Here is a 113,291-nt window from a genome sequence, read left to right as displayed (position 1 = left end):
TTCTACCGCCAGACCCCCCTCATCGTCTGGGTGCAGGACCTCTACTGGCTCGGCATGCGCGAGACCGGCCAAGCCGGCGGCCTCAGCAGCCGCATCATCCAGCTGACCGAGAAGTGGCTGCTGTCGAAGGCAGACCGCGTCGTCGTCATCCACGACCGATTCGCCGAGCGCGTGAGCGACGACTTCGACATCCCCCGCGAACGCATCCACGTCGTACGCAACTGGACGCACCTCGCCCCCACCCCGCCCACCGACCGCGCCGCCGCAAGAGCCACCCTCGGTTGGGGTGACGAGGTCGTCGTGCTGCACGCCGGCAACATGGGCATCAAACAAGGCCTCGGCAACGTCGTCGACGCCGCCCGACTCGCGGCCGAACGCGGCGAGAACGTGCGCTTCGTGCTCATGGGCGGCGGCGGCGAACGCGACCGCCTGCGCGCCCTCGGCGACGGCACCCCCACCCTGCAGTTCATCGACCCGCTGCCCGACACCGAGTTCTCCGCAGCCCTGGCCGCCGCCGACATCCTGCTCGTCAACGAGTACCCCGGCGTCAGCGAGATGGCGGTGCCGAGCAAACTGACGTCCTACTTCTCCAGCGGGCGGCCCGTCATCGCCGCCACCGATGAAAAGGGGATCACCGCCGATGAGATTCGCTCTGCAGGAGCAGGGGTCGTCGTGCCGGCCGGCAGCCCGAAGTCGTTGCTCACGGAGAGCCTCGCGCTCGGCCGCGATCATGCTCGCGCCGACGAGCTGGGGCAGAACGGCAAGCGTTATCGCGAGACGGTGCTCGACGAAACATTCGCGATCGATTCATTCGCTACGCTTCTCGAAACGCTCATCGACGGAGACCGCGCGCGGCCCTCGCGTGCGGCCGGGGAATGAGCAGACGGTCACTTCACGCAGGGGGAAGCTCACCTTGACTAAGCGCGCACTCATCACCGGCATCACTGGCCAGGACGGTTCTTACCTCGCCGAGCTGCTGCTTTCGAAGGGCTACGAGGTGCACGGGCTCATCCGTCGCGCCTCTACCTTCAACACGCACCGGATCGACCACCTCTACGTGGACCCGCATGACCCGAATGCGAAGCTCTTCCTTCACTACGGCGATCTCAGCGACGGCGCCCGCATGGTCACGCTCATGGCCGAGATCAACCCCGACGAGGTCTACAACCTCGCGGCGCAGTCGCACGTGCGCGTCTCGTTCGACGAGCCCGAGCACACGGCAGACACCACTGGCACGGGCACGGTCCGTCTGCTCGAGGCGGTTCGCCTCTCCGGGATCAAGACCCGGTTCTACCAGGCATCCACCTCCGAGCTCTTCGGCGCCACTCCCCCGCCGCAGGGGGAGGACACCCCGTTCTACCCGCGTTCTCCCTACGGTGTCGCGAAGCTCTACTCGTACTGGATCACGAAGAACTACCGCGAGGCGTACGACATGTTCGCGGTGAACGGCATCCTCTTCAACCACGAATCCCCGCGCCGTGGTGAGACCTTCGTCACCCGCAAGATCACCCGTGCCGTCGCCCGCATCAAGGCGGGGGTCCAGAAGGACGTCTACCTCGGCAACCTCGACTCCATCCGCGATTGGGGCTACGCGGCCGAGTACGTCGAGGGGATGTGGCGGATGCTGCAGGCGGATGAGCCCGAGGACTTCGTGCTCGGCACCGGTTCGGGCATCACCATCCGCGACTTCCTGGAGACCTCCTTCGGCCACGTCGGCCTCGACTGGCAGGAGTACGTGAAATTCGACGAGCGGTACCTCCGGCCGACCGAGGTCGATGCACTCATCGCCGACCCCTCGAAGGCCGCCGACAAGCTCGGCTGGGTTCCCACCATTCACGGGAAGGAACTGGCCAAGCTCATGGTTGACGCAGACGTGGAAGCGCTCGAAAAGGGACCGGACTGGATCGACACCGTCAAGCTCGCATCGTGGGGCACCGCGTGACCGCCGCCGTCGACGGGGTCGCGTACACCCCGGGCGAACTCGACCGCGACGCGACCTTCTACGTCGCCGGTCACCGCGGTCTCGTCGGCTCCGCCATCGTCCGCAAGCTCGAGGCGGAGGGATTCGCCCACGTCGTCGGCAAGACCTCGGCGGAACTCGACCTCAAGAACCGCGACGACGTCTTCGCGTACATGGCGGAGATCAAGCCCCGCTACATCGTCCTCGCCGCGGCGAAGGTCGGTGGCATCCTCGCCAACAGCACGTACCCGGTCGACTTCCTCTCGGACAACATGCGGATCCAAACAAACGTGCTCGACGCGGCGCTCGCAAACGACGTGGAGCGCGTTGCGTTCCTCGGTTCGTCGTGCATCTATCCGAAGTTCGCCGAGCAGCCGATCCGCGAGGACTCGCTTCTCACCGGGCACCTCGAGCCCACGAACGACGCATACGCGATCGCCAAGATCGCCGGCATCCTCCACACCCAGGCAGTTCGCCGCCAGTACGGGCTCCCGTGGATCAGCGCGATGCCGACCAACCTCTACGGACCCAACGACAACTTCTCGCCGAAGGGTTCGCACGTGCTGCCGGCGCTCATCCGTCGTTACGACGATGCCGCGAAGACCGGTGCCGACTCCGTCACGAACTGGGGCACGGGTACACCCCGCCGCGAGTTCCTCCACTCGGACGACATGGCCGACGCCGTCCTGCACCTTATGGAGCACTACGACGGCCCCGACCAGGTGAACGTGGGTACCGGTACCGACGTCACGATCCGAGAGATCGCAGAGACGATCGGGCAGGTCACGGGTTTCGCGGGCGAAACTGAGTGGGACACCACGAAGCCCGACGGCACGCCGCAGAAACTGCTCGACGTCTCGAAGCTCGCCGAGGCGGGCTGGATGGCGAAGATCAGCCTTCAGGAAGGCCTGGAGCGGACGGTCGCCTGGTACCGCGACCACGTCGACACCATTCGCGAGTAACGCGTGATCCGGCACATCGTGCTGTTCCGCGTGTACGACCACATCTCTGAAGCAGACGTCGATGCGGCGATTGCCTCGCTTCGCGCACTCGAGGCGCTGCCATCGGTGCTGTCGTGGCGGGTCGAGCGATCGTCGGATATGCGGAAGGGGCGGGTGATCGTCGAGGATGCGTCGTTCGCATCCGAGGCGGACTTTGCCGAGTTTCGGCGCGACCCGTCGCACGTCGCTGCGGGCGAGATGATGGCGGGGCTGTCGGACTGGTTGAACGGGGACTACGAAGCCGGATCCGAGATGCCGAACTAAGCACGTGCGATAACGCGGGTCGTGCGTAGCATCGGGATCATGCCAACTGGCCCGAAACACACCCGCTCGTACGACCTCGGTCACCCTGACGGGTCCATCGAACAGGTTTGCGAGGACTGCCGCTGCATGATCGGCGACGACCATAACGACAGCGACAGCCTCAGCGCGTATGAAGCCGAAGACATTTACATGTCAAGCGGAATGGACAAGGACGACGACTTCAGATGATCGGTGCATTCGGGATACGACGAGTGCGCTCGTCTGATCACGAACAGCGTGTTTGACGTTCGAGCGCATTCCCCGGAACTCGCCAATCGTGGCGTTTAGTTCAGCCCGGCTGCTGATTCACAAGAAGGTGGATCAACTGATCGGACCCCGGCCACATGCTCGCGGCCAACCGGTCGATCGGAAACCAAGCGAAGTCCAGGGCCTCGTTGCGGGGTGCGGGCGTCCCAGTGAGCTCGACGACGTAGGAGAGGCCGATGGCGTGCTTGCGGGGGTCGTCGCCGTGGGTGGTGCCGTCGGTGGGGGCGATGTCGGGCGGGAACCACTCGTAAACGTAGTCAGGCTGAGCGTTCGGCTCGATCGCGAGGTCGACGTCGAGGGTGTCGCGAGCGTGGCGGCGAAGTGCCTGCACGATCGTCTCGCCTCGATTCACGCGGCCGCCGAGGTGGCACCACACCTCACCGAACGGCGAATCGCGAAGGATCAGCCCGACTTCGGTCTTGCCCTCGGGAGTCATCCGTACGGGGACGAAGTCGACACAGGCAATCGGCATCGACTGCTCGATCTGGGCGTACAGATCATCGGGCAAGAACGTCATGCGGACATTCTTGCGTGCGGCATCCGCCCGCCCCGATTGCGCTACTGCGAGCGGTGCGCGCGGACGCGGAACCAGAGGCTCAGCTCGTGCGCGGCGCGCAGTGCGGCGCTCGGGTCGGCGCTGTTTTCGAGGTCCGCGAACGTGTCGCGGAAGCCGGACGGCGCGGCATCCGTCGGTGCTTCGATGCGCTCGTAGCCCATCGTCCACTCCGCGAACTCGCGAGCCTCGATCGGTGAATCCACCAGCACCCGCATGTCATGGTGCCGCCCGTCGAGCGCGATGCGCTCCACGAGCGGGCGCACCACCGACTCGCGACCCTCCAGCACCTGGAAGAATCGGCCCGCCCGGTACAGCAACATGCCGGTCACCCCGGCATCCGCGTTCGAGGCACGACACTGGGCGAGCAACGCCTCGAGCTCGCGCTCATCGAACGCTGCCGTCGCCGTACTGGAGTACAGCACCGAGATCAGTCCGTCATGCCTCATGCGCGCGCCGCCTCACTCCGACGTGCCGCCGCGTCGGCGCCCATCGACACAACCTGCATCGCCGACACCAGATCGCCGAACCGGCCTACCGGCTGCGATCGCATGTCGAACGCGACGAACACCCCGTCCGCCTGACGGTCGACGTATCCGAGAAAGTCGCCCGCCCCGCTCGCGAGATGGAACCCGTGCTCGACGCGAGCCCACACCACCCCGGCCGGGCGGGAGAGCGCAGCATCCGAAGGCATGCCGTGAGCGTATTCCGGCGACCGTCGGTCGGCCCATTCCTCGGCGGAGGATTGCGGGATGACACCGGGTGTGCATTCGCTGGCGCTCGCCCGTCCACTCCCCTACTCTCGGAGCAGTGCGCTGGGGCGCAGGCGGTTCAACTCGGGAACCGCCGAGGGGGAACATCATGAAAAGGGTCACTCGCGTGCGCGCGATTGCGATCGCTGCAGTCGCCATCCTGCTGGGATCGATGTTCGGATTCGTGTCGCCGGCGACAGCCGCGACCGGCGCGTCTATTTCGGGCACGGTCAGCGCGCCGGTCGGAATCAGCCTCGCCGAAGCGGACGTTGAAGTTCGGGCGTACACCGAAGCCGACTATCCGTGGGCGGCGGGCCGGTCGAAGGTCGCAGCCGATGGCACCTACACGATCGCGGGGCTCGAGCCCGGCACCTACAAGGTCAGTTTTGTAGCGCGTAACCACCTCGCTTGGGAGTGGTGGAACGACAAGACCGCGATGGGCGAGGCGTCCACCATTGCCTTGACAGCCGGACAGACCCGCGCCGGCATCAACGCCGCACTGGTGCGAGAGGCCCGCATCACCGGGAAGATCACCTACCCCGCGGGCACGGACACCGCCGATGTCTTCACGACTGCGTACGCGTACTCGGTCGTCGATTCCGCCCACTACGCCGCGAGCGGCGACGTTGAAGAGGACGGCTCGTTCGAGATCTCAGCGTTGCGACCCGGCGTCTACAAGATCCTCTATTCGACACACGACTACAGCGATCGTGCGAACAACAACATCGTCCAGACGCAGTGGCACGGCGGCGCGTACGACTTCTCCTCTGCCGCAACGGTGACTGTGACTGCGCCCGGCGGCAGCACCGCGCTCACGCACACGCTGTCATCCGGTCGAGTCATCTCGGGCACGATCACCGGAATCCGGCCTCCTGCGTCGTACCTTCGAGTGGGAGCGCACAACGGCGAGAACGAGGGCTACGCATCGACGGATGCGCGCGGGAATTACACGATCAGAGGCCTCGTGCCCGGGAAGTACACGGTCTCCTTCGACTTGAACTACGGCACCAACGGCGAGACTTCGAGCTCCGAGCGTCGTGAATGGTGGCAAGACAAGCATTCGCAGCCGACCGCGACCATAATCGATCTCACCTCTGCGGCGAGCCGTACGGGCGTCGACGCAGACCTCGACACGATCGCTGGCAAGCCCACTGCCCCGTCCGTCACCGGGACACCCGTCGTCGGCGGGACCGTCAAAGCGAGCCCCGGCGCGTGGCCGAACGTGGAACTCTCCTACCGATGGCTCGCCGACGGCACCCCGGTGCCGCGAGCGACCGCTGCCACACTCAAGATCCCGGGATCCCTCGCAGGCAAGCGCGTGAGCGTGGAAGTGTTCGCGATGACGGAGGCGAACTTCTGGCAGGTCCGATCATCTGCGACAACCGAGCGCATCCTCACCGTCGGCAGCCCCGCCGTGTCCGGAGCCGCCGCAGTTGGAGCGACGTTGTTGGTGAAACCCGGCGCGTGGACCTCGGGAACTCGATTCACGTACCAGTGGTACGCCGCCGGGAAGGCCATCAAGGGGGCGACGAAGTCCACCCTCGTGCTCGGAACCACGCATGCGGGGACCGCAATCACCGCGAAGGTCACCGGCACGAAGTCCGGGTTCACCACCGGAGCCGCAACCAGTAAGGCCACACTGAAAGTCGCGCGCACGGCGACGCCCACCATCTCGGGCACAGCGAGCGTCGGCAAGAGACTCACCGCCAAGCCGGGCACCTGGACGAGCGGCAGCCGCTTCTCATACCAGTGGTACGCCAGCGGCAAGGCGATCGTGGGCGCAACGAAGTCCACCCTCACCCTGACGAAGTCCCATAAGGCGAAGACCATCACGGTCAAGGTCACGGGCACCAAGTCCGGGTACACGACGGTCGCGAAAACCTCCGCGAAGACTCGGGCGGTGCGGTGATGCGGAAGGCAACGTTCGCCCGCGTCGTCAGCAGTGTCACGGCCGCGATCCTCATCGGACCGCTCCTGGCCGTCGCATCGCCCGCAGCCGCTTCAGAAGAGGGCGCGACGATCACCGGGAAGATCTCCGGGTCCGTCCGCGCCGACGGACTGCCGTTCGAAGGCATGGCCATCGCCTACCGGCAATCCCCCTCCGGTGGGTGGGTGTTGGAGAGCGTGGACGTCGCGGAGGCCGACGGGTCGTACGCGATCCGCGACCTTCCAGCAGGCAAGTACCGTGTGGAACTCACCGACTTCTTCCACGAGACGTGGGGGCCGAACGGAAAGGAGTCCGGCTGGCGGGAGTGGTGGAGCGACCAGTTCCTCGCGTCGGCGGCGACGACCCTCACGCTCGGAGCGACGACCACGGTGTCGGGCGTCGATGCTGATCTCGACACGCTCGGCGGAAAGCGGACTCTTTCCACGATTTCGGGGACGCAGACGACGGGCGGAACGGTGAGCGTCGCCGGGGGCGCATGGCCCAGCGGCATCCGAATGGCATATGCCTGGACCGCGGACGGCGAGTTCATCGAGGGCGCCACGAGCCGCACGCTGCGAGTCACGACTGGTCTGGCCGGAAAGCGACTCGGTGTTCGGGTCAAGGGCGAGTTCGCGCCGGGCGAGTTCCGTGAGCAGCGCATCGAGTCCGACGTGAAGGTCACGCGGAGCACCGTTCCGACCATCACCGCCGGCGCCTCCGTTGGGCGGAAGGTGTCGGCGAAACCCGGAACGTGGACATCCGGCACCTCCTTTGCCTACCAGTGGCTGAGCGACGGCAGAGCGATCGCCAGAGCGACTGCGGCGACCTACACACCGGCGGCGTCGGTTCGCGGCAAGAAACTCTCCGTTCGGGTCACCGGGACGAAACCGGGCTTCGCCGCGGTCACCCTCGTGTCGCCATCGGTCACCGTCAAGGCAGGCACGCTCACCGCCAAGACCCCGACGATTTCGGGCACGGCGAGTGTCGGCAAGAAGCTCACTGCGAAGCCGGGCACGTGGACGAGTGGCACTCGGCTCGCGTACCAGTGGTACGCCTCGAGCAAGGCACTGAAGGGCGCGACGAAGTCCACCCTTACGCTCACGAAGTCACACAAGGGCAAGACGATCAGCGTGAAGGTCACGGGCACGAAGTCCGGCTACACGACGGTCGCGAAGGCGTCGGCGAAGACTCGCGCCGTCCGGTGACCCGAGGGGTAGACGACCATGCTTGACGAGAGCGCATCGACAACGCCCGGGCAGGCGGCATCTGCACCGGCGAAGCGCTGGGGGCCGGCGCAGCTGTGTTGCTCGTCTGGATCACGTGCGGCTCGCTGCCGCTCTCGCTTGCCCTCGGCGCGTGGCACGAAGGGCTCGCGTGGAGGATCGAGATCGGCGAGCTGTTCGAGCCGTCCGACATCTCGTGGGCAGGCGCGCTCGGCTAGCTCAGCGGGTTCTTCGAGCGGGTGTTCATCGTCGCAGGCATCAGCGCACTTGTGCTGGGCGGCGTCGTAACGACGCTCGCGCACCACGCGAAGCGCGGCTGACGCGTTCACGCCGCCGAGTCGTCGATTGCGTCGGCGACACCCGGTTGCATCGGCTGGCAGTCGCGGCATCCCTCCTTCACTGTCGGATGCACGCGCTGGGGCGCGGCGGATCGTGGGGATCCGATGAGGGGGAACCGTCATGCATCACATCGCACCTGCGCGCGCAGTCGCCGCTGCGCTCGTGGTAGCCGGCATCGTGCTGGGCGCCGCGGCACCGGCATCCGCTGAGCCGACCGATCACCTGCCGACGCACACCGGCACGCTGACGGTCTCACTGCCCGAGTCGCCGCAGGCGCAGGAGGTTCTCACGGCCGAGCTCGGCGGCGACCTCTCCCCCGAGCCGACCTACACGGAATACACCTGGATCGTCGACGGCGAACCGCTCGCAGACGTCTGGGAAGAGACCCTCGACCTCGAGTGGCACGGCATCGCAGCAGGATCGGAGGTCTCGGTCATCGCCGAGTCGGCCGCGTTCGAGTACGAGCCGGGCGCCGCCAGCTCGCAGACCGTCACCGTCATCCCCGGTCCCACCCTCGACCTCGAGATCGTCAATGTGCCGAGCGGGCTCGGCATCGACCTCGTGGGCACGTACTTCCTCGACACCGGCCCCGTCAGCATCGAGCTGCACGACCAGCCCGAAGGCGCAGCAGCATCCTCGCCCGACCCTGTCCTCGACCCCGAGCCGACGGTACTCGGCACCGTCGAACCCGACAGCGACGGCGCATTCGTGTTCGCTGCGCCGCTCGCCGATGCGTCGAACTTCGTGCTGTACGTGCGGGACGCAGAGGGCGCCGTGCTCGCGTTCCAGTCGATGATGTTTATGGGGGCGGACGACCCGGTCCCGGAACCAACGCCCGATGCCCCCGCCGACGAGCGGCTCGCCGTCTCGGGCAAGGACGGCTCGCTTCTTGTCGTAGCGTCGGGCGGGGTGCTGATGCTCGGAGCCGGAGCGCTCATGCTGACGCGACGTTCATCGCTCCGACGTCAAGCCCAGCCCGCCGACGCCGCGGCGACATCTCGGCGTGACATGGGTGTGGCAGACTGAACCGCAATGACCGGGGGCGCCTCTCGAGGCGTGGGCACGAGAGGCACCATGGAGCTCAGCGATTACATCCGCGTTCTGCGGAAGAACTGGCTAGTCATCGTCGTGCTCACGCTCATCGGGCTCGGCGCCGCAGCTGGCTACTCCCTCACGCGCACGCCGATCTACGAGTCGTCAAGCACCGTGGCAGTCTCCACGCAGGCGGGCGGATCGACGGCCGAGGTCGCCCAGGGCGCAAACTTTGCGCAGACACGCATCAACACCTACGTCGGCCTCGTGTCGACCCCGATCGTCCTCAACCCCGTGATCGCGGAACTCGATCTCGGGATCACCTCGTCGCAGCTTCGGTCAAAGGTGTCCGCCTCATCGGCGCTCAATACGACGCTCATAACGATCAGCGTGTCTGATCCCGACCCAGTCGCGGCTGCGGAACTCGCGAATGCGATCGGCGCCAGTCTGTCGACAGTGGTTCCACAGATCGAACCAGAGATCGGGGAAGGCGGCAGTCCAATCCGCCTCACCCGCGTCAGCGACGCGCAGCCCGCACTCGAGCCCGCCAGCCCCAACGTGCCGCTCAACCTCGCGCTCGGCGCGCTCGTGGGGCTCGCGCTCGGCGTCGGCCTAGCGGTGCTCCGCACCGTCCTGGACAACCGCGTCCGCACGCCACGCGACGCCGAGCAGATCACCGAGGCTCCCTCCCTCGGTGCGATTGCCTTCGACGCGAAGGCGAAAGAGCGTCCGCTCATCGTGCACGCCGACCCGCTCAGCCCGCGGGCCGAGTCATTCCGCGCACTGCGCACCAACCTTCAGTTCCTCGACATGGGCGGGCGCGCCAGCTTCGTCGTCACCAGCTCCATCCCCAGCGAGGGCAAGTCGACCACCACGATCAACCTCGCCATCGCCCTCGCCGATGCCGGCAAGAAGGTCGCCCTCCTGGATGCCGACCTCCGTCAGCCGAAGGTCGCCGAATACCTCGGCATCGAAGGCGGCGTCGGCCTCACCGACGTGCTCATCGGCCGCGTCCGCGTCGGCGACGTCATGCTCCCCTGGGGCGGCCGCAGCCTCTTCGTTCTGCCCGCCGGCAAGATCCCGCCGAACCCGAGCGAGCTGCTCGGGTCCAAGCAGATGGCCACCCTCCTCGACGTGCTCGAGCGCGACTTCGACGTCGTTCTCTGCGACGCTCCCCCACTCCTCCCGGTGACCGACGCCGCCATCCTCGCCCGAGGCACCAGCGGCGCGATCCTCGTGGCATCCGCCGGCAAGGTCACCCGCCACCAGCTCGAAGGCGCCAAGAACGCCCTCGAGACGGTCGGAGCCAAGGTCGCCGGGTTCGTCATGTCGATGGTGCCCACCCGCGGTCCCGACTCCTACTACAACGCCTACGGCTACGGTTATGGCGGCTACGGCTATGTGCAGGAGCAGCCCAAGGCGGCCCGCGGCCGCAAGCGCAAGGCTCCCATCGGCGTGGTCCCCGTCGAAACCGGCGGCATCGCCGACCTCGGCTTCGACTCCCGCCGTGAGGCGCGAGGCACCACCGACGCGAGCTGACCCGTGGCACGCCGATCAGCGGTGCGTCGCGGTCTGCCGGCCGCCGTCGTCGCGGTGCTCGTCATCGGGCTTGCTGCGGCCGTCATCGCCCTCGCTGCGCTCGCAATCGAACGCGGGCGTGGCGTCGAGCCGACCGGAGGAGCCCGACCGGCACCGTCATTCTCGTTTGGCGCAGACGCCTCCCCCTCGCCGACCGAGACGGTTGAGATCGAGCTCGCCGCGCCCGGTGCCGCCGAGCGCTTCTTCGCGGTCGGTGACGGCGTGCTGTGGCGGGCAACCGCCGGTGCGTGCGGAGACGACGCTCCGGTCGTCGAGCGATCGGACGACGACGGCGAATCATGGAACGACGTCACGCCGACCTACCGCGACATCCGCCAGGTGCGCGACCTGATCGGCTTCGCCGAGACCGAAGCCGACCTCGTCGCCGATGTCGGGGACGACTGCGAGACGCAGGCCCTCCGCACCTTCACGCAGGGCACGTTCTGGTCGCCCTACGACGAGCTCCTCCCCCGGTCGACCTACCTCGACGGTGCGACCGTCGCCGAAGACGGCGAAAGCTACGAGGCGCCCTGCGACCAGCCGTGGAGCCTGCGCACCGTGGCATCCCTCACCGCCGTCATCTGTGCCGGCACCGCCAGCGTGCGGCAGGACGGCGAGTGGTTCGAGGTCGGCACCGACGTCGTCGCGCTCGACGTGCTCGACGGCGAGGTCGTCGGAGCAGTCGTCGACGCCGACTGCGACGGACTGCAGGTCACGACGCTCGGCGATGAAGACGAACCGATCGGCTGCGCCGACGTCGCAGACCCCACGGCACCCGCCGCGCTGGCGCTCACCGCCACCGGGGTGCGCGTGTGGAGCGGCGACGACCTGGTCGCTCTCGAGCGCTGACGCGCCCGATCAGCCGGCGTCGAGCAGCGTCGCGACGCGGGCGCGGAGCTCGCGCGGCGTGAACGGCTTCACGAAGTAATCGTCGGCGCCGGCGGCCTTCGCCCGGGAGATGTCCTGCGGCGACGAACGCGCGGTGATCATCATGATGCGGGTACCGGCGAACTCCGGATCGGCCCGCAGCGTCGAGCACACCTCGATGCCCGTCTTCACCGGCATCATCCAGTCGAGGATCACCATGTCAGGGTGGCGGGCGTACGCCGCGGCGAGTCCTGCGCCACCGTCATGCGCCACGTCGACCTCGTGACCGACGGACGACAACACGAGGTGCAGCAAAGAGGCGACGTCGGTGTCGTCTTCCACCACGAGAACGTGTGCCACGTACTCCACCTGCTCTGTCTCACACCGACACGGCGGCGCTGCTCTCACGATACACTCGCGCTTCGCGCGTGAGGGTACGGTGTACCCGTGACCACGCGCGCCGCGACCGACTCCGGACACCCGCGCGCCCTCCGCCTCCTCCCCTGGGTCTTCTGGACCGGCAGCTCCCTCGCGATCCTCCTGCTCGGCATCTTCGCCGTCTCGCTGCGCGCCACCGGCCTTCCCATCGCGGTGTGGTGGCCTGCCGTCGGCGTCTCGCTCTGGTTCGTGCTGCGCGCACGGCCCGAGCGCCGAGCCCTCGCCTTCACCGTGGTCTTCGTGGTGACCTCGCTGTCAAGCATCGTGGTCGGGCGCCCCCTTGCGCTCGCCGTCATTCTCGGAGCGATCAACACCGCCGAGGTGGCACTCGCAGTCACCCTGATCGGCGCCTGGCGCCAACCCGTCGTGATCGACTCCTTCGCCCGAGCGTCGCGTTTCGTCTTGGCGGTGCTCGCCTCTGCCGTCGTCGCCGGCATCGCAATCGGCTTCGCCAGCTTCCTGTTCTCGCAGACCTCGGTCACCGGCACAGCGCTCGTCGCCTTCGCTTCGCACAGCTCCGCCATGATGCTGCTGGCGCCGTTCGCCCTGCTGCCCCCCACCATCCCCGAACGCGTCAGTGCCCTCGAACTCACGATCTACTCCGTGTGCGCGGCGGTCGCGATTCTCGTCGCGTTCGGGCCGGTATCCAACGCCCCACTTGCCTTCCTCGTCTTCGCGATCCTCACGTGGGGCACCCTGCGCTTTCCGATGGCGGTCGCGCTCGCCCAGTCGGTCATCATCGCGGTCGCCGTCCTGGCCGTCGTCCTCACCAACACCGGGTCGTTCACTGGCGCCGTCCTCGGCGAGATCGACGCGGCGATCACGCTCGTGACCTTCATGAGCGCGGTCGGCATCTTCACAGTGCTTATCGTCGCCTCGCGCTACGAGGGCAAAGTCAGCCAAGCACTCGCCCTCGGAGCGGCCCATGATGTCGCCGAGGCAGAACGTGAACGCGCTGCTGCCCTCGGGATGCAGCTCGATCTCGAGCGCCAGCGCGAAGATTTCGTGACCGCGACCAGCCACGAGCTGCGCACCCCCGCGACCAACATTCTCGGCTACAGCGAATTGCTCGTCGGCGCCGAGCTGCCCACTGAGCAGGCCGAGTGGTCACAGGCCGTGCATCGCAGCGCCACACGTTTGAAGTCGCTGCTCGACGACCTGCACCACTCCGCCGGAATGGCCGGAGCAACGATCGAACCGATCTCGGTCGACGCGCTCGTCGACGACGTGCGTGCCGCCCACCTGCCCGACGCCGAGACGCGCGGCAGCACGATCGACCCGATCGCCCCTACTGGGCTCGTTGCGGCGGCGAGCGCGATCGACGCACGCCGGGCGCTGTGGAGCCTCGTCTCCAATGCCGTGAAGTTCGGGTCGAACTGCAGCGTGAAGATGTCGGCCCACCGCGACGGCGACCACATCGTCATCGTCGTCGCCGACGACGGACCGGGTATGGCGGCAGACACGCTGTCCAACGCGTTCGAGCGGTTCTACCGCGGGGCCGAAGCCGAGGGGGTCTCGGCCGCCGGCCTCGGGCTCGGATTGGCCAACGCGCGCGAGCTGGCCCGTCGCAATGACGGCGACGTGCGACTCGACTCGACCCCCGGACACGGCACCCGCGCCTCACTGATCCTGCCCGCCTCCGACTGAGGCTCTGCGCCATGTCCGGGTCGAGTCAGCGCGAGACGTTGTCGACACCCGAGCGTCACACGGTCCTGCTAGCGTGCACGGTGGGGAAATCGTCGGGGGGAAGGGCGAACGGGTGGCGATCGATGTGTCACACGCGCACATGAGCGAAGACACTGGCTCACAGAAGGTGGTGGCACCGCCGGATCTTTGGCGACGCCGCTATTCGCAGCGCCTGTGGGTGAGCGACCTGCTCGTGCTCATCTGGGTCGTCTTCGGCACCCAGATCGCATGGTTCGGTATGGGACAGGCAGACCTCGCGATCGCCGGCGGGTTCGTCGACGACGACATCTCCTACTGGGCCTTCTCGGCAGCCCTGATCGCCGTCTGGATGCTGGCGCTCACCCTCGCCGACACCCGCGATCACCGCGTCATCGGTGCGGGCAGCGCCGAGTACGCACGAATCGCACGCTCGAGCATCACCCTCTTCGGCGTCATCGCGATCATCGCGTTCCTCACTCGAATCGAAGTCGCCCGCGGCTTCCTGCTCCTGAGCCTCCCGCTCGGCATCCTCGTCCTGCTGTTCGAGCGCTGGCTCTGGCGGCAGTGGCTGATCGCACAGCGCAAGGCGGGGGCCTACTCCGCCCGCGTGCTCTTGGTCGGCTCGCGCCGATCCGTCGTCGAGATCGCCAACGAGCTGCTGCGCAACCCCTCGGCGGGCTACCACGTCGTCGGCGCGTGCGTCCCCACCGGCGCCGTCGCCGACACCATCGAAGGCACCACGATCCCGATCATGGGATCGATCTCAGCCGTCTCCCGCGCGATGCGGGTCGCGGGCGCCGACACCGTCGTCGTCACGAGCACCGACGAACTCCCCGCCGACAAGGTCAAAGAGATCTCGTGGGGCCTCGAGGCCGGCCGCCAGCACCTCGTGCTCGCTCCCGGTATCGCCGACGTCGCCGGCCCACGCATCAACTCACGGCCCGTTGCGGGCCTTCCCCTCCTGCACGTGGAGACGCCGCGCTTCAGCGGCGGCCAGCGCGTCGCGAAACGCATCATGGACGTCACCGCGGCCACGCTCGGCGTCATCGTCATCAGCCCGCTCCTCGCCTTCCTCGCCGTCTCCATCCGCCTCTCCAGCGAAGGGCCCATCCTCTTCCGGCAGACCCGCATCGGGCACGGCGGCCGCGAGTTCACGATGCTCAAGTTCCGCTCGATGGTCACCAACGCCGAAGACCTCCTCGCCGATCTCGCCGCCCTCGAGCGCGACGCCGGCAATCAGGTGCTCTTCAAGATGAGGAACGACCCCCGGGTCACCCCCATCGGCCGCATCATGCGCCGCCTCAGCCTCGACGAACTGCCGCAACTGTTCAACGTCATCGGCGGATCGATGTCGCTCGTCGGCCCCCGTCCGCCGCTGCCCGCCGAGGTCGAACAGTACGCCGACCACGTGCACCGGCGATTCCTCGTGAAGCCGGGCATCACCGGCCTCTGGCAGGTGAGCGGACGCTCCAGCCTCACCTGGGATGAATCGGTGCGCCTCGACCTGTCCTACGTCGAGAACTGGAGCCTCGTCGGCGACTTCGTCATCCTCGTGAAGACCGGACGAGCCGCCCTCGCCCCCGGCGACACCGCCTTCTGAGCCCCGACCGATGCACGTGGCTAAGCTGGCCACGGAGCGTGGCATGCAGACTTTCGTGAGCAGATGGGCAGACAGCCAGCTCATCGGCACGCGCACGCGCTCCGTCTGGCAGTGGCAGCTGATCTTCACCTTCAGCACCGTCGCCATCGCCGTCGTCATCGCGATCCTCGACGAACTGCTCCTCACCCACGGCGCCTTCCTCGCGGGCATCATCCTCATCGTCGCGGCATCCACCGCCTCGCTCGTCACCCCGTGGGCGCGATACCCCAAATGGGCAGCCCTCGTGTTGCCGCTGCTCGACATCATCGGCGTCGGCCTGCTCGCCATCGCCGAATCGAACCTCGGCTACCTCTGGGTCTTCCCCATCGCCTGGATCGCGACCTACTACGGCACCCGCGAACTGATCATCGGCCTCGTCATCACCGGCGTGATGAACCTCATCGACTCGTGGCCTCGCGGCTACTCGTCAGCGGTTGTGCTCGAGCTGCTCATCGTCGTGCTGGCCCTCGCCTTCCTCGGCATCACGATCATCGTCGGGGCTCGCCGGACGCGCGCCTTTCGGCACCTCACCCGCCGGCAGGCCGACCGCCTCGACCGCACCCTCCACCGGGTGCAAGCCGCTGAGCAGCGCGTCAACGCGGTCTTCGACTCCATCTCGGTCGCCCTCGCCCGCATCAGCTCCGCCGGTGAGATCGTCGCCGCCAACACCGCCTACCGCGCGCTGTACTCCCTCGACCCGCGCGACCTGCGCTTCTCCACCGGCGGTGCCGTCGAATACACCGACCACCGCGGCACCGCCCTGCCGGCGGCACAGACCTCCGTGGCTCGCGCGGGTCGCGGCGAGACCGTCGAACGCGAACGCCTATGGCTCTTCGACCGTGCGGGTACCTGGCGCGCCATGGGTCTCTCGATTCGCACCGCCGAGGCGAACTCGCTCAGCGAACCGACGTACCTGATCGAACTCGAAGACCTCACCGCCGTCTCCGAAGCCCAGCGCGAGCAGCCCAACGTCAGTCGCGTCGTCTCGCACGAGCTTCGCAATCCCCTTACGGCGATCCTCGGCCACGCCGACCTGCTCCTCGAAAGCGGCGGGCTCACCGACACGCAACGTGAGCACCTCGAAGTCATCGAGTCGGCGAGTGAGCGCATGCTCACCCTCATCCAAGGAATCCTCACCCAGACCCCCGAGGCCGACCACTCGCGTGCCGACTTCGACCTCGCGCATCTCGTCGCGGCATCCGTCGAAGCCTTCACCCCCGCCGCGACCGCCGCCGAGATCGCCCTGGAATGCACCGTTGACGGACCGCTCACGCTCGTTGGCGACGAGTTCCGGCTGCGACAGGTCATCGACAACGTGCTCAGCAACGCCATCAAGTACACCGACCGTGGCGCCGTACGCGTCACGGCCCGCCGCGTCGGCGACCGCATCGAACTCGCGATCGCCGACGACGGCATCGGCATGACACCCGAAGACGTCGAGCGCATCTTCACGCCCTACTTCCGCGCACAGAGCGTGCAAGACGACGGCATCACCGGCACGGGCCTCGGCATGGGGATCACGAAAGACATCGTCGAGAGCCATGGCGGTAGCATCGCGGTCGAGAGCACGCTCGGCCGCGGCACGACCGTGTCGATCACCCTTCCCGCCGAACCCACCACCGAAGGAGGTGACTCGTGACGACCGTCGATGTCACCACGGTGCTCGTCGCCATCGCGACCACCTGCACGATCGTCATGATCGGGCTCGGCTTCTTGCCCTTCCCTTCACGCCACGCGTCGATCTGGTCAGGCGCGTTCGCCACGGCGATGGTCGCGAGCTACCTGCTCGTCACGGCCGACACGATCGACTCGACCACCCTGCGCGCGGCGGCGAACGGCCCCATCCTGTGCGCCACCGGTCTGCTCTGGGTGGGCCTGCGCGCCCGCCGCGGCCGCGAGCCGATCATGCTCTTCCCGGTGATCATCGGTTTCAGCCTGTTCACGATCGCGCTCGGCTTCGCGGCTACCACGGAGTGGTACGGCCTCGTCTTCCGCATCGCGTTCGCCGCGGCCGGTGTGTGCTCGGCGCTCGCAGCGTATGAACTCAGCCGGGTCGAGAAGCGTCTGCGCGACCTCTCCCTTCCGCTCATCGTCGCGAACCTCGCCTTCGCGACGCTCACTGTGCTGCTGCTCGTCGACGGTCTCGTGCACGTCCTCGAAGGGGGCGCCGGCCAGACCGAACTCGACATCATCGGCCTCCGCTCGATGAACGAACTCGTCGCCGGCGTCTACCTCATCTGCGCGATCATCACGCTGCTCTCCATCTCGCGCGGCGGTGACGCGCAGAACAAGACGCGTGAGATCTCCGACTTCCGACTCCTCGCCCAAGATCGCCTCGACCGCGCCAAGGTGATCGGCGACAAGTGGTGGTCGGTCGTCGACGTGCGCCTCGACGATCCCGGCGAGCTCCTCGAGGCCTCCAGCGGCCGCGCATTCGATCGCGTGACGAGTCGATTCGCCGACGACATCCGCTCGGTCATGCCACCCGAAGCCGACATCCACGCCCTCTCGCCGACGCAGTACGTCGTGCTGCTCCCCCGCCCCGACACCGCCGTGCGCGCGATCCTGTCGAGGCTGCTCGAGCGCATCGCCACCGTCACCGACCAGCAGGCGATCCCGGTGCGGCTCTCCGCCAGCATCGGTGTCGCCACGGCCACCCTCGCCGACTACGACCTCGTCCGCCTCTGCGCCTCGGCCGCCGACGCCGCCGAGCACGCGCAGATCTCCGGCGGTGACCGCTGGGAGCGCGCGGTCTTCGCGAGCTGACGAGCCCGTCCCCGTAGGATCGACCCGATGCCCGAGCCGTTCCTGCCCTCCCCCGCGCGCACCGCCGGTCGCGTGATCGTCTGGGCGCTCCTCGCCGCCGTCGTGCTCGCCGTGATCGCGACCGTCTGGATCGGCGTGCGCGGCGCAATGGCCTACGACCACCTCCGCACGGCGCAGCAGTCGGCCGGCGAGATCGCCGGGCAGCTCGACGACATCGGTGCAGCCGCGGGCGCGATCGACGACCTCGGCGCGCACACCTCCGCCGCCCGGGATCTCACCTCCGACCCGATCTGGGCCGGCGCCGAAGCGCTCCCCTGGATCGGTCCGCAGCTCGCCGCCGTCGCCGACGTCGCCGACGCCATCGACCGCGTCGTCACCGACGCCGCCGCACCGATCGCCGCCGTCGCGGGCGATTTCGGCACCGACGCCTTCCGCCCTGTCGATGGCCGTATCGACACCACCGTGTTCGCCGAGCTGGAGGCTCCGTCCTGGCGTGCCGCCGACGTCGCGGCATCCGCCCGCGACGACATCGCCGCGGTCGACCGCCGACCTCTGCTGCCGATCGTCGAAGACGCGGTCGACGAGGTCGACGGCCTTCTCCAGCAGGCAACCACCGCCACCGACGCGCTCGCCCGCGCGAGCAGCCTCCTCCCGTCGATGCTCGGCGCCGACGGCCCCCGCGACCACCTGCTCGTGACGCAGAACAACGCAGAATGGCGCACCCTCGGCGGCATCGTCGGCGCGGCATCCGTCATCCGCACGAACGAGGGGCGCATCGCCCTCACCGGCCAGCTTTCCTCCAGCGACATCGCGAGCTACGACCGGCCGGTGCTCGACCTCGGCGAGTACGAGACGATCTACCAGCTCAAGCCCGGGCGCTACCTGCAGAACGTGACGCAGGTGCCCGACTTCTCGCTCACCGGCCGGCTCGCCCAGGAGTTCGCCGCCCGCGAGGGGCAGTCTGTCGGCAGCGTCATCTCGCTCGACCCGGTCGCGCTCTCGTACCTGCTCGAGGCGACCGGCCCCGTGCAGCTCCCCACCGGCGATGAGCTCACGAGCGACAACGCGGTGCAGCTGCTGCTCAACGACGTCTACCTGCGCTACGAAGACCCTCGGATGCAGGACGCGTTCTTCGCCTCCGCCGCGGCGGCCGTGTTCCAGGCGCTCACCGACGGGAACGTCGACCCGGCGAAGCTCGTCACCGCCCTCGGCCGCTCCGGCACCGAGCACCGCCTGCTCCTCTGGAGCGCCGACGACGCCGAGCAGAAGCTTCTCGCCCAGACCACCCTCTCGGGGCCGGTTCCGGCGACAGACGACGACACCGCCCGGCTCGGGGTGTACATGAACGACGGCACCGGGTCGAAGATGGACTACTACGTCACCCCCGACGTGACGCTCACCTGGGACGGCTGCGGCCCCGGCACCACCCCGCGCACCCTCACCCTCGACGTCTCGCTGACCAACAGCGCCCCCACGGATGCCGCCACCTCCCTCCCCCGCTACATCACCGGCGGTGGCGCGTTCGGGGTGCCCGCCGGCACCGCCCGCACGGTCGGCGAGGTCTACCTGCCCGCCGGGTTCGACGTCGTCACCTCGGTCAACGGAAACGGCACCGGCTTCGGCGGCGGCATGGTCGGCGACCGACAGGTGCTGAGCTACACGATGGACCTCGAGCCCGGCGAGACGAAGACCATCACGATCGCGGTGCGCGCCGACACCGCCATCACCGATGCCGAAGCGTGGATGACCCCCACCGCCGACGCCGACCTCTCCCCCGTGCTGCAGAGCTCCTGCGGCGGCGAGTAACCGGGGTACACTTCTCCCGAGACCACCCTCGGCGCGAGCCCCACGGCGAGCGCAGCCCTCGCGAAAGCAGCTCCCCAATGCCTCGCACGCCCCGCCTGCTCGTCCCCGCCCTTCTCGGCGCGGCGATGCTCGTCGCCGTGCCCGCCGCGGCATCCGCGTCGACGATCTACCCGCCGGTCGACGCCTGCTCTGCCGACGGCAGCGTGAGCCCCGGCGGCGTCATCGTGTTCGCGTGCGACGACCGCACCTTCGGTGCCGAAGAGCGTGTGACCATCACCGTCACCGGCGAGAACGGTGCGAACGCGAGCTTCGGCATGGTCCGCACCGAGATCTCCACCGCGAGCACCGTGCGCGAGTCCGACCGCGACGGCGCACTGGCCCCCGTCGAGATCACGCTGCCCTCCGACGCCCGGGGCGTCTACAACATCGCCGCCGTCTCGCCGACCTCGGCGGGCGGCACCGCCAGCGCCGTGATCGACGCCTCCGGCGAAGGCGGCGCACTCCCCATCAGCGGCTTCGACAGCAACCAGCTGCTCGGCCTCTGGGTCGGCGGCGGCGCACTGCTGCTCGCCGGCGTGGTCATCGTCGGCGCCGCGGCGCTCCGCCGCCACCGCGCGAACACCGACGACTGACGCCCCGCGTTACGCGGCCGACGGCTTCTTGCGCGTGATCGGCGTCGCCGTCACGAGGATCGGCAGGTGGTCGCTCGCCCCCTGCGGCAGCGTCGTCACCTGCTCGATCTCGAATCCCGTCGACGTCGCGAAGTCGTAGTGACCGCGGAAGAACTTGTAGCGCGTGTACGTGCGCGCATCGCTCAGGCTCAGCTCGTAGCCGCTCTCGCGCACCACCTGTCCGAGGTTCTCCTTGAACACCGGGTAGTTGAAGTCGCCGACCATCAGGATCGGGTCGCCTTTGCCGAGCGTCGACAGTTCCTTCAACGCCGCGCGGATCTGATGCCGGCGCAGCGAGTTCAGCGCCGTCAGCGGCGCCGCGTGGAACGACGCCACGATGAAGTCGGTGCCGTTGTCGATATCGCGCAGGTGCAGGCCGAGCATGCGCTCGTCGGCCGGCTTGAGCACGATGTCGTGCAGCGACTTCTTCAGCGAGAACGTGCGGCTCGGGCCGGCGCGGAAGCCGTTCTCGCGGTAGTAGATCGCGAGTCCCAGACGGTTCTGCCGCGTGGCATCCGCCAGCTTCAGTCCGCCGATGCGCTCGGGCATGTCAGTTGTGTCGACCTCTTGCAGGCACAACACGTCCACGTCGTGCTGGGTCACCAGCTCGACCAGCTCGCCGGCAGCGGCGTGCTTGCGCAGGTTGTACGAGACGACAGTGATCATCGAGCATCAAGCCTATGACTAGAGTTCAAGAGTGGCTCCCAGGAAGAAGCTGCGGATGCCCCCGGCCCGCGTACTCGTCCCCGTCGCCATCGTCGCCGTCCTCGTCCTGGTCATCGTCATCATCGGGACGGTGGGCAACCTCGTGACCCGCGGGTTCTACGCCCTCACGGCCCAGTCCCCCGGCGTCGGGACGACGGTCGTCGCCCCCTCGCAGTCGAAGGCGAAGGCGGCGCTCGACGACCTGAACGGCGATGAGAAGGATGCCGCCACCTGGCTGTCCGAGCAGCCCACCGCCTACTGGCTCACTCCCGAGCAAGACCCCATCGGCGAGGCGGGCGACACCGTCATCAGCCTCATCTCGCAGGCACGCGACCAGGGCCGCACCCTCGCCGTCGTCGTCTACGGCCTGCCCGGCCGCGACTGCGGCAACTACTCCTCCGGCGGACTGTCCGAAGAGGACTACCCGCGCTGGCTCGACGAGATCGGCCGCGCCCTCGACACCGCGCCCGACCTGCAGAAGATCGTCGTGCTCGAGCCCGACAGCATCGCCCTCGCCCCCGACTGCGGCAACATCGCCGACCGCGCCCGGCAGCTGAGCGCCGCGGTCGACGAGCTGAGCGCGCCGAACACCTGGATCTACGTCGACGGCGGCCACAGCAACTGGCTCGGCGCCGACCAGATGGCCGACCTCATCCGCCAGACCGGCGTCGTCGGGAAGGTGCGAGGGTTCGCGACGAACGTGTCGAACTATCAGTCGAGCAGCGACGAGTTCGCCTATGCCGCGGAGCTCTCCGCCAAGCTCGACGGCGCGCACGCCCTCGTCGACACGTCGCGCAACGGCGCCGCGTCGTCGGGCGGCGAATGGTGCAACCCGCCGTGGCAGAAGGTCGGCGAGCCCGGCGGCACCCTCGGCGACGACATCGTCGACACCAACCTGTGGATCAAGCCGCCTGGCGAGAGCGACGGCGAATGCAACGGCGGCCCCAAGGCCGGCGTCTTCTGGCCCCGCGCCGCCGTCGAGCTCACCCGCGACGCGCGCTGACCTGCGGGGCGCTCGCACTTGCGACGCGCGCCGACCCGCGGCATCCGTGATTCGCCGTCCAGGTGGCACAACACGCCGCAACCCCACCCCGAAACCGACAACACCTGCCACCTGAACCAGCGGCGCGGCATCCGGACCCCGGCACCCACCCCTCAGGTGGCCCAACACGCCGCAACCCCACCCGCGAAGCGACCACTCCTGCCACCTGAACCAGCGGCGCGGCACCCGGGCCCCGCACCCACCCCTCAGGTGGCACAACACGCCGCAACCCCACCCCGAAACCGACAACACCTGCCACCTGAACCAGCGGCGCGGCACCCGGACCCCGGCACCCACCCGTCCAGGTGGCACAACACGCCGCAACCCCACCCCGATAGCGACAAGTACTGCCACGTGGACGTGCTGGCGAGGGCATCCGCGCCCCCTGTGTAGCATGAGGGCTGACCTCATATCACGGGACGCTGGGAGCCAAGGTAGATGAGTGACCCGAGCACGCTGCACAAGACAGCGGTGATCGTCGAGGACGACCCCGACATCCGTCACCTGATCGTCGAGGTGCTCGAAGCGGCCGGGTTCTCGACCGTCTCGGTCGGCAACGGCATCGACGGCGTCCGTGCGGTGCTGTCGTACCAGCCACTCATCACCACGCTCGACGTCAACATGCCGGGCATCGACGGCTTCGAAGCCGCCCGGCGCATCCGCGCCCAGAGCGACACGTACATCATCATGATCACCGGCCTCGAAGAAGAGGCCGACGTCGTCCTCGGCCTCGGCGCCGGCGCCGACGAGTACGTCGTGAAGCCTTTCCGCCCCCGCGAGCTCCGCGCCCGCGTCGAATCGCTGCTGCGGCGCCCTCGCACCGGGTCGACCGTCCAACCCGCAGCTCCCCGGCAGGAAGCCGCGGGACCCTCGTTCCCCGGCGCACGCCCGGCCGAGCCGATGCAGCCCGACCTCGCGCCCACGACGCCCGTGTTCGACGAGCGCATCATGACGCCCGTCTACCCGGCCCCGTCGCAGCAGCCGGTCGCCCCTCACCAGGGCGGCCAGGCGGTCGTGCTGCCGCCGAACGGGGGGCCGGCTTACGGTGGCCCGCCGAACGGATACCGCCCCGGCACCGACGTCGCCCCGATGTCGCCGCAGACCCCGCCCGTGGGCGGCCCCGGCTGGAACATCCACCGCGACCTCGCCGTGCACGCCGAGCACCGCGTCGTGCTCGTCAGCGGCCGTGAACTCACCCTCACCCGCACCGAGTTCGACCTGCTCTCCACCCTCATGGAGTCCAAGCGCCGCGTGCGCAGCAAGGCCGACCTCACGCTCGTCCTCCGCGGCGAGTCGTACGTCACGAGCTACTTCGTCGGCGAGGCCGACAAGCGCGCCATCGAGGCGCACATGACGAACCTCCGCCGCAAGCTCGGCGACAACCCGAACAACCCGCGCTACATCGAGACCGTGCGCGGCGTCGGCTACCGGCTCACCTCCGAGACCGTCACCTCTGCCTGATCGGGGATGCCGCGGCATCCATCAACAACGAAACCCCCGGCACTTTCGGACCGGGGGTTTCGCGTGGGCTGATCTGATTTCGGGGTCAGACCTTGTAGCCCTGGTGTCGCTGGAACAGTTTGAAAGCCATCGTGAGGGTCTGGAGCACGGTGACGATACCGAGCACCGGCCAGCCGACCCAGAGGATCGCCGACTGGGTGACGGGGTCGAGCAGGTTCCAGATGGCGGCCATGGCGACGGCCACGATGGCGAGGATGATGAACGGCGCCCAGTGGCCGAGGCTCGCCCCGCCCTTCTCGGCGCGGGCCTGCAGGGCCCAGTTGTCGACCTTCTTCTTCGAGAGGAAGCGGCTCCACGATCGGATGAAGTGACTGATGCGGATCCACATGAAAATCTCGGCTGGGAAGAGCAGCACCGCGAAGGCGACGTCACGCGAGTTCGACTTCTCCATCGCCCGTGCCATGCGGTAGTTCAGCGCCGCGGCGATGAACGGCGGGATGAGCCACCAGGCCGAGAACACGAACGCGTTGATGGACAGGGATGCCACGAGCAGCGTGATGAACACGACGCGCACGAACAGGTTGGTGAGCATCGAGAACTGCTCGAACCAGCGCAGGCGCAGGTTCGGGTGGAAGGGCTGGCCCTTCGTGTCACCGCGCTGGCCGGGCCACATGAGCTCGATGGCGCCGTACGTCCACTTCACCTGCTGGGCGTCGTAGCCCTTCAGCGTGGTCATGCCGCCCACGTCTGCGCGGGCGAACGGGCTGATCTTGGTGAGGTAGCCCGCCGACTTGATCTGCAGGGAGAGGAGCGAGTCCTCGACCTCGGAGTCCTTCACCCACGGCGAGTTCTGGTGGTTCGCCTTCATGACGTCGCGGAGCGCGGTCGTCGAGAAGATCGAGAACTGGCCGCCGAGCACCGCCATGTTGCGGCCGCGGAGCAGGTTCTGCAGGTTGAAGGCCGCGAACTGCGTGCGCTGACCGGTGATCAGCCACTTCGCGATGAAGCCCTTGATGGGGCGGTCGTCGATCGTGTAGATCGCCGAGATGCCGCCGATGCGCGAGTCGGAGACCGCCTCGTTCTCGAGGTACTCGACCGCGCGGCGGTCGGCCGTGGTGTCGCCGTCGACGCCCAGCAGGTAGTCGTAGCCCTCGACGAGCGCGTAGCCGTAGTTCAGCGCGCCGACCTTCTTGTCGGGGTTCTTGCCGATGTCGTGGACGAACACCTCGGTGAACTGCAGACCGAGCTCGGTCTCCACCTCGTGCGGGCCCGAGAACTCCGACGCGATCGCGACCGTGTCGTCGGACGTGTTGTTCACCACGACGTGGATGACGTCGGGCACGCGGCTCTGCTCGAGGAGCGAGCGGATGACGTCGGCGATCGACTCGGCCTCGTTGTACGCCGGAATGACGCAGCCGATCGTCGACCGGTGCACCGAGGTGTTCTCGAGGACCGACGCGAAGTCGTCGGCGAACTCGTCGACGGGCAGCAGGTCCTGCGACGTGCCCACGGCGCCCGGGTAGGACTGGTCGCCGGCGGCATCCCACGACCCCTGCGGAGCCTCCTGCCACTGGCCCTTACCGTACTGCGGCTCCTGCCACTGGGGTTCGGCGGGCTGGGCGGCAGGCTGCCACTGCTCCTGCCGCGCCTGGTACTGCGGCGCCGGCTGCCACTGCTGACCGTCCTGAGCCGGCTGCTGCCACTGCTGCGCGGGCTGCTGCCAGCCCTGCGGCTGCTGCGGCTGCGCCTGCTGCCAGCCCTGCGGGCCGGGGATGTACGGACTCGTCACGTCAGTTCCTTGTTGTGGACGTCGACTCTGAGATTACGCGGATGCGACCCGTCAGGGGGTCGTCGGGCCCGAGCCGTTGCCGCCGGTCGTCGTCCACCCGTCGGTCCCGGTCGTGCCGTCACCGGTCGTGCCGTCGGTCGTGGTGCCGTCCGTTGTGCTGCCCGTCGCGGCATCCGTCTCCGTCTCACGAGGATAGATCGCGATCGGGATCACCGGGTAGACCGTCTGCTGGGTGAAGCTCTTCGAATCGTTCGCGGTGCCCTCGACCCAGATGTCGAGCGCGAACTGCAGCGTGATGCCGTAGGTGTCCTGCGGCAGCTGGTTGATCGTCGTCTCGGGAACGAGCAGACCACCCTGGTAGCTGTTGATCAGCAGACCCTTGCTGGAACGGATGGTGTCGGTCGGCACCAGCGTGCGGGGGTCGGAGCTGAACTGGAACGGCGAGCTCACCTGGTTCGACGTCTGCGCCGTCTGCGAGCTGATGCTCACGTTCGAGAGGAACACCCGACGCTTCTGCTTCAGGACGGCCTTCTCGTCGACGCGGGTGTCCTTGACGTTCACCGCGAAGCCGAACGTCTTCGGGTTGTCGGGGTACCACTCGCGCGTGCGCTTGGAGTCGACGGCCCAGAAGTCGAGGATGATCTGCAGCCCGTCGGCGATCTCGTACGTCATCTGCACGGAGCCGTCGTACGTGAACTGGGAGTCGAAGGGCATCTCGACCTCACCGGTGACGGGCGTCGCGTTCGGCGCCGGCGTCGCAGCCGCCTCGTTCGGGCTGGAGATGGAGTTGAACGCGTCGATGACCTGAGCGCAGCCGGTCAGCGAGATGGCTGCGGCCGTGAGCGCGGCGACGGCGGCGACGCGGGCGCGGCGCGAGAGTCGGATCGACATGGGTGCCTCGTTCGAAGACGGAGTGGATGAGGAAGAAGGACCGGCGGCGGTTTCGGGTGACCGCCGCCGGTGGTACGTCCATCAACCTACGGGCACGATCGGCCGGATCGACCGGATCTGCGGGACCCTCGCGGTGGTCTTTACCTCGCCTTGCGGATCTTGAGGTTTTCTTGAGGTTCCCCCGGGTACGCGCCCTCTCGGCGCGCGATGTCAGTCTTCGGCGCCGTCGTCGGCGGGCTGCGCGATCGCGATGGTGAGGGTGTCGCTCGCCGTCTGCTTCGCGTACTCCTTCGACTTCGGCGTCGTCTGCACGAGGTAGTCGAAGGTGAACTGCACAGTGACGTACGTCGCCTCAGCCGGCACCTGGCCGACATTGAAAGTCTGCGAATAGCTGTACGGCGAGAGCACGAGGTAGCCGGGGGTGCCGTTGAGCGACGACTCGTCGACCTGCGGGGTCAGTGCCTCGAACGACTCGGTCGCGTTGGCCGGCACGGCGAGCATGGTCGCCTTCTGCAGGTAGACCTTCTGACCGTCGTTGGGCTTGACCTTCGTGATCATCGACAGGCTGACGGGCTTGACGGCGTTGGGCGTCCATTTGTCCATGCGGAGCGTCGACCAGTAGTCGATGGTCGCCGTCACCGCGCCCGCGGTCACCTGGCGCTCGGTGGAGCCGCCCGACAGGTCGTTCTCGACCGGCGGAGCGACGTCGGTCGGCGCCGCGCTCCCGGCCGGATCAGTCACCGTCGGCTCCGGGCTCTGCAGCGCCCACGGCGACGGACCGCAGCCCGCGAGCACGATCGCTCCGGCGACCAGAGCGGATGCCGCTGCCCACCGAGCGTGGCGGCGCGTACCGTGGCGCATGAGATCCCCTTCAGGCTGCTGTGCGGCCAGTCTATTCAGGTCGGGCGTGTCGGGCAGTCTGCGGCGGCCTCGAGAGGTTGCGAAAGTTTACCTTCTCGAAACTCTCCTAACTTGCAGTCCCTGAGCGATTCCTGAATACTTAGTCATGTCCAACCATCAGGGGGCATGGGTTGGGGCTTCAGGTCTCTTTCTCGTCCTCTGTCACGACGACCGAAAGCAGAAACCATGAAGAACAAGATCAGCAAGGCAGCGGCGGCTCTCGCTCTTGCCGCAGCGGCGGTCTTCGCGGCTCCGGCCGTCGCGAACGCTTACACTCCCGTCGCACCCGGCGGTGCCGTCACCGTCGCACCCGGCGGTACCGTCACCATCGCCCCGGGCGGACCCGTGACGCTGTTCGTCAACGTCAGCGCACTTCCCGACTCCGACACCTCCGTCACGTTCACCCTGAGCGGCGAGGGCATCACGGGCGCAAGCCTCGCCCGTATCGCCGCTTCGGCTGACGCCTCGACGTCGGTCACGAAGCCGGTCTCCAACCCCGAGGCAGTCGTCACGCTGCCCGAGGACGCCTCGGGCACGTACACCCTGGCGACAGAGGGCACGCCGAGCGGCACCGATCTCGACCCGATCACCATCCGGGTCGCGGCGACCGGTGGCGACGTTGACGGCGGCGTCCTTCCCGTCAACGGCTTCGACAGCGACCAGCTCCTCGGCATCTGGGTCGGCGGTGGCGTCCTCGTCCTCGCCGGTGCCAGCATCGCAGTGGCCACCTCGGTGCGCCGCTCGCGCCAGGCAGCGTAAGCACTCGCGAACCATCGCATAAGAAGAACCCCCGGGCCACGGTCCGGGGGTTCTTCTGTGTCTGCGCGGCGCCCATCGCGACCAGCCCGCGGCGCGACCTCACGCAGACTCAGCGGGGCTTCCGAGCTCGCGGCGGGCGCGGGTCTGCTCGGCGCGCGCGGCGAGCAGATCGTCCGCGGGATACCCGACCTCGGTGAGCGTGAGCCCCCGGGCCGCGAGCACCTTGACCTCATTGACGCGCTGCAGCTGGTCGCGGATCTCCGCCAGGTGCGCGGGCGTGAGCCGACCCTCGCCGACGGCCACGCAGCCGCCGACCAGCGCACGCACCATGCTGTGGCAGAACGCATCGGCCTTCACGTTCGCCACGAGGGTCCCCCGCTCATCGCGGTGCCAGTCGTACTCGAGCAGCGTGCGGATCGTGGTCGCCTCTTCGCGCGGCTTGCAGTAGGCGGCGAAGTCGTGCAGGCCGCGCAGGCCGCGCGCGGCGGCATCCATCGCCTCAACATCGAGGTGGGCGTTCACATAGGTCGTGCGGGCGCGGTCGAGCGGGTCGTACCCCGTCGTGCGATCGGCGAGCCGGTAGGAATAGCGGCGCCACACCGCCGAGAAGCGGGCGTCGAAACCCTCAGGCGCGACCTGCACGCGATGCACCGCCACATCGTGATATGCACCGAGCACACCGTTCAGGCGAGCGGCGAGCGCCGTCGGGTCGGGATTCCGACCCGCGCGCAGCCGATGCTCCTGCGCCTCCGTGAGATCGAGGTGCGCGACCTGGGCCGACGCGTGCACGCCGGCATCCGTTCGCCCGGCGACGACGAGGCGCGGGTCCCCGCCGAGGATGCGAGCGATGGCCGCCTCGAGCGTCCCCTGCACGGTGCGCAGGGTGGGCTGGCGCGCCCAACCCCTGAAGTCGGTGCCGTCATAGGCGAGATCGATCCGCAGGCGCACGGCCTCAGCCTAGTCGGCGGGATCGGGGCGCCATGCGGCGGGCGCCTCACACCAGGTCGTCGACCTCGCCACGCGACGGCGGGTCGGCGCCGGGCCGCGATACCGTGACGCCCGCGGTCACCGCCGCCCGGCGGAGCGCCCGCTCGAGCGCATCGGCATCGCCCGCGAGCAGCCCGGCGTCGCCCACCGCGCTCGCGACGAGGCTCGCCATGAACGCGTCGCCGGCCCCGATGGTGTCGGCGACCTCGACCCGCAGCGGCTCCTGCTCCACCACCCCGCCCGCACCGAGAGCGATCGCGCCCTCGCCGCCGCGCGTCATCACGACCACCCGCGGACCATGCCCCGCGATCGCCTCGAGCACCTCGCGCGGCGACCTGCCGGGGTAGAGCTCCGCGGCATCCTCGTCGCTCAGCTTCACGATCGACGCCGCCGCGAACGCACGCTCTGCCACCGCGAGCGCGTCGTCGCCGACCAGCGCGGGCCGGATGTTCGGGTCCACCGTCACCACGGCGCCGCGCGCCTTCGCGCGCTCGAGCGCGGCGAGCGCCGTCTCGCCACCCGGTTGCAGGAACAGCGCGATCGACCCGGCGTGCACGAGGGATGCCGCATCCACGAGCTCCGCCGCGGCGTCGGCGTTGAGCGTCCAGTCGATGCGGAACTCGTACCGCGCCGACCCGTCGGGCTGGATCTCCGCCCGCGCAGTGGCGGTCGCGGCATCCGTCCACGACGCGTCGGCGACCTGCGCACCCGACGACTCCACCTGCGCGGCGATGCGGCGCCCACGACTGTCACGACCGAGTGAGGTCAGCAGGGTCGTCGCGACCTCCTGACGCGCGACACCGACCGCGACGTTCGCCGGACTGCCGCCGACGTGCTCGGCCTCGCGGCCGTCGCGCACGACGATGTCGATGAGGGCCTCGCCGATCACGAGGACGTGCGGCGCAGGGTCAGCAGAACTCATGCAGCAACTGTGTCAGAGAACCAGCGGCGGCTCACCGCACCACGGCCGTCACCGTGGGCAGGTGCGACAGGACCTCCTGGCTGATCGACCCGAGCAGGAACCGGGCGATCGCGCCCCGTCCGTGCGTGCCGACGACGACCATGCGCGCGTCGCCGGCGATCTCGCTCAGCACCTGCGACGGGTGTCCCCGCTCGGCGCGACGTACGACCTTCAGGTCGGGGTAGCGCGACGACAGGCCCGCGAGCGACAGCGCGAGAATCTCCTCCGTCGTCGACTGCATATTCGCGAGGTACAGATCGGGGTAGACCTCCATCGCGTTGCGCGGCGTGTGCAGCGGCGTCCACGCGCTCACCGCGATGAGCTGCTCACTCAGCCGGTCAGCCTCCGCCGCCGCGAACTCAATCGCATGCTCCGACACGCTCGACCCGTCGATGCCGACAACGACCCCCGACCCCTCACCCAGGTCACGGTCGGGCACGACGACGACGGGACTCTTCGCCCCCGCCGCGATACGGATGCCGTGCACGCCGCGTGCCGGCCCCGTCCCCGCGCCGCGGTAGTCGCTGCCGATGACCAGCAGCGCGGCATCCGCCGACGCCTCGATCAGCTTCGTGACGGGGTTGCCCGACTCGACCCGCGTCGACACGGTCACCCCGGCCGTGCGCACCCGCTCGGCCTCGCCGTCGAGCAGCTGCTGCGTCGCGGTCTGCGCGGCGCCCAGCACCTCGGCCTCGCCGACAGTCCCGATCGCGCCGCCGACGACGGAGACCAACTCGACGGACTGCTTCCACTGCACGGCCCGGGCTGTGGCCCAGTCGACGGCCCGGCGCGACACGCGCGCTCCCGTCACTCCGACGACGATCTGTCCGGCCATGGTGTCCATCCCTTCATCGGGCGACGCGCCTGCCGGATCGCGGAGCCATCAGCGGCGCGGTCGGTGTCTTCCTCCACGGTACCGCGCTCCGACCCGCCGCGGCAGGCCCGTGATCGTGCCGTTGCCAGGGGTCGCTCACCGGACTCTCCGGAACACCGACCTACACTGGATGCCGCGACCCCCATCGCCCGCGCGTCTCCCCCCAGACCGCGCCCTTCGGCCCCCACCGAACCCGCCACTTTTTGCCATGACACGTCCCCCCTCCGCGCGCCTCGCAGGGCTCGACGGCCTGCGCGCCGTCGCCGTTCTGCTCGTCGTCGTCTACCACCTCTTCCCCGCCCTCCCCGGGCGGGACGGGATGCCCGGCGCCGCGACCCTGCCGCTCGGATTCGTCGGCGTCGACGTGTTCTTCGTCATCTCCGGCTTCCTCATCACGACGCTGCTCCTGCGCGAACGCGACGAGACCGGCAGCATCGCGCTCGGCGCGTTCTGGCGCCGCCGGGCGAGGCGCCTGCTCCCTGCGATCGCGGTCATGGTGCTCGTCTGCGCGAGCCTCGCGTGGATGGTCGGCGGCGACGTCCTCGTCGGCCTCGGCACCCAGATCGCCGGCGCTGCCACCTTCGCGTACAACTGGGTCGCGATCGCTTCGGGCTCCGCATACTTCGGCGCGGGCTCCTTCGATTCCACCTCCCCCGAGCTCCTCCGCAACCTCTGGTCGCTCGGCGTCGAGGAGCAGTTCTACCTGCTCTGGCCGCTGCTCCTACCCGCCGTCCTGCTGCTGCGCCGGTGGCGCGTCGCGTTCGCGGTCGCGCTGGCCGCGGCATCCGCCGTCTGGGCCGCCGTCCTCGTCGGCGACGGCGTCACCCGCGTCTACTACGGCACCGACACGCACGCGTACGGGCTGCTCCTCGGAGTCGCGCTCGCGTTCGTCCGTCCCGCCTCGCGCACCCGCGGCGTCCCCGGCGCCGTCGGCGCGTTGGCGGTCGCGGCCCTTGTCGCCCTCGCGCTCCTGCCCTCCCCCTCGGATGCCGTCGCCTTCCCGTGGCTGCTCGTCGCGGCATCCGCGCTCACGGTCGTCGCAATCGCGGCGGCCGTCCGCCCCGGCGCATGGCTCGGCCGGGCGCTCGACGTCGCGACGATGCGGTGGATCGGCGAACGCTCGTTCGGCCTCTACCTGTGGCACTGGCCGCTCGTGGTGCTGCTCACCTACGCCACCACCGGCAGCTCCCCCGACGTGGCCGTCCCGCTCGAGATCGGCGCGCTCTCGCTCATCCTCACCCTCATCGCGACGGAGCTGTCGTACCGGTTCGTCGAGCAGCCGGTGCGCCGGCGCGGACTCCGCGGCTCGGCACGCGCGCTCGACCGAGCCCTCCGCGGCCGGCCCACACGCCGCGCCGCCGCGACCGCCGGCGTCGCGGCCGGCGCCCTCGTGGTCGCGGGGACGACCGCGGCGGTCGCCCACGCCCCCGACATGGGCTCGAGCGAGTCGGTCGTCGCGCGCGGCCAGTACGCGCTCGACGCGGCATCCACCTCGTCCTCACCCGGCGCGACCCTGCCCGGGGCGGCGATCCGCCGCGACGCCGCCCCGCTCCCGCCGGAGTGCGCTACGGCGAACCTCTCCGACGACGACGGGCTCTGCGTCGCCCCCGACGGACGCCCCGCACCTCCTGCACCCGCGCAGGTCGCCGGTGCGCGCGTGACCGCGGTGGGCGACTCCGTCATGCTCGCCTCGGCCCCGAGCCTTCTCGAGGGGATGCCGGGCATCGACGTCGACGCGAAGGTCTCCCGGTCGATGTCGACGGGCGCCGACATCGTCGCGCGGCTCGCCGAGCGCGACCGGCTGCGCGACTACGTCGTCGTGGGGCTCGGCACGAACGGCGCCGTCGACCCGGACGACCTGAAACGGCTGCGGGAGGACATCGGACCGAAGCGGACCCTCGTCCTCGTCACGGCGTTCGCCCCGCGCGACTGGATCCCGGGCGTGAACCGCACGATCGACCGCTTCGCGGCGAAGACGCCGGGCGTCGTCGTCGCCGACTGGTCGGGGGCGATCCGACCCCACGCGGACCTGCTCGCCGGCGACAAGATCCATCCCGGCGGCGCAGGCGGTCGCATCTTCGCCGACACCGTCGAGGAGACGATCAACGGCGTCGAGAACGAACGCGCCGAACTGCAGTACCGCGTCGAGCTCGCCCAGTGGTCGGTCGGCGAGGTCTTCGGCGACAAGCGCTGACCAACGCCGTCTCGAGACCCCCGGCACTACATACCGCGCGCGTAATATGGCGACGTGACCAGCTCCCGCCTCTCCGACCGCGTCGGCCGCCCGGTCGCTCCGACCGCCCCGCAGCACCCCGACATCACGGAGTGGCGTGCCGCCACGACCGACGACATCGACGCGATCCACGCCGTGTTCGCGGCATCCGACGCCATCGATCACCCGACGTGGATCACCCCCCGACAGGACATCGCCGACATCTTCGAACTCAGCCACGTCGACGCCCGACGCGACACCCTCGTCGCGATCGCGCCCGGCGGCGAGTTGGTAGCCGCGGGCACCGCGATGCTGCATCCCTCCCGGGTCGACGGCAAGCTCTCGGTCGACATCGGCGACGCCGTCCACCCCGACTGGCGTCGACGCGGCATCGGCGGTGCGCTGCTGCGCTGGCTCGACGCCCGCGGTGCCGAGCAGGTCGCCACAGCGGCAGTCGCCCTGGAAGGCGGCGGATCCGAGGGCCTGCTGAAGGTCTACGCCCGCGAGGACAACCTCGGCCACGTCGCGATCGCCGAGCGGCTGTCGTACGTTCCCGAGCGCTGGTTCTCGACGATGGTCCGCGACCTCGGCGACGCGCTGCCCGATGTCACGACGCCCGAGGGCATCACCGTGGTGACCTACGACCGCGCCCGTGACAGCGACGCTCTGGCCGCCCGCAACGACGCGTTCCGCGACCACTGGGGCAGCCTCCCCTCCAACCCGGAGCGGTGGCAGCAGTTCGTGGGCGGAGACTTCTTCCGTCCCGATCTCTCCCGCATGGCGGTGGATGCCGAAGGCACGATCGTCGCCTTCTGCCTCGCCTCGGTCAACGAAGACGATTTCGCGGCGCTGGGGGCGAGCCACGCGTACATCGACCTGATCGGTGTGATCCGCTCGCACCGCCGGCGTGGGCTGGCGCCCCTCGTCGTGTCCGCCGCGCTCCGAGCGATCGCCGACGCGAACCTCGAAAAGGCCGTCCTCGACGTCGACACCGACTCCCCCACCGGCGCGAACACGCTCTACGAAGGCCTCGGCTTCGCGTTCACCGAGCGAGACGTCGCCCTCGTCCGCCGTCTCTGAGACCGGCGACCCCAGCCACAGGCGCACGCCCGACGACCGGCGCGCCGACCCGCTGCTTCGCCGCAGTCGCAGCAGCTCCAGGCACGAGAGAGGGCCCGCCCCGAAACGGGGGCGGGCCCTGAGTTCCCTCAGAGAGGGAGTCTTACTTGGCGGCGTCCTCGGCAGCAGCCTCAGCCGCGGCACCCTCTTCGGGCGACTCGGCACCGGCGTCAGCCGCAGCATCCTCGGCCGGAGCCTCGGTCGCGGCCGTCTCCTCGGCCGGAGCCTCGGTCGCGGTCTCGTCGGCAGCGGTCTCGTCCGCAGCGGTCTCGTCAGCAGCCGGCGCAGCAGCGGCCGGAGCGGCGGCAGCAGCCTTCTTCGACGACTTCGCCTTCGGGGTGACGGGCTCGAGAACGAGCTCGATCACGGCCATGGGCGCGTTGTCACCCTTACGGTTGCCGACCTTCGTGATGCGGGTGTAGCCACCCTCACGCTCGGCGACCAGCGGCGCGATCTCGGCGAAGAGCTCGTGCACGACGGACTTGTCGCCGATGACCGACAGCACACGACGACGGGCGTGCAGGTCGCCGCGCTTGGCGAACGTGACCAGACGCTCCGCGAACGGACGCAGGCGCTTGGCCTTGGTCTCGGTCGTGGTGATCGACTTGTGGGTGAACAGCGCAGCGGCGAGGTTCGCAAGCAGCAGGCGCTCGTGGGCGGGGCCGCCGCCGAGGCGGGCACCCTTCGTGGGCTTGGGCATGTCAGTTACTCCTGGTGAAAAAGATCAGTCGGTCGGACCGGCGTAGGTCAGACGGTCTCGTCGTCGTAGCCGCCGTAGAAGTGCGCGCCGTCGAACCCGGGAACCGAGTCCTTCAGCGACAGCCCGAGCGAGACGAGCTTGTCGCGCACCTCGTCGACCGACTTCTGGCCGAAGTTGCGGATGTTCATGAGCTGCGTCTCCGACAGGGCGACGAGCTCGGACACCGTGTTGATGCCCTCGCGCTTGAGGCAGTTGTACGACCGGACCGACAGGTCGAGGTCCTCGATCGGCATCGACAGCTCGTTGGTCATGACCTCGGCGACCGGCGCGGGGCCGATCTCGATGCCCTCGGCCTCGACGTTCAGCTCGCGGGCGAGACCGAACAGCTCGACCAGCGTGCGACCGGCCGACGCGACAGCGTCGCGGGGGGTGATCGAGGGCTTGGTCTCGACATCGAGGATGAGCTTGTCGAAGTCGGTGCGCTCACCGGCACGGGTGGCGTCGACGCGGTAGCTGACCTTGAGGACGGGCGAGTAGATCGAGTCGACGGGGATCTGACCGGCCTCGGCGTACTCGTTGCGGTTCTGCGTCGCCGAGACGTAGCCACGGCCACGCTCGATCGTCAGCTCGAGCTCGAACTTCGCCGAGTCGTTGAGCGTCGCGATGACGAGCTCCGGGTTGTGCACCTCGACACCGGCGGGAGCCGAGATGTCGGCGGCGGTGACCTCACCGGCGCCGGTCTTGCGAAGGTACGCCGTGATGGGCTCGTCGCGCTCGCTCGAAACCACCAGCTGCTTGATGTTGAGGATGATCTCGGTGACATCCTCCTTCACACCGGGGACCGTGCTGAACTCGTGCAGCACGCCGTCGATGCGGATGCTGGTGACCGCGGCACCCGGGATCGACGACAGCAGGCTGCGACGCAGCGCGTTGCCGATCGTGTAGCCGAAGCCCGGCTCGAGGGGCTCGACGACGAACCGGCTCCGGAACTCGCCGATCTTCTCCTCGGTCAGAGTGGGACGCTGTGCAATGAGCACTATGTGTTCCTTTCAGTCACGTGACCGCTATATGACACGTGCAGTTACAAGAGGTGTTGAGTTGTGTCCGGGATGCCGGGGCCGCGCAGTGCTGCGCAGCTCACCGGCATCCGTGAAAAGCGATCAGACGCGGCGACGCTTCGGGGGGCGGCAGCCGTTGTGAGCCTGGGGGGTGACGTCCTGGATGGAGCCCACCTCGAGGCCGGCGGCCGTCAGCGAACGGATCGCGGTCTCGCGGCCCGAGCCGGGGCCCTTGACGAAGACGTCGACCTTCTTGACGCCGTGCTCCTGCGCCTGACGCGCAGCGGACTCGGCGGCCATGCCGGCGGCGTACGGGGTCGACTTGCGCGAGCCCTTGAAGCCGACGCCACCCGAGGAGGCCCAGCTGATGACGGCGCCCGACGGGTCGGTGATCGAAACGATCGTGTTGTTGAACGTCGACTTGATGTGGGCCTGGCCCAGCGCGATGTTCTTCTTCTCCTTGCGGCGCGGCTTGCGCGCTGCGGACTTGGCCTGTGCCATGTGCGTGTTCTCCTAAACCTGTGGCGGCCGCGCTTTAGCGCGCCTTCTTCTTGCCGGCGACGGTGCGCTTGGGACCCTTGCGGGTACGCGCGTTGGTCTTCGTGCGCTGACCGCGCACGGGGAGGCCACGACGGTGGCGGATGCCCTCGTACGAGCCGATCTCGACCTTGCGGCGGATGTCAGCGGCGACCTCGCGGCGAAGGTCACCCTCCACCTTGTAGGTGCCTTCGATGTGGTCGCGGAGGGCCACGAGCTGCTCGTCGGTGAGGTCCTTGACGCGGATCGACTCGTCGATTCCGGTGGAGCCGAGGATCTCGACGGAGCGGGTACGGCCGATGCCGTAGATGTAGGTGAGGGCGATCACCACGCGCTTGTCGCGCGGGATGTCAACGCCGGCAAGACGTGCCATGCGATGTCTCCTAGGAGTCGGTGGAGGTGTGGAGCAGGATCGGTGCCCGGGCCTCCGACCCGAGGTGTCCCCCGCAGTGCGGGTTCTGATCCTGCCGTTGTGTGTATTGAGTTATGAGCCTGCGGGGCCGCGCGGACGCGGCATCCGATCAGCCCTGGCGCTGCTTGTGACGCGGGTTCGACTTGCAGATGACCATGACGCGACCGTGGCGGCGGATGACCTTGCAGTGGTCGCAGATGGGCTTGACGGAGGGGTTGACCTTCATGATTTTCCTGATTCGCTGTCTTCGCCGACGCGCCTGACGGCACGGGGCGTTACTTCTCGACCGGTCTCAGCGGTAGCGGTAGACGATGCGACCGCGGGTGAGGTCGTAGGGCGACAGCTCCACGACGACGCGGTCCTCGGGGATGATGCGGATGTAGTTCTGCCGCATCTTGCCGGAGATCGTGGCGAGGACCTTGTGACCGTTGCTCAGCTCGACGCGGAACATCGCGTTCGGCAGAGCCTCGGAGATCACACCTTCGATCTCGATGACACCGTCTTTCTTCGCCATACGCTCGCTTACAGTTGTGCAGACCGGTCGGTCTGCGGTGGGTGGGGATGTGTCGGTGACACGCCGAGAAAGGCGCAAGGCACCAAAGATTCAGTGTACGTGATATTTTCCCGACCCGCCACTCGGGCGCGTCGGATTCGGCGTCACTGCGAGGTGAGGTTGGCGAGGATGTCGACCTCGGGGTCGAACGTCACCTGCACCAGTTCGTCGTTGACCTTCAGGGTCGGCGTTCCGGACGCGCCCTCCGGCAGCTCCTGCGACTTCGCGAACTCGATGAACTCGTGGTCGAGGATCGCCGATTCGAGATCAGCGGTCACATCCACACCGGCATCCTTCGCCAGCTGCACGAGCTCCTCGTCGGTCATGCCGGCGGTCTGCTCGGCCGGCTGCTCCTCGAACAGGGCGCGGAAGAAGGAGTAGGCGTTCTCGGGGTCGGCGTCGGCGACGGCGTACATCGCCGAGGCGGCACGACTCGAGTACTCGGTGCCCTGCGAGAGGCGGTCGAGGATCGACACGGGGTACACCTCGAGGGTCACGCTGCCGTCGTCGACGAGCTCGGCGATCGTCTTGCCCTCGGTCTCTTCGAACTGACCGCAGTAGGGGCACATGAAGTCGACCCAGGTGGCGACCGTGTCGGGTCCGTCGCCGAAGGTGATCGCCCCGGTCTCCTGATCGATGCCGCTCGAGGCGGGGACGGGACCCGGCGCGCTCGCGCTGTTGTTCATCCAGACGACCAGTCCGACGACGACGGCCAGAACGGCCACCACCGCCACGCTGACCCAGACGGCGAACCAGTTCGTCTTCCCCGCAGCCGCGGTCATGCTCGTACCCCTCAGTCGATCGGAACGGGTGTGACACCGAACGCGGCGAGTCCTGCGGCTCCGCCGTCCGCGGCGGTCAGGACCCAGATACCTCCATCGTGCACCGCGACGCTATGTTCCCAATGGGAGCCGTCGCTGCCGTCCACGGTCGAGACCGTCCAGTCGTCGTCCTCGACGAGGGTCGCCTCATCGCCGCCGACCACCATCGGCTCGATCGCGACACACAGGCCGGGGCGCACCTCGGGCCCGAGATCGGCGACGCGGTAGTTGAAGACCGTGGGCCCCTCGTGCATCTTGCGGCCGATGCCGTGCCCGACGTAGTCGCGGAGGATGCCGTACCCCTCCCCCGACGCCTCGATGTGCGTCTGCACGGCGTCGCCGATCTCACCGACGCGCGACGCGGAGGCGAGCGCGGCAATGCCGGCCCACAGCGAACCCTCGGTCACCTCGGAGAGGCGCTGACGGGCGGCGACCAGCTCGGGCCGGTTCGGGTCGGGGACGACGAGGGTGATCGCCGAGTCGCCGTTCCAGCCGCGGAACTGCGCGCCGCAGTCGATGGAGACGATGTCGCCGGGCTGGAGGATCCGCTCCCCCGGGATGCCGTGCACCACCTGCTCGTTGACCGAGATGCACGTGGTGTGACGGTACCCGCGCACGAGCTGGAAGTTCGACTCCGCGCCGCGCGAGACGATGACGTCGTGGGCGATCGCGTCGAGTTCGAGGGTCGACGCGCCCGCGACGGCCGCCGGGCGGACAGCGTCGAGGGCGGCCGCGGTGATGAGCCCGGGCTCGACCATCGCGCGAAGCTGCGCGGGCGTCTTGTACAGGGAGCGGCGGAAAGCCATCAGGCGGTGATGCCGCGCGCGGCGAGGGCCGCGACGATGCGCTCGGTGATCTCGTCGAGCGAGCCCACCCCATCGATCTCGTCGACGACGCCGCGCTCGCGGTACACGTCGAGGATCGGCGCCGTCTCCGACTCGTAGATGGCCAGACGCTTGGCGATCGATTCCTCGTTGTCGTCGGCACGACCCTGCTCCTTCGCGCGCAGCGACAGGCGCGAGATCGACTCCTCGCGCGGCACCGAGAGCTCGATGACGGCCGTCAGCGGCTCGCCGCGGGCGTCGAGGAACGCGTCGAGGTCGCCGACCTGACCGAGGTTGCGCGGGTACCCGTCGAGCAGGAACCCTGCCGCGGCATCCGCCTGCTCGAGACGATCACGCACGATCTCGCTGGTCAGCTCGTCGGGAACCAGATCGCCGGCGTCGATGATCGCCTTGACCTTCAGGCCCAGCTCGGTGCCCTCCTTGACGTTCGCGCGGAACACGTCGCCGGTCGAGACCGCCGGGATCCCGAGCGCCTCTGCGATGCGGGCACCCTGGGTGCCCTTGCCGGAGCCCTGGGGCCCGATGATCAGGAGGCGAGCGGGAGTCGACGTCATCGCAGGAGTCCTTCGTAGTGTCGCTGCTGGAGCTGGGCGTCGATCTGCTTCACGGTCTCGAGACCGACACCGACGATGATGAGGATCGAGGCGCCGCCGAACGGGAAGTTCTGGTTGGCACCGACCGTCGCCAGCGCGATGAGCGGAAGCAGAGCGATGAGGCCGAGGTAGATCGAGCCGGGCAGCGTGATGCGCGTCAGCACGTAGTCGAGGTACTCGGCCGTGGGGCGACCGGCACGGATGCCGGGGATGAACCCGCCGTACTTCTTCATGTTGTCGGCGACCTCGACCGGGTTGAACGTGATCGCGACGTAGAAGTAGGTGAACCCGATGATCAGGAGGAAGTACACCGCCATGTACAGCGGGTGGTCACCGGTGGTGAAGTTCGTCTGAATCCAGGAGACCCACTCGGGCACAGAGCCATCCGCCGCCGGGTTCGCGTTGAACTGCGCGATGAGGGCGGGGATGTACAGCAGCGACGAGGCGAAGATGACGGGCACGACGCCGGCCATGTTGACCTTGATCGGGATGTACGTGTTCGTGCCGCCGAGGGTGCGACGCCCGACCATGCGCTTGGCGTACTGCACGGGCACACGGCGCTGGGACTGCTCGACGAAGACGACGAGGGCGACCGTCACGATGCCGACGGCGAGCACGAGGAGGAAGATCTCGAAGCTGCGGGCGACCGCGATGGCCCAGAGCGCCGACGGGAAGGTCGCGGCGATCGAGGTGAAGATGAGCAGCGACATGCCGTTGCCGATGCCGCGCTCGGTGATGAGCTCGGCCATCCACATGATGAGGCCGGTGCCGGCGGTCATCGTCACGATCATGAGCAGCTGCGCCCACCAGGCCTCGTCGGTGAGGAGCTGCTCGCACTCGGCGATGCCGGTGATGCCGAAGAGCTGGCCCGAACGGGCGACGGTCACCAGCGTGGTCGACTGCAGCAGCGCGAGGGCGATGGTGAGGTAGCGCGTGTACTGGGTGAGCTTGGCCTGACCGGCCTGGCCCTCCTTGTACAGCGTCTCGAAGTGCGGGATCACGACGCGCAGGAGCTGCACGATGATCGTCGCGGTGATGTAGGGCATCACACCGAGCGCGAAGATCGACAGCTGCAGCAGGGCGCCGCCCGAGAAGAGGTTCACGAGCGAGAGCAGGCCCTCGGTCGAACCCGACTGCGCGAGGCAGGACTGGACGTTCGGGAAGTCGACGAACGGCGTCGGGATGTGCGCGCCGAAGCGGTAGATCGCGATGATGCCGAGCGTGAAGCCGATCTTCCGACGCAGATCCGGAGTGCGGAAGACCCGCGCGATGGCGCTGAACAAGGGGATTTCCTCCAGTGGGATGCCGGGCGCGTCGGGGCGCGCCGCATTCCAACATACGGCAACAGGGGCCGGAGGTGATCCTCCGGCCCCTGCCGACGCGATTACTTGATCGAACCGCCCGCGGCGACGATCTTCTGCTCGGCAGAACCCGAGACCTTGTCGACCGACACCGTCAGCGCGACCGAGATGTCGCCGGTGCCGAGCACCTTGACCTTCTCGTTCTTGCGAACGGCGCCCTTCGCGACGAGGTCACCCACGGTGACGTCGCCACCGGTCGGGTACAGCTCGGCGAGCTTGTCGAGGTTGACCACCTGGTACTCGACGCGGAACGGGTTCTTGAACCCGCGCAGCTTCGGCGTACGCATGTGGAGGGGCATCTGCCCACCCTCGAAGCCGACCTTGACCTGGTAGCGGGCCTTGGTTCCCTTGGTACCGCGACCCGAGGTCTTACCCTTGGAGCCCTCACCGCGACCGACACGGGTCTTGGCGACGTTGGCACCGGGGACCGGGCGCAGGTGGTGGACCTTCAGCACGCCGGGGCGCGAGGCCGGGGCGTCCTTCTTGGCGGCGGGCTTCGCAGCCGCCTTGGGTGCTGCCTTCTTGGCAGCGGGCTTCTTCGCGGGAGCGGCGACGGCCTCAGCCGTCTCGTCCTTCTTCTCAGCCATCAGTCGATCTCCTCAACCTTCACGAGGTGCGCGACGGTCTTGATGTAACCGCGCGTCTGCGCGTCATCGGGACGAACGACGGAGTCGTTGATCCGCTTCAGACCGAGCGAACGCAGCGTGTCACGCTGGTTCTGCTTCTCGCTCACCTTGGACTTGACCTGGGTCACCTTCAGACGGGCGGCCATCATGCACCAACCTTCGCAGCCTTGGCAGCCTCGGCCTCGGCACGGACCAGACGAGCAGGGGCGACCTGGTCGAAGTCCAGGCCACGGCGCGCGGCAACCGCACGGGGCTCCTCGAGCTGCTTCAGCGCCTCGACGGTCGCGTGCACGATGTTGATCGTGTTCGACGAGCCGAGCGACTTCGACAGCACATCGTGGATACCGGCGCACTCGAGCACGGCGCGGACCGGGCCACCGGCGATAACACCGGTACCGGCAGCGGCCGGACGCAGCAGCACCACACCAGCGGCGGCCTCACCCTGCACGGGGTGCGGGATGGTCGAGCCGACGCGGGGCACGCGGAAGAAGTTGCGCTTGGCCTCTTCGACACCCTTCGAGATGGCGAGGGGGACCTCACGCGCCTTGCCGTAGCCGACGCCGACGAGACCGTTGCCATCGCCCACGACGACGAGCGCCGTGAAGCTGAAGCGACGACCGCCCTTGACGACCTTCGACACGCGGTTGATCGTGACGACGCGCTCGAGGAACTGGTTGTCGCCGCGGTCGCGCGAGTTGCGGTCTCCGCGGGTCTGGCTGCGCTCGCGACCACCGCGGCGCGGCTCACGCTCGCGCTCGGCGGGTGCCTCTGCGGCAGCCGTGGTGGGCTGCTCGGTCGCAGTCACTTCGTTCTCCTTGTTCTCGGTCACAGGTTCAGACCTCCTTCGCGAGCGCCATCGGCGATCGCTGCGACGCGGCCCGCGTAGCGGTTGCCACCACGGTCGAACACGACGTCGGAGACGCCGACGGCCTTGGCGCGCTCGGCCACGAGCTCGCCGACCTTGCGTGCCTTCGCGGTCTTGTCACCGTCGAACGAGCGCAGGTCGACCTCGAGGGTCGAAGCGGATGCCACGGTGAAGCCCTTGCTGTCGTCGACCAGCTGGACGAAGACGTGACGGGCGGAGCGGGTCACAACGAGGCGCGGACGCGACTCGGTGCCCACGATCTTCTTGCGAAGACGGGCGTGACGACGCGAACGGGCGTCGGACTTGCTCTTCAGAGCCATGGTTACTTACCACTCTTTCCGGCCTTGCGGCGCACGACCTCGCCCGCGTACCGCACACCCTTGCCCTTGTACGGCTCGGGCTTGCGGATCTTGCGGATGTTGGCGGCGGCCTCACCGACGGCCTGCTTCGAGATACCGGCGACGGTGACCTTGTTGTTGCCCTCGACCGTGAGCGTGATGCCCTCGGGGGCCTCGACCAGAACGGGGTGCGAGAAGCCGAGTGCGAACTCGACCGCCGTGCCCTTCTGAGCGACGCGGTAACCGGTGCCGACGACCTCGAGGCCCTTGGTGTAGCCCTGCGTCACGCCGATGATGTTGTTGTTGATCAGGGTGCGGGTGAGCCCGTGGAGAGCGCGGGACTCGCGCTCGTCGTCGGGACGCGAGACGAGAACCTGGTTCTCCTCGACCGCAACCTCGATGGGCCGTGCAACGGTGAGCGCGAGCTCGCCCTTGGGGCCCTTGACAGCGACGTCCTGGCCGGAGACCGTGACGGTCACGCCGGAGGGGATGTCGATGGGAAGTCGTCCAATACGCGACATGTCAGATCACCACACGTAGGCGAGGACTTCCCCGCCGACGCCCTTCTGCTCAGCCTGGCGGTCCGTGAGGAGGCCAGAGGAGGTGGACAGGATCGCCACACCCAGGCCGCCGAGGACCTTGGGGAGCTCGGTGGACTTCGCGTACACGCGGAGACCCGGCTTCGAGACGCGCTTGATGCCGGCGATCGACCGCTCGCGGTTCGGGCCGTACTTCAGCGTGAGGGTCAGGGTCTGGCCGACACGGGCGTCGGAGACCTCCCAGCCGGAGATGTAGCCCTCCGCCTGGAGGATCTCGGCGATGTGGGTCTTGAGCTTGGAGCTCGGCAGCGCGACGGAGTCGTGGTGCGCGGAGTTCGCGTTGCGCAGACGGGTCAGCAGATCTGCGACCGGGTCTGTCATCGTCATGAGTGTTGTCCTTTTGTCATGAGGTTTCGGATGCCGTTACACGACAGCCGACCTTCTATGAGTTGCGATATTCAGTTGTGCGCTCGTTCGGCCCCGGAGCACGCCCCGAGGCCGAACGATCGATTCTATCGGATTACGCCTGGGCGTCCGTCGCGGTGAACGGGAAGCCGAGGTGCTTCAGGAGCGCCCGACCCTCGGCATCCGTCTTCGCCGAAGTGACGATCGTGATGTCGAAGCCGCGGACGCGGTCGATCTTGTCCTGGTCGATCTCGTGGAAGACCGACTGCTCCTGCAGGCCGAACGTGTAGTTGCCGTTGCCGTCGAACTGCTTCGGCGACAGGCCGCGGAAGTCGCGGATGCGCGGCAGCGACAGGTTGACGAGACGGTCGACGAACTCCCATGCGCGGTCACCACGGAGGGTGACGTGGGCGCCGATGGCCTGGCCCTCGCGCAGCTTGAACTGCGCGATGGACTTGCGGGCCTTGGTGACGACGGGCTTCTGGCCGGTGATCTTGGTGAGGTCGTCGACCGCACCATCGATCACCTTGCTGTCGCGCGCAGCCTCACCGACACCGGTGTTGACGACGACCTTGACGAGACCGGGGATCTGCATGACGTTGGCGTAGCCGAACTCGTCCTGCAGGGCCTTCTTGATCTCGCCCTGGTACTTCTGCTTCAGGCGGGGCTGGATCTTGCCAGCCACCGCGGCAGTTGCGTTGCTCATATTCAGAGGTCCTTGCCGCTCTTCTTGGCGTAGCGGACGCGAACGGTGCGCTTGACGCCGTCCTTCGTCTGCTCCTCGACGCGGTGGCCGACACGGGTCGGCTTCTTGGTCGACGGGTCGACCAGCGCCACGTTGGAGATGTGGATCGGGGCTTCCATCGTCTCGATGCCGCCCGTCTTGGTGCCGCGCTGCGACTGGCCGACGCGGGTGTGCTTCGTGACGTAGTTCACGCCCTCCACAACGACGCGGTTCTGCTCGACCAGGATCTCGAGGACCTTGCCCTGCTTCCCGCGGTCGCCGCCCTTGTCCTGCTTGCGGCCGCTGATGACCTGAACCAGGTCACCCTTCTTGATGTTCGCCATGATCAGATGACCTCCGGGGCGAGCGAGACGATCTTCATGAACTTCTTGTCACGAAGCTCACGACCGACCGGTCCGAAGATGCGGGTGCCGCGGGGCTCCCCGTCGTTCTTCAGGATGACGGCGGCGTTCTCGTCGAACTTGATGTACGACCCGTCGGGACGACGGGTCTGCTTGACGGTGCGGACGATGACGGCCTTGACCACATCGCCCTTCTTGACGTTTCCGCCGGGGATCGCGTCCTTGACGGTCGCCACGATGATGTCACCGACACCGGCGTAACGGCGGTTCGAGCCGCCGAGCACGCGGATGGTGAGCAGCTCCTTGGCGCCGGTGTTGTCGGCGACCTTGAGGCGAGACTCGTTCTGGATCATTTCTTACTTCGCCTTCTCGAGAATCTCGACCAGGCGCCAGCGCTTGGTGGCGCTGAGCGGACGGGTCTCGTTGATGAGGACGAGGTCGCCGATGCCGGCGGTGTTCTGCTCGTCGTGAGCCTTCACCTTCGACGTGCGGCGGATGACCTTGCCGTAGAGGGGGTGCTTCACGCGGTCCTCGACCTCGACGACGATGGTCTTGTCCATCTTGTCGCTGACGACGTAGCCACGACGCGCCTTGCGGTAACCGCGGGCGTTCTCGTCACGGACATCGTGGGCGGCCGACTCGTGGCCGGCGACCTCAGCGGCAGCTGCCTTCTTCTCAGCCATCACTCGGCCTCTTCCTTCACGGCCTCGTCAGCGGCATCCGCCTTCTTGGCCTTGGTCTTCTTCGCCTTGGTGGCCGTCTCGACCGGAGCGGGCGTGGCACGGATGCCGAGCTCGCGCTCACGGATGACGGTGTAGAGCCGCGCGATGTCGCGCTTGACCGCACGGATGCGGCCGTGGCTCTCGAGCTGGCCGGTGGCCGACTGGAAGCGCAGGTTGAACAGCTCTTCCTTGGCCTTGCGCAGCTCCTCCACGAGGCGCTGGTCTTCGAACGTGTCCAGCTCGCTCGGGGCGAGCGTCTTGGTGCCGACAGCCATTACGCGTCGCCCTCCTCGCGCTTGATGATGCGTGCCTTCAGGGGCAGCTTGTGGATGGCACGGGTCAGGGCCTCACGAGCGAGTTCCTCGTTGACGCCCGCGACCTCGAAGAGGACGCGACCCGGCTTGACGTTGGCGACCCACCACTCGGGCGAACCCTTACCGGAACCCATGCGGGTTTCGGCCGGCTTCTTCGTGAGCGGACGGTCGGGGTAGATGTTGATCCACACCTTTCCGCCACGCTTGATGTGACGCGTCATGGCGATACGAGCGGACTCGATCTGACGGTTGGTCACGTAAGCGGGCGTGAGGGCCTGGATGCCGAACTCACCGAAGCTGACCTTGGTACCGCCGGTGGCGGCGCCGTCGCGCTTCGGGTGGTGCTGCTTGCGGTACTTGACCTTGCGGGGAATAAGCATCAGGCAGACGCTCCTTCTGCGACGGGGGCCTCGTTGCGACGGTCGTTGCGCGGGCCACGACGGTCGTCACGACGACGGTCCGACTTGGGCGCGTTGGCCTGCTCGCGAGCGAGCTCCTTGTTGGTGAGGTCGCCCTTGTAGATCCAGACCTTCACGCCGATGCGGCCGAAGGTGGTCTTCGCCTCGTAGAAGCCGTAGTCGATGTTCGCGCGCAGGGTGTGCAGGGGCACACGGCCTTCGCGGTAGAACTCCGAACGGCTCATCTCGGCGCCGCCGAGGCGGCCGGAGACCTGGATGCGGATGCCCTTGGCACCGGCACGCTGAGCGCCCTGCAGACCCTTGCGCATCGCGCGGCGGAACGCCACACGTGCGGAGAGCTGCTCGGCGATGCCCTGCGCGACCAGCTGAGCGTCGGCCTCGGGGTTCTTGACCTCGAGGATGTTCAGCTGGATCTGCTTGCCGGTGAGCTTCTCGAGGTCGGCGCGGATGCGCTCGGCCTCGGCGCCGCGGCGGCCGATCACGATGCCCGGGCGGGCGGTGTGGATGTCGACGCGAACGCGGTCACGCGTGCGCTCGATCTCGATGTTGCTCACGCCGGCACGGTCGAGCGACGTCGTCAGGAGACGACGGATCTTGACGTCCTCGGCCACGTAGTCGGCGTAACGCTGTCCGGGCTTGGTGGAGTCCGAGAACCAGCGCGACACGTGGTCGGTGGTGATGCCGAGGCGGAAGCCGTACGGGTTGACCTTCTGTCCCATTACTTGCTCGCCTTCTTGTCCTTGGCAGCCGCAGCCGACTCCGCGACCACGGGGGTCGAGAGCACAACCGTGATGTGGCTGGTGCGCTTCTTGATCTGGAACGCGCGACCCTGAGCGCGGGGCTGGAAACGCTTGAGCGTCGTGCCCTCGTCGACGTACGCGTTGGCCACGTACAGGTCCTGCTCGTCCAGGAACTCGTTGTCCTTGTCGGCCTTCACGCGAGCGTTGGCGACCGCCGAGGCGACGAGCTTGTAGATCGGCTCGCTGGCACCCTGGGGAGCGAACTTCAGGATGGCGAGAGCCTCCTGAGCCTGCTTGCCCTTGATGAGCGCGACGACACGACGAGCCTTCTGAGGGGTCACGCGGATGTGCTTCACGCGTGCGATGGATTCCACCATTTGTTCTCCTCCTCTTCCTCTCTCTGAGAGCGCCACCGCCTTAGCGGCGACGACCCTTCTTGTCGTCCTTCTCGTGGCCGCGGAAGGTGCGGGTGGGCGCGAACTCGCCCAGCTTGTGGCCGACCATGGTCTCGGACACGAACACGGGGATGTGCTTGCGTCCGTCGTGCACGGCGATCGTGTGACCCAGCATGGCCGGGATGATCATCGAACGACGCGACCAGGTCTTGATGACGTTCTTGGTGCCGGCTTCGTTCTGCGAGACGACCTTGCGAAGCAGGTGCTCGTCGACGAAGGGGCCCTTCTTAAGGCTGCGAGGCATCTTCCTCTACTCCTACTTCCGCTTCTTGCCGGCGTTGCGACGGCGAACGATCAACTTGTCGCTTTCCTTGTTGGGGTGGCGGGTACGACCCTCAGCCTGGCCCCAAGGAGTGACGGGGTGACGACCACCGGAGGTCTTACCCTCACCACCACCGTGCGGGTGGTCGACCGGGTTCATGGCGACACCACGGACGGTCGGGCGGACGCCCTTCCAGCGCTTGCGGCCGGCCTTGCCCCAGTTGATGTTCGACTGCTCGGCGTTGCCGACCTCGCCGATGGTCGCGCGGCAGCGCGCATCGACGTTGCGGATCTCGCCGGAGGGCAGACGCAGCTGGGCGTAGGGGCCGTCCTTTGCGACGAGGCGGACCGACGCACCGGCCGAACGCGCCATCTTCGCGCCGCCGCCGGGACGGAGCTCGATCGCGTGGATCACGGTACCGGTGGGGATGTTGCGCAGCGGCAGGTTGTTGCCGGGCTTGATGTCGGCGCCGGCACCCGACTCGACGATGTCACCCTGCGACAGCTTGTTCGGGGCGAGGATGTACCGCTTCTCGCCGTCGAAGTAGTGCAGCAGCGCGATACGCGCGGTGCGGTTGGGGTCGTACTCGATGTGAGCGACCTTGGCGTTGATGCCGTCCTTGTCGTTGCGACGGAAGTCGATCACGCGGTACTGGCGCTTGTGGCCACCACCGATGTGACGCGTCGTGATGCGGCCCTGGTTGTTGCGACCGCCGGTCTTCGCCAGCGGGCGAAGGAGCGACTTCTCGGGCGTCGATCGGGTGATCTCGGCGAAGTCGGCGACCGACGAACCGCGGCGACCCGGGGTCGTGGGCTTGTACTTGCGAATAGCCATGTCTCTAGTCCTCTATCCCAGCTGTCAGCCGACGGCCGTGAAGATGTCGATGGTGCCCGACTTCAGGGTCACGATGGCGCGCTTGGTGTCCTTGCGCTTACCGGTGCCGAAGCGGGTGCGGCGGGTCTTGCCCGGGCGGTTCAGCGTGTTCACCGAAGCGACCTTGACACCGAAGATCTTCTCGATGGCGAGCTTGATCTCGGTCTTGTCGGCACGGGGGTCCACGAGGAACGTGTACTTGCCCTCGTCGATGAGCCCGTAGCTCTTCTCGGAGACGACCGGCTTCAGGATGATGTCGCGCGGGTCCTTGTTGACGGTCATGCCGAGACCTCCTCGGTGGCGCCGGCCTTCGCAGCGACGAACGCGTCGTAGGCGGCCTTGGTGAAGACGATGTCGTCCGAGACGAGCACGTCGTATGCGTTGAGCTGGTCGAACGTCAGCACGTGCACGTACGCGAGGTTGCGGACGCTCTTGATGCTCAGCTCGTCGTCACGGGTGATGACGACCAGGACGTTCTTGGTCGGCGCGAGCGAGGCCAGGACCGTGGCGGCAGCCTTGGTCGAGGGAGCCCCTTCGATGCCGAACGAGTCGACGATGTGCAGGCGGCCACCGCGGTTACGGTCGCTGAGCGCGCCCAGCAGGGCGGCGGCGATCATCTTCTTGGGGGTGCGCTGCGAGTAGTTGCGCGGCTTGGGGCCGTGCACGATGCCACCACCGGTCATGTGCGGCGCGCGGATCGAGCCCTGACGGGCGTTACCCGTGCCCTTCTGCTTGAAGGGCTTGCGGCCGGCACCGGAGACCTCACCGCGACGCTTGGTCGAGTGGGTACCCTGGCGAGCCGCCGCGAGCTGCGCGACGACGACCTGGTGGATGAGGGGGATGTTCGTCTTGACGTCGAACAGCGCGGCGGGCAGCTCCACGGAGCCAGCCTTCTTGCCGTCTGCCTTCAGGACGTCGAGCGCGAGAGTCGAGTCAGCCATGATCAGGCACCCTTCACTGCGTTGCGGACGTAGACGATGCGGCCACGAGCACCGGGGACGGCGCCCTTGACGAGCAGCAGACCCTTCTCGGCGTCGACGGCGTGCACCGTGAGGTTGAGGACGGTCACGCGCTCGCCACCCATACGGCCGGCCATGCGCATGCCCTTGAAGACGCGGCTCGGGGTCGACGATGCGCCGATCGAACCGGGCTTGCGGTGGTTGCGGTGCGCACCGTGCGATGCCGAAACGCCCTTGAAGTTGTGGCGCTTCATGACACCCGCGGTGCCCTTGCCCTTGCTGGTGCCGACGACGTCGACCAGCTGGCCGGCCTCGAAGGTGGCGTCGACGGTGAGCTCCTGACCGAGTGAGTAGTCAGCGGCATCCGCCGTGCGCACCTCGGTGAGGTGGCGGCGAGGGGTCACGCCGGCAGCCTCGAAGTGGGCCGTCTGCGGCTTGTTGACCTTGCGCGGGTCGATCTGGCCGTACGCGATCTGAACCGCGTTGTAGCCGTCACGCTCGGGCGTGCGGACCTGGGTCACCACGTTGGGGGCGACCTCGATGACGGTGACGGGAACGAGCTTGCCGTTCTCGTCCCAGACCTGGGTCATGCCGAGCTTGGTGCCGAGCAGGCCCTTGGAAACCTTGGTGTTGATGTCAGCCATGATGATCGACCTCAGAGCTTGATCTCGATGTTGACGTCAGCCGGGAGGTCGAGGCGCATCAGCGAGTCGACGGCCTTGGGCGTCGGGTCGATGATGTCGATGAGGCGCTTGTGGGTGCGCATCTCGAAGTGCTCGCGGCTGTCCTTGTACTTGTGCGGCGAACGGATCACAGCGATCACGTTCTTCTCGGTCGGAAGGGGCACCGGGCCCACGACCGTCGCGCCCGCACGGGTCACGGTGTCGACGATTTTACGAGCCGACGAGTCGATGACCTCGTGGTCGTACGACTTCAGGCGAATGCGGATCTTCTGTCCCGCCATTGTTCACTCTCTTTCTCGCGTCTTACCTCGAGGGCATTGGACGCACGGGGCGCTTACGCGCCGGGCACTTCTCCCCGCCGTGAGGCGAGGGATGCGGCACCGCTGTTTTGATGTCAATCCGCGGGGCGACCCGCGGCATCCGTTCCCCCGAACGCACGCGTGCGGATCCGTTTCCGGGGTGGGGGTGGGATTGTGGTGTTCTGCTGCCCGCGGCCTAGGTCCGAGCACCTTCCCTGAAGAGGTGCCGCCGCCTATGCACTGCCCTGGCAGTGATCCCGCGCATGCGCGCAGGAATGTGGAACCTGTACAGTCTACGTGCCCGTCGGGCGTGTCGCAAACCCGGGCGTGTCGCGCGTCGTTTCGGGCGACGAGCCCGTTCGCCCAGACATGACGAAGGGGCTGGATGCCGCGGCATCCAGCCCCTGTCGAAGAGTCTTACTCGTTGCCGATCCGGCGGTCGACGTTGTCGCGCACGTCGTCGACCTTGGCGTCGACGGAGTCGGGCGCGACCTTCTTGACGAACTCCGCAGCGGCATCGAGGACCTTGTCACTGACACCCTCGGCCTGCTCGGACTTCAGCGTCTTGTCGATCTGGTCCTTGTGCTGCTCGAGAAAATCCTTGCCCTTGTTGACCACGTCGTCGATACCCATGGGTCTTCCTTCTTCCGTGTCTTCCGCCGCGCGATCGCCCGGCGCCGTCAGTCTAGGTCGACCCGCGGATCGCGCCCACCCCTTGCGCGAGGCGGGTACCTGCCTCACGGACGACGAAGGGGCCGGGCCCGAAGGCCCGACCCCTGTCGGTGAGTCCGAAGGACTTACTTGATGATCTTGGTCACCGTGCCGGCGCCGACGGTGCGGCCACCCTCACGGATCGCGAAGCCGAGTCCGTCTTCCATGGCGATGGGCTGGATGAGCTCCACCGTCATGTCCGTGGTGTCACCGGGCATGACCATCTCGGTGCCCTCGGGCAGCGAGATGACGCCGGTCACGTCCGTGGTACGGAAGTAGAACTGCGGGCGGTAGTTCGTGTAGAAGGGGTTGTGACGGCCACCCTCCTCCTTCGAGAGGATGTAGGCAGTGCCCTCGAAGTTGGTGTGCGGCGTAACCGAACCCGGCTTCACGACAACCTGGCCACGCTCGACGTCGTCGCGCTTGAGGCCGCGGAGGAGCAGACCACAGTTCTCGCCGGCCCAGGCCTCGTCGAGCTGCTTGTGGAACATCTCGATACCCGTGACCGTGGTCTTCTGCGTCGGGCGGATGCCGACGATCTCGACCTCGGAGTTGATGGCGAGGGTGCCACGCTCGGCGCGACCGGTGACGACCGTTCCACGACCGGTGATCGTGAAGACGTCCTCGATCGGCATGAGGAAGGGCTTGTCCTTGTCACGCACGGGGTCGGGGATGTTCTCGTCCGCGGCGTCCATGAGGTCGAGGATCGACTGGACCCACTTCTCGTCGCCCTCGAGAGCCTTGAGGCCCGAGACGCGGACGACCGGAGCGTCCTCAGCGAAGCCCTGCGATGCGAGGAGCTCCGAGACCTCGAGCTCGACGAGCTCCAGGATCTCCTCGTCCTCGACCATGTCGGCCTTGTTCAGCGCGACCATCAGGTACGGCACGCCGACCTGCTTGGCGAGCAGAACGTGCTCACGGGTCTGAGCCATCGGGCCGTCGGTGGCGGCGACCACGAGGATCGCGCCGTCCATCTGGGCAGCACCGGTGATCATGTTCTTGATGTAGTCAGCGTGACCCGGGGCGTCGACGTGTGCGTAGTGACGCTTCGGGGTCTCGTACTCGACGTGCGAGATGTTGATCGTGATACCACGCTGACGCTCTTCGGGAGCCGAGTCGATCGACGCGAAGTCACGCTGCACGTTGGTGGCCGACGGGAACTTGTCGGCGAGCACCTTCGAGATGGCAGCGGTGAGCGTGGTCTTGCCGTGGTCGACGTGACCGATCGTTCCGATGTTGACGTGCGGCTTGGTCCGCTCGAACTTGGCCTTGGCCACTGGGTCCTCCTCAGGACTGTCGTGTAGTCACCCGGGCGCTGGATTGCGACCGGGTTTCTACGGGGATGTTGTCAGTGTAGTTGACGTGTCGATATTCAGTTTGGGCGGATGCCGGGAGCCTGGCCCCCGGCATCCGTAAAGGCGGTGTTACTCGCCCTTGGTCTTCTGCACGATCTCGTCGGCCACCGCGCGCGGGACCTCGGAGTAGCTGTCGAACTCCATCGAGTAGACGGCGCGGCCCGAGGTCTTCGAGCGCAGGTCGCCGATGTAGCCGAACATCTCCGACAGCGGAACGAGGGCGCGGACGATCTTGATGCCGGCGCCGTCCTCCATCGACTGGATCTGGCCACGACGGGAGTTCAGGTCGCCGATCACGTCGCCCATGTACTCCTCGGGCGTACGCACCTCGACGGCCATCAGCGGCTCGAGCAGCACGGGACCGGCCTTGCGGACGGCCTCCTTGAAGCCCATGGAGCCGGCGATCTTGAACGCCATCTCGGACGAGTCGACATCGTGCGATGCACCGTCGGTCAGGATCGCCTTCACACCCACCATGGGGAAGCCGGCGAGCACGCCGACCTGCATGGCGTCCTGGAAGCCCTGGTTGGTGGGCTCGATGTACTCGCGCGGGATGCGGCCACCGGTGACCTTGTTCTCGAACTCGTACGTCTTGTCGGCCGTGACCTCGAGCGGCTCGATGCCGAACTGGATCTTGGCGAACTGACCCGAACCACCGGTCTGCTTCTTGTGCGTGTAGTCGTGACGCTCAACGGTCTTCTTGATCGTCTCGCGGTACGCGACCTGGGGCTTGCCGACGTTCGCCTCGACGCGGAACTCGCGCTTCATGCGGTCGACGAGGATGTCCAGGTGCAGCTCGCCCATGCCCTTGATGACCGTCTGACCGGTCTCGGGGTTGAGCTCGGTGCGGAAGGTCGGGTCCTCTTCGGCGAGCTTCTGGATCGCAAGACCCAGCTTCTCCTGGTCGGCCTTGGTCTTGGGCTCGATCGCGACCTCGATGACGGGCTCGGGGAACGTCATCGACTCGAGGACGACGGGCTCGGCCGGGTCGGCGAGGGTGTCACCGGTGGTGGTGTCCTTCAGACCGATGACGGCGTAGATGTTGCCCGCGGTGAGCGACTCGACCGGGTTCTCCTTGTTGGCGTGCATCTGGAAGATCTTCCCGATGCGCTCCTTCTTGCCCTTGGTCGAGTTGATGACCTGCGCACCCGAGTCGAGGTGACCCGAGTAGACGCGGATGTAGGTCAGGCGACCGAAGAACGGGTGCACCGCGACCTTGAACGCGAGAGCCGCGAAGGGGTCGTTCGCGTCGGGGTGACGCTCGATGACCTTCTCCTCGTCCTTCGGGTCGTGCGCCTCGATGGCGGGCACGTCGAGGGGCGAGGGGAGGTAGTCCACGACCGCGTCGAGCATCGGCTGCACACCGCGGTTCTTGAAGGCGGAGCCACAGAGAACCGGGTAGAGCTCGCCACCGACGGTCAGCTTGCGGATGGCGCCCTTGATCTCGGCCACCGAGAGCTCCTCGCCACCGAAGAACTTCTCGAGCAGGGCCTCGTCGCTCTCGGCGACCGTCTCCAGCAGCTGCTGGCGGTACTCCTCGGCGCGGTCCTTGAGGTCGGCGGGGATCTCCTGGACCTCGTACTTGGCGCCCATGGTCACGTCACCCTTGGCGTCGCCGGGCCAGACCAGTGCGCGCATCTCGACGAGGTCGATGACGCCGACGAAGTCGTTCTCGGCACCGATCGGGAGCTGCAGCACGAGCGGCTTGGCGCCGAGGCGCTTCACGATGGTGTCGACGGTGAAGTAGAAGTCGGCACCCAGCTTGTCCATCTTGTTGACGAAGCAGATGCGGGGGACGTCGTACTTGTCGGCCTGACGCCAGACGGTCTCGGACTGGGGCTCGACGCCCTCCTTGCCGTCGAAGACGGCGACAGCGCCATCGAGGACGCGGAGCGAGCGCTCCACCTCGACGGTGAAGTCGACGTGTCCGGGGGTGTCGATGATGTTGATCTGGTTCTTGTTCCAGAAGCAGGTCACGGCGGCGGACGTGATCGTGATGCCGCGCTCCTTCTCCTGCTCCATCCAGTCGGTCGTCGACGCGCCGTCGTGGGTCTCGCCCAGCTTGTGGTTGACACCCGTGTAGAAGAGGATGCGCTCGGTCGTCGTCGTCTTGCCGGCATCGATGTGCGCCATGATGCCGATGTTGCGGACCTTGTTGAGGTCGGTGAGCACTTCTTGTGCCACGGGGTGTCCTTTACGTGTGTGGTGCGGAGGTCGCGGGGTGACCGGCCGGCGGGGTGTGCCGACCGGTCACCGGGGCGCTGATTACCAGCGGTAGTGCGCGAAGGCGCGGTTCGACTCGGCCATCTTGTGGGTGTCTTCGCGGCGCTTGACCGCGGCACCGAGGCCGTTCGAGGCGTCGAGGATCTCGTTCTGGAGACGCTCGGTCATGGTCTTCTCACGACGACCCTTCGCGTACGAGACCAGCCAGCGCAGCGCGAGCGTGTTCGCGCGGTGCGGCTTGACCTCGACGGGAACCTGGTAGGTCGAGCCACCGACGCGGCGGCTCTTGACCTCGAGGGTGGGGCGAACGTTGTCGAGCGCCTTCTTCAGCGTCGCGACGGCGTCCTGGCCGTTCTTGGCCTCGACACCGCGGAGGGCGGTGTAGACGATCGCCTCGGCGATCGACTTCTTGCCGTCGACGAGGATCTTGTTCACGAGCTGGGTGACGATCGGTGCACCGTAGACCGGGTCGTTGACGACGACGCGGCGGGGTGCGGGTCCCTTACGAGGCATCTAACTCAACCCTTCTTCGCGCCGTAGCGGCTGCGAGCCTGCTTACGGTTCTTGACGGCCTGGGTGTCCAGGGCGCCACGGACGATCTTGTAACGCACACCGGGGAGGTCCTTCACACGACCACCACGGACCAGCACGAGCGAGTGCTCCTGCAGGTTGTGGCCCTCGCCGGGGATGTAGGCGGTGACCTCGGTGCCGTTGCGGAGCTTCACACGGGCGACCTTGCGCATGGCCGAGTTCGGCTTCTTGGGCGTGGTCGTGTACACGCGGGTGCAGACACCCGCCTGCTGCGGGTTCGCCTTCAGGGCGGGCGCCTTGGTCTTGGAGACCTTCGGCGAGCGACCCTTGCGAACCAACTGCTGAATGGTTGGCACGTTCTCTCCTTGTCGATCTGCGCTCGGCTCTCGCCTCGCACAGGTGCTGCACGGTGACAGCGTTCGTGGTTTCACCACAGATCCATCGGCACGCCGCGACCGCGACGGGCTGTGAGGTGATGGATATGCCGTGGGGGTGACCTGTTCGCAGGTCCTGTCCCTGTGTGACGCGTTCCGTGCATCCCGGTCGGCGCCGAGGCACGTCGCAGGGCGCGCATGTGCGCACACCCGATCAATGATACGCGGGATGACGGAGGCGGGTCAAACGCGCCCGAACTCTCCCGTACGATCAGCCGCCGAGGTCGACCCGCTGCAGTCGGAGTGAGGCGTCACCCAGCAGGAATCGCCCGTCGACCTCCATCTCGACGCCCGGCTCGAGCTCGATGTCGGTGCCGAGCAGACTCGGCAGCAGGACGCCGTTCGTCGAATGGAGGTCGACGATGAACCACACGTCGCCGCGGCGCTCGAGACGGGCGTGCGTCTTGGAGACGGTGCGCGTCGGATCGATGACGGTGACGAGCTGCGCCCGCGGCCGCTCCGGGTCGATCACGGGATGCCGCCCGAGGATGATGACGTCCGTCTCGAGCGGGATGGGCGCGCCCGAGGGCGGGAGGAGCTCCCACACTCCGCGCTTGCGCGGGACGATGACGGTCTGGTCGAGCTCATCGTCGAACTCCGTCTCCGCCTCCTCCGTCGCGGCGGCACGGCGTTCGTCCGCCCCGCGCTGCTGCGCGGACACCGAACTGATCGCCGACTTCGGCGCACCCGCCGCGGGCGAGCCGACGACGGCCGACACCTCCCCGGTCAGTTCGGGGAACACATCGCCCTCCTCCGGATCGGAGGAGGCGGGAGGCGGGAAGGGAGCCGGCAGACGCGTGACGGGCGCGGTCTCCGCCTGGCCGGCGTGGGCCTGCGCGGCCTCATCCTGGGAGGCCTGCGCCTGCCCGGCCGAGGTCTGACCGGGCACGCGGGAGATGATGCCCTCGTCTGCGGCCGACACCGGCGGGCTGACGAAGGGTCGTGCAGCGGCCGCGGAGCTCGGCGGGAATGGCGCGGGCGACACCGCCGACACCTCATCGATCTCGCCTTGCCATTCGCGGGTCGCGGGCGCGGCAGCCTCCGGAGGATTATCGCTCTCGTCGGGGGTCGCACCGGTGGGTTCGGGCTGATCCACGGATGCCGGCGGTGCGGCATCCGGCACGATCGACGCCGCCGCGGCATCCGCCTCGGGGCGAGCAGGAGCCGGATCGTGCGCTGCCGGCGCACGCGGAGCATCGGGCGGCGGCGGCGCCCACGGCTGCGGGGCGACGGAGGCGGGCTGCGCCGGCGCCGCGGGGTTCGGTCGCACGACAGGTGCCGTCGGCGTCACGGGGACGTCGCCGGGGGTGCTCGGCGGCGTCGCCGGAGCCGCGCCCGGCCATGCCGGCGGCGGGACGGCGGGACCCGCCGCACCCGACCAGCCCGTCGAGGGCGATGCGCTGAACGGCGCGTAAGGCGGTGAGGCGCCGGTCGGCGGAAGGGGCGCCGGTCGCGCGGCGGGACGCGCACCACGCCACGGCGCCGGCCCGAAGCCGAGGATCGTCGCCCACACCGGGAAAAGGAACGCGGCGAGCACGGTCATGCCTCCCCCGTACCCGAAGCCGGGGCTGAGGCGGTGGGCGGAGATCACGAGCAGCACCATGACGGCGATCTGTCCGGCGCCGGGGATCAGGGCGAACAGCACGAGCCAGGGGCTGAAGCCGCCCCACTTCAACACCGTCGCGATGTTGAGGAACGGCACCCAGCCGCGCCACGGCTCCTCCCCCATCTTCCGGAACATGGCGGACAGGGCGAGCGCGACCCATACGTACACACCCAGCACCAGCAGGAAGCTGAGCAGGCCCAGCACGGCATTCGCGGCGCCGTCGACACCCGTGTTCATGGGACCAACCCTAACGATGCGTGCGGTCGAGACCGGAGACGGGACTGCTCACAGACCGCTCAAACCGTCGCCACCGTCGAACGGGGCGTCGAGTGAACGGGTGAGCTCTTCGAGCATCGCCGCGATCTGCGGCTCCACATACTGGCCGACGGCGGCCTGGATCCGCAGGCGATGGCGCAGCAGGACCGTGCAGACCTCCCGGCCCACCATGCTCGCGTACTCGTCGGCGAGGCGGACCTCCTGGCGAAGTGCCGCCTTGGCCTCGTCGGACAGGGGCGGGAGCGCCGGCACCACGGCATCCGCCTCATCGGCCAGACCCGCGATCGTGAACAGGAATGGGGCGCCGGGAACCGGATCGGGGTCGAGGGGCAGACCTTCGAACTCGGGCTCCAGCCCCTCGGCGGGGCGATAGTTGCGCGAACGGTTGCGATCGGCCTGCGTGTCGAGCTCGCCCTGCAGCATCGGCAGGTTGCGCGAGGTGTACTCGGCCACGGCGTGGTCGACGATCGTCTTCACCCGCGTCGACAGTCCGTGCTGCACGCCGTGGGGAACGTCGGCGCCGAGACCGGCCGCGGAGAGCACCGGAGAGCCCAGGCACCGGCGGCACGGGGCGACCCGCCCGCGATGGGTCGCGGGCTCCCAGCGCGGCAGCCAGCGCAGCCAGGCGTCCACCGCCTGGCTGACCTGCGTCTCGAGCGAGCGCTCCACGATCACCATTGTCGTGCACGCACCGCGCAAATCGCAGGACATCGGCCGGATCGGATGCCGCGGTGCGCCGTCACTCCTCGTCGTCGTGCTCCCACGGCCACTCCGGACGCCGCGCGCGGGTACGCACCAGGGCGACGGCGACCCATCCTGCGGTCGCGGCGGCGGCGGCGAGGACCACGGCGTACCAGGACCCGGCGAACTGCGCCGCGGCCGTCGCAGCGAAGACCGGGTCGACGCCGCCGAGGACCGCGGCGACCGCCAGGCCCGCCGGGTAGGCGGCGAAGACGGCCAGCGCCGCCGGCACCGCGAGGACGTACGACGGGTGCGGGCGACGGAGCCCGACGAGCAGGACCAGTGAGAGCGCCGCGACGGCTGCCGCGAACCCCACCGGCCCCGGCAGGTGCCCGATGCGCTCGGAGGGGACGACGTCGCTGCCCGTCAGCAGGCTCAGGAACCCGAACCCGCAGATGCTCAGCGCGCCGAAGCCGCCGACCGAGAGGAACGCGGCGAGGGTGGGCGACACCCCGCCGTTCGACGGTGACGTGCCCGCCGGCCCCGACATCAGTACTGGTGCAGCTGGGGCCCGGCTTCGAGGGTGCGCTCGTACTCGCGCTGCGCCTCGGCGTTGATCTCCGTCACGCGACGTCCACGCGAGGCCACCCACGCGCCGAACCAGATCGTGATCTCACGACCCAGCACGAAGGCGATGACCGCGAGCGGAGCGAACAGCTGCTCTTCGACGAGGGATGCCGCCTGCGACGGGGCGACCGACCAGAACGGCGCCTGGAAGAGCTGGCCGAGGATGTGGCCGCCGTAGGCGATGACACCCACGAGGAGACCCAGGATCACCCAGAGACCCCACCGGCCGCGGTTGATGAACGCACCCAGCAGCCAGAAGCCCAGGAAGAACACGGCCACCGGCACCCAGAAGGCCCAGGTGGTCACGGTCTCGAGCGCGGCATCGGCGAGTCCTGCGAGCGCGAGACCGTCGGTCACGGCGGCCACGGCGAGACCGGCGGCGAGGTAGAGCACGGCGAAGACGAGTGCGGCGAGAAGACCGATCGCCCCGGCGGCGCCACGGTTGCCGCGGGGACGGGGGGCCTCGGGCGCCTGCACGAAGATCGGCTGCTGCGTGTAGACGGCGGTGGGGGCACCGGCATCCGAGGAGCGGGTCACCGGAGCGTCCGCGCTCGAACGTTCCGTCACCGGCTCGCTCGGCGTGACGGTCGTCGGCGTCTCGTCGGCGCGCGAATATGCCGCGGTCGCCACCGCGGGAGCGGCAGCCGTCGCCGTGCTGTCGTCGTGCGAGGAAGCGGTGGAGTCGGCGGCAGGGTCGACGTCGGCGGCAGCCTCGGGCTGTGCGCGGTACAGCGGCTCGCTGCTCACGGCCGACGCGGTCACGGCAGAGTCGTCGTCGGAGTACTTGCTGTAGTCGACACCCAGGTCGGAGCCCCGGTCGGTGAAGGAGAACGACGAGTCGCCGCGGTCCGCACGGTCGGTGCGCGACGCCGCCTCGGCCTCGGCCAGGGAGTCGTTCGCGGAGCCGACGACATCGTCGACGGGCGGCTGCTCGCTGCGGGCGGAGTCCTCGACGGGCTCGCCGTACGCCTGCTCGCCGACGGCCGGCTCGCGGTTCTCGGGGTTCTTCTCGCCGAACGTCGGATCGCTCATCACCGTGTACTCCTCACGCGGGGGCGCGCGCCGCCGCACCAAGGAGCGTATCGCCGCGTCACGGGCGCAGCCGGGAGGCGTGCCGACGTGTCACAAGGCGGCATCGTGTCGCGCGCCGCCCGAACCACCGACGGGCGATGCGTATCGTTGACGGCATGACCGACCGTCGCTCCCTCCTGGCCCGCGCCCTCGCCGTGGCCGGTGTCGGAGCGGCCCTGGTGATGGTCACGGCGTGCGCCCCCGAGCCCGGGTCGACCGCCTCCCCCACGGCATCCGTGTCGTCGACGCCGACCCCCACCGCCACCCCCGTTCCCATCGCCGACTTCCCGTACGCTCCCTCGACGTCGACCACGGCGCTGCCGCAGGACTGCGAGAGCATCCTCAGCGACGACATCCTCGCCTCGTTGCAGGGCATCCCCCTCAACGCGCCGGGCATGGGCGGCGGCATCCGCCCCGACAGCAGCCGCGTGTGCGTGTGGGCCGACCCCGGCGCCAGCATGACCCGCCTCGTCACGGTCGTGGGCTACGCGCCCGAGCGGGCCTCACGCGACGCGCTGTACCTGCTCGGCGTCGACGAGGGCTACCTCTGCTACGAGCCCGACGAAGGCGTGCGATGCGAAAAAACGTGGGAAGAGGGCACCCTCGGCCTCACGCAGGGCCGCACCGTCTACTGGCGCGACGGTGTCGCCGTGGACACCCAGTACTCGAACCTCGCACCGCAGGGTTACACCACCGCCATCGTCGACGCACTCTGGCCGAACGGCTGACGACGACGATCGGGATGCCGCGGACGCGTCAGTCCTCGCGCCCGTCCCAGACCGAGGCGGCGACGCGGGAGGCGTAGGCCGACGGATGCCAGGCGTCCTGCGACGTCGACACCCACAGACCGCTGCCCGCCTCGATCGTCTCGAGCAGCTGACCGTCGGTCCGCGTGCACAGCATGCGGTCGTCGTGGACGTCGCACGCGAAGCCCACCGTGGGAAGCGCGGCTGCGGCGATCGCACCGGCATCCGTCGGAACGGCCGCGACGGTCGTCGAGACCGACCCCTCATCGGAGGTCCACACGCAGGTCATCGCCACCTCGGGCTGCAGGGCCTGCACGAGCGCGGCAGCAGAGGTCACCGGGGCCTCCGCGGATGCCGTCATCTCGGAGCCCGTCGTCCAAGTGAGCGACGCCCACATCGCATCGTCGTAGAGGTCGCGGCACTCATCGAGCGAACCGCCCTCATCCAGCGGAGACGCCGAGGGCTCTGGCTGGGCGACCGGGACGGCGTCGGGGTCGACGAAGCGCTGCACCTCCGTATAGGCCGCCGTGAACCAGCCGGACGCCGCCGGGAACATCGGCAGCGCCACCACCGCGAGGGCCACCACGACCGCCGCGCACATGATACCGACGAACCACGCGAAGACCGCGTTCCGTCCCCCCAGCCGAGCCATGGCACCACCGTACGATGCCGCGGCGCCTCCGCCCCGGTGCACCGCCGGTGAAACGGCGACGAGCCCCGGGAACAGGTCCCGGGGCTCGTCGCGCGGTGCTTCCGCGTCAGGTCAGTTGTAGGTGCCCGGCGTGAAGTCGTCGGTCGAGAAGCTGTCGAAATCGACGTAGCTCAGGTCGGCGTCGCTGTACGCGCCGTCCGAGGCGAAGATGCGGTTGGGGTACCGCTCGCTCTTGGCCTCCTCCGTCGCCTCGACCACGACGTTGCGGTACTTCGCAAGGCCGGTGCCGGCGGGGATGAGCTTTCCGATGATGACGTTCTCCTTGAGGCCGACGAGCGGGTCGCTCTTGCCCTCCATGGCCGCCTGCGTGAGGACGCGGGTGGTCTCCTGGAACGATGCGGCCGACAGCCACGACTCCGTCGCGAGCGACGCCTTCGTGATACCCATCAGCTCGGGACGGCCCGATGCGGGACGCTTGCCCTCGGCGACAGCCTCGCGGTTGATCTGCTGGTAGCGCTTGAAGTCGACCAGCTCACCGGGCAGCAGGTCCGTCTCGCCGTGGTCGACGACCGTGACCTTGCGCAGCATCTGGCGCACGATGACCTCGATGTGCTTGTCGTGGATCGGCACACCCTGCGACCGGTAGACGCCCTGCACGCCGCCGACGAGGTACTTCTGCACCTCGCGGGCACCCTGCACGCGCATGACCTCCTTGGGGTCGAGCGTTCCGACCTGCAGCGGCTCACCGACCACCACGCGCTGGCCGTCCTCGACGAGGAGGGTGGCGCGCTTGAGGACCGGGTAGACGTGCGGCTCGTCGCCGTTGTCCGGGGTCAGGATGATCTTCTTGGCCTTCTCGGTCTCGTCGATCTTGATGACACCGTCGGCCTCGGCGATCGGGGACGCACCCTTGGGGGTACGCGCCTCGAACAGCTCCTGCACGCGGGGCAGACCCTGCGTGATGTCGTCGGCCGACGCGGATCCACCGGTGTGGAAGGTACGCATCGTCAGCTGGGTACCGGGCTCACCGATCGACTGCGCCGCGATGATGCCGACGGCCTCGCCGATGTCGACGAGCTTGCCGCTGGCCAGCGAACGGCCGTAGCACTTGGCGCACACACCGACGGCGGAGTCACACGTGAGCACCGAGCGGACCTTGATGGTCTCGATGCCACCGGCGACCAGCTTGTCGATGAGCACGTCGCCCACGTCGTCGCCGGCCTCGGCGAGGACGGTGCCCTGCGCGTCGACGACGTCGGCGGCGAGGGTGCGGGCGAACACCGAGTTCTCGACGTTCGCGTCACGGACGAGCGAGCCGTCCGTGCCGGGAGCGGCGATGACGAACTCGAGGCCCTTGCCGGTGCCACAGTCCTCCTCGCGGATGATGACATCCTGCGAGACATCGACGAGACGACGGGTCAGGTAGCCCGAGTCGGCGGTACGGAGGGCCGTGTCGGCCAGACCCTTACGGGCACCGTGCGTCGCGATGAAGTACTCCGCGACCGACAGACCCTCGCGGTACGAGGAGATGATCGGACGGGGGATGATCTCACCCTTGGGGTTGTTCACCAGGCCTCGCATACCCGCGATGTTGCGGATCTGCAGCCAGTTACCACGGGCGCCCGAGCTCACCATGCGGTTGATGGTGTTGTCGGCGGGGAAGTTGTCCCGCATCGCCTTCTGAACCTCGTCGGTGGCCTCGGTCCAGATCTTGATGAGCTCCTGACGACGCTCGGCGTCGGTGGTGAGACCCTTCTCGAACTGGCCCTGGACCTTCGCCGCCTGCTTCTCGTAGGCGCCGACGATCTCCTTCTTGTTCGGCGGCGTGAGGACGTCGCTGAGCGCGACGGTCACACCCGAACGGGTGGCCCAGTAGAAACCGGCGTCCTTGATCCGGTCGAGGGATGCCGCGACCTCGGTCTTCGGGTACTCCTCAGCCAGCTTGTTGACGATCTGCGACAGCTTGCCCTTGTCGGCCTGCTCGCGGACGAACGGGTAGCCCTTGGGGAGCGTGTCGTTGAAGATCGCCTGGCCGAGCGAGGCGTCGACGAGACCGTGACGCTCGTAGCCCTCGGGCGCTTCGCCCTCGAGGAAGGTGAGACCGGGAACGCGGATGCGGACCTTGGCCTGCAGGTCGAGGGTGCCCTCGTCCTTGGCCAGGATCGCCTCGCCGACCGAACCGAACACGCGGCCTTCGCCGGCGGCGCCTTCCTTGAGCGTCGTCAGGTGGTGCAGACCGATGATCATGTCCTGCGAGGGCAGGGTCACCGGGCGGCCGTCCGACGGCTTCAGGATGTTGTTCGACGCCAGCATGAGCACGCGGGCCTCGGCCTGAGCCTCGACCGACAGGGGCAGGTGGACAGCCATCTGGTCACCGTCGAAGTCGGCGTTGAACGCCGCGCAGACGAGCGGGTGCAGCTGGATGGCCTTGCCCTCGACGAGCTGGGGCTCGAAGGCCTGGATGCCGAGGCGGTGCAGCGTGGGCGCACGGTTCAGGAGAACCGGGCGCTCGCGGATGATCTCCTCGAGCACGTCCCAGACCTCGGGACGGGTGCGCTCGACGGCGCGCTTGGCGGCCTTGATGTTCTGCGAGTGACCGAGGTCGATCAGACGCTTGATGACGAACGGCTTGAAGAGCTCGAGCGCCATCTGCTTGGGCAGACCACACTGGTGGAGCTTGAGCTGCGGGCCGACGATGATGACCGAACGGCCCGAGTAGTCGACGCGCTTGCCGAGCAGGTTCTGGCGGAAACGACCCTGCTTACCCTTCAGCATGTCGCTGAGGGACTTCAGGGCGCGGTTGCCGGTACCGGTGACGGGACGGCCGCGGCGGCCGTTGTCGAACAGGGCGTCCACGGCCTCCTGCAGCATCCGCTTCTCGTTGTTGACGATGATCTCGGGGGCACCGAGGTCGATCAGGCGACGGAGACGGTTGTTGCGGTTGATCACGCGACGGTACAGGTCGTTCAGATCGGACGTGGCGAAACGGCCACCGTCGAGCTGGACCATCGGACGCAGCTCCGGCGGGATGACCGGGACGACATCCAGCACCATCGACGCCGGCGACATGCCGGTCGACAGGAACGAGTTGACGACCTTGAGGCGCTTGATCGCGCGGATCTTGCGCTGACCCTTGCCCTCGGAGATCTGCAGGTGCAGCGACTCGGCTTCGGCGGCCAGGTCGAACGCCTCGAGGCGACGCTTGATCGACTCGGCGCCCATGTAGGCCTCGAAGTACTGTCCGAAGCGGTCCTGCAGCTCCTGGAAGATGTCGTCTTCCTGCTTGAGCTGGCCGACCTCGAGGCCTCGGAACTCGTCCCACATGCGCTCGAGCTTGGCGACCTGCTCGTCGCCGCGCTTGCGGATCGTCGCCATCTCCTTCTCGGCGGCGTCCTTGACCTTCTTCTTCTGGTCGGCCTTGGCACCCTCGGCCTCGAGCGCGGCGAGCTCGTCTTCCAGCTTCTGGAGACGGTCGGCAACGCGCGAGTCGCGACGGTCGGCGATGTTCTTGATCTCGAGACGAAGGTTCGACTCGTGGGTCGGGAGGTCGCGGTGACGCGCCTCCTCGTCGACCGAGATCACCATGTAGGCGGCGAAGTAGATGACCTTCTCGAGGTCCTTCGGCGCCATGTCGAGCAGGTAGCCCAGGCGCGAGGGCACGCCCTTGAAGTACCAGATGTGGGTGACGGGGGCGGCGAGCTCGATGTGGCCCATGCGCTCACGACGGACGGAGGACTTGGTGACCTCCACGCCGCAGCGCTCGCAGACGATGCCCTTGAAGCGGACGCGCTTGTACTTGCCGCAGGCGCACTCCCAGTCGCGGGAAGGCCCGAAGATCTGCTCTCCGAAGAGGCCGTCCTTCTCGGGCTTCAGGGTGCGGTAGTTGATGGTTTCGGGCTTCTTGACCTCACCGAAGGACCAACGACGGATGTCGTCGGCGGTGGCGAGACCGATGCGAAGCTGATCGAAGGTGTGTGACTCGAGCACTGATTCTCCTGTGTCGGAATTCTGTTCGTTGCCGGTGCGGGTCAGATCTCGTCGATCGACGTCGACTCGAACCGGGTGGAGATGTTGATGCCGAGCTCTTCCGCTGCGCGGAAGGCCTCGTCGTCACTGTCGCGCAGGTTGACCTCGGTGCCGTCGGCCGAGAGGACCTCGACGTTCAGGCAGAGGGACTGCATCTCCTTCATGAGGACCTTGAACGACTCCGGGATGCCGGGCTCCTGGATGTTCTCGCCCTTGACGATCGCTTCGTACACCTTCACGCGACCGACGATGTCGTCGGACTTGATGGTGAGGAGCTCCTGGAGCGCGTATGCGGCGCCGTAAGCCTCGAGGGCCCACACCTCCATCTCACCGAAGCGCTGACCGCCGAACTGCGCCTTCCCACCGAGCGGCTGCTGGGTGATCATCGAGTACGGGCCGGTGGAGCGCGCGTGGATCTTGTCGTCCACGAGGTGGTGCAGCTTCAGGATGTACATGTAGCCGACCGAGATGGGTGCCGGGAACGGCTCGCCCGAACGGCCGTCGAACAGGTCGGCCTTTCCGGAGCGGTCGATCAGGCGCACACCGTCGCGAGTGGGGTTCGTCGAGTCGAGCAGACCCGCGATCTCCTCCTCGAACGCACCGTCGAACACGGGGGTCGCGACCTTGGTGCCGGGCGCGGCCTCGCGGGCGACGTCGGGGAGCTTGGCAGCCCACTCCGGCGATCCGTCGACCTTCCAGCCCTGCTTGGCGACCCAGCCGAGGTGGGTCTCGAGGACCTGGCCGAAGTTCATTCGACCCGGGATGCCGAGCGGGTTCAGCACCACGTCGACGGGCGTGCCGTCGGCGAGGAAGGGCATGTCCTCGACGGGGAGGATCTTCGCGATGACACCCTTGTTGCCGTGGCGACCGGCGAGCTTGTCACCCGCGGTGATCTTGCGCTTCTGGGCGATGTAGACCACGACGCGGCGGTTGACGCCGGAGCCGAGCTCGTCGTCGCCGTCCTCGGCGTTGAACTCCTTGACCGCGATGATCGTGCCCTGCTCACCGTGGGGCACCTTCAGCGAGGTGTCACGGACTTCGCGGCTCTTCTCGTTGAAGATCGCGCGGAGCAGGCGCTCCTCGGCCGACAGCTCGGTCTCACCCTTGGGCGTGACCTTGCCGACGAGGATGTCGCCGGGGCGGACCTCGGCGCCGATGCGGATGATGCCGCGCTCGTCGAGGTCCTTCAGCAGGTCGGGGCTGACGTTGGGGAGGTCACGGGTGATCTCCTCCTTGCCGAGCTTGGTGTCGCGCGCGTCGACCTCGTACTCCTCGATGTGGATCGAGGAGAGGGTGTCGTTCTTCACGAGCTCCTGGCTGAGGATGATGGCGTCCTCGAAGTTGTGGCCTTCCCACGTCATGAACGCGACGAGGAGGTTCTTGCCGAGCGCGAGCTCGCCGTCCTCGGTGGCGGGGCCGTCGGCGATGACCTCGCCGGCCTCGATCCGCTCGCCCGCGGAGACCACGACGCGCTGGTTGTACGACGTGCCCTGGTTGGAGCGGTCGAACTTGCGGAGGAAGTAGTCCTGCGTGCCGCCCTCGTCGAGCTGCACGGTGACGACGTCGGCGGAGACCTCGGAGACGACACCGGCCTTGTCGGCCGTGATGACGTCACCGGCGTCGATGGCCGCGTAGCCCTCCATACCGGTTCCGACGATCGGCGACTCGCTGCGCAGCAGCGGGACAGCCTGACGCTGCATGTTCGCACCCATGAGGGCGCGGTTCGCGTCGTCGTGCTCGAGGAACGGGATGAGGGAGGTCGCGACCGACACCATCTGGCGCGGCGAGACGTCCATGTAGCCGATCTCGTCGACCGGGAACAGGTCGACCTCGCCACCCTGGCCGCGTCGGGCCAGGATGCGGTCGTTGACGAACGAGCCATCGGCCTTCAGCTCGACACCGGCCTGGGCGACGATGTAGTCGGCCTCTTCTGCCGCCGTGAGGTAGTCGATCTGGTCGGTGACCTTATTGCCCACGACCTTGCGGTACGGCGTCTCGATGAAGCCGAACGCGTTGATGCGGGCGAACGAGGCCAGCGAACCGATGAGGCCGATGTTCGGGCCTTCCGGGGTCTCGATCGGGCACATGCGGCCGTAGTGCGACGGGTGGACGTCACGGACCTCGACGCCGGCGCGCTCACGCGAAAGACCACCGGGGCCGAGCGCCGAGAGGCGACGCTTGTGAGTCAGACCCGCGAGCGGGTTGTTCTGGTCCATGAACTGCGACAGCTGCGACGTTCCGAAGAACTCCTTGATCGCGGCCACGACGGGGCGGACGTTGATCAGGGTCTGCGGCGTGATCGCCTCGATGTCCTGCGTGGTCATGCGCTCGCGGACGACGCGCTCCATGCGGGAGAGACCGGTGCGGACCTGGTTCTGGATGAGCTCGCCGACGGCGCGGATGCGACGGTTGCCGAAGTTGTCGATGTCGTCGACGTCGAGGCGGATCTCGGCGGGCTTGCCGCCGCGGACGCCGTCGTAGCTGACGTCGCCGCGGTGGAGGCGCACGAGGTACTTGATCGTCGCGACGATGTCCTCGACGGTCAGCACCGAGTCGGTCAGCTGCTTGTCGATGCCGAGCTTCTGGTTGATCTTGTAGCGACCCACCTTGGCCAGGTCGTAGCGCTTCGGGTTGAAGTAAAAGTTGTCCAGCAGCGCACGGGCGGCCTCGGCGGCAACCTGCTCGCCCGGACGGAGCTTGCGGTAGATGTCGCGGAGCGCATCTTCCTTGGTGAGGATCGTGTCCTTCTCGAGGGTCTCCTCGATCGAGCTGAAGCCCGCGAACTCGGCCATGATGTCCTCGCTCGAGAGCCCGAGGGCCTTGAGGAAGACGGTGACCGACTGCTTGCGCTTGCGGTCGATGCGCACGCCGACCTGGTCGCGCTTGTCGATCTCGAACTCGAGCCACGCACCGCGGCTGGGGATGACGCGCGCCGACACGATGTCCTTGTCGGACGTCTTGTCGGGGGTCTTGTCGAAGTAGACACCCGGCGAACGGACGAGCTGCGAGACGACGACGCGCTCCGTGCCGTTGATGATGAACGTGCCCTTGGCGGTCTGGAGCGGGAAGTCGCCCATGAAGACCGTCTGGGTCTTGATCTCACCGGTGAGGTGGTTCATGAACTCGGCCTCGACGTACAGCGGCGCGGCGTAGGTCTTGCCGCGCTCCTTGCACTCCTCGATCGAGTACTTCTCCGGCTCGAGGTACGGGTTCGTGAACGAGAGCTGCATGGTCTCGCCCAGGTCCTCGATCGGCGAGATCTCCTCGAAGATCTCCTCGAGACCGCTGACCTCGGGGACGTCCGTGCGACCGGCGGCCTGAGCCTCGGCGACGCGCGCCTTCCAGGCCTCGTTGCCGACCAGCCAGTCGAACGACTCGGTCTGCAGCGCCAACAGGTCGGGGACCGTCAGCGTGTCGGAGATCTTGGCGAACGAGAGGCGGGAAGCTCCGCGGCCGTTCTTGGGGGTGGTGGTGGAAGTTGCGTTGCGCGCAGCAGCCAAGGGAATTACCTCCGTGAGCCCGGGGAGGGCTGGTTTTCCTTGTCGTCAGGTGGAGTACTCCCGCATCCGACGCCTGCGGCGCGCGCCGACGTGGAACGTCGGGGGCGCAGGCACGAGCCGACCACCATATGAGGGCAAGTAGAGGGGAGCGCAACTACCCACTATAGGACAGCCGACGCGCCGTGTCCAGCGGGATCGTTGACGACTTTCGGATGCTGCGGTATAACGCGGGGCGGGCGTCCCGGCATCCACTCTCGAGAAGGGTGCCGGGCACTCCACCGGCCCGGGGTGGAGGTCCCGAGCCGGCGGAGGCGGCGCCGCGTCGCTCCCGAATGCGTGGGCGCCGAGCCCGTATCGATGCCGCTGGAATGAGGTGCAGCGGAATCGGTTCGAGCCTAGGACGGAACCCCGCCGACACAAGAAGGAAGACGCGTTATGTCGATGAGATCTCTCTCATCGAGTGGGACGGCTCAATTCCAGGTCCAGGTGGCGAGGACGGATGCCGCGAGCGCGTCACGGTCCTCCTGCGCGACGTCGGGGCTGAAGGAGAAGGTCACGATGTGGGTCTGCCCCGCGTCGGTGAGGTAGTACTGATCGATCAGATAGTCGACGCCCTCGGCCGAGAATCCGGCGCTCAGGTGCGCCGACTCGGTGCCGGCGGCGGTCACGCGATCCTGCACGGTGACGTCGCTCGCGCCCGCCGCCTCGAGCTCGGCGACGCCGTCGGTCTCGACCTGCTCGGGGGTGATCTCCCCCGCCGGCGACGTGATGACGTTGACGTTGTCGGAGAACCCGTCCTCGATGTCTTCGAGGTCGGCCGCGAACATGCTCGCGTCGTAGCCCGCGGGCGCCTCGGGCGGGAATCCCCACCCCTCGGGGACGGCGAAGGTGTAGGCCTCCCCCTCTACCTTCGGACCCGCGGCGGGGGCGACCTCGGGACCGGTGGGCGTGGTGGTCGCCTGCGCGCCGCCGTCGTCAGCGGGCTCCTCCCTCGTGGCACAGCCGGCCAGAGCGAGCGACGAGGCGAGGACGAGGGCGACCAGGGCGGTGGCGGGACGGCGCATGACGCCGAGCCTACGCCCGGTGGCTCACCGGGGGTGGGGCCTTGCATGGCGCATCCGGATGCGCGTACCGGGCCGCGCTTGGGCGAGGAGATCGCGACCGACGTCCGCCACGACGCCGATGACCGGGTACCCGCCGGTGACGGGTCCGTCGGGCCCCAGGACCACCGGCCTCCCGAGCGGCGGCACCTGCAGGGCGCCGGGGAGCATGGCCTCGCTGGGCACCTCGCCTCCCACCCGGCGCGCCAGCTCCGGTCCGTCGAGCCGGATGCCGACCCGATCGGCATCCGACGACACCGTCCAGACCGCATCGAAGAGGACGGCACGCGCATGCTCGGTGAACCAGTCGGCCCGCGGACCGGGGGCGACCGGCACCTCGATGACGTCGGCGGGTGCCGTCCACGGGTGCAGGTCCTCAGGCGGCACGGGACCCGCGACGCGGTCGCCGATGCGCACCACGTCGCCGGCGAGCAGGCGGGCCGGACCGAGACCCGACAGCACGTCGGTCGCGGCGGACCCGAGCAGGGCGGGCGCGTCGATGCCGCCGCGGATCGCGAGGTACCCGCGAACACCCGCCGTGAAGGCGGACACGGCGAACTCGGCACCCGCCGGCACCCGCACCGCCGACCGACCGGGCACCGCACGGCCGTCGACACTCAACGGACCCCACGCTCCCGTCACCGCCACCCACAGGTCGCGTCGCGCCGTGAGGCGCAGACCCCCGAGAGTGATCTCCAGACCGGCTGCGCCCTCGTCGTTGCCGACGAGGCGGTTCGCTGTCCGGAGCGCGCCACGATCGGCCGCACCCGAGATCGCGATCCCCGCGGCGAGATGGCCGGGTCGGCCCTGGTCCTGCACGGTGGTCAACGGGCCCGGCTCGACGATCTCCGCCGCGGGACGCTCTGGGCGTGCGGCCGGCTCCTGCTTGGGCGGTGCGGGATTCTCCGCCGCTCCGGTGGCCGCGGTTCCGCTCGCTGACGGACGCGCGGGGGCGAAGCGCACCCGGTCGCCGGGCTGCAGGAGGGCCGGTCGGCTCGCGGCCGGATCGAACAGCACCGCGGTCGTCGAGCCGATCAGCTGCCACCCACCGGGTGTCTCCCGCGGGTACGCGCCGGTGAACTCCCCCGCGAGGCCCACGGCTCCCGCCGGCACCCGCGTCCGCGGACTCTCCAGCCGCGGGACGTCGTACGGCCACTCCTCACTCACCAGGTACCCGAACCCCGGCGCGAAGCCTGTGAAGGCGACCGTCCAGTTCGCCTGCGCGTGGCGCTCGACGAGCGCCGTGACCGACATCCCGAGAGCGGATGCCGCGGCATCCAGATCGGCGCCGTCGTAGACGATCGGGATCTCGACGGTGCGCGAGCGGTCACCGCTCGGAGAGAGGGGTGCGGCATCCTCCCCCTCGATCCACGACCGCGCGGCGGACAGGGACAGCACCGCCGGGTCGACGCGGACCAGGACCGTTCGGGCCGCAGGGACGAGGTCGAGGACACCCTCCGGCCTCGATGACTCCAGGCGACGGTGGAGGGAGAGCACCTCGCGGAGATCGGCGACCTCGACGAGCACCGCTCGCTCGCCGAACGGGAGGATCACCACGGCGGCCGCACCGCCACGCCGGCGGCGTCAAGGCGGGCACGCACGGCGCGCGCCATCGCGACCGCGCCGGGCGAGTCCCCGTGCAGGCACAGCGACGACGCCGAGACGGTGAGGACCGAGCCGTCCGTCGCCACGACCGTGCCCTCCTCCGCCACCCGCACGGCACGCTCGGCCACCGCGACCGGATCGTGCAGGAGCGCGCCGGGCTCGGAGCGCGGCACGAGCGCGCCGGAGGGGAGGTACCCGCGGTCGAGGAACGCCTCGAAGACGAAGGGGAGCCCTGCCGCGCCGGCCGCGTCGACGATGCGACCCGGCATCCCGAGGATCGGCAGCACCCGACCCAGGGCCGCCGAGACGTCGCCGACGGCCCCGGCCACGGCGACCGCCGCCCCCGCGTCGACGGTCACGACGTGGTACAGCGCGCCGTGCGGCTTCACGTACCGCAGATCGGCGCCCGCGAGGACGAGCGCCTCGATCTGGGAACGCACCTGACGGCGGAGCTCCGCGGGCTCGACGGCGAGCGCCGTGCGACCGAAGCCCCGCCGGTCGACGAACGACGGGTGCGCGCCCACGGCGACGCCCGCGTTCTGTGCGCGCGCGACCGCCTGCCGCATCGCGGCTTCATCCCCGGCGTGCCCGCCGCACGCGACCGACGCGCTGCTGATGACCGCGAACATCGCCTCATCGTCCGCCGTCGGCTCGCCGTCGACGGTCTCCCCCAGGTCTGCGTTCAGGTCGATGGTCGCCACTCGCCCACGGTACCGGCGGGCCGGCGGTGACGGCGCGGGCGGTCGGGCGGTCGGGCCGTGTGCGGTCTCTGTGCCGCCGCATCCGGGCTACCGGGCGGTGAACAGATGACGACGGTTCCGTCAACCGCTGGAGGGCCCCCGGCGGGCGACGTAACGTCGGCACCGTCCGGAGGCCGGCTCCGGCAGGAAGGAGCCCCTCGTGGCCTACATCACCGTGGCGACCGAGAACTCGGTCGACGTCGACATCTTCTACACCGACCAGGGCCCCGGCGACGGGCAGCCCGTCGTGCTCATCCATGGCTTCCCCCTCAACGGCGAGTCGTGGGGCAAGCAGCAGGCCGCTCTCCTCGACGCCGGCTACCGCGTCATCTCGTACGACCGCCGCGGGTTCGGCGCGTCGACAAAGACGGCATCCGGTTCGGATTACGACACCTTCACCGCCGACCTGCACGCCCTGATCGAGGAGCTCGACCTGAACGACGCCGTGCTCGTCGGGTTCTCGATGGGCACCGGCGAGGTCGCCCGCTACCTGTCGCGCTACGGCTCCGGTCGCATTGCGAAGGTCGCCTTCCTCGGGTCGCTGGAGCCGTGGCTGCTGAAGACCGACGAGAACCCCGACGGGGCCGGCGACCAGGCCTTCTTCGACGGCACCGCCGCCGCCGTGCGCGAGGACCGGTACGCGTTCCTCAGCGGGTTCTTCGCCGACTTCTACAACCTCGACGAGTTCCTCGGGTCGCGCATCTCGCAGGAAGCGGTCGACGCATCGATCGCCGTCGCGAACCTCGCCGGCAACGCGGCGATCGCCGCGGCCCCGCTCACGTGGCCGACGGACTTCCGCGCCGACATCGCCGAGATCACGGTCCCCGCGCTCATCCTCCACGGGACCGCCGACAACATCCTGCCGATCGACGCGACCGCGCGCCGGTTCCGCGAGCTGCTGCCCCACGCCGAGTACGTCGAGATCGAGGGCGCGCCGCACGGCCTGCTCTGGACCCACGGCGCCGAGGTGAACGAGGCGCTCCTCGCCTTCCTCTCCCCCGGCGAGGACGCGGCAGCGGAGTAGTCCGGGAGGCGGGGGCAGTCGGCAGCGAGGGGATGCCGCGAGGTGAACCTCGCGCGCCGGCGCCGGCCGTGCCACGATGAGCGCAGACGCGGAGGGGGTCCGGATGAAGAACGTCACCTGGGGGACGGTGAGCGGCGCGGTACCGACGATGAGCCGGACGATGACCGTCGACGGCGGCCTCGGAAGGCGCCTCGCGCGAGATCACCAGCGCACCCGGCGCGCGCCCGTGTGGATCGGCACCATCGCGATCGCGGTCTTGCTGGTGGGCGTCCCGTTCTCCTTCACCGGCTCGCCACGAACGCTGTACGCCGGCGCCATCCCGATCCTGATCGCGGCGATCGCCTTCCTGACCATCCGCGCGCTCATGACCCACCACCTGGAGCGGGTGATCGCCGGTATCTACCCTCGCGGCGCCGAGATCTCCGCAGAAGTCACCGACAGCGGACTCACGGTGACGACGCCCATCGTCCGGACCGAGATCCGCGCGCGCATGATCTCCGGCGTGAGCGTGCGCGCGAACTCCGTGCAGCTGCGGCTCCCCGGAGCGACAGGGCCCGCGATGGTGATCCCCCGGGAGCTGCTCGACGACGACGACGTTGCGCGGCTGCGCAGCGTCATCGCCCGGACTCAGGGGCGCTGACCGCAGCGGCTCAGGAGACCACGTGCGCCTCCGGCAGCCGGGCGCGCATCACCGCCAGGGCGTCGGGACTGTGGTCGACGAGGACGGCGTCGCGCCCGAGCGCGTGCGCGACGGCACCGGTCGTTCCGGATCCCGCGAACAGGTCGAGCACACGGTCCCCCGGCCGGCTCGACGCCTGCACGATGCGCCGGAGGATCCCCTCGGGCTTCTGCGTCGGATACCCGGTCTTCTCCCGTCCGGAGGTCGGCACGATCGTGTGCCACCAGACGTCGGTCGGCAGCTTCCCCCGCGCGGCCTTCTCGGGCGTGACGAGCCCCGGAGCCATGTAGGGCTCACGGTCGACGGCATCCGAGTCGAAGAAGTACGCACCCGGATCCTTCACATACACGAGGATCGTGTCGTGCTTGCTCGGCCAGCGCTTGCGGGACTTCGCGCCGTAGTCGTACGCCCAGATCAACTCGTTGAGGAAGCACTCGCGCCCGAACACCGCATCGAGCATGACCTTCGCGTAGTGCGCCTCGCGGTAGTCGAGGTGCAGATACAGGGTGCCGTCGTCCTTCAGCAGCCGCCACGCCTCGCGCAGCCGCGGCTCGAGAAAGCCCCAATAGTCGTCGAACCGGTCGTCGTACAGTCGCAGGGCGCCCCGGGTGCGGGCGTACGACGCACCCCGGAACCCGCCCTTCACCGGCGAGGCGGGATCGGGCACGAGCGGAGGAAGATCGGATGCCGCGCGGGTGGCGGACTCGATGGCGCGCTCCTGCGTGCGCCCCGTGTTGAACGGCGGGTCGAGGTAGACGAGCGCGAACGAGGCGTCGGGCAGACGACGGGCGACGTCGAGATTGTCTCCGAGGTGGATGTCGACGCTCACGGCACGCGGCGCAGCCACGCGTCCGTCGAGAACTTCGACTCGACGAGTGCCTGCGCCTCGGCGTACTCCTCGTCGGAGATCGAGCCCGGCTGCGCGCCGTACATCGACGCGAAGGTCTGCTTCAGGCGCTCGATGATCTCCGCGCGGGGCAGGCCGGTCTGACTGCGCAGCGGATCCACTCGCTTGGCCGCTGATGCGGTGCCCTTGTCCGACAGCTTCTCCCGCCCGATGCGGAGGACCTCCGTCAGCACCTGACCGTCCATGTCGTAGCTGAGAGTCGCGTGGTGGAGCACCCCGCCGTTCGCGAGGCGCTTCTGCGCCGCCCCGCCGATCTTCCCCTTCGGGGAGGCGATGTCGTTGAGCGGCTGGTAGGTCGCCTCGATGCCGAGTGAGCGCAGCGCGTGCAGCACCCAATCGTCGAGGTATGCGTACGAGTCGGCGAACGTCATCCCCGCCACGAGCTCCGACGGCACGTACAGCGAGTAGGTGACGATCGAGCCGGCGGCCATGAGCATGGCGCCGCCGCCGGAAATGCGGCGGACGACCTCGAACCCGTGGCGCGCGGCGCCGTCGGGGTCGACCTCGTTGCGCAGCGACTGGAACGAGCCGATGACGACGGCGGACTCGTCCCACTCCCAGATGCGCAGGGTCGGAGTGCGACGCCCGTCGCCCACACGCGTGGTGAGCACCTCGTCGAGGGCGAGGTTCATCGCCGGGGAGACGGCCTTCTCGTGGATGATCTCCCAGTCGAACTCGCTCCACCCGGGTGCGACGATCAGCGCGCGACGCACCGCGGTTCCGACCGCCTCGGGAGTGAACCCGAGCAGCTGGGCACCCGCCGGCAGCGCCGAACGCACGGCCGCGGCGATCGCGGCGACGTCGGATTCGACCGGCAGCCCCGTGACGGCCGCGTCGATGTCGGCGAGCGCGTCGTCGGGCTCGAGGAAGAAGTCCCCCGCCAGATGGAAGTCCGCGATGCGACCGTCGGCCACATCGAGGTCGACCACGACCAGCTTGCCGCCAGGAACCTTGTACTCGCCGTGCATGAGTCCATTCTGGCCCCCGCAGAGAACCCTGGCCCCCTCGGCCCTACGGTCAGTCGCGTCGTGGGATGCGCGCGTCGAGCCAGGCCGACAGGTCTGCGCGCACCTCGGCCTGCGAGTGCTCGTTGAAGATCTCGTGGCGCGCATCGGGGTAGACGAGGGTCGTCACATCGGTCAGCCCGGAACGGCTGCGGTACGCATCGGCCAAGCGGTGCACGCTGCGCGGGCCGCCGACCGGGTCGTCGCGACCCACCATCAGGAGGACCGGGATGTCGACGCCGAGGTCGCGGGCGGGGCGCCCGTAGAGACGTGCGGCGTCGATCGGCCCGAAGAGCTTCAGCAGCGGGACGGTCGTGGTGAGCGGATCGGCGAGGAACGCGCTCCCGACCTCCGCGTCGGTGGAGAGCCACTCCACGCCGGTGGCCGCCGGTCCCGCCCACCGCTTGTTCAGCGGCGCCGCATTCAATGACCCGGGCCAGCGCAGCGCCGACCCCGACAGCACGACGGCGTCGTACGCGTCGGGACGGTCGTCCAGGAGCATCTGCGCGAGGAAGGAGCCCCACGAGTGCCCGAGAAGCACGAGCGGCAGGTCGGGATTCTCGTCGCGGATGATGTCGGTGAGCGTGCGGCAGGCAGCGACTGCGGCGCGCAGGCCTCCCGGACCCAGCCGCCCCAACCGGGCCGTGTCTCCGTCGTGCTGCCGGATGCCGGTGCGTCCGTGACCGCGGTGATCGTCGGCGTAGACGGTGAAACCGTCGGCGGTGAGAGCCTCGATGACCTTCGGGTACCGGCCGGCGTGCTCGCCGACGCCGTGGAGGAGCTGGACGACGCCGCGGGGGGTGCCGACCGCGGGGTGGACGTCGTAGACGATCGCGATGCCATGTGCATCGATGAACTCGGGCATGACCCGAATCCTAGGGGCGGTCGGCATCCCGTTCCGAGCCATTAGCCAGACTAATGAGCTAAGCTAACGAAAACGATGAGCAGCTCTCCTTCCCCCACCACTCTGGACGCGGCCTCGGACGATCTTGCACACGCGGCATCCGATTTCCGCATGGCCACCTTCCGACTCGCACGCCGACTCCGCTCGCAACGCGCCGTCGACACCATGAGCGACGCGCAGTTCGCCGTCCTCGCCGGCCTGAAGATCCACGGCCCGCACACCCTCGGCGAGCTCGCCGACCGCGAGCGCGTCTCTGCCCCCTCGATGAACCGCACGGTCAACGGACTCGAGGAGTCGGGCTACCTCACCCGCACCCCCGATGACGCCGACCGCCGGAAGGTGATCATCGACCTCACCGACGCCGGACGCGACGTCGTCGTCGAGACCGTGCGCCGGCGCGACTCCTGGCTGGAGGCGGCGTTCGCCGACCTCTCCGCCCCGCAGCGCGCGACGCTCGCGAAGGCCGCCGCGATCATGCAGGAGGTCGCCGCCCGATGACCACCGCTTCCCGCGCCCGCCGGTCGTCGCCGGCGATGTTCCGCTCCTTCTCCGTCTTCAACTACCGCGTCTGGTTCATCGGCGCGCTCGTCTCGAACGTCGGCGCCTGGATGCAGGCGACCGCACTCAGCTGGGTCGTGCTGACCCAGCTCACCGACAACGACGCGACCGCCATGGGCATCACCATGGCCCTGCAGTTCGCCCCGCCCCTCCTCCTGGTGGGAGTCACGGGCTGGGTCGCGGACCGCTTCGACCGCCGCCGCCTCCTGTTCGTCACCCAGGGCCTGCTCATGGTCCTCGGGCTGATCATCGGTGTGCTGCTGCTCGTCGGCGTCATGAACCTCTGGACAATGTACGCGTTCGCCTTCGGGCTCGGCATCGTCGCCGCGTTCGACAACCCCGCCCGACAGGCGTTCGTCTCCGACCTCGTCGCCCGCGAGAACGCCTCGAACGCGGTGGCCCTCAACGCGGCATCCTTCAACACCGCGCGCATGATCGGCCCCGCCGTCGCCGGGTTCGTGATCGTCGCCGTCGGCACCGGCTGGGTGTTCCTGCTCAACGCCGTCACCTTCATGGCGATGCTCGTCTCGCTCATCCTCATCCGCGCGAACGAGCTGGCACCGCGGCCGAAGATGCGCAGCGCGGCACGGATGGCCGACGGACTCCGCTACGTGTGGGGACGCCCCGACCTCGTCGTCACGTTCGTGATGGTGTTCCTGCTCGGCGCGTTCGGCATGAACTTCCCCATCCTCGCCTCGACGATGGCGATCGAGTTCGGGCAGGAAGCCGACGGCTACGGCATCCTGAGCTCCATCCTCGCGGTCGGATCCCTCGCCGGAGCCCTCCTCGCCGCGCGCCGCGACCGTGCCCGCCTGCGCCTGGTGATCGTGGGGCTGGGGCTGTTCGCCGCGGCATCCGTGCTCTCGGCCATCGCCCCGCTCTACGGCCTGTATGCCGTGACGCTCATGCTCATCGGCTTCGCCACCGTGACCACCCTCACCACCGCCAACGGCTACGTGCAGACGACGACAGAACCGGCGCTCCGCGGCCGGGTCCTCGCGCTCTACATGGCGATCCTCATGGGCGGGACGCCGTTCGGCGCCCCGATCGTGGGGTGGGCCGCCGACGCATTCGGCCCGCGCGCGGCGATCCTGCTCGGCGCGGGGGCGGCCCTCGTCGCGTTCGGCATCGGCCTGACGTGGCTGATCGTCTCGGGGCGCCTCCACCGTCACGAGACGAGGCGCTTCGCGCTCACGATCGACGAGACGCGACCCATCACGGTCGTCGCCCCGGAGGAGTTCAGCGACGAGGTCGCCGCGACGACACCGATCCGCGTGCCCGACAACGAGAGCGCACGGCGCTGACGCGACTCAGCCGGCGGTGACGGTCGTCGCGATCGGGTCGTGCAGCTGCTCCTGAAGGGCGGCCAGGTCGGCGACGACGACCTCTTCGAACGGGTCCGTCTGGCCTGATTCGGCTGTCAAGGGGGCGGAGCCGGCGGGGCGCGAGGCGTAGCGTGACGGCCATGGCTGCACACGACGACCGCACACCCGAGCAGGACAACCCCACCGGCGGCGACGAGACCACCGAGGAACAGCTCGACGCCGACAACGCGGTTGAGGACGACATGCTGAAGTCGCTCGACCCCGACGACAGCCCCGCCTGACGCCCGGCTCTCGCGCGCGCTTTCGCGTGTGACCGCCGGCTCGCGCGTCCCCGACTCGCGAGAGCGCTGGTTTGTGCCGACAGCGCCGCCCCGCACCGGTCATCACGCGGCGCTCTCGGCACGAAGGGTCGCTCGCGCGTGCGGCTCAGGCCTCGCGGGTGATCGTCACCTGCACGGCGAGCTTGCTCTTGAAGGGACCGGCGTAGACGCCTCGCAGGGGCGGCACATCGTTGTAGTCCCGTCCGCGCCCTACGGTCACATGACGATCGCCGATCTCGGCATCGTTCGTCGGGTCGAAGCCGTGCCATGACCCGGCGTACCACTCGATCCACGCGTGCGATTCGCCGACGACCGGCACGCCGACCTCGGCGTTCGGGTTCGGGTGGAGGTATCCCGAGACGTACCGGGCGGGGATGCCGACCGAGCGCAGCGCGCCGAGCGCGATGTGCGCCATGTCCTGGCAGACGCCCTTGCGCTCGCTCCAGGCGTCCGCCGCCGTCGAATGCACCTCGGTGGACCCGGGCACGTACTCGACCGCCTCACCCACAGCGGTGGCGATGGCGAGCGCCGCCTGCGACGGGTTCTCATGCTGTGCGGCGATGGATGCCGCCATCGCGGCGACCTCCTCGTGGGGCGCCGTCCGGGCCGTCTGCCCCAACATCTCCACCGTCCCGATGGAACGCTGGGCGTCGCGGGCGAGCGCCTCCCACGTGGTGTCTGGATGGGTGAGCGGCCGCGCGCGCACCTCGACGAGCGAGCGCGCCGTGATCTGCAGCTCGGAATGCGCGGCGAGTACATCGAAGGCCGCGACCCTCGTGCCGAAGTAGTCGACGTAGTAGTTGACGGCGGTCGACGGCTCGATGTCGAGCTGCGAGCTGAGGACAAACTGGCTGTCGCTGGTGGTGGGCAGCATCCGCGCCTCGTTGTACGAGGCGCCCACGTTGCCCGGGTAGTCGAACCCGGTCGAATGCTCGATGCGGAGGCGTTTCATGAGGTCTCTCCGATCCAGTTCGGCTCGGCGTGCGTCGGGAAGAACCGGCCGCGAATGGCTTCGGACGCCTCCCGGGTCACCGACTGCACGCTCTGCATGTGCTCGGGGAGCTCGGCGAGGACCTCCTCGATCGGGCGGTACTCGAGCTCGGCGCGGATGCGGCCGAGGGCGCGCAGGACGGTGTTGGAGTGGCCCACGCGATCGGCGACGGGGTCGATCGCACTCATGCAGCGCTCCGCGGTCTGAATCGAGTGGATGATCGATCGCGGGAAGAGCCGGTCGAGCAGGAGGAACTCCGCGGCGTTCTGCGAGCTCGGCATCCCTCGATAGGTCCGCAGATAGGCCTCGTAGGCGCCGCACGACCGGAGGATCGTCGTCCACGACGGACCTGACGCCTCGGTGAGCGACCTCGTCGCGAGCATGCGCGCGGTCATGTCGGTGCGCTCGATCGCGCGGCCGAGGGTGAAGAACTGCCACGACTCGTCGTGGCTGGTCGAGTTGTCGGTCACGCCGACGGCGAGCGCAGCCCGCTCGCGCACCCACTGGAAGAACTCGTGGACCTTCTCGTCATTCAGGCGCCGCGGCATCCGCGAGAAGGTCGTGTTGAGCGTCTCCCACAGTTCGGTGGAGACGATCTCTCGCGCGCGGCGTGCGTTCTCGCGAGCGGCCTGCAGGGAGTACGCGATCGACGACGGGTTGGAGCGGTCGACGGCCAGGTGCGTGAGCACGTCGGCGCGGGTGACGGTGTCCGCCCCGGCATCGGGCGCCGTGCCCATGACTCCCATGAGCGAACGGCAGGCGGTGTCCTCATCGATCCACGGATCCTCCAAGAGCAGCTGGAGGTGGACGTCGAGGATGCGGGCGGTCCCGTCGGAGCGCTCGATGTAGCGGCCGATCCAGAAGAGCGACTCCGCGATGCGGCTCAGCATGAGGGCCCACCCCCGTCGGGGCATCCGATTCCGCGAGACTGCAGTCCCGACCCGAGACCGCGGTCAAGGGCCGATGTCTCGGGCTGTGACTGCTGTCTCGCGGTCAGCGATGTCGTGGCGGATGCCGCGGCGTCGCGGCCCTGCTGCTGCTGTTCCTGCTGCTCGTGCGTGCTGCGGGGGCGATCCTGCGGCGAGTGGGTCGGCTCGTCCTGCGCGTCGTAGATGATCGGGATCGCGGAGGTGGGCGTGGCCTGCTCTGCGACGAGCCCCGCCAGCGACGGATGCTTGCCGCCGTACTCGCCCCGCGAGGGCGCGTCGCCGCCGACGATCCAGGTGTCCTTCGAGCCGCCGCCCTGACTGGAGTTGACGACGAGCTGCCCCTCCGGGAGCGCGACGCGAGTGAGTCCGCCCGGAAGCACCCACACCTCGTCGCCGTTGTTGACCGCGAACGGTCGCAGGTCGGCGTGACGGGGTCGCATGCCGTCTTCGACGAGCGTCGGGATCGTGGAGAGCATGACGACCGGCTGCGCGATCCATCCGCGCGGGTCGGCCCGCAGCTTCGTCCGCAAGGCGTCGAGCTCGGCGCGGCTCGCGTCGGGACCGACGACGAGGCCCTTCCCGCCGGAGCCGTCCACGGGCTTCACGACGAGCTCGTCGAGCCGGTCGAGCACCTCCTCCAGTGCTCCCTGGTCCTCGAGCCGCCAGGTGTCGACGTTCTTGAGGATCGGCTCCTCGGCCAGGTAGTAGCGGATCAGGTCGGGGACGTAGGTGTAGAGCAGCTTGTCGTCTGCGACGCCGTTGCCCACCGCGTTGGCGATCGTGACGTTGCCCAGGCGCGCCGCGAGCATGAGCCCCGGCGCCCCGAGCATCGAGTCGGCCCGGAACTGCAGCGGGTCGAGGAAGTCGTCGTCGACGCGGCGGTAGATGACGTCGACGCGTCGCGGGCCGCGCGTCGTGCGCATGAAGACGCGCCCGCCCTGGCAGACGAGGTCGCGCCCCTCGACGAGCTCGACACCCATGAGCCGCGCCAGCAGCGTGTGCTCGAAGTACGCCGAGTTGTAGACGCCCGGGGTCAGGACGACGACGTTGGGGTCGTCGACACCCGGAGGTGCCGAGGCGCGCAGCGCCTGCAGCAGCTTGTTCGGATAGTCGCCCACCGGGCGCACTCGCATCGAGACGAACAGCTCGGGGAGGGTCTGCGCCATGACGCGGCGGTTGGAGATGACGTAGCTGACGCCCGAGGGCACGCGCACGTTGTCTTCGAGCACCCGCATCTCGCCGTGCTCGTCGCGGATGAGGTCGATGCCGGCGACCTGGATGCGCACGCCGTTGGCGGGGCGGATGCCGGCGGCCTGCCGGTAGAAGTACTGCGACGACGCGATGAGCTTCGCCGGGAGCACGCCGTCGCGGACGACGTGCTGGTGGCCGTAGGCGTCGTCGAGGAAGGCCTCGAGCGCCCGGACGCGCTGCTGCACGCCCTTCTCGACCCGCGACCACTCGTCGTAGGCGATGACGCGAGGGACCGCGTCGAGCGGGAAGGGTCGCTCCTCCCCCGCGAAGTCGAACGTAACGCCCTGTGCGAGGTACGAGCTGGCCAGGGATTCGGTGCGACCGCGCAGCTCCTCCTGCGTCATCTGCGCGAGGGCCTGGTACAGCTCCCGGTACGACGATCGCGACTCCGCGGCGACCCCGGCATGCGCGGGTTCGGCGAACATCTCGTCGAATGCGGGCACCCCGGAGGGGGTCTTCCGCGGCGCCAGCGTGGAGCCGTATCCGTCGAACAGGTCACCCATGCGATGAGCCTAGCCCGGGCCCTGTTGCCGGAGTGTTTCGGCCCGTGAGCCTTGACACTCCGGCCCACGGATGCCGCGTCTCAGCCGGCGAGGACCACCTTCAGCTGCTCGATCGCCCAGTCGATCTCGGTCGATCGGATCACGAGCGGCGGCGCCATGCGGATCGTCTGACCGTGCGTGTCCTTCACGAGCACGCCGCGGGCGAGGAGCTTCTCCGCCACCTCGCGCCCGGTGCCGACCGCCGGGTCGATGTCGACACCCGCCCAGAGGCCCGCCACGCGGATCGCGGTGACACCGGAACCGATGAGGGACTCCAGCTGCGCCTGCAGGTGCTCGCCGAGTGCGAGCGCCCGCTGCTGGAACTCGCCCGAGGCGAGCATCTCGACGACCGTCGTGCCCACCGCGGCGGCGAGCGGGTTGCCGCCGAACGTGGAGCCGTGCTCGCCGGGGTGGATGACGCCCAGCACGTCGCGGTCGCCCACCACCGCTGAGAGCGGGATGATGCCGCCGCCGAGGGCCTTGCCGAGCAGGTACAGGTCGGGAACGACACCTTCGCGGTCGCACGCGAAGGTCGTCCCCACCCGCCCGAGGCCGGACTGGATCTCGTCGGCGATGAAGAGGACGTTGTTCGCGGTGCACGCTTCGCGCACGGCGCGGAGGTAGCCGTCCGGCGGGATGATCACACCACCCTCTCCCTGGATGGGCTCGATCAGGACGGCGGCGGTGTTCTCGTCGATCGCGGCTTCCAGGGCCGCGGCATCCCCGTAGGGCACCATCGTGAATCCGCCGGCGTACGGGCCGAAGCCGTCGCGCGCCTGCGGGTCGTCGCTGAACCCGACGATGGTCGTCGTGCGACCGTGGAAGTTGCCGGCGGCGACGATGATCCTCGCCGCATCCGGCGCGACGCCCTTGACGCGATACGCCCAGGCGCGCGCGACCTTGATGCCCGTCTCGACGGCCTCCGCACCGGTGTTCATCGGGAGAACCATGTCCTTGCCCGACAGGTCGGACAGGGCGGCGGCGAACGATCCCAGCTTGTCGTTGTGGAACGCGCGGCTGGTGAGGGTGAGTCGCCCGAGCTGCTCGGTCGCGGCGGCCACCAGTGCGGGATGCCGGTGCCCGAAGTTCAGCGCCGAGTAGGCGGAGAGCAGGTCGAGGTAGCGGCGCCCCTCGATGTCGGTCACCCACGATCCTTCGCCGCGGGAGACGACGACCGGCAGCGGGTGGTAGTTGTGGGCGACGTGCTGCTCTTCGGCGCCGATGATGTCGGCTGTCGCGGTCTCGAGGGCCGTCTCGGTCATCGCCGGCCTCCCCGCAGCTCGAGGGTGCAGCACTTGATGCCGCCGCCCCCGAGCAGGAGCTCGGACAGGTCGACCGTGACGGGCGTGTACCCGCGCTCGGCGAGCTGGGCGGCGAAGCCGGTCGCGCGGGGCGAGATGAACACGTGCTTGCCGTCGCTGGCGGCGTTCAGCCCGAAGACGGCACCGTCCTCGTCGGAGACGTGGATCGCGTCGGGGTACCGCTCCGCGAGGATGCGCTGCGACTCGTCGTCGAAGGCGCTCGGCAGGTAGGCGATGTTGGCCCGGTCGACCCCGCCCGGGCCCTCGACGGGGTCGAGGACGGTGATCGCGGTGTCGAGGTGGTAGAACCGCGGGTCGACGAGGCGCAGCGACACGACCTCGCGGCCGAACACCTCGCCGAGCTCGCGGTGGCTGTCGCCGACCGAACGGAAGCCGGTGCCGGCGAGGATCGTGTCGCCGACGAGGAGGAAGTCTCCTTCGCCCTCCTGCACCTCGACGGGCTCGACCACGTCGAACCCGTTCGCCGCGAACCAGTCCATGAAGGGACGCTCTTCGCCGCTGCGCTCAGGGACGCGGAACTTCACGCCGAGGGCGCGTCCGTCGATGATGAAGCCGCCGTTGGCCGTGTAGACCATGTCGGGAAGGCCGGGCACGGGATCGATGAGCTCAACCTCGTGACCGAGGGACACGTAGGTGTCGTAGAGGTCCTGCCACTGGCGCACCGCCTTGGCGGTGTCGGTGGGCTTGGTCGGCTCCATCCAGGGATTGATGCGGTAGCTGACCGTGAAGTGCTCGGGCCGGCACATCAGGTAGCGCCGGTGCTGCGCCGTGCGGGCGGGTGCCTGCGTCTCGGCGACGGTCTCGTTCTGCGTGGACATGGATCGCTCCTCGGGATAAGGGGCGGCGGACGCTGTCCAGAGGCCCGGCGGAGCTGTTCGAAGCCGACGACCCGGGCACGCCGATTCACATCATGCCAGAGAGCGTGGCGATGTCCGAGGGTTCGGCGCATCGGACTTCCGGGGGCGGGCCGATCCGCGCTCATCAGCACCGGCACCCTCGGGGGGATGACAGGATGCCAGCATGGTTCGTCGCACCGGGGAACAGACCAGGACGCTCCTCCTGCGCACGGGGATGCAGATGCTGCTGGAGCGCGGGGTGAGCGCCGGCGTGCAGCACATCCGCTTGCAGGACGTGCTCCGCAGGACCGGACTCACCACCGGCGCCGCCTATCGGCTGTGGGCGGATCAGTCCGACTTCCACCGCGATCTGGCGGTGGCGATGATGCGGATGCGAGTCATCGGACCGGCCGACGCGATGCAGGCGGCCGTCGCCGATCTGATGGCGTCGGGCGCGTCGGGCGAGGACGTCATCAACGCGGCGGCGTTGGCGCACGTGCGGACCGCGACCCTCGACATGGCCGACCCGACCGACCTCCTCGACGCGCAGTCGTTCCTCATCGCCCTGGCGCTGCGGACGACGGCCGACACGTGGCCCGAGCTCACCGAGGCGAGCCACGAACGGCATCGCGAATCGGTCGAGGCGTTCTCCGAGCTGTATCAGCGCCTCATGGACGCCTACGGCATGCGGATGCGGCGCGGCGTGACCATCGAGGACTTCTCTGAAGCCCTCGCCGCGATCGCCGAGGGCTTCGCGATCCGCGCGCTCGAAGGACTCGAGCATCCGCGGTACGACCTGGACGGCGATGACGGGATGCCGAGCGGAGAGTGGACCCTGCTCGGCTTGGCGGTGCGGTCGCTCGTCGCCGGGTTCATGGTGCCGGACGACGACTCGGACGGCGGACGCGCGGCATCCCGAACATGAGATGCCCGGAGACGAGGATCGCGATCCCCATCTCCGGGCGACACTCCCCCCGGTGTGTCATGTCTCGCAGACTCGTCGGCACAGCCGAACTGGAACGAGTCGTCCGCGGCGCGCTCCCCAGCAGCGCTGGATTCAGACTGACGGCAGCGAGATCCATTCACCAGAAAGATAAATTGTTTTCCTCAGGCGCCGGAGTCAGATGACCTCTTCGCTCCAGCGATCGGGGTTGCCGAACCGGTGCGCGGTGATGGTGATCGACTGCTCGCGCAGGAACGGGAGGAGCTCGATGCGGCCCGCCTGCGTCACCTCGTCGGCGTAGATCGCCAGGTCGGGGTCGCCGGCGACGGCCGCCGCGAGATCGCGTCGCAGGGTTCGCACGCTCTCCGCCGGTCCGACCAGCCGCACCCGATCCCGCCGCGCCGGGGCATCCCCCGACGGCACGGCCGACATCCGCGAGATCCACTGCTCGTCCGTCTCGACGAACACCGGGACGTCCAGCTCCGACAGTGCCTGTCGGACAGTGGCCGGAAGACCCTCCGGCGTGCTGACGGTGAACGCCGTCGTCGCCCGGACGGCCGCCACCACCACGCGCAGGAGCGCCTGCCGGGTGGCATCCGCCGTCGCTCGGATCTCGACGGATGCCGGGCGGTAACGGAACAGGTTGCGTTCCACCCCGAGCTGCGACACGTCCGCGACCTTGCCGAAGGTGCGATCCCACGCGACCGCGTCGGTGAGTGCCGCACGGCGCAGCCACTCGAAGGCGTCGTACCCGAGGGCCGGCTGCGCCGCCTCGATGACAGCGGTGATCGAGCTGTCCAGGCCCTTCAGGTGCAGCGTCGAGGACTGCCCGGCGACCGAGGTGGCACGCCACGACCCGAGCCCGAGCAGGTGGTTCGGTCCGCCTGCCTTCGACCCGCCGCCGACCGAGGACCGCTTCCACCCGCCGAACGGCTGACGCTGCACGATCGCGCCGGTGATCCCCCGGTTGACGTAGAGATTGCCGGCCTCGACGCGGTCGAGCCACGTGTGGAGATCACCCGGATCCTGGGTGTACAGACCCGCGGTCAAGCCATAGGCCACCGCGTTCTGAAGCTCGATCGCGTGCTCGAGCGAACGCGCGTGCATGACGCCGAGCACCGGTCCGAAGAACTCCTCGAGGTGCACGCGCGAGCCGGGCGCGACACCCGTGCGGATGCCGGGGGTCCACAGGCGTCCGGGGTGCTCGGCGGACTCGACCTCGTGCGGCTCGACGAGCCACTGCTCGCCGTCGTCGAGGGTCGTCAGAGCCCACTTCAGCTTGCCGGCGGGCGGCTCGACCAACGGGCCGACCTCGGTGAGCGGGTCGCTCGGCGACCCCACCCGCAGCGACCGCGCGGCATCCACGAGCTGTCGCGAGAACCGCTTCGACCGCGCGACCGGTCCGACCAGGATCACCAGCGACGCGGCGGAGCACTTCTGTCCGGCGTGCCCGAAGGCGGACTTGACGACGTCGGATGCCGCGAGGTCGAGATCGGCCGAGGGCATGAGGATCATCGCGTTCTTGCCGCTCGTCTCGGCCTGCATCGCGAGGTCGGGGCGCCACGAACGGAAGAGGGCGGCGGTCTCGAACGACCCCGTCAGCACGACACGGTCGACGTCGGGGTGGCTGATCAACTGCTTCCCGAGCTCGCCTTCATCGATGTCGACGAGGGTGAGGATCTCACGCCCGATGCCCGCGTCGTCGAGGGCCTCCCAGATCGCCTCGGTCACGACCGCCGCGCACCGCCGGGCCTGCGGCGCCGGCTTGAACACGACGCCCGATCCCGCCGCGAGCGCCGCGAGTGCGCCGCCGGCGGGAATCGCTACCGGGAAGTTCCACGGCGGCGTGACGACGGTGATCGTCGCCGGAACGAAGACGGCGCCGCTGATGCTGTCGAGCTCGCGCGCGGTCGACGCGTAGTAGCGAGCGAAGTCGACGGCCTCACTGACCTCGACGTCGCCCTCGGCGAGCGCCTTGCCGGTCTCGGAGGCGGCGACCTCGATGAGCTCGCCGCGGCGCGCCTCCAGCGATCGCGCCGCCCCGAGCAGGACCGCGGCCCGGTCGGCCGCCGGAAGCGAGCCCCATCGATCGGCCGCGGTGCGGACCTTCGCGATCGCCTCCTCGAGCTCGGGCTCGGTGCTCAGGCGTGCGGCGGCGAGCGTGGCGTCACCGGCTGTGGAGGACGAGATCCGTCCGAGCACCTCGCGCGCCCAGGCACGGTTCGCCGGCAGCGCCGGGTCGGTGTCGGCGGTGTTGCGGAAGCCCGGCGCGCCGGCGGCGACCGACGACTCCCGCGACGAGAACACCGCGGTCTCGACGAACGCTTCGCCGCCGAAGAGCTCGGGGCGCCCGTCGGGGATGGCCGGCTGCGTCTCGTCGCCCTCGAAGATGTCGAGGGCGCTGCCGTCGTCCCTGCCACGTGCGATGCCGAGCACGGCGGCGGTGAGTCCGCCCGCGTCCGGCGTCGGGTCGCTGTCCGCACCGCGCGCTCCGCCGGAGGCCGCAGGCCGCGTCAGCGCGTCGACCCCCGCATCTGACGAGGTCCGGTCCTGCGTGCGCCGGGGCCCGACGGGAAGCGCACGGTCGGCGGCTCGGTCCACGGATGCCGTGAATCGGTCGCGCTCCCGCACGAACATCGACCGGTCGAAGGCGAGGTCGAAGGCCGCGGAGAGGAAGTTCTCGCTGGAGGCGTTCTCCTCGAGGCGACGGACGAGGTAGCTGATGGCGACGTCGAACTCGTCGGGACGCACGACGGGGACGTACAGGAGCACGTGTCCGAGCTCTCGGGCGACAGCCTGCACCTGCCCTTGCGCCATGCCGAGGAGCATCTCCACCTCGATGTCATCGCGAACACCGCGCTCGCGCGCGAGCTCCCAGGCGTACGCGATGTGGAAGAGATTGTGGCCGGCGACACCGATGCGCACGGCGGCCGTGTTCTCGGGGCGGAGCGCCTCATCGAGGCAGCGGACGTAGTTCGCGTCGGTGTCGAGCTTGGTCGGATACGGCGCCGGCATCCAATCGTGCATGACCGCGTCGACGTGCTCCATCGCGAGGTTCGCGCCCTTGACCAGGCGCACCTTGATGCGCGCACCGCCCGCGGCGACGCGATCGGTCGCCCACGCCGTCAGCTTCTGCAGCGCGGGGAGCGCGTCGGGCAGATACGCCTGCAGGACGATGCCCGCCTCGAGGTTCTTGAGGCGGGGATCGTCGAGGACCCGCATGAAGACGGCCATCGTCAGGTCGAGGTCGCGGTACTCCTCCATGTCGAGGTTGAGGAACGTCCCGTCCTCCGCCGCCGACAGGTACAGCGGTCGCAGCCGCTCGACCACGCGCTCGACGATCTCGTCGAACGCCCACATCGACAGGTGACTGGCGATCGCCGACACCTTGACGGAGACGTAGTCCACGTCGTCGCGGCGGACGAGCTCGTGGATGCCCTCGAGCCTGCGCAGCGCCTCTCCCTCGCCCAGCACGGCCTCGCCCAGCAGGTTGAGGTTCAGGCGCGCGCCCGACTCCCGCAGCTGCTGGAGCGCCGGACCGAGCTTGTCGGGGCGCGCATCGACGATGAGGTGACCGACCATCTCGCGCAGCACCCGCCGCGCGATCGGCACGACCGGCGACGGGAGGTACGGGGCCACCGCGCCGCCCGTGCGCACCGCGGCCCGCAGATACCAGGGCAGGAACCCGGGCGCGAGCGGCGCGACACGCTGAAGATTGGATGCCGCCGCTGTCAGCGACTCGGGCCGCATCACCCCGTCGACGAAGCCGAGGGTGAACGGCAGGCCGTTCGGGTCTTTCAGCACCCCCGCCAGACGCTCGGCGGCGGGGTCGACACTGACCTCGGCGGATTCGGCGACCCAACGCTCCGCGAGGGCGATGGCCCGCTCGGCGAGGTCGGAGGAGGGCGCTTGTGGCGCGACGAAACTGTCCGACATGAGCGACAGCCTAGGCGCGCACCGCCACGCCCGGGCGGGACACGCTCAGGGCCAGATGCTGGGGGCGTCGACCCGCGTGGAGGGGAGCTGCGAACCGGCCGCCCAATCGACGATCCACTGCGGCAGCGGTGCGAGGGTGTCGGGGCGGTGGAGGGCGTCGAACAGCTCCTCCATCGGCACGATCCCGCCGCCACGGCGGAGGAAGCGGACCCGCAACACCATCTCGGCGTAGATCTCGCCGTCCACGACGGCGCGGTGCATCTGGTAGACCGCCTTGTCGTCGTGCCCGATGATGCGGGTCTCGACCGTGAACCGCTGCCACAGCTGCAGCGACTTGCGGAACGAGACGCTCTCGCTCGCCACCACGCCGTACCAGCCGCGCTCGTTCATCGCCTGCCAGAGACCCGTGCGGGTCAGCAGGTCGAACCGCCCCAGATCGAACAGCGACGCGTACCGGCCGTTGTTCATGTGACCGAGCAGGTCGATGTCGGTGGGCAGCGTGCGCAGCCGGATCCGCCCCACCGTGTCGGGGGCGACGGGGCCGCGCCGGCGGTAGAGCACTCGCGCGCGCATCAGGGTCAGAAGGGTTCGCCACCACACGTTCACGAGGCGCGAGCCTAGTAGCACTTCACCACCGGGCGGCGAATCCGTTGTCGGATGCCGACAGCGCTCCAGGCGCGACAACGACGGCATCCGTACCGATTTCACGATCCCGCAGGCCGTGCGTAGAGTCTGGCCATGGAAGCCGAACTCCAGACCGACATCGTCGTCCGTCCCGTTCGCGATGTGGATGCAGAGGCCCTCGGCCGCGTCCATGCCACGTGCTGGCACGAGACCTACGACCACCTCATCAGCAAGGCCGCGCTCGAGAACGTCTCCGCCCGCCGGTTGGCGGAGCTCTGGACCCACTGGGCACAGCAGGGACCCGAGTTCCACATGGTCGCCGCCCTCGTGAAGGGCGAGATCGTGGGCTTCGCCGGCTCGGGCCCCGCCCGCGACCGCGACGCTCCGCGACTGCGCGAGCTGTACTTCATCTACCTCCTCGACGCGTGGCACGGCACCGGCATCGGCCAGCGGCTGTTCGACGCCGTCGTCCCGGAGGACGACACCGACCTGTACCTGTGGGTCGCCGAGGACAACCCTCGCGCCCACCGGTTCTACGTCCGCAACGGCTTCGCCCTCGACGGCGCAACCCACACCGAACCGTTCCTCGGCGAAACGCTGACGGAGGTCCGCTTCGTGCGCTGACGCACGATCGCAAGACTCGACGGCGCGGCATCCCGACTCGGATGCCGCGCCGTCGGACTGTGCGCGGGTGGTTACGCGGGTCAGCGACCGCTGACGTTGCCGAACAGGCGCGCGATCGGCGCGACGACCATCGGGCGCATCGCGACGTACGCACCGACGATGACGGCGAGCGACAGCGCGAACAGCCAGAAGCCGGTCCAGTTGCCGGCGTAGGCACCGGGGTCGGCCGAGCCCTGGGCGGCGTACATGTGGTTCAGGTTGCGGAGGGCGCCGGTCGAGAGCACCAGGGCGACATGGACCGCGATGAACACGACGAAGTACAGCATCGTCGGGAAGTGGAGCTTCCGCGCCCACTCGACGGGATACAGCTCGTTCAGCTTCGTCGCCTGCTTCGGCCAGAGCGCGCTCATGCGGTAGCCGGTGATCGCCGCGACCGGCGCCGCGATGAAGATGGTCGTGAAGTACGCGAGCTGCTGCAGCGAGTTGTAGTTCACCCAGCCGTTCTCGGTCGGCCAATCGAGCGACACGTACTGCAGTGCCGCGGACAGCGCGTTGGGGAACACCTCCCACGAGGTCGGCACGACCCGCATCCACTGACCCGTCGCGAACAGCAGGACGACGAACAGCACGCCGTTGACGAGCCACAGGATGTCGAGCGCCTGATGCAGCCACAGCGTGAGACTCATCTTGCGCTTGCGGTTCTTCTTCGAGATCCAGAACGCAGACGGGCGCTTCTCCGACCTGACCTGCAGGCCGGTCCGGATGATCAGCACCATGAAGAACGCGTTCAGGAAGTGCGACCAGTTCAGCCAGGCGGGGAAGCCGACCGGCGCGGAATCGGGGAGGTGATACTCGCCCGGGTAGGTCACGAGGAAGTCCTGCAGCGGCTCGAGGCTCAACAGCCAGCGCACCGCGAGGACGGCCATCGCCGCGATGTACAGCAGGGCCGCGCCGCCGAGGACGACGATGCCGGCCCACTGCAGCTTCGTGAAGGGTCCGATGCGCGCCGGCTCGGGCCGCGGCGCGGGGCGCCGGGCGACACCGGCGTGGGCCATCGGACGCTCGAAGAGCGGCGCGGGCGGTTCCGCCGGGGTGGCGGGCGTGGCTGGTTCGGGAGCGGCGGCGGGCGCTGCCCGTTCGGGGGTGGTAGCAGGGGATGCCGCGGCGGCGGCAGACATGGGTGTTGCCGGCTCGGGGGTGTCGGTCGGGGCGGGTGCAGTCGCGTCGGTCGGGGCGGTTGCGGCGGCAGACGTGGGTGTCGCCGATTCGGGAGCCGCGGGTGCGGCCGCGTCGGTCGGGGCCGCTGCGGCGCGCGCCGACTCGGCGGCATCGGCGCGGCCGGATGCCGGCGTCGTTCCGGCGGGCGGCCACGCCTCTCCCCCGGCGGCACGCGGCAAGCCGCGGCGGACCCCGGCCGCGGAGGCAGTCGCGGAGTGACCGGGGGCCGTCGTTGAGGCCGGTGCGCCGGACGGCGCGGGCGCGTCAGGCGCAGCAGGCGCGACGACGGCGGGGGCGGACGCCGCGGCATCCACCGTCGACACCGGAGGCCACGGCTCGCCGCCGGCCTCACGCGGAAGCCCTCGGCGCACGCGACCCTCCGGGGACGCGCCATGCGCACTCCCCGCATCGGAGGCGGCATCCCGCGTCCCCGGACCGGCGGCCGTCCCCTGAGCAGCAGCCGTCCCCGCAACAGCAGCCGTCTCCGGAGCAGCGGCGGCGACCACGGGCGCGTCGGCCGACGCGACGTCGGTCGCCGGCGCGTCGGTGTCCGCCGGGGGCCAGGGCTCCCCGCCGCTGGCGCGCGGCAGGCCTCGGCGCACGGTGCGTGCGTTCGTCGCCATCCCGCTCCTACTTCTTCTTCGCCTCGAGCGCCGCGATCAGCTGCGGCACCACGGTGAACACGTCACCGACGACGCCGAAATCAGCGATGTCGAAGATCGGCGCATCTCCATCTTTGTTCACGGCGACGATGGTCTTCGCCGTCTGCATGCCGGCCTTGTGCTGGATGGCACCCGAGATGCCGAGCGCGATGTACAGCTGCGGCGAGACCGAGACGCCGGTCTGGCCGACCTGATACGAGTAAGGCACGTAGCCGGCGTCGACCGCGGCGCGCGACGCACCGACCGCCGCGCCGAGCACATCGGCGAGCTGCTCGACGAGGGCGAACTTCTCGCCCGACCCCAGACCACGACCACCCGAGACGACCTTCGCCGCTCCCCGCAGCTCCGGACGGGTCGAGGTGACGGTCGCCTCTTCGAACCCCGTGATGGTGGCCGCCGGCGCACCGGATGCCGTCACCTCGAGCGGCACCACCCGCGGCGCGGTGACCGCCTCGGCGCGGTGCTCGACGGCGCCCTGACGCACCGTGACCGCGAGCGGCCCGAAGGTCGCCGCACCGGTGACCGTGTAGGCGCCGCCGTACACGGAGTGCTCCGCGAGCACACCCTCCTCGTCGCGTGCGACACCGACGGCGTCGACGCACAGCGCCGCGGACGTGCGCGCCGCGAACCTGCCGGCGACGTCGCGCCCCTCGATCGAGTTCGACACCAGCACCGCATCGGGCTGGACGAGAGCGGATGCCGCGGCGAGCGCGTCGACGACGGGCACCGTGAGCGCGGTGTCGGCGCCCCCGAGCCCGCAGACGAGCACGGTCGCCGCGCCGCGCTGACCGGCGGCCTCGGCGAGAGCGGCGTGACGCGACTCGTCGGCGACGATCAGCGCGACGGGCGAGCCGACGCGTGCGGCGGCGCCGAGGAGGCCGGCGGCCGACGCGGCGAGGTCGCCGGAGGGGGTGACATCGAGCCACACCAGGACGGAATCTGCAGCGAAATCGGTCATCGCGGTGCTCCTCAGACCAGTCGGTTCTCGATGAGGTAGGCGGCCAGCTTCTCGCCGGCATCCCCCTCGTCGGTGATCTTGACCCCGGCGGTGCGGGGCGGCTTCTCGGCGATGGTCGTCATGATCGACTGAGGCGCGGCCCCGGGGTCGACGTCGACGCCGAGGTCGGCGAGCGTCAGCGTCTCGAACGGCTTCTTCTTCGCCGCCATGATCCCCTTGAAGTTGGGGAAGCGGGCGTCCGGGAGCGCCTCGGTGATGGAAATCACCGCAGGGAGTTCCGCGGTGACGCGGGCGGTGCCGAAGTCCGTGGCGCGCGTTCCCTGGACGGACTCGGCGGAGATCTCGACGGACGAGAGCGCGGTCGCCTGGGGTACGCCGAGGTGCTCGGCGAGCATGGCCGGGAGCACGCCGCCGGCGCCGTCCGTCGACAGGTTGCCGGTGATCACGAGGTCGAAGCCGGTGCGGGTGATCGCGGCGGCCAGCGTGCGGGCGGTGACACCGAGATCAGCGCCCGCGAGCGCCTCGTCGACGATGTGGACAGCCGACGCCGCGCCCATCGCGAGACCCTTGCGGATCGACGCCGTCGCGGCATCCGAGGCCATCGACATGACGACGACCTCCGTGTCGGCGTCCTTCTCTGCGTACGACAGCGCCACCTCGAGCGCACGCTCGCCGATCTCGTCGAGAACACGCTCGGAGGCGCCACGGTCGGCCAGCCCCGTCTCGAGATCCAGCTTGCGGTCGCCGTACGTGTCCGGCACCTCTTTCACCAGGACGACGATCTTCATTGACTCCTCCTCGACATCGCATCCGAGTCTACGGTCGGCGTCCGCGGGACGCAGTGTCACGGGGCGAGCAGTTCGGTCCCACGCGTCACGCGCCGAGCGCGCGGAGTCGGCTGAGCGCCCGGTCGGCGTCGGGAGGAACGTGCGCGGCCCGGCGCAGGGTGTCGAACGGCGCATGCGCGTGAACGACGAATCGCACGTCGTGGTCGTAGAGGACATCGACGAGGGTTGTGAAGCGCATGAGGGGTTCGCGGCGCACCGTGGCGAGGTCGGGCACGGACCGGAGCGTGAGCTCGGAGTACCGGTCGGCGAGCCACTGATACTGCCGCACGCCGACGGGCGCCTCACACAGGTCAGCGAAGTCGAACGTGACCTGCGCGCCTTCCGCAGAGAGTGCCGGCAGCGGGATGCCGTCGGCGCGCAGCACCACGCCGGCGTCGGCGGGCGGCGCATCCGCGGCCGGGCTGGCGTGCCAGATACCCGCGGCGAACCGCGTGTGCGCGTCGGCGCCGGAGGTCCGGTGATCGGGACCGTCGCCGATCGGGACGACGGCGAAGGACGACTCGATCCGCGCGATCGCGGGGAGGAATCGGTCATGGAGTCGCGGATCGGGGAGGAGGTCGGCGGGTGCGTAGTTGCTGGTCGCGATGAGGAGGATGCCGTCGTCGGCGGTGACATTCAGCAGCGCCTCGAGGTACACGGCATCCGCGACATCATGCACATGGAACTCGTCGACCAAGAGGACACGCACCCCGTGCAGGAGGCGGCGCAGCACGATGGCGGGGGCCTTCCAGTCGCGGACCAGCTCGGCCTGCAGCCGACGGAACAGCTCGTTGAGGTGCAGGCGGAGGACCGGCTCGGGCAGAAAGGCCGCCAGGTACCGCTCGGCGAGCATCGACTTGCCACGACCGACGCCGCCCCAGAGGTACACGTTGCCCGTCGTCGCAGCGGCGATCGCCTGGACCGCATCACGCTGCGCGGGATCGAGGTCAAGGGCATCGGTGGCCGCCACGAACCGCGCGGCGACCGCGGGGATGAGGGCGTCGCGGTCGGGCTCGGGGAGCTCGTCTGCGGGCCGGACGCGCTCGGGGAGCTCGTCTGCGGCGCGATCAGTCACGCAACCATGCAATCACGCCCCGCAGTGCCCCGAGAGGCCGTCGCGCACCGCCGCTCGCGAGAGCGCCGCTTCGTGCCGAGAGCGGCGGGTAAAGCTGGGCAAGAGGCGGCGCTTTCGGCACCAGTCGGCGCTCTCACACGTTGCGCGACAGAGCGGAGCCGCAAGCGCAGCCCTCAGCGGTGCGTGAACCCGGGTGCGCGCTTCTCGCGGAAGGCGGCCATGCCCTCCTTCTGGTCCGCGGTGTCGAACAGTCCCGCGAACGCGTGCTTCTCGTAGCGCAGGCCCTCCGCCAGCGTCGACTCCAACGCGACATCGAGCGCTTCGGTGGCGGCGTACAGCGACGGCAGCGACTTCGCCGCGATCGCCTCCGCCGTCCGCTGCGCGTCGTCGAGGAGGTCGGCAGCCGGCACCACTCGCGACACGAGCCCGGCGCGCTCCGCCTCCTCCGCCCCGAAGTGACGCCCCGTGAGGATGAGTTCGGCCGCTTTGAACGACCCCACCGCGCGCGTCAGCCGCTGCGTGCCGCCCATCCCCGGGATCACACCGAGGCCGATCTCCGGCTGCCCGAACGTCGCGGTGTCCGCCGCCAGGATGATGTCGCACATCATCGCCAACTCGCACCCCCCGCCGAGCGCATAGCCCGACACCGCGGCGATGACGGGCGTGCGCACCGCCGCGAAGCGGGCCCACCCTCCGAAGTGGTCGCCCATCAGCATCTCGCTGCCGCTCAGCGCTTCCATCTCCTTGATGTCGGCGCCCGCGGCGAAGGCCCGGTCGCTGCCTGTCACGACGATCGCGCCGATCCCGGCGTCCGCGTCGAACGCCTCCGCGGCATCCACCACGTCGCGCATGACCTGCACGTTCAGTGCATTCAGCGCCTCGGGTCGGTTCAGGGTGATCCAGCCGACGCGTCCTCGCGCCGCCGTCACGATGGTCTGGTAATCGGTCATGCCCTCATCGTCGCAGATGCTGCCCGACACGGATCGGATGCCGATCGTTCACCTGCCGTCCACTGGATCGCACGAGGCGGACACCGCGCCTCGGTAGGACGGAGGAGCGCATCTCGCGCCCCATCCCGACCTAGAGGAATCCGATGCCTTCGCATGCTTTCCGTCGTCCCGTCGCGCGCGCCCTCGCCATAGGCGCTGCCGCGGCACTCACCTGCACGCTGGCCGTCACCGCGATCCCTGCGGCGACAGCGGCCATCGTGGACGAGCCCGTCGCCCACACCGGCGACTCCCCCGCCCTCACGCTCACCCCGATCGGCTCGTACGAGACGGGCGTCTTCGACGAGTCCGCCGCCGAGATCGTGAAGGCCCACAACGATCGTCTCTTCGTGGTGAACGCGAAGGCGGGTGTCGTCGACGTGCTCGACAACAGCAACCCGCAGGCGCCCGAGAAGCTCTTCTCGATCGCCTCCACCGGCGTCGCGAATTCCGTCGCCATCCGTGAAGACGGCCTCGGCGTCATCGCGGTCGAGGCGCCCGTCAAGACCGACGCCGGCCACCTCGTCTTCTTCGACGCGGATGCCGCCACCGCAGACACCGCACGCCTCGGCACCGTGAACGTCGGCGCTCTGCCCGACATGGTGACCGTCTCTGAGGACGGTGCCCACGCGGTCGTCGCCAACGAGGGCGAGCCCACGGACGACTTCAGCGTCGACCCGGAGGGATCCATCTCGGTCATCGCCCTGCCCACCACCAAGGCCGCCGCGACCCAGAGCGCGGTCCGCACGGCGGACTTCCATGCGTTCGAGGCAGCCGGGGCGCTCGATCCCGACGTCCGCGTCTTCGGGCCGACCCCGCACGGCGACGACCACCCGGTCAGCCGCAACCTGGAGCCGGAATACATCACGGTCGTGGGCGGCACCGCCTACGCGACGCTGCAGGAGGCGAACGCCATCGCCGAGGTCGACCTCGCATCGGCGACGGTCACCGACATCCACGCCCTCGGCTTCAAGGACCACGGTCTCGCCGCGAACGCGCTCGATCCCAGCGACCGCGACGGGAAGGTCGAGCTGCGCACCTACCCCGGCCTCAAGGGCATCTACATGCCCGACGCGATCGACTCGTACACGGTCGGCGGCAAGACCTACCTCGTCACCGCGAACGAGGGTGACGCCCGCGAGTGGGGCGATTACGTCGAGCCCGCTCGCACGAAGGATCTCGGGAAGAAGGGCCTTCTGCCCGTCTGCGACGACAGCCCCCTCAAGGGCAAGCTGGGCGACGCCGACCTCGGACGCCTGAACGTCACCACCGCGAACGGACTCAACGAGGCCGGCACCTGCTACGAGGAGCTGTACGCCTTCGGCGGACGGTCCTTCTCGATCTGGACGACCGACGGAGACCTCGTCTGGGACTCGGGTTCGAGCTTCGAGCAGGTCACCGCGGAAGCCCTGCCTTCGTTCTTCAACTCGAACCACTCCGAGACGAACCTGGAGGGTCGCAGCGACGACAAGGGTCCCGAGCCGGAGGCCGTCACCATCGGCACGCTGAGCGGGCGCTCGTACGCGTTCGTCGGCTTCGAGCGCGTGGGCGGCGTGATCGCCTACGACGTGACCGACCCCGCCGCGCCGGGATACGTCACCTACGTCAACAACCGCGACTTCAGTGCTGACGTGACGACGCCCGCGGCCGGGGACCTCGGTCCGGAGAGCATCGCCTTCATCCCCGCGGACGAGTCGCCGAACGGCGTCCCCCTGCTCGCGGTCGGCAACGAGGTCTCCGGCACCACCACGGTGTTCGAGATCACGGATGCCCTCGACCCGATCGACATCGACATCCTGACGATCAACGACTTCCACGGGCGCCTCGAGTCCGGCACATCGGGCGAGCTCGGCGCCGCGAAGCTCGCCGGCGTCGTCGACGCGCAGCGGTGGGACAACCCGAACACCCTCTTCGTGTCGGCCGGTGACAACATCGGCGCGTCGACCTTCACCTCGTTCATCCAGAACGATGACCCGACCATCGACGCTCTCGTCGCCTCGGGCCTGGACGTGTCGGCCGTCGGCAACCACGAGTTCGACGCTGGTTTCGCCGATCTCACCGACCGCGTCATCCCCCGCTTCGGCGGGCACGACGGCGAGGGCGACCCGACGGATGCCGAGCGTGCGGCCGGGCTCGACTTCGCCCTGGGCGCGAACGTCTACGAGAAAGGCACGAAGACCCCCGCGCTCCCCGAGTACACCGTCAAGACGGTCGACGGCGTCCGCGTCGCCTTCATCGGCACGGTGACCCCGGACACCGCCACGATGGTGACCCCGTCGGGCATCGCGGACATCGAGTTCGGCGATCAGCTGGAGGCGGCCAACCGCGTCGCCGGGAAGATCGAGTCAGGCGACCTCGCCGACGTCGTCGTGCTGCTGACCCACTCCGGCACGTCGGTGTCGAACGAGTGCACCGCGGTCGCCTCCGACCCGTCGCCGTTCGGGAAGCTCGTCCGCGGCGCGGACGCGACGATCGACGCGATCGTCTCGGCGCACACGCACCAGACGTACGCCTGCGACGTACCCGTCCCGGGCACCGACCGCCAGCGTCCGGTGATCCAGGCCGCAGAGTACGGAAAGGCGCTCGGAGAGCTCCAGCTCACGGTCGACCGCACCTCGAAGGAGCTCGTCGACATCACCGGGCGCACCTTCGTGCCGAAGCCGGTCGACGTCACCGCGAATGCGGCGGTCGAGAAGATCGTCGCCGACGCTGTGGCGATCGCCGACGTGAAGGGCGCTGTGAAGGTCGGCAAGATCAGCGCCGACCTGCTGCGAGGCGGCACGCAGGGATCCGACCGCGGCGTGGAGTCGACCCTCGGCAACGCGGTCGCGGACTGGTACCTCTGGGCGGCGTCCAACGAGGACTACGCCGGCACTCCCGCACAGATCGCCCTGATGAACCCGGGCGGTCTGCGGGCCGACCTTCTCCGCGGCGCGGACGGCACCGTGACCTTCAAGCAGGCCGCGGGCGTGCAGCCGTTCGCCAACACGCTCGTGACCGTGACCCTCACGGGCGCGCAGCTCGAGGAGATCCTGGAGCAGCAGTGGAAGGCGACGGGCGACCGTCCCAAGCTGCACCTGGGCATCTCGGACGGCTTCGCGTACGAGTACACCGAGGTCGAGCCGCTCCCCAAGGAGACGGTCGGCCGCGCGGGCCAGATCACGAAGATGACCTACCAGGGCAAGACGATCGCCCCCACGGACACCTTCACGGTCGTGACCAACTCGTTCCTCGCCGCGGGCGGTGACGGCTTCGCCACCTTCGCGAAGGGCACCGACCGCACCGACACCGGCCAGGTCGACCTGACGGCGACGGTCGCGTACTTCGCGAGCCGCGAGGTCGTCACCCCGGCCGAGCTGGGACGTGCGGTCGAGGTGACCGGCGCGACTCCGACCCCGGAGCCGACCCCCACCCCGGAGCCGACCCCCACCCCGGAGCCGACCCCGACGCCGGAGCCGACCCCGACCCCGGAGCCGACCCCGACGCCGGAGCCCACCGACGGCCCCTCCCCCGAGCCGACCGACGGACCCGCCCCGTCGCCGCAGCCGACCCTCCCGGGGACCGGCGACGGAGATGAGGGCGAGAGCTGGGCGCAGGTCGAGATCAGCGCCGGCACGGTCCTCCAGGGCGGCGACGTGCAGGTCACGCTGTCGGGCCTCACGCCCGGTCAGCGGGTCACGGCCACGCTGTACAGCGACCCGATCGTGATCGAGGGCATCCCCGCGGCAGACGCCGACGGCGTGATCTCGTTCACGGTGTCGATCCCCGACGACCTCGAGCCCGGCCAGCACACGCTGGTCGTCGAGACCGCCGGCCAGGAGGATCTCCGCATCCCGATCACGGTCGAGTACAACGCGCAGCTCGCGAACACGGGCGGCGAGTCCGCCCCGCTGGTCACGCTGCTCGCCGGCGCCGGCGCGCTGATCATCCTCGGCGCGGTGCTGGTGCGCCGCCGTCGCCAGGAGGTCTGATCCGCGGCATCCGCTGAACAGAGGCGGCCCCTCACCTTCGGGTGGGGGGCCGCTTCCGTCGTCACGACGTCGTCCGATGCAGGATGCCGCTAGCCGTCCCACCGGCGCAGCAGCGCCGCCAGGGCCTGGCCGCCGCCGATGCACATCGTGACGACGGCGAACTCACCGCCGGTGCGCTGCAGGGTGAGCGCGGCGCGGACGGTGAGGATCGTCCCCGTGGCTCCGACAGGGTGGCCGAGGGCGATCGCGCCGCCGTAGCGGTTCGTGGTCTCGGGGTCGAGGTCGACGTCGCGCATCACCGCGAGCACCTGCGAGGCGAACGCCTCGTTTAGCTCGATGGTCGACACGTCGGCCGGGGTGAGGCCGGTCTGCGCGAACAGCTTCCGCAGCGCGAGCGTCGGCGCGTATCCCATGATGGCCGGGTCGAGGGCGGCGGTCGTCACCGCCTCGATCGTCGCGAGCGCCGAGAGGCCCTCGGCGCGCACATCCGACTCGCGCATCACGACCACCGCGGCAGCGCCGTCGTTGATCCCCGACGCGTTGCCCGCGGTCACGGTGCCGTCCGCGGTGAACGCCGGCGAGAGCGCCGCGAGCCGTTCCAGCGTCGTGTCGGGGCGCGGGTGCTCGTCGGTCGCCACCTCGACGGGCCGGCGACCGGCCGTCCGCGTGACGACGATCTCCTCCGCGAAGGCTTGCCGTGCGGCATCCGTCGACGCACGTCGCTGTGATTCGAGGGCGTACGCGTCCTGATCGGCCCGCGTCACCCCGAATCGCTCGGCCACGGTCTCGGCCGTCGTACCCATGTGCCGTCCCGTGAACGGGTCGGTGAGCATCGCGAGAGTGCCGTCGAGCAGCTGCCGGTGCCCCAGCGTCGGCCCCGAGCGGGCATCGAAGTCGTAGAACGGCATCCGCGTCATGTTCTCGGCGCCGCCGGCGACCGCGACGTCGACGCCGCCCCACCGCAGCTCCTGCGCCGCCGACCAGATCGACTGCAGCCCCGAGCCGCACAGCCGGTTGACGGTGAAGGCGGGCGTCTCGTCGCCGAGACCGGCGGCGAGCGCGATCCGGCGGGCGATGTAGGCGTCTGATGCCACCTGCCCGATCGTGCCGATGACGACTTCGCCGACGCGCGCCGCATCGACCCCGGATCGCTCGAGCGCGGCCGTCACCGCCTGCGCGCCGAGCTCGTGCGCCGGGGTGTCTCGGAACGCTCCCGCGAACCGGCCGATCGGAGTGCGAGCGCCGGCGACGATGACGGCGCGGTCCTCGCTCATCCCGCGGCGCTCCGACCTAGACGTTCGATGCCAATCACCGAGCCGGCGTGACGTACAGCCCGAACGTGAACTTCGACCCGGGGTTGGCGATCACGACGGGAACCTCGGTCGTGGCGGTGCGAGACGTCCGCACGCCCCGGGTCGAGGTCGACACGTGCGTCCGCTGGAAGACGTCGGAGCGGACGTCCGCGTCGAGAGCAGCGACGTACTCCTCGAAGCTCCGCGGCTCCTCCAGCTCGTAATCGAATTCCTCATCGAACGTGGGGACAGCAAGCGACACCCGAAGTCCCTTCCGGGCCGTGCGGGGAACGGTCGCCGTGAAGCGGCTGTAGTGCGTCACCCGCTCCGCTCCCGGGATAGGAGTGAACACCGCGCGGAACGTGTACGTCTTGCCGCGCGTTGCGGTCAACTTGCCGTTCGGTGCGACCGACGTCCATGCTCCGTTCTTCAGGATCTGGACTCCCGAGAATCTCGCGGCGCGGTACCCCTCCTCGAATCGGGTGGTGATCTGCACCGCGGTGATCTTCACATCCTCGAACGGATTCGACTGGAGGATCGCGATGTCGTCCGCGACGTACATGCCCACCAAAGACGGGAAGTCGTACGGGTCTGCGACGCGATTGACGTTCTCGAGTCTGCCCATCGTGCCGTCCGCACGCTCGTATTGGATGACCCAGCGCACCTTCGCGGATCCGACCTGCATGTTGTCGAGAATGCGGGACGCCTCGCCTGCCGACTGCGTGTATGCGACAGCGGCGACGAGCTCCGGCTCGGAGACGTAGCTCGCGACACTGCTGTTACGCGAACCGATGTGGCTCGTCGATTGCACTCGAATCGCGTCCGGGCCGTCGCCGAGCAGTCCCCGGATTCCGGCGAGCCGGTCATCGACGAGCTTGCCCTTCACGCGACCGATCGAGCTGATCTGCTTGTACGACCCGGTCAGGTCGGGGACGACACGGGCGGCAGCAGCGCCATGGATGCTGGCCACCAGGTCCGAGTTCCAGTTGTTCGGGTGCCCGTATGCGAAAACCTCGTCGCCGCAGACGGCGGTGACCGTGCCGACGCTCGCCTCACCGACAGCACCGTAAGCGTACGAAACGGCGATGTTACCGCCGGCGACGACGGGGAAGTCCTCACCCCCGATGGCTGCGCTCGCGGTGGCTCGGCCGCCCGCCGCCGCGCCACGGAACCCATCCACGCGCGATGCGATGAGTCGGTTCGCCTCATCGAGTTCGTCCGCTGAGGGGCCTGTCGTGACCCGCACCGCTTCGAGCCGGCGAATGGCGCTCGACCGCGACGTGGCGGTCTCGTCGGCAAGTCGCGTGACGCGCTGCTTCGCCGCCTGCGTGAGCGTCCGTTCGTCGGGCAGCTGACCGATCTTCCGCATGTAGACGGCCGGTGTCACGCCTGCGACGTTGTCGGGCAGGAAGCTGAACCCGTACGAGACGGCGCCGATGAGGGCTCCGTCCTCGTCGTAGACCGGCGACCCGGAAGCCCCGGCCCAGACGCCTGTGGCCAGCGATTCCGACGAGCCGTTCACGACGTCGCCGTCGAGTTTGACGAGCAACAGATCACGCGGGTTCCCGTCGGCGTCGAGACCGAGCCCGTTGTCGAGCTTGCCGATGTACTCCCCCGTGAAGGGTGTCGGTGTCGTGCCCTTGATCGTCGACAGCCATGTCACCTGTTCGCCGTCCTGCAGCTCCGCGACCGGCGAGATCGCGAGCTCTTGGCCGGGAACGTCACAGAACATCTCCGGCGCCGACGGCGCAGCCGATGCCGGCACGGTGGTGAGCGCGCCGACGAGTCCCGCCGTTGCGAGTGCAGCCGTCAACGTCCGCGTGAAACGCATTCCCCTTGATGAGCGAGTCGCCATCGAATTCTCCCCCTGGATGCGACCGCCCTCCCCCCGAGCGGCGCTCGGGTTGTCGGGTCGCAGGTTCTTGAATACCACGAGAACCCGACGGACACGGAGCGGCCGTGCGAAATCCGTTCGCGTCGCCCAGGCGCGGGGAGTCGGGGGGTGCTCAGCCCGCAGCTTCCTCGGGACGCTCGAGGGCCTCGACCTCCGCGGCATCCGGCTCGTAGCCCTCGACGTGACGTTCATCCGGGCCGTCGTAGGCCGACAGTGGGCGGATGAGGGCGTTCGAGGCCTGCTGCTCCATGATGTGCGCGGTCCACCCGGTGATGCGGGCGGCGATGAACAGCGGCGTGAAGGTGAGGGTGTCGAAGCCCATCAGGCTGTAGGCGGGCCCGGACGGGTAGTCGAGGTTCGGGTAGATGCCCTTGCGGGAGACGAACTCGCTCTCGAGCGCGTCGTACAGGGCGGCGACGTCGGGGCGGTCGTAGTGGTCGACGAGCGCATCGAGCGCGAGCTTCATCGTCGGCACACGCGAGTCGCCGCGCTTGTAGACGCGATGCCCGAATCCCATGATCTTGCGTTTCGCGGCGAGCACCTCGTCGAGCCACGGCACGACGTTCTCCGCGGAGCCGATCTCGGTGAAGATGTGCAGGACGGCCTCGTTCGCACCGCCGTGGAGCGGTCCCTTGAGCGCACCGATGGCACCGACGACCCCCGAGTACAGGTCGCTGAGGGTCGAGGTGATCACGCGTGCCGTGAAGGTCGACGCGTTGAACGAGTGCTCCGCGTACAGGATCATCGAACGGTTGAACGCGTCGACGACGACCGGGGCGGGCTCTTCACCGAAGGTCATCCAGAGGAAGTTCGCCGCGTAGTCGAGATCCTCCCTCGGCTCGATGATCTCGAGTCCGTGGCGCCGGCGCTGACCGTAGGCCACGATGGCGGGCAGGATCGCGAACAGTCGGACGCTGCGATCGAGGTTCTCAGCAGGGGTGCCCGCCGCGTCGAGCACGTTGTCGATGCCCGCCGTCTCGAAACCTCCGAGCAGGCTGACGACCGTCCGCACCTCGTCCATGGGGTGCGCGGACGTCGGCATCGCGTCGATGAATTCGCGGACATCTGCCGGGATCGCCCGGTTCGCGCGTTCCACGGCGCGCAGCTCTGCGAGCTGGTCGCCGGTGGGCAGCTCGCCGTGCCACAGCAGATAGGCGACCGCCTCGAACGACTGCGTCCCGGCAAGCTCCTGCACCGGATAGCCGCGGTACAGGAGCGAGTTCGTCTCGGGATTGACCTTGCTGACCGCGGTGACGTCGGCGTAGACGCCCGCGAGCCCCTTCTTGATGTCCGGTTCGCTCATGGTCACTCCTTCGTGATCTCGAAGTTGAAGACGTTCGTGTCGAAGTGGTTGTACGCCTCGTAGTCGATGAGGTCGTACAGGTCGGCGCGGTGCTGCATCTCGCCGAGCCGGGACGTGAGGTGGCCCTCCGCGTTCAGCGTATCGAGCGCCCGGGCGGCCGCCCCCATCGCGATGCGCAGCAGAGACACCGGCCAGATGACGATGTTCACTCCGACGTCGCGGAGCTGATCGACCGAGAAGAGGTCGCTCTTGCCGAACTCGGTCATGTTGGCGAGGATCGGCACGTCGACGGCGGCGCGGACCGCGGCGAACTCGTCGAGGCTGCGCATCGCCTCGGGAAAGATCGCGTCCGCCCCGGCGTCGACCAGCTTGCGGGCGCGATCGGTCGCGGCGTCCAATCCGTCCACGGCCCGGATGTCGGTGCGCGCCATGATGAGAAAGTTCGGGTCGCGGCGCGCATCGACGGCGGCCCGGATGCGCTGGAGCGCCGTGCCCTCGTCGACGACGGCCTTCCCGTCGAGGTGTCCGCAGCGCTTCGGGTTGACCTGGTCCTCGATGTGGGCGCCGGCCAGGCCCGCGTCCTCGAGCGTCTGGATCGTCCGCGCCACGTTCATCGGCTCACCGAACCCCGTGTCGGCGTCGATGATCGCCGGCAGCTCCGTCATCCGGGCGATCTGCTGGCCCCGACCGGCGACCTCGCTCAGCGTGGTGAGCCCGATGTCGGGAAGACCCAGATCGGCCGACAGGACGGCGCCTGAGACATACACGCCCTCGAACCCCTGCTGCTCGATGAGCCGCGCCGACAGAGGATTGAAGGCCCCGGGGAACCGCAGCAGCTCTCCGGTCGCCAGCCGCTCGCGGAACAGGCGGCGCTTCTCGTGTGCGGGTGTCTGTGCGTACAGCATCAGAACAGACCCTTGGGGGCGGGAGCCGCCGCGAGCACGCCTGCCGCGGCGACGATGTCCAGCTGTCGCACCTCGTCGGCCGTGAGTCCGGGCAGGCGCTCGGCGAGGGCGAGGAACCGCTCGACCTCCGCCGGCTCCAGCACGGGCTCGGCGAGCAGGCGGAACTTACGGATGTAGTCCGCGCGCGCGAACGGTCGCGCACCGAGCGGGTGGGCGTCGGCGACCGCTATCTCGTCGATCACCGTCGACCCGTCCGTCAGGGCGATCTCCACGCGTCCGCCGAACGCCTTCTCGTCGGGATCCTCCGAGTGGTATCGACGCGTCCACTCGGCATCCTCCGCCGTCGTGACCTTGTGCCAGAGCTCGACAGTGTCGGGCCGGGCGGCGCGCTCGGGCGCGTACGAATCGACGTGGTGCCATCCGCCGTCCTGCAGCGCGACCGCGAAGATGTACGGGATCGAGTGGTCGAGTGTCTCGCGGGATGCCGTCGGGTCGTACTTCTGCGGGTCGCCGGCGCCCGAGCCGATGACGTAGTGCGTGTGGTGGCTCGTGTGCAGCACGATCGATGCGATGTTCGCGGGGTCGCGGAGCTCCGGACGCTCGGTGCCGAGCTTGCGGGCGAGGTCGATCCACGCCTGCGCCTGGTACTCGGCGGAGTGCTCCTTCGTGTAGGTGTCGAGGATGCCGCGCTTCGCCTCGCCCGCCGCGGGAAGCGGCACGTCGTAGGCGGCATCCTTCCCATCGAGCAACCAGGCGATGACGCCGTCTTCGCCTTCATAGATCGGCGAGGGGGACGTCTCGCCGCGCATCGCGCGGTCGACCGCTTCGACGGCTATCTTCCCGGCGAAAGCGGGGGCGTGCGCCTTCCACGTGGAGATCTCGCCCTTGCGGGACTGCCGCGTCGCCGTGGTGGTGTGGAGGGCCTGGCCGACAGCCTGGTAGATCGTGTCGACGTCGAGGCCGAGGAGCGTGCCGATGCCGGCCGCGGCGGACGGCCCCAGGTGGGCGACGTGGTCGATCTTGTGCTTGTGCAGGCTGATCGCGCGGACGAGGTCGACCTGGATCTCGTAGCCGGTCGCGAGTCCTCGGACGAGTGCGGCACCGTCGGCGCCGACGTGCTGGGCGACGGCGAGGATCGCGGGGATGTTGTCGCCCGGGTGCGAGTACTCCGCCGCGAGGAACGTGTCGTGGTAGTCGAGTTCGCGCACGGCGACGCCGTTGGCCCACGCCGCCCACTCGGGGCTCGTGCGGGTGTCGTTGCCGACACCGAACACCGTGCCGCCGTAGCCGTTCGCCGACACCGGGTGCGAGAGCGCCTGCGCACGCGCCGCGCTGACGGGTCGGCGGGTGAGGGACGCCGCGGCGACCGCCGCGTTGTCGATGATGCGGTTCACGATCATGTCGACGACGTCGGCCTCGACGGCGACAGGATCGACGGCGACCTGGGCGATCTTGTAGGCGAGCTGCTCCTCGCGGGGCAGCGGCTCATCGCTGCGGTAGACGCGGACGTGGTGGGTGACGGTCATTCCGGTGCCTCCAGGGAGTCGAGGATCGAGGTGAGTGCGTTGTGCAGGTGGACGTGGGTGGCGTGCGCGGCCAGGTCGGCGTCGCCGCGGGCGATCGCCGAGGCGATCAGGTGGTGCTCCGACACGGATGCCGCGAGTCGCTCGGGCTTGTCGCGGGCGAGGCGACGGACCCGCACGAGGTGGGTGCGGACGGTGCGCAGCGCGGAGGTGAGGTAGTCGTTGGCGACCGCCGCGTCGAGTTCCGCGTCGAAGCGGGCGATGAGGGCGTAGTACGCGTCGGCGTCGGCGGTGGGCCCGTCCCCGGCATCGACAGTGGCGAACTCCGCGGCGAGCGCGGCGAAGACCGAGCGTTCGGTGGTCTGCGCCGCAAGTCGCGCGGCCGTCTCTTCAAGTGCCCGGCGGACCGCGAACAGGGCGCGGATGTCGGAGGCGTCGATTCCGGTGACGACGGTCACGCGCGGAGAGGCCTGTTCGACGAGTCCGTCGGCGGCGAGTCTGCGCAGCGCCTCGCGGAGCGGCGTCCGGCTCACGCCGAGTCGCGCCGCCTGCTCGACCTCACCCAGCACAGCACCCGGGCGCAGCGTGCCGTCCTGTATCTCGGCCAGCAGCGCTTCGTAGGCACGTACGCCGGCGTACCGCGCGGGAGCATCGGTCATGCCCTCAGTGTATGCACAAACATCCCAAAGACGGGTGCCGAGTTCCTCGATCCGAGGTTATGTATACACAGGGGCCGCGCCGGCGCCCCACGAGTCAACCGCCGCGAGCACAGCCGCAAGACTGCGATCCGCGGCATCCGGGTCCACGCGCGCGACGGCGAGCGCCGCGATGACAAGTGATGCGCAGACCTCCGACAGCGCACTGCGCGAGACGTCGGAGATCTCCAGCCGAGCAGAGCCGACGCCCGCAGCGATCGCCGCCCGGAGCTCGTCCGTGTAGCCGGTGACGAGCGCGCGCACGTCGGGGTCGTCGTCGACGACGGGTGTGCACGCGGCGTTCAACAGGAGGCAGCCCGCCCGCGCGCGCGGCGTGTCACTGGCGATCGCGCGCCGCATCTCGGTGATGTACCGCTCGAGCGCCTCGGGACCGGCATCCACCTGGTGCAGCCCGGCGGTGCGCGATCGCACCACCTCATCGAGATACCGGGCCACGACCGCCTCGAACAGCCCCTTCTTGCTGCCAAAGGCGTGGTAGATGCTCGAGCGCTTCAGGCCGGTCGCCTCTTCGAGGTCCGCGACACCCGTCTCGGCGTAGCCGCGCGCCCAGAAGACGTCGCGCGCGGCGCGGATGACGTCGTCGCGGTCGAATGAGCTGGTGCGGCCCATCGTGGATCCTCTCGGTCAGTCGCCCTATACTGTACCAATCGTTACACAATGACGCTTGGAGGAAACATGCGCGCAGTCACCCACCCCGTGTTCGGCGAACCGACCGACGTTCTCGAGACCACCGACACCCCCGACCCGGCGCCGGGCGCCGGTGAAGTCCGCGTGCGACTCCTCGCCTCTCCCATCCACAACCACGACCTGTGGACCATCCGCGGCACCTACGGTTTCAAGCCGGAGCTGCCCGCCCGCGCGGGCACCGAGGCCGTCGGTGTCGTCGAGGAGCTCGGCGAGGGCGTCGCGAACCTCCAGGTCGGGCAGCGCGTCGCCACCGGGGGCACCTTCGGCGTCTGGGCCGAGCAGTTCGTCGCCCGCGCCGCGACCCTCATCCCGGTCCCCGAGGGCCTTCCCGATGAGCAGGCCGCACAGCTCGTCTCGATGCCGTTCAGCGCGATCAGCCTCATCGACTTCCTCGACCTCAAGCCCGGCGACTGGATCGTCCAGAACGCCGCCAACGGCGCCGTCGGCCGCATGGTCGCCCAGATGGGTCGCGCCCGCGGCCTCAACGTCGTGGGCCTCGTCCGTCGCGGCGCCGCCGTCGCCGAGCTCGCCGAGCAGGGCATCGACCGCGTCGTCGCCGTCGACACCGACGACTGGCGCGACAGGGTCGACGAGATCACCGGCGGCGCATCGATCATCGCCGGTGTCGACTCCGTCGGCGGCGAGTCGAGCGGCCACGTCCTCTCGCTCCTCGGCGAGAACGCCACCCTTGTCGTCTTCGGCGCGATGGACGCCCCGGTCATGCAGCTCGCCTCGGGCCCGGTCATCTTCCGCCACATCACGATCAAGGGCTTCTGGGGCAGCAAGGTGAGCACCGAGATGGATGCCGCGAAGCGCGGTGAACTGTTCGCCGAGCTCGCTCAGCACCTCTCCTCCGGCGTCCTGACCCTCCCGGTCTCGGCGACCTTCCCGCTCGAGCAGGCGCGCGACGCCGCCCGCGCGAGCCTGACCGCCGGCCGCGTCGGCAAGGTCCTGCTCCGCCCGTGACGCCCGACCCGCGTGCGGTGCCCCCTTCAGGTGGCAGGACACGCCGCATCCCTGCAGTGAAACCGACAAGTACTGCCACCTGAACGAGGGATGCCACGAGGCGAGCGCGCCGCGAGCCGAGCCACGAGGCGAATGCGTCGCGCGCAGGTAGCGTGGACGGGTGACCGAGATCCCCCGTTATGTCGTGGCCACCGACGGCGCCTGCAAGGGCAACCCCGGACCGACGGGCTGGGCATGGGTCGGCGAGGACGGGCACTGGGCCGCCGGCTCCCTCCCCGAGGGGACGAACAACATCGGTGAGCTGCTCGGGCTGCTGAAGGCGATCGTCGACCACCCGAACGTGCGCGAGCTCGTCGTGCAGGCCGACTCGAAGTACGCGATCGACACCTACGAGAAGTGGATGGACGGTCACCGCCGCCGCGGATGGAAGACCTCCACCGGCGCGCCGGCGAAGAACCGCGACATCCTCGAACAGCTCATCGACGCTCGCGAAGCCCGTCGCGCGTCCGGCATGCCCGACGTCGTGCTCGAGCACGTTCGCGGACACCGCGGTCACGTGCTCAACGAGTGGGCCGACGAACGCGCCGTGCGGGCTTCGGAGCACGCGGCATCCGGGAAGGCCTCAGCCTGGTCGTCGCTCGGCGGCACGCACGAGAAGCTCGACGTCGCGGAAGCGCCGAAGAAGAAGCGCTAGCGCCTCACCGACGCCATTCGTCGGTCATGTCGAGTGGGAGCCACGACGCGACGAGGTGGCGACCGATCACGCCCCCGGCCGGCGTCGATGCGGCGACCGCGGCGAACCCGGGCTCGCCGCGCTCCCCGAACAGGAGCGTCCGGATGCGCACCACTTCGGCCGCGGCGTCGACCCCGATCTCCGTGACGAGTTCGCGCTGCGCCGCCTCCACCGCGGAGAACGCGACGGGAGCGGCATTCGCGTAGGCGTGCTGCAGCGCGGTGTCGATCTCACGCGTGGCATCCGGTCGCCGACGTCGGACCACCGCGACCGCGAACGCAGCGCCGACCGCCACGACGGCGCTGGCCGAGGCGACGACTGCGGCGACCTCGACTCCCCGCGACAGGAGGAGGACCGCCGCGACGACGGTGAGGATCGCGGTCGGGACCTGCGCACGAAGGAACGCGAAGTTCAACGGGCGGGCACCTGCGACTGCAATGAGGACCAGGTCCAAGATCGCGATGACCACGGTGAGGGAGCCCACCACAGCACCGACATCCGACGCGGTGACGCCGGTGGCGAGCGTCGCCGCCACCGCAGCGGCTGCGAGCGTGCCGAACAACAGCGAGAGCAACCATCCCCGCCGCGGATCGCGCGGTCCGAACCGCTCGCGGAGCAGCCGCGCAGCCTCGACTCTTCCCAACGCGGCGCCTGCCAACGCCGTCCGCCACATCCGATCGGTGATCTCCTCCCCGACCACGGTCACGAGCACCGCGCGCTCGACCATCGCCGGGTTCACCTGACCGGGGACGATCCTCGCGACCGCGGCACGCGCATCGTGGAGACCCGCGCCGTCGCGCATCGAGGTCCCTTCGGCCGACTACCGCGTGCGGCTCTTCGCCATCGCAGGCGGCAGCCATCGGTCGGGGTCGGCCTTCGAGGCGATGATCATCGCTCCGGCCGGGAGGTCGGCATCGAGCCCGGCGAGTTCGGGCCGTCGGGCCGCGAACTCCTCGAGGAGGCGGGTGCGCACCGCCACCACGATCTCGGCCTCACGGCGATCGAGCGCCGCGTCGACGTCGCGCTGCGCGTCGCGGGCGACGTCACCGACGTGCTCGATCGCCCGGAGGTAGGCGCGCTCGACGCTGAGGTCGATGTCCTGCGTCGCCTCGCCGCCGCGCGAACGGATGACGCCGACAACCGCTGCGAGCACCGCAGCGAGCGCAGCGCAGACGGCGACAGCCGCACCCGAACCGGTCAGCCCGTGCGAGAACGAGAGCACCGCGGCCAGCACGAGCGCGGCGACGACGAAGAGCTGCATCCGGACGATGAAGCGGTTCACCGGCCGCAACCGCGATCCCGCCAACACGACCACCTGGCCGAGTACAGCGATCCCCGCGAGCACGGTCGCCCATGGCGCGAGCGACACCGGGTCGCTTCGAATGCCGGATGCCGTCGCCGCGGCGAACGCGCTCGAGAGCACCGCTGCGAACATGACGAACCCGAGCCAGCCTCGCTCCGGGTTGCGTGCGCCGAAGGTCTCGACGAGATGCCGCTTCGCACCCGCGACCGCCGCGGGGCCTGCCGCGCCGACCGTCTCGGCGATGCGGTCGGCCAGCTCGGTGTGACCGGCGACGCGGAACACGTTGACCTCGACCATTCCGGCCGAGAAGTTCGGGGCTTGCAGCGCGTTCTCGACACGCGTCCGCGCTGTCTCCGTGAGCGATGCGATGCGGGCGTCGTCTGCTGCGGTCACGTCGTTCCTATTTCGAGTGTTGCGAGCGCGTGCTCGCTGTGGTGTTGAGCGAGCACCGCGGCTTCCGGGGGGAGCGGTGCGAGCACGGCGACGACGCAACGACCCGCAACGTCCAAGACGTAGACGGTCCACGCCGTCGACGCGGTCATCGCGGGTCCGGGCCCTGCCGCGTCGTCGAGGATCGTGACGCGCCACCCCGCCCACGGGCCGAGTTCGATTTCGTGGGTATCGGCATCCCACGACGTCGGCACGGCGCTCACGCCGATCTCCGCGGCCTTCTCGGCGCTACCCGGCGCGGGAACGTCATCCCAGGCGTAGACGGCG

At 69.1% G+C, this 113,291-nt stretch carries 114 protein-coding genes (2 of these 114 only partly in view); 33 read left to right on the top strand and 81 right to left on the bottom strand.

All coding sequences use genetic code 11. The annotated features are described in order from the left end of the window. The 5 genes in view from BKA24_RS04165 to BKA24_RS04145 are tightly spaced (at most 39 nt apart) and all read left to right on the top strand, a layout consistent with a single transcriptional unit that may run on beyond the window. On the top strand, positions 1–879 hold the 3' portion of the coding sequence (locus tag BKA24_RS04165) for a glycosyltransferase (protein ID WP_343065919.1). Its footprint begins 393 nt before the window's first position; the window shows 879 of its 1,272 coding nt (coding positions 394–1,272); its start codon lies off the left edge, out of view; its stop codon occupies positions 877–879. A gap of 34 nt (positions 880–913) precedes the next feature. Next, complete coding sequence (gene gmd, locus BKA24_RS04160; RefSeq protein WP_184215460.1) at positions 914–1,942, top strand: GDP-mannose 4,6-dehydratase; 1,029 nt, start codon at positions 914–916, stop codon at positions 1,940–1,942. Next, positions 1,927–2,922: a GDP-L-fucose synthase family protein gene (locus BKA24_RS04155; protein ID WP_343065918.1), complete on the top strand. Its 996-nt coding sequence runs from the start codon at positions 1,927–1,929 to the stop codon at positions 2,920–2,922. The genes gmd and BKA24_RS04155 overlap by 16 nt, the downstream gene beginning before the upstream one ends. A 3-nt stretch (positions 2,923–2,925) precedes the next feature. Beyond that, entirely contained in the window at positions 2,926–3,225 is a 300-nt protein-coding gene (locus tag BKA24_RS04150; RefSeq protein ID WP_184215458.1) for a Dabb family protein, read from the top strand. Between the two features lie 39 nt (positions 3,226–3,264). Next, the gene (locus BKA24_RS04145; RefSeq protein WP_184215456.1) at positions 3,265–3,453 is read left to right on the top strand and encodes a hypothetical protein; all 189 of its coding nucleotides are present in this window, start codon (positions 3,265–3,267) and stop codon (positions 3,451–3,453) included. A 100-nt stretch (positions 3,454–3,553) separates the two neighbouring features. Here the strand turns inward: BKA24_RS04145 and BKA24_RS04140 are convergent, their stop codons facing one another. The 3 genes from BKA24_RS04140 to BKA24_RS04130 are packed head-to-tail and all read right to left on the bottom strand — an operon-like array spanning position 3,554 to position 4,778. Next, on the bottom strand, positions 3,554–4,048 hold the full coding sequence (locus tag BKA24_RS04140; protein ID WP_184215454.1) for a DUF4916 domain-containing protein: 495 nt from the start codon (positions 4,046–4,048) through the stop codon (positions 3,554–3,556). Between the two features lie 41 nt (positions 4,049–4,089). Continuing rightward, positions 4,090–4,533: a BLUF domain-containing protein gene (locus tag BKA24_RS04135; RefSeq protein WP_184215452.1), complete on the bottom strand. Its 444-nt coding sequence runs from the start codon at positions 4,531–4,533 to the stop codon at positions 4,090–4,092. Further along, positions 4,530–4,778, bottom strand: a complete 249-nt coding sequence (locus tag BKA24_RS04130; protein WP_184215450.1) for a hypothetical protein — start codon at positions 4,776–4,778, stop codon at positions 4,530–4,532. The genes BKA24_RS04135 and BKA24_RS04130 overlap by 4 nt, the downstream gene beginning before the upstream one ends. A 167-nt stretch (positions 4,779–4,945) precedes the next feature. Here BKA24_RS04130 and BKA24_RS04125 point away from each other — a divergent pair, with 167 nt between their 5' ends. The 6 genes from BKA24_RS04125 (at position 4,946) to BKA24_RS04100 (ending at position 11,784) form a co-directional block, all read left to right on the top strand. Then, the gene (locus BKA24_RS04125) at positions 4,946–6,745 is read left to right on the top strand and encodes a carboxypeptidase regulatory-like domain-containing protein (protein ID WP_184215448.1); all 1,800 of its coding nucleotides are present in this window, start codon (positions 4,946–4,948) and stop codon (positions 6,743–6,745) included. Next, entirely contained in the window at positions 6,745–7,968 is a 1,224-nt protein-coding gene (locus BKA24_RS04120) for a hypothetical protein (RefSeq protein WP_184215446.1), read from the top strand. Before BKA24_RS04125 ends, BKA24_RS04120 begins: the two co-directional genes overlap by 1 nt. 95 nt (positions 7,969–8,063) lie before the next feature. Continuing rightward, on the top strand, positions 8,064–8,204 hold the full coding sequence (locus BKA24_RS04115; RefSeq protein WP_184215444.1) for a hypothetical protein: 141 nt from the start codon (positions 8,064–8,066) through the stop codon (positions 8,202–8,204). Positions 8,205–8,445: 241 nt separating this feature from the next. After that, positions 8,446–9,351, top strand: a complete 906-nt coding sequence (locus BKA24_RS04110; RefSeq protein ID WP_184215442.1) for a hypothetical protein — start codon at positions 8,446–8,448, stop codon at positions 9,349–9,351. Positions 9,352–9,399: 48 nt separating this feature from the next. Continuing rightward, positions 9,400–10,896, top strand: coding sequence for a tyrosine-protein kinase domain-containing protein (locus BKA24_RS04105; protein WP_184215440.1), 1,497 nt, complete (start codon positions 9,400–9,402; stop codon positions 10,894–10,896). Between the two features lie 3 nt (positions 10,897–10,899). Next, positions 10,900–11,784, top strand: a complete 885-nt coding sequence (locus tag BKA24_RS04100) for a hypothetical protein (protein WP_184215438.1) — start codon at positions 10,900–10,902, stop codon at positions 11,782–11,784. Between the two features lie 9 nt (positions 11,785–11,793). Here the strand turns inward: BKA24_RS04100 and BKA24_RS04095 are convergent, their stop codons facing one another. Beyond that, positions 11,794–12,162 (bottom strand): response regulator transcription factor, encoded by a 369-nt coding sequence (locus tag BKA24_RS04095; protein ID WP_343065916.1) that lies wholly within the window; start codon positions 12,160–12,162, stop codon positions 11,794–11,796. An 87-nt stretch (positions 12,163–12,249) separates the two neighbouring features. Here BKA24_RS04095 and BKA24_RS15885 point away from each other — a divergent pair, with 87 nt between their 5' ends. The 6 genes from BKA24_RS15885 to BKA24_RS04065 all read left to right on the top strand — a co-directional run bounded on the left by BKA24_RS15885 (position 12,250) and on the right by BKA24_RS04065 (position 20,748). Continuing rightward, the gene (locus tag BKA24_RS15885) at positions 12,250–13,887 is read left to right on the top strand and encodes an ATP-binding protein (protein WP_184215436.1); all 1,638 of its coding nucleotides are present in this window, start codon (positions 12,250–12,252) and stop codon (positions 13,885–13,887) included. 139 nt (positions 13,888–14,026) lie between these two features. Continuing rightward, complete coding sequence (locus BKA24_RS04085; protein ID WP_184215434.1) at positions 14,027–15,505, top strand: sugar transferase; 1,479 nt, start codon at positions 14,027–14,029, stop codon at positions 15,503–15,505. Positions 15,506–15,548: 43 nt separating this feature from the next. Continuing rightward, complete coding sequence (locus BKA24_RS04080) at positions 15,549–17,183, top strand: sensor histidine kinase (protein ID WP_184215432.1); 1,635 nt, start codon at positions 15,549–15,551, stop codon at positions 17,181–17,183. After that, a complete protein-coding gene (locus tag BKA24_RS04075) occupies positions 17,180–18,310 on the top strand; it encodes a nucleotidyl cyclase domain-containing protein (protein WP_184215430.1) in 1,131 nt (376 codons plus the stop codon). The genes BKA24_RS04080 and BKA24_RS04075 overlap by 4 nt, the downstream gene beginning before the upstream one ends. Positions 18,311–18,337: 27 nt before the next feature. Then, on the top strand, positions 18,338–20,116 hold the full coding sequence (locus tag BKA24_RS04070; RefSeq protein ID WP_184215428.1) for a DUF4012 domain-containing protein: 1,779 nt from the start codon (positions 18,338–18,340) through the stop codon (positions 20,114–20,116). 77 nt (positions 20,117–20,193) lie between these two features. Next, complete coding sequence (locus BKA24_RS04065) at positions 20,194–20,748, top strand: cell wall protein (RefSeq protein WP_184215426.1); 555 nt, start codon at positions 20,194–20,196, stop codon at positions 20,746–20,748. 9 nt (positions 20,749–20,757) lie between these two features. Here BKA24_RS04065 and BKA24_RS04060 read toward each other — a convergent pair whose 3' ends face one another. Further along, positions 20,758–21,453 carry an endonuclease/exonuclease/phosphatase family protein gene (locus BKA24_RS04060; RefSeq protein ID WP_184215423.1) on the bottom strand — a complete coding sequence of 232 codons (696 nt, stop codon included), beginning with the start codon at positions 21,451–21,453 and terminating at the stop codon, positions 20,758–20,760. A gap of 31 nt (positions 21,454–21,484) precedes the next feature. On the opposite strand from BKA24_RS04060, the gene BKA24_RS04055 reads away from it, so the two are divergent. Both BKA24_RS04055 and BKA24_RS04050 read left to right on the top strand, forming a co-directional pair. Next, entirely contained in the window at positions 21,485–22,495 is a 1,011-nt protein-coding gene (locus BKA24_RS04055) for a glycoside hydrolase family 6 protein (protein ID WP_343065914.1), read from the top strand. A 477-nt stretch (positions 22,496–22,972) separates the two neighbouring features. Next, a complete protein-coding gene (locus tag BKA24_RS04050) occupies positions 22,973–23,995 on the top strand; it encodes a response regulator transcription factor (protein ID WP_184215421.1) in 1,023 nt (340 codons plus the stop codon). 85 nt (positions 23,996–24,080) lie between these two features. Here the strand turns inward: BKA24_RS04050 and BKA24_RS04045 are convergent, their stop codons facing one another. The 3 genes from BKA24_RS04045 to BKA24_RS04035 form a co-directional block, all read right to left on the bottom strand. Beyond that, the gene (locus BKA24_RS04045) at positions 24,081–25,784 is read right to left on the bottom strand and encodes a glycosyltransferase (protein ID WP_184215419.1); all 1,704 of its coding nucleotides are present in this window, start codon (positions 25,782–25,784) and stop codon (positions 24,081–24,083) included. A 51-nt stretch (positions 25,785–25,835) separates the two neighbouring features. After that, complete coding sequence (locus BKA24_RS04040) at positions 25,836–26,675, bottom strand: fructose 1,6-bisphosphatase (protein WP_184215417.1); 840 nt, start codon at positions 26,673–26,675, stop codon at positions 25,836–25,838. Positions 26,676–26,885: 210 nt separating this feature from the next. Continuing rightward, entirely contained in the window at positions 26,886–27,536 is a 651-nt protein-coding gene (locus BKA24_RS04035) for a hypothetical protein (protein WP_184215415.1), read from the bottom strand. A gap of 225 nt (positions 27,537–27,761) precedes the next feature. Here BKA24_RS04035 and BKA24_RS04030 point away from each other — a divergent pair, with 225 nt between their 5' ends. After that, positions 27,762–28,334, top strand: coding sequence for a hypothetical protein (locus BKA24_RS04030; protein WP_184215413.1), 573 nt, complete (start codon positions 27,762–27,764; stop codon positions 28,332–28,334). A 99-nt stretch (positions 28,335–28,433) separates the two neighbouring features. Here BKA24_RS04030 and truA read toward each other — a convergent pair whose 3' ends face one another. Genes truA through BKA24_RS04015 form a run of 3 tightly spaced genes read right to left on the bottom strand, consistent with a single transcriptional unit; the run spans position 28,434 to position 31,117 of the window. Further along, positions 28,434–29,282, bottom strand: a complete 849-nt coding sequence (truA, locus tag BKA24_RS04025) for a tRNA pseudouridine(38-40) synthase TruA (protein ID WP_184215411.1) — start codon at positions 29,280–29,282, stop codon at positions 28,434–28,436. 46 nt (positions 29,283–29,328) lie between these two features. Beyond that, positions 29,329–30,243 (bottom strand): PfkB family carbohydrate kinase, encoded by a 915-nt coding sequence (locus BKA24_RS04020; RefSeq protein WP_184215409.1) that lies wholly within the window; start codon positions 30,241–30,243, stop codon positions 29,329–29,331. A 31-nt stretch (positions 30,244–30,274) separates the two neighbouring features. Next, the gene (locus BKA24_RS04015; protein ID WP_184215406.1) at positions 30,275–31,117 is read right to left on the bottom strand and encodes a universal stress protein; all 843 of its coding nucleotides are present in this window, start codon (positions 31,115–31,117) and stop codon (positions 30,275–30,277) included. A gap of 247 nt (positions 31,118–31,364) precedes the next feature. Between BKA24_RS04015 and BKA24_RS04010 the strand changes: the two genes are divergently transcribed. Together BKA24_RS04010 and BKA24_RS15880 are read left to right on the top strand one after the other, a co-directional pair. Further along, on the top strand, positions 31,365–33,350 hold the full coding sequence (locus BKA24_RS04010) for an acyltransferase family protein (RefSeq protein WP_184215403.1): 1,986 nt from the start codon (positions 31,365–31,367) through the stop codon (positions 33,348–33,350). Between the two features lie 54 nt (positions 33,351–33,404). Next, positions 33,405–34,448 carry a GNAT family N-acetyltransferase gene (locus tag BKA24_RS15880; RefSeq protein WP_184215400.1) on the top strand — a complete coding sequence of 348 codons (1,044 nt, stop codon included), beginning with the start codon at positions 33,405–33,407 and terminating at the stop codon, positions 34,446–34,448. 142 nt (positions 34,449–34,590) lie between these two features. Here the strand turns inward: BKA24_RS15880 and rplQ are convergent, their stop codons facing one another. From rplQ to BKA24_RS03810, 39 genes are all read right to left on the bottom strand, one after another. Then, positions 34,591–35,187, bottom strand: a complete 597-nt coding sequence (gene rplQ / locus BKA24_RS04000) for a 50S ribosomal protein L17 (protein ID WP_184215397.1) — start codon at positions 35,185–35,187, stop codon at positions 34,591–34,593. Positions 35,188–35,234: 47 nt separating this feature from the next. Beyond that, positions 35,235–36,224: a DNA-directed RNA polymerase subunit alpha gene (locus BKA24_RS03995; protein ID WP_184215394.1), complete on the bottom strand. Its 990-nt coding sequence runs from the start codon at positions 36,222–36,224 to the stop codon at positions 35,235–35,237. 123 nt (positions 36,225–36,347) lie between these two features. Beyond that, a complete protein-coding gene (gene rpsK, locus BKA24_RS03990; protein WP_018171470.1) occupies positions 36,348–36,746 on the bottom strand; it encodes a 30S ribosomal protein S11 in 399 nt (132 codons plus the stop codon). A 34-nt stretch (positions 36,747–36,780) separates the two neighbouring features. After that, on the bottom strand, positions 36,781–37,155 hold the full coding sequence (gene rpsM, locus BKA24_RS03985; RefSeq protein ID WP_184215390.1) for a 30S ribosomal protein S13: 375 nt from the start codon (positions 37,153–37,155) through the stop codon (positions 36,781–36,783). 148 nt (positions 37,156–37,303) lie between these two features. Continuing rightward, positions 37,304–37,420, bottom strand: coding sequence for a 50S ribosomal protein L36 (gene rpmJ / locus BKA24_RS03980; RefSeq protein WP_005050492.1), 117 nt, complete (start codon positions 37,418–37,420; stop codon positions 37,304–37,306). A gap of 66 nt (positions 37,421–37,486) precedes the next feature. Further along, positions 37,487–37,708 (bottom strand): translation initiation factor IF-1, encoded by a 222-nt coding sequence (infA, locus tag BKA24_RS03975; protein ID WP_017201569.1) that lies wholly within the window; start codon positions 37,706–37,708, stop codon positions 37,487–37,489. 143 nt (positions 37,709–37,851) lie between these two features. Beyond that, the gene (locus tag BKA24_RS03970) at positions 37,852–38,529 is read right to left on the bottom strand and encodes a DsbA family protein (protein WP_184215387.1); all 678 of its coding nucleotides are present in this window, start codon (positions 38,527–38,529) and stop codon (positions 37,852–37,854) included. Positions 38,530–38,540: 11 nt separating this feature from the next. After that, positions 38,541–39,374 carry a type I methionyl aminopeptidase gene (gene map, locus BKA24_RS03965; protein ID WP_184215384.1) on the bottom strand — a complete coding sequence of 278 codons (834 nt, stop codon included), beginning with the start codon at positions 39,372–39,374 and terminating at the stop codon, positions 38,541–38,543. Further along, on the bottom strand, positions 39,374–39,967 hold the full coding sequence (locus BKA24_RS03960; RefSeq protein WP_184215381.1) for an adenylate kinase: 594 nt from the start codon (positions 39,965–39,967) through the stop codon (positions 39,374–39,376). The genes map and BKA24_RS03960 overlap by 1 nt, the downstream gene beginning before the upstream one ends. Then, positions 39,964–41,289: a preprotein translocase subunit SecY gene (secY, locus tag BKA24_RS03955; protein WP_184215378.1), complete on the bottom strand. Its 1,326-nt coding sequence runs from the start codon at positions 41,287–41,289 to the stop codon at positions 39,964–39,966. Before secY ends, BKA24_RS03960 begins: the two co-directional genes overlap by 4 nt. A 101-nt stretch (positions 41,290–41,390) precedes the next feature. Then, entirely contained in the window at positions 41,391–41,954 is a 564-nt protein-coding gene (gene rplO, locus BKA24_RS03950) for a 50S ribosomal protein L15 (protein WP_184215376.1), read from the bottom strand. Continuing rightward, a complete protein-coding gene (gene rpmD, locus BKA24_RS03945) occupies positions 41,954–42,139 on the bottom strand; it encodes a 50S ribosomal protein L30 (RefSeq protein WP_020098644.1) in 186 nt (61 codons plus the stop codon). The genes rplO and rpmD overlap by 1 nt, the downstream gene beginning before the upstream one ends. Then, complete coding sequence (rpsE, locus tag BKA24_RS03940; protein ID WP_184215373.1) at positions 42,139–42,822, bottom strand: 30S ribosomal protein S5; 684 nt, start codon at positions 42,820–42,822, stop codon at positions 42,139–42,141. Before rpsE ends, rpmD begins: the two co-directional genes overlap by 1 nt. Continuing rightward, on the bottom strand, positions 42,819–43,178 hold the full coding sequence (rplR, locus tag BKA24_RS03935) for a 50S ribosomal protein L18 (protein ID WP_184215370.1): 360 nt from the start codon (positions 43,176–43,178) through the stop codon (positions 42,819–42,821). The genes rpsE and rplR overlap by 4 nt, the downstream gene beginning before the upstream one ends. A gap of 2 nt (positions 43,179–43,180) precedes the next feature. Beyond that, complete coding sequence (rplF, locus tag BKA24_RS03930; RefSeq protein WP_184215367.1) at positions 43,181–43,717, bottom strand: 50S ribosomal protein L6; 537 nt, start codon at positions 43,715–43,717, stop codon at positions 43,181–43,183. Between the two features lie 6 nt (positions 43,718–43,723). Beyond that, positions 43,724–44,122, bottom strand: a complete 399-nt coding sequence (gene rpsH / locus BKA24_RS03925) for a 30S ribosomal protein S8 (protein WP_184215364.1) — start codon at positions 44,120–44,122, stop codon at positions 43,724–43,726. 133 nt (positions 44,123–44,255) lie between these two features. Further along, positions 44,256–44,846: a 50S ribosomal protein L5 gene (rplE, locus tag BKA24_RS03920; RefSeq protein WP_184215361.1), complete on the bottom strand. Its 591-nt coding sequence runs from the start codon at positions 44,844–44,846 to the stop codon at positions 44,256–44,258. Between the two features lie 2 nt (positions 44,847–44,848). Continuing rightward, complete coding sequence (rplX, locus tag BKA24_RS03915; protein ID WP_184215358.1) at positions 44,849–45,208, bottom strand: 50S ribosomal protein L24; 360 nt, start codon at positions 45,206–45,208, stop codon at positions 44,849–44,851. A 2-nt stretch (positions 45,209–45,210) separates the two neighbouring features. Next, positions 45,211–45,579, bottom strand: a complete 369-nt coding sequence (gene rplN, locus BKA24_RS03910; protein WP_184215355.1) for a 50S ribosomal protein L14 — start codon at positions 45,577–45,579, stop codon at positions 45,211–45,213. 3 nt (positions 45,580–45,582) lie between these two features. Beyond that, positions 45,583–45,909, bottom strand: coding sequence for a 30S ribosomal protein S17 (gene rpsQ / locus BKA24_RS03905; protein WP_184215352.1), 327 nt, complete (start codon positions 45,907–45,909; stop codon positions 45,583–45,585). After that, entirely contained in the window at positions 45,909–46,223 is a 315-nt protein-coding gene (rpmC, locus tag BKA24_RS03900; protein WP_184215349.1) for a 50S ribosomal protein L29, read from the bottom strand. The genes rpsQ and rpmC overlap by 1 nt, the downstream gene beginning before the upstream one ends. After that, on the bottom strand, positions 46,223–46,642 hold the full coding sequence (gene rplP / locus BKA24_RS03895) for a 50S ribosomal protein L16 (RefSeq protein ID WP_184215346.1): 420 nt from the start codon (positions 46,640–46,642) through the stop codon (positions 46,223–46,225). The genes rpmC and rplP overlap by 1 nt, the downstream gene beginning before the upstream one ends. Beyond that, positions 46,642–47,400 (bottom strand): 30S ribosomal protein S3, encoded by a 759-nt coding sequence (gene rpsC / locus BKA24_RS03890; protein WP_184215343.1) that lies wholly within the window; start codon positions 47,398–47,400, stop codon positions 46,642–46,644. Before rpsC ends, rplP begins: the two co-directional genes overlap by 1 nt. After that, positions 47,400–47,798, bottom strand: a complete 399-nt coding sequence (rplV, locus tag BKA24_RS03885) for a 50S ribosomal protein L22 (RefSeq protein ID WP_184215339.1) — start codon at positions 47,796–47,798, stop codon at positions 47,400–47,402. The genes rpsC and rplV overlap by 1 nt, the downstream gene beginning before the upstream one ends. Positions 47,799–47,838: 40 nt before the next feature. Then, the gene (gene rpsS / locus BKA24_RS03880) at positions 47,839–48,120 is read right to left on the bottom strand and encodes a 30S ribosomal protein S19 (protein ID WP_018187348.1); all 282 of its coding nucleotides are present in this window, start codon (positions 48,118–48,120) and stop codon (positions 47,839–47,841) included. 12 nt (positions 48,121–48,132) lie between these two features. Then, complete coding sequence (gene rplB / locus BKA24_RS03875; protein WP_184215336.1) at positions 48,133–48,972, bottom strand: 50S ribosomal protein L2; 840 nt, start codon at positions 48,970–48,972, stop codon at positions 48,133–48,135. Positions 48,973–48,996: 24 nt separating this feature from the next. Beyond that, entirely contained in the window at positions 48,997–49,293 is a 297-nt protein-coding gene (rplW, locus tag BKA24_RS03870; protein WP_184215333.1) for a 50S ribosomal protein L23, read from the bottom strand. Continuing rightward, a complete protein-coding gene (rplD, locus tag BKA24_RS03865) occupies positions 49,290–49,952 on the bottom strand; it encodes a 50S ribosomal protein L4 (protein ID WP_184215331.1) in 663 nt (220 codons plus the stop codon). Before rplD ends, rplW begins: the two co-directional genes overlap by 4 nt. A gap of 2 nt (positions 49,953–49,954) precedes the next feature. After that, entirely contained in the window at positions 49,955–50,614 is a 660-nt protein-coding gene (gene rplC / locus BKA24_RS03860) for a 50S ribosomal protein L3 (RefSeq protein ID WP_184215328.1), read from the bottom strand. Between the two features lie 11 nt (positions 50,615–50,625). Then, positions 50,626–50,934 (bottom strand): 30S ribosomal protein S10, encoded by a 309-nt coding sequence (gene rpsJ / locus BKA24_RS03855; protein ID WP_018171443.1) that lies wholly within the window; start codon positions 50,932–50,934, stop codon positions 50,626–50,628. Between the two features lie 435 nt (positions 50,935–51,369). Beyond that, the gene (locus BKA24_RS03850; protein ID WP_184215325.1) at positions 51,370–51,585 is read right to left on the bottom strand and encodes an Rv0909 family putative TA system antitoxin; all 216 of its coding nucleotides are present in this window, start codon (positions 51,583–51,585) and stop codon (positions 51,370–51,372) included. Between the two features lie 164 nt (positions 51,586–51,749). Next, complete coding sequence (gene tuf / locus BKA24_RS03845) at positions 51,750–52,940, bottom strand: elongation factor Tu (protein WP_184215322.1); 1,191 nt, start codon at positions 52,938–52,940, stop codon at positions 51,750–51,752. A gap of 147 nt (positions 52,941–53,087) precedes the next feature. Then, positions 53,088–55,202 carry an elongation factor G gene (gene fusA / locus BKA24_RS03840; protein WP_184215320.1) on the bottom strand — a complete coding sequence of 705 codons (2,115 nt, stop codon included), beginning with the start codon at positions 55,200–55,202 and terminating at the stop codon, positions 53,088–53,090. Between the two features lie 81 nt (positions 55,203–55,283). Next, entirely contained in the window at positions 55,284–55,754 is a 471-nt protein-coding gene (gene rpsG / locus BKA24_RS03835) for a 30S ribosomal protein S7 (RefSeq protein WP_184215316.1), read from the bottom strand. A gap of 5 nt (positions 55,755–55,759) precedes the next feature. Continuing rightward, positions 55,760–56,128: a 30S ribosomal protein S12 gene (gene rpsL, locus BKA24_RS03830; protein ID WP_018171438.1), complete on the bottom strand. Its 369-nt coding sequence runs from the start codon at positions 56,126–56,128 to the stop codon at positions 55,760–55,762. A gap of 289 nt (positions 56,129–56,417) precedes the next feature. Continuing rightward, positions 56,418–58,049 carry a DUF5684 domain-containing protein gene (locus BKA24_RS03825; protein WP_184215313.1) on the bottom strand — a complete coding sequence of 544 codons (1,632 nt, stop codon included), beginning with the start codon at positions 58,047–58,049 and terminating at the stop codon, positions 56,418–56,420. 48 nt (positions 58,050–58,097) lie between these two features. Then, a complete protein-coding gene (locus BKA24_RS03820) occupies positions 58,098–58,757 on the bottom strand; it encodes a spermidine/putrescine ABC transporter substrate-binding protein (protein WP_184215310.1) in 660 nt (219 codons plus the stop codon). Between the two features lie 70 nt (positions 58,758–58,827). Further along, the gene (locus BKA24_RS03815; protein WP_184215307.1) at positions 58,828–59,280 is read right to left on the bottom strand and encodes a hypothetical protein; all 453 of its coding nucleotides are present in this window, start codon (positions 59,278–59,280) and stop codon (positions 58,828–58,830) included. Between the two features lie 38 nt (positions 59,281–59,318). Further along, positions 59,319–60,428 (bottom strand): ABC transporter, encoded by a 1,110-nt coding sequence (locus BKA24_RS03810; RefSeq protein WP_184215303.1) that lies wholly within the window; start codon positions 60,426–60,428, stop codon positions 59,319–59,321. 155 nt (positions 60,429–60,583) lie between these two features. On the opposite strand from BKA24_RS03810, the gene BKA24_RS03805 reads away from it, so the two are divergent. Further along, the gene (locus BKA24_RS03805; protein WP_246367008.1) at positions 60,584–61,195 is read left to right on the top strand and encodes a hypothetical protein; all 612 of its coding nucleotides are present in this window, start codon (positions 60,584–60,586) and stop codon (positions 61,193–61,195) included. Between the two features lie 28 nt (positions 61,196–61,223). On the opposite strand, the gene BKA24_RS03800 is transcribed toward BKA24_RS03805, so the two are convergent. The 6 genes from BKA24_RS03800 to pxpA form a co-directional block, all read right to left on the bottom strand. Then, positions 61,224–61,865 (bottom strand): hypothetical protein, encoded by a 642-nt coding sequence (locus BKA24_RS03800; RefSeq protein WP_184215297.1) that lies wholly within the window; start codon positions 61,863–61,865, stop codon positions 61,224–61,226. Positions 61,866–61,976: 111 nt separating this feature from the next. Beyond that, entirely contained in the window at positions 61,977–65,852 is a 3,876-nt protein-coding gene (gene rpoC, locus BKA24_RS03795) for a DNA-directed RNA polymerase subunit beta' (RefSeq protein WP_184215294.1), read from the bottom strand. Between the two features lie 41 nt (positions 65,853–65,893). Then, entirely contained in the window at positions 65,894–69,391 is a 3,498-nt protein-coding gene (rpoB, locus tag BKA24_RS03790; RefSeq protein WP_184215292.1) for a DNA-directed RNA polymerase subunit beta, read from the bottom strand. A 470-nt stretch (positions 69,392–69,861) separates the two neighbouring features. Beyond that, a complete protein-coding gene (locus BKA24_RS03785) occupies positions 69,862–70,455 on the bottom strand; it encodes a hypothetical protein (protein WP_184215290.1) in 594 nt (197 codons plus the stop codon). Between the two features lie 24 nt (positions 70,456–70,479). Continuing rightward, positions 70,480–72,048: a 5-oxoprolinase/urea amidolyase family protein gene (locus BKA24_RS15875; protein WP_184215287.1), complete on the bottom strand. Its 1,569-nt coding sequence runs from the start codon at positions 72,046–72,048 to the stop codon at positions 70,480–70,482. Beyond that, positions 72,042–72,797 carry a 5-oxoprolinase subunit PxpA gene (gene pxpA, locus BKA24_RS03775; protein WP_184215284.1) on the bottom strand — a complete coding sequence of 252 codons (756 nt, stop codon included), beginning with the start codon at positions 72,795–72,797 and terminating at the stop codon, positions 72,042–72,044. The genes BKA24_RS15875 and pxpA overlap by 7 nt, the downstream gene beginning before the upstream one ends. A 199-nt stretch (positions 72,798–72,996) precedes the next feature. Between pxpA and BKA24_RS03770 the strand changes: the two genes are divergently transcribed. Beyond that, on the top strand, positions 72,997–73,860 hold the full coding sequence (locus BKA24_RS03770; RefSeq protein WP_184215281.1) for an alpha/beta fold hydrolase: 864 nt from the start codon (positions 72,997–72,999) through the stop codon (positions 73,858–73,860). Positions 73,861–73,963: 103 nt separating this feature from the next. Continuing rightward, on the top strand, positions 73,964–74,500 hold the full coding sequence (locus BKA24_RS03765) for a hypothetical protein (RefSeq protein ID WP_184215278.1): 537 nt from the start codon (positions 73,964–73,966) through the stop codon (positions 74,498–74,500). 10 nt (positions 74,501–74,510) lie between these two features. Here the strand turns inward: BKA24_RS03765 and BKA24_RS03760 are convergent, their stop codons facing one another. From BKA24_RS03760 to BKA24_RS03750, 3 genes are read right to left on the bottom strand one after another with little or no spacing between them, the layout of a single operon-like run. Further along, positions 74,511–75,368, bottom strand: coding sequence for a DNA methyltransferase (locus BKA24_RS03760; RefSeq protein ID WP_184215275.1), 858 nt, complete (start codon positions 75,366–75,368; stop codon positions 74,511–74,513). Next, complete coding sequence (gene lplAB, locus BKA24_RS03755) at positions 75,365–76,414, bottom strand: lipoate-protein ligase LplAB (protein WP_184215271.1); 1,050 nt, start codon at positions 76,412–76,414, stop codon at positions 75,365–75,367. Before lplAB ends, BKA24_RS03760 begins: the two co-directional genes overlap by 4 nt. A 49-nt stretch (positions 76,415–76,463) precedes the next feature. Beyond that, a complete protein-coding gene (locus tag BKA24_RS03750; RefSeq protein WP_184215268.1) occupies positions 76,464–77,315 on the bottom strand; it encodes an alpha/beta fold hydrolase in 852 nt (283 codons plus the stop codon). Positions 77,316–77,390: 75 nt separating this feature from the next. On the opposite strand from BKA24_RS03750, the gene BKA24_RS03745 reads away from it, so the two are divergent. From BKA24_RS03745 to BKA24_RS03735, 3 genes are all read left to right on the top strand, one after another. Further along, positions 77,391–77,852 carry a MarR family winged helix-turn-helix transcriptional regulator gene (locus BKA24_RS03745; protein ID WP_184215264.1) on the top strand — a complete coding sequence of 154 codons (462 nt, stop codon included), beginning with the start codon at positions 77,391–77,393 and terminating at the stop codon, positions 77,850–77,852. Then, positions 77,849–79,216, top strand: coding sequence for an MFS transporter (locus BKA24_RS03740; protein WP_246367006.1), 1,368 nt, complete (start codon positions 77,849–77,851; stop codon positions 79,214–79,216). Before BKA24_RS03745 ends, BKA24_RS03740 begins: the two co-directional genes overlap by 4 nt. A 161-nt stretch (positions 79,217–79,377) precedes the next feature. Next, complete coding sequence (locus BKA24_RS03735) at positions 79,378–79,518, top strand: hypothetical protein (protein WP_184215261.1); 141 nt, start codon at positions 79,378–79,380, stop codon at positions 79,516–79,518. 145 nt (positions 79,519–79,663) lie between these two features. Here BKA24_RS03735 and BKA24_RS03730 read toward each other — a convergent pair whose 3' ends face one another. The 5 genes from BKA24_RS03730 to ddaH form a co-directional block, all read right to left on the bottom strand. Next, positions 79,664–80,509: a transglutaminase family protein gene (locus tag BKA24_RS03730; protein ID WP_184215258.1), complete on the bottom strand. Its 846-nt coding sequence runs from the start codon at positions 80,507–80,509 to the stop codon at positions 79,664–79,666. Next, positions 80,506–81,438 (bottom strand): alpha-E domain-containing protein, encoded by a 933-nt coding sequence (locus tag BKA24_RS03725; protein WP_184215255.1) that lies wholly within the window; start codon positions 81,436–81,438, stop codon positions 80,506–80,508. The genes BKA24_RS03730 and BKA24_RS03725 overlap by 4 nt, the downstream gene beginning before the upstream one ends. After that, on the bottom strand, positions 81,432–83,231 hold the full coding sequence (locus BKA24_RS03720) for a circularly permuted type 2 ATP-grasp protein (protein ID WP_246367004.1): 1,800 nt from the start codon (positions 83,229–83,231) through the stop codon (positions 81,432–81,434). Before BKA24_RS03720 ends, BKA24_RS03725 begins: the two co-directional genes overlap by 7 nt. Positions 83,232–83,311: 80 nt before the next feature. Next, complete coding sequence (rocD, locus tag BKA24_RS03715) at positions 83,312–84,532, bottom strand: ornithine--oxo-acid transaminase (protein ID WP_184215252.1); 1,221 nt, start codon at positions 84,530–84,532, stop codon at positions 83,312–83,314. Then, entirely contained in the window at positions 84,529–85,410 is an 882-nt protein-coding gene (ddaH, locus tag BKA24_RS03710) for a dimethylargininase (protein ID WP_184215248.1), read from the bottom strand. Before ddaH ends, rocD begins: the two co-directional genes overlap by 4 nt. Before the next feature lie 202 nt (positions 85,411–85,612). Between ddaH and BKA24_RS03705 the strand changes: the two genes are divergently transcribed. Continuing rightward, a complete protein-coding gene (locus BKA24_RS03705) occupies positions 85,613–86,353 on the top strand; it encodes a hypothetical protein (RefSeq protein ID WP_184215244.1) in 741 nt (246 codons plus the stop codon). 195 nt (positions 86,354–86,548) lie between these two features. On the opposite strand, the gene BKA24_RS03700 is transcribed toward BKA24_RS03705, so the two are convergent. After that, complete coding sequence (locus BKA24_RS03700; RefSeq protein WP_184215240.1) at positions 86,549–90,307, bottom strand: proline dehydrogenase family protein; 3,759 nt, start codon at positions 90,305–90,307, stop codon at positions 86,549–86,551. 45 nt (positions 90,308–90,352) lie between these two features. Continuing rightward, positions 90,353–90,880 (bottom strand): acyl-CoA thioesterase, encoded by a 528-nt coding sequence (locus tag BKA24_RS03695; RefSeq protein ID WP_184220390.1) that lies wholly within the window; start codon positions 90,878–90,880, stop codon positions 90,353–90,355. A gap of 165 nt (positions 90,881–91,045) precedes the next feature. Between BKA24_RS03695 and BKA24_RS03690 the strand changes: the two genes are divergently transcribed. Further along, the gene (locus BKA24_RS03690; protein WP_184215237.1) at positions 91,046–91,555 is read left to right on the top strand and encodes a GNAT family N-acetyltransferase; all 510 of its coding nucleotides are present in this window, start codon (positions 91,046–91,048) and stop codon (positions 91,553–91,555) included. Between the two features lie 80 nt (positions 91,556–91,635). Here BKA24_RS03690 and BKA24_RS03685 read toward each other — a convergent pair whose 3' ends face one another. From BKA24_RS03685 to BKA24_RS03665, 5 genes are all read right to left on the bottom strand, one after another. Next, positions 91,636–93,396 (bottom strand): cytochrome b/b6 domain-containing protein, encoded by a 1,761-nt coding sequence (locus tag BKA24_RS03685; protein ID WP_184215234.1) that lies wholly within the window; start codon positions 93,394–93,396, stop codon positions 91,636–91,638. 7 nt (positions 93,397–93,403) lie between these two features. Next, on the bottom strand, positions 93,404–94,393 hold the full coding sequence (locus BKA24_RS03680) for an electron transfer flavoprotein subunit alpha/FixB family protein (RefSeq protein WP_184215231.1): 990 nt from the start codon (positions 94,391–94,393) through the stop codon (positions 93,404–93,406). An 11-nt stretch (positions 94,394–94,404) separates the two neighbouring features. After that, positions 94,405–95,181: an electron transfer flavoprotein subunit beta/FixA family protein gene (locus tag BKA24_RS03675; protein ID WP_184215228.1), complete on the bottom strand. Its 777-nt coding sequence runs from the start codon at positions 95,179–95,181 to the stop codon at positions 94,405–94,407. Positions 95,182–95,266: 85 nt separating this feature from the next. Continuing rightward, positions 95,267–96,295 (bottom strand): cell division protein ZapE, encoded by a 1,029-nt coding sequence (gene zapE / locus BKA24_RS03670; protein ID WP_184215225.1) that lies wholly within the window; start codon positions 96,293–96,295, stop codon positions 95,267–95,269. 173 nt (positions 96,296–96,468) lie between these two features. Continuing rightward, a complete protein-coding gene (locus BKA24_RS03665; RefSeq protein ID WP_184215222.1) occupies positions 96,469–97,245 on the bottom strand; it encodes an enoyl-CoA hydratase-related protein in 777 nt (258 codons plus the stop codon). Between the two features lie 143 nt (positions 97,246–97,388). On the opposite strand from BKA24_RS03665, the gene BKA24_RS03660 reads away from it, so the two are divergent. After that, a complete protein-coding gene (locus tag BKA24_RS03660; protein WP_184215219.1) occupies positions 97,389–101,252 on the top strand; it encodes a choice-of-anchor I family protein in 3,864 nt (1,287 codons plus the stop codon). A gap of 89 nt (positions 101,253–101,341) precedes the next feature. Here BKA24_RS03660 and BKA24_RS03655 read toward each other — a convergent pair whose 3' ends face one another. The 7 genes from BKA24_RS03655 to BKA24_RS03625 all read right to left on the bottom strand — a co-directional run bounded on the left by BKA24_RS03655 (position 101,342) and on the right by BKA24_RS03625 (position 109,494). Next, positions 101,342–102,526, bottom strand: coding sequence for a thiolase family protein (locus BKA24_RS03655; protein ID WP_184215216.1), 1,185 nt, complete (start codon positions 102,524–102,526; stop codon positions 101,342–101,344). 34 nt (positions 102,527–102,560) lie between these two features. Beyond that, complete coding sequence (locus BKA24_RS03650; protein WP_184215213.1) at positions 102,561–104,375, bottom strand: hypothetical protein; 1,815 nt, start codon at positions 104,373–104,375, stop codon at positions 102,561–102,563. Positions 104,376–104,550: 175 nt separating this feature from the next. After that, on the bottom strand, positions 104,551–105,741 hold the full coding sequence (locus BKA24_RS03645) for a bifunctional 2-methylcitrate synthase/citrate synthase (protein WP_184215210.1): 1,191 nt from the start codon (positions 105,739–105,741) through the stop codon (positions 104,551–104,553). 2 nt (positions 105,742–105,743) lie between these two features. Further along, positions 105,744–106,646, bottom strand: a complete 903-nt coding sequence (gene prpB / locus BKA24_RS03640; RefSeq protein WP_184215207.1) for a methylisocitrate lyase — start codon at positions 106,644–106,646, stop codon at positions 105,744–105,746. After that, a complete protein-coding gene (locus tag BKA24_RS03635) occupies positions 106,646–108,172 on the bottom strand; it encodes an MmgE/PrpD family protein (protein ID WP_184215204.1) in 1,527 nt (508 codons plus the stop codon). The genes prpB and BKA24_RS03635 overlap by 1 nt, the downstream gene beginning before the upstream one ends. After that, complete coding sequence (locus BKA24_RS03630) at positions 108,169–108,828, bottom strand: GntR family transcriptional regulator (protein ID WP_184215201.1); 660 nt, start codon at positions 108,826–108,828, stop codon at positions 108,169–108,171. Before BKA24_RS03630 ends, BKA24_RS03635 begins: the two co-directional genes overlap by 4 nt. A 57-nt stretch (positions 108,829–108,885) precedes the next feature. Continuing rightward, positions 108,886–109,494, bottom strand: coding sequence for a TetR/AcrR family transcriptional regulator (locus tag BKA24_RS03625; RefSeq protein WP_184215198.1), 609 nt, complete (start codon positions 109,492–109,494; stop codon positions 108,886–108,888). A gap of 66 nt (positions 109,495–109,560) precedes the next feature. On the opposite strand from BKA24_RS03625, the gene BKA24_RS03620 reads away from it, so the two are divergent. Together BKA24_RS03620 and BKA24_RS03615 are read left to right on the top strand one after the other, a co-directional pair. Next, on the top strand, positions 109,561–110,538 hold the full coding sequence (locus BKA24_RS03620) for a zinc-binding dehydrogenase (RefSeq protein ID WP_184215195.1): 978 nt from the start codon (positions 109,561–109,563) through the stop codon (positions 110,536–110,538). Between the two features lie 160 nt (positions 110,539–110,698). Continuing rightward, positions 110,699–111,232, top strand: a complete 534-nt coding sequence (locus tag BKA24_RS03615; protein ID WP_184215192.1) for an RNase H family protein — start codon at positions 110,699–110,701, stop codon at positions 111,230–111,232. Between the two features lie 4 nt (positions 111,233–111,236). On the opposite strand, the gene BKA24_RS03610 is transcribed toward BKA24_RS03615, so the two are convergent. The 3 genes in view from BKA24_RS03610 to BKA24_RS03600 are tightly spaced (at most 18 nt apart) and all read right to left on the bottom strand, a layout consistent with a single transcriptional unit that may run on beyond the window. Then, complete coding sequence (locus tag BKA24_RS03610; RefSeq protein WP_184215189.1) at positions 111,237–112,073, bottom strand: hypothetical protein; 837 nt, start codon at positions 112,071–112,073, stop codon at positions 111,237–111,239. Positions 112,074–112,091: 18 nt separating this feature from the next. After that, positions 112,092–112,967: a hypothetical protein gene (locus BKA24_RS03605; RefSeq protein WP_184215186.1), complete on the bottom strand. Its 876-nt coding sequence runs from the start codon at positions 112,965–112,967 to the stop codon at positions 112,092–112,094. Continuing rightward, a protein-coding gene (locus tag BKA24_RS03600) for a hypothetical protein (protein WP_184215183.1) crosses the window boundary here: on the bottom strand, positions 112,964–113,291 show its 3' portion. 221 nt of this gene lie beyond the right edge of the window; only the last 328 of its 549 coding nucleotides appear in the window; the start codon falls outside the window, past its right edge; its stop codon occupies positions 112,964–112,966. The genes BKA24_RS03605 and BKA24_RS03600 overlap by 4 nt, the downstream gene beginning before the upstream one ends.

The organism is Microbacterium marinum, assembly GCF_014204835.1.
Lineage (GTDB): Bacteria > Actinomycetota > Actinomycetes > Actinomycetales > Microbacteriaceae > Microbacterium > Microbacterium marinum.
This window is presented reverse-complemented; position numbering and strand designations above follow the sequence as displayed.

Bases quoted from the DNA above. Each gene is read 5' to 3' on its own strand.
- map (WP_184215384.1), bottom strand. From the start codon at position 39,374: ATGGCTTTCCGCCGCTCCCTGTACAAGACGCCCGCGCAGCTTCGCGCG.
- BKA24_RS04060 (WP_184215423.1), bottom strand. From the start codon at position 21,453: ATGATCACTGTCGTCTCGTACAACCTGCGCAAGCACGCCGCTGCCGGC.
- rplV (WP_184215339.1), bottom strand. From the start codon at position 47,798: ATGGTGGAATCCATCGCACGCGTGAAGCACATCCGCGTGACCCCTCAG.
- ddaH (WP_184215248.1), bottom strand. From the start codon at position 85,410: ATGTCCACGCAGAACGAGACCGTCGCCGAGACGCAGGCACCCGCCCGC.
- rpmC (WP_184215349.1), bottom strand. From the start codon at position 46,223: ATGGCTGTCGGCACCAAGACGCTCGCCCCGAGCGAGCTGGACACGTTC.
- BKA24_RS04030 (WP_184215413.1), top strand. From the start codon at position 27,762: ATGAAGAACAAGATCAGCAAGGCAGCGGCGGCTCTCGCTCTTGCCGCA.
- rplN (WP_184215355.1), bottom strand. From the start codon at position 45,579: ATGATCCAGAACGAGTCTCGCCTCAAGGTCGCCGACAACACCGGCGCC.
- BKA24_RS03665 (WP_184215222.1), bottom strand. From the start codon at position 97,245: ATGACCGATTACCAGACCATCGTGACGGCGGCGCGAGGACGCGTCGGC.
- rplO (WP_184215376.1), bottom strand. From the start codon at position 41,954: ATGGCTGAGAAGAAGGACGAGACGGCTGAGGCCGTCGCCGCTCCCGCG.
- BKA24_RS03660 (WP_184215219.1), top strand. From the start codon at position 97,389: ATGCCTTCGCATGCTTTCCGTCGTCCCGTCGCGCGCGCCCTCGCCATA.
- BKA24_RS04130 (WP_184215450.1), bottom strand. From the start codon at position 4,778: ATGCCTTCGGATGCTGCGCTCTCCCGCCCGGCCGGGGTGGTGTGGGCT.
- BKA24_RS04140 (WP_184215454.1), bottom strand. From the start codon at position 4,048: ATGACGTTCTTGCCCGATGATCTGTACGCCCAGATCGAGCAGTCGATG.
- BKA24_RS03810 (WP_184215303.1), bottom strand. From the start codon at position 60,428: ATGAGCGATCCGACGTTCGGCGAGAAGAACCCCGAGAACCGCGAGCCG.
- rplC (WP_184215328.1), bottom strand. From the start codon at position 50,614: ATGGCTGACATCAACACCAAGGTTTCCAAGGGCCTGCTCGGCACCAAG.
- BKA24_RS04035 (WP_184215415.1), bottom strand. From the start codon at position 27,536: ATGCGCCACGGTACGCGCCGCCACGCTCGGTGGGCAGCGGCATCCGCT.
- BKA24_RS03740 (WP_246367006.1), top strand. From the start codon at position 77,849: ATGACCACCGCTTCCCGCGCCCGCCGGTCGTCGCCGGCGATGTTCCGC.
- BKA24_RS04080 (WP_184215432.1), top strand. From the start codon at position 15,549: ATGCAGACTTTCGTGAGCAGATGGGCAGACAGCCAGCTCATCGGCACG.
- BKA24_RS03675 (WP_184215228.1), bottom strand. From the start codon at position 95,181: ATGAAGATCGTCGTCCTGGTGAAAGAGGTGCCGGACACGTACGGCGAC.
- BKA24_RS03700 (WP_184215240.1), bottom strand. From the start codon at position 90,307: ATGTCGGACAGTTTCGTCGCGCCACAAGCGCCCTCCTCCGACCTCGCC.
- BKA24_RS03645 (WP_184215210.1), bottom strand. From the start codon at position 105,741: ATGAGCGAACCGGACATCAAGAAGGGGCTCGCGGGCGTCTACGCCGAC.
- BKA24_RS03690 (WP_184215237.1), top strand. From the start codon at position 91,046: ATGGAAGCCGAACTCCAGACCGACATCGTCGTCCGTCCCGTTCGCGAT.
- BKA24_RS03735 (WP_184215261.1), top strand. From the start codon at position 79,378: ATGGCTGCACACGACGACCGCACACCCGAGCAGGACAACCCCACCGGC.
- rpmD (WP_020098644.1), bottom strand. From the start codon at position 42,139: ATGGCCGCCCGTCTGAAGGTGACCCAGGTCAAGTCCAAGGTGAGCGAG.
- BKA24_RS03695 (WP_184220390.1), bottom strand. From the start codon at position 90,880: ATGCGCGCGCGAGTGCTCTACCGCCGGCGCGGCCCCGTCGCCCCCGAC.
- BKA24_RS04105 (WP_184215440.1), top strand. From the start codon at position 9,400: ATGGAGCTCAGCGATTACATCCGCGTTCTGCGGAAGAACTGGCTAGTC.
- prpB (WP_184215207.1), bottom strand. From the start codon at position 106,646: ATGCTGTACGCACAGACACCCGCACACGAGAAGCGCCGCCTGTTCCGC.
- BKA24_RS03970 (WP_184215387.1), bottom strand. From the start codon at position 38,529: ATGACCGCGGCTGCGGGGAAGACGAACTGGTTCGCCGTCTGGGTCAGC.
- rplX (WP_184215358.1), bottom strand. From the start codon at position 45,208: ATGGCGAACATCAAGAAGGGTGACCTGGTTCAGGTCATCAGCGGCCGC.
- rplE (WP_184215361.1), bottom strand. From the start codon at position 44,846: ATGAGCAACGCAACTGCCGCGGTGGCTGGCAAGATCCAGCCCCGCCTG.
- rplF (WP_184215367.1), bottom strand. From the start codon at position 43,717: ATGTCGCGTATTGGACGACTTCCCATCGACATCCCCTCCGGCGTGACC.
- BKA24_RS04070 (WP_184215428.1), top strand. From the start codon at position 18,338: ATGCCCGAGCCGTTCCTGCCCTCCCCCGCGCGCACCGCCGGTCGCGTG.
- BKA24_RS03745 (WP_184215264.1), top strand. From the start codon at position 77,391: ATGAGCAGCTCTCCTTCCCCCACCACTCTGGACGCGGCCTCGGACGAT.
- BKA24_RS03725 (WP_184215255.1), bottom strand. From the start codon at position 81,438: ATGCTGAGCCGCATCGCGGAGTCGCTCTTCTGGATCGGCCGCTACATC.
- BKA24_RS04135 (WP_184215452.1), bottom strand. From the start codon at position 4,533: ATGAGGCATGACGGACTGATCTCGGTGCTGTACTCCAGTACGGCGACG.
- BKA24_RS04125 (WP_184215448.1), top strand. From the start codon at position 4,946: ATGAAAAGGGTCACTCGCGTGCGCGCGATTGCGATCGCTGCAGTCGCC.
- BKA24_RS04065 (WP_184215426.1), top strand. From the start codon at position 20,194: ATGCCTCGCACGCCCCGCCTGCTCGTCCCCGCCCTTCTCGGCGCGGCG.
- BKA24_RS03720 (WP_246367004.1), bottom strand. From the start codon at position 83,231: ATGGGTGACCTGTTCGACGGATACGGCTCCACGCTGGCGCCGCGGAAG.
- rpsJ (WP_018171443.1), bottom strand. From the start codon at position 50,934: ATGGCGGGACAGAAGATCCGCATTCGCCTGAAGTCGTACGACCACGAG.
- rocD (WP_184215252.1), bottom strand. From the start codon at position 84,532: ATGACCGAGACGGCCCTCGAGACCGCGACAGCCGACATCATCGGCGCC.
- rplP (WP_184215346.1), bottom strand. From the start codon at position 46,642: ATGCTTATTCCCCGCAAGGTCAAGTACCGCAAGCAGCACCACCCGAAG.
- BKA24_RS04040 (WP_184215417.1), bottom strand. From the start codon at position 26,675: ATGTCGATCCGACTCTCGCGCCGCGCCCGCGTCGCCGCCGTCGCCGCG.
- BKA24_RS04015 (WP_184215406.1), bottom strand. From the start codon at position 31,117: ATGGCCGGACAGATCGTCGTCGGAGTGACGGGAGCGCGCGTGTCGCGC.
- rpsG (WP_184215316.1), bottom strand. From the start codon at position 55,754: ATGCCTCGTAAGGGACCCGCACCCCGCCGCGTCGTCGTCAACGACCCG.
- BKA24_RS04085 (WP_184215434.1), top strand. From the start codon at position 14,027: ATGAGCGAAGACACTGGCTCACAGAAGGTGGTGGCACCGCCGGATCTT.
- BKA24_RS03800 (WP_184215297.1), bottom strand. From the start codon at position 61,865: ATGGCTCGGCTGGGGGGACGGAACGCGGTCTTCGCGTGGTTCGTCGGT.
- rplW (WP_184215333.1), bottom strand. From the start codon at position 49,293: ATGACCGTCAACAAGGACCCGCGCGACATCATCCTGAAGCCGGTCGTC.
- BKA24_RS03620 (WP_184215195.1), top strand. From the start codon at position 109,561: ATGCGCGCAGTCACCCACCCCGTGTTCGGCGAACCGACCGACGTTCTC.
- BKA24_RS04020 (WP_184215409.1), bottom strand. From the start codon at position 30,243: ATGAGTTCTGCTGACCCTGCGCCGCACGTCCTCGTGATCGGCGAGGCC.
- rpsS (WP_018187348.1), bottom strand. From the start codon at position 48,120: ATGCCTCGCAGCCTTAAGAAGGGCCCCTTCGTCGACGAGCACCTGCTT.
- rplB (WP_184215336.1), bottom strand. From the start codon at position 48,972: ATGGCTATTCGCAAGTACAAGCCCACGACCCCGGGTCGCCGCGGTTCG.
- rplR (WP_184215370.1), bottom strand. From the start codon at position 43,178: ATGGCTCTGAAGAGCAAGTCCGACGCCCGTTCGCGTCGTCACGCCCGT.
- rplD (WP_184215331.1), bottom strand. From the start codon at position 49,952: ATGGCTGACTCGACTCTCGCGCTCGACGTCCTGAAGGCAGACGGCAAG.
- BKA24_RS04120 (WP_184215446.1), top strand. From the start codon at position 6,745: ATGCGGAAGGCAACGTTCGCCCGCGTCGTCAGCAGTGTCACGGCCGCG.
- rpsC (WP_184215343.1), bottom strand. From the start codon at position 47,400: ATGGGACAGAAGGTCAACCCGTACGGCTTCCGCCTCGGCATCACCACC.
- BKA24_RS03625 (WP_184215198.1), bottom strand. From the start codon at position 109,494: ATGGGCCGCACCAGCTCATTCGACCGCGACGACGTCATCCGCGCCGCG.
- BKA24_RS03850 (WP_184215325.1), bottom strand. From the start codon at position 51,585: ATGGGTATCGACGACGTGGTCAACAAGGGCAAGGATTTTCTCGAGCAG.
- BKA24_RS03785 (WP_184215290.1), bottom strand. From the start codon at position 70,455: ATGCGCCGTCCCGCCACCGCCCTGGTCGCCCTCGTCCTCGCCTCGTCG.
- BKA24_RS04050 (WP_184215421.1), top strand. From the start codon at position 22,973: ATGAGTGACCCGAGCACGCTGCACAAGACAGCGGTGATCGTCGAGGAC.
- BKA24_RS03705 (WP_184215244.1), top strand. From the start codon at position 85,613: ATGGTTCGTCGCACCGGGGAACAGACCAGGACGCTCCTCCTGCGCACG.
- BKA24_RS03680 (WP_184215231.1), bottom strand. From the start codon at position 94,393: ATGACCGATTTCGCTGCAGATTCCGTCCTGGTGTGGCTCGATGTCACC.
- BKA24_RS03650 (WP_184215213.1), bottom strand. From the start codon at position 104,375: ATGCGTTTCACGCGGACGTTGACGGCTGCACTCGCAACGGCGGGACTC.
- BKA24_RS03805 (WP_246367008.1), top strand. From the start codon at position 60,584: ATGACCGACCGTCGCTCCCTCCTGGCCCGCGCCCTCGCCGTGGCCGGT.
- infA (WP_017201569.1), bottom strand. From the start codon at position 37,708: ATGGCGAAGAAAGACGGTGTCATCGAGATCGAAGGTGTGATCTCCGAG.
- rpmJ (WP_005050492.1), bottom strand. From the start codon at position 37,420: ATGAAGGTCAACCCCTCCGTCAAGCCCATCTGCGACCACTGCAAGGTC.
- rpsQ (WP_184215352.1), bottom strand. From the start codon at position 45,909: ATGGCTGAGAAGAAGGCAGCTGCCGCTGAGGTCGCCGGCCACGAGTCG.
- rpsK (WP_018171470.1), bottom strand. From the start codon at position 36,746: ATGGCACAGGCCAAGTCCGCAGCGCGCAAGCCGCGCCGCAAGGAGAAG.
- BKA24_RS03750 (WP_184215268.1), bottom strand. From the start codon at position 77,315: ATGCCCGAGTTCATCGATGCACATGGCATCGCGATCGTCTACGACGTC.
- BKA24_RS03635 (WP_184215204.1), bottom strand. From the start codon at position 108,172: ATGACCGTCACCCACCACGTCCGCGTCTACCGCAGCGATGAGCCGCTG.
- BKA24_RS04010 (WP_184215403.1), top strand. From the start codon at position 31,365: ATGACACGTCCCCCCTCCGCGCGCCTCGCAGGGCTCGACGGCCTGCGC.
- BKA24_RS03960 (WP_184215381.1), bottom strand. From the start codon at position 39,967: ATGACGTCGACTCCCGCTCGCCTCCTGATCATCGGGCCCCAGGGCTCC.
- rplQ (WP_184215397.1), bottom strand. From the start codon at position 35,187: ATGCCCAAGCCCACGAAGGGTGCCCGCCTCGGCGGCGGCCCCGCCCAC.
- BKA24_RS04145 (WP_184215456.1), top strand. From the start codon at position 3,265: ATGCCAACTGGCCCGAAACACACCCGCTCGTACGACCTCGGTCACCCT.
- rpsM (WP_184215390.1), bottom strand. From the start codon at position 37,155: ATGGCACGTCTTGCCGGCGTTGACATCCCGCGCGACAAGCGCGTGGTG.
- BKA24_RS03825 (WP_184215313.1), bottom strand. From the start codon at position 58,049: ATGAACACGGGTGTCGACGGCGCCGCGAATGCCGTGCTGGGCCTGCTC.
- BKA24_RS03685 (WP_184215234.1), bottom strand. From the start codon at position 93,396: ATGGCGACGAACGCACGCACCGTGCGCCGAGGCCTGCCGCGCGCCAGC.
- BKA24_RS03610 (WP_184215189.1), bottom strand. From the start codon at position 112,073: ATGCGCGACGGCGCGGGTCTCCACGATGCGCGTGCCGCGGTCGCGAGG.
- lplAB (WP_184215271.1), bottom strand. From the start codon at position 76,414: ATGCACGGCGAGTACAAGGTTCCTGGCGGCAAGCTGGTCGTGGTCGAC.
- rpsH (WP_184215364.1), bottom strand. From the start codon at position 44,122: ATGACGATGACAGACCCGGTCGCAGATCTGCTGACCCGTCTGCGCAAC.
- BKA24_RS03655 (WP_184215216.1), bottom strand. From the start codon at position 102,526: ATGAGCGAGGACCGCGCCGTCATCGTCGCCGGCGCTCGCACTCCGATC.
- BKA24_RS03630 (WP_184215201.1), bottom strand. From the start codon at position 108,828: ATGACCGATGCTCCCGCGCGGTACGCCGGCGTACGTGCCTACGAAGCG.
- BKA24_RS04110 (WP_184215442.1), top strand. From the start codon at position 8,446: ATGCATCACATCGCACCTGCGCGCGCAGTCGCCGCTGCGCTCGTGGTA.
- BKA24_RS03730 (WP_184215258.1), bottom strand. From the start codon at position 80,509: ATGAAACGCCTCCGCATCGAGCATTCGACCGGGTTCGACTACCCGGGC.
- BKA24_RS03765 (WP_184215278.1), top strand. From the start codon at position 73,964: ATGAAGAACGTCACCTGGGGGACGGTGAGCGGCGCGGTACCGACGATG.